The sequence below is a fragment of the Nonomuraea sp. SBT364 genome, from assembly GCF_001083785.1.
In the GTDB taxonomy this organism is placed as follows: domain Bacteria; phylum Actinomycetota; class Actinomycetes; order Streptosporangiales; family Streptosporangiaceae; genus Nonomuraea.
Window position 1 is genome coordinate 1 of sequence record NZ_LAVL01000013.1, and the last position, 111,127, is coordinate 111,127.

The following is a 111,127-nucleotide window of genomic DNA, read 5'->3' on the forward strand; positions in this document are numbered from 1 at the left end:
GCCCGCCCACCCCGACCAGCCCGGCCTGCCTGGCGCGATCAGCCCCGAGCGGCGGGTCGGTGGTCAGCTTCGTAGGTAGGCCAGCACGGCGAGCACCCGGCGATGGCCGTCGGCGGCGGGCGGCAGGTCGAGTTTGGCGAAGATGTTGGCGATGTGCTTGGCCACCGCCGCCTCGGTGACCACCAGCTCACGGGCGATCGAGGCGTTGGCCCGCCCTTCGGCGATCAGCGCCAGCACCTCCTGCTCCCTGGGCGTGAGCCGCTCCAGCGGGTCGCGCCGCCGCCGCAGCAACTGCCGCACCACCTCGGGGTCGACGACCGTGCCGCCCCCCGCCACCCTGACCAGGGCGTCGACGAACTCGCGCACATCACCGACGCGATCTTTCAGCAGATAGCCGATGCCCGCACCGCGCCCCGAGTCGAGCAGCTCCGCGGCATAGGTCTGCTCGACGTATTGGCTGAGCACGAGCACCGCCAGCTCGGGCCGCTCCGCCCGCAGCACCAGCGCCGCCCGCAGCCCCTCGTCGGTGAACCCGGGCGGCATCCGTACATCCGTCACCACCGCGTCGGGCCGCAGCTCGCGCGCGACCTCGACCAGCGCCTCGGCGTCGCCCACCGAGGCGACGACCTCGTGGCCGAACCGCTGGAGCAGCCCGGCCAGGCCCTCGCGCAGCAGGACGGCGTCTTCGGCGATCACCACGCGCACGGAATCTCCACTCTGAGCAGGGTCGGCCCGCCGGCCGGGCTTCGCACGGACAGTCTTCCGTCAACCACGGCCAGCCGGTCGGCCAGCCCGGTGAGCCCGGTCCCCCGGGCCGGATCGGCCCCGCCTCGGCCGTCGTCGCGCACCTCGATCACCAGGGTGCCGTCGCGGACGTGCCCGGTGACGCGGGCCCGGGACGCGCCGCTGTGCTTGGCGACGTTGGCCAGCGCCTCGCTCACCACGTAATAGGCCGTCACCTCGACGGCAGGGGACAGCCTGCGATCCAGGTCGATCACCACCTCGACCGGCACCGGCGACCTGCCGGCCACGTCGCGCACCGCCGCCGCCAGCCCGCGGCCGGTCAGCACCTCGGGATGCACGCCTCGGATCAGCTCCCGCAGCTCGGCCAGCGCCTGCTTGGCCTCGTGCTGCGCCTGCCCGACCAGCCGGCTCACCGAGGAGTCGTCGGGCAGGTCGAGCCGGGCCAGGCCCAGGCTCATGGACAGCGCCACCAGCCGCTGCTGCGCGCCGTCGTGCAGATCGCGCTCGATCCGGCGGCGCTCCAGCTCGAACGCGTCAACCAGCCGGGCGCGCGACCGCAGCACCTCGTCGAGCTCGCTGCCGAGCGGCGCCATGAGCGCCCGCGCCATCGCGCCCCGGCCACCGGCCCACGCGGTCATCGTGTAGGCCGCCACCGGCACCAGCACCACCCCGGCCACGCTCGCGATCGCACCGGCCGGCGGCGCCACCGACGGCTGCACCAGCGGCGTCAGGATCAGCAGCACCGGCCCGACGACGGTCAGGAGGATCATCAGCAGGTCGACCCACCACAGGGCCAGCACCGTGAGCACGGCCAGCCCCAGCTGACGGCCGCGTGCCACCTGCCCGAGCGGCTTCTCGTCCACCAGCCGCAGCCGTTCGCGCTCCAGCCACGCGACCAGCGGCAGCGCGGCCACCATGACCACCGCCCCGCCGACCAGGCGCGGCGTGGCCGGCAGCAGGTCGCCGGTGATCGCGGCGAACAGCACGATCACCCCCGGCAGCTGACCGGCCATCAGGTACGCCAGTGACCGCCACGGCCACGCCGACGTCAGGAAGGCGACCGGCCGCCTGGTGAGCGCCTCCAGCGCGGTCCTCGTCAACACATCTGCGACGTTATCGAGACGCCGCAGGTCAGGGCAGTAGTCCTAGGTCTACCGTTCGACCGCTTGAGGTCTACGCGCCTGGGTACTGCTCACTGATCGGCGACTCGATGGAGGTCACGGGTGGACGTGCCGTCCCTGGTGTGGTGGCTGACGGTCCTCGGGATCGTCGGCCTGCTGCTGTTCGACTTCTTCTTCCACGTACGCAAGGCGCACATCCCGTCGTTGCGCGAGGCCGCGGTGTGGTCGGCGGCCTACGTCGGCATCGCCATCCTGTTCGGCGTCGGCGTGTGGATGTTCGGCGGCGGCGACATGGGGACCGAGTATTTCGCCGGTTACGTGACGGAGAAGGCGCTCTCGGTCGACAACCTGTTCGTCTTCCTCGTGATCATGTCGGGCTTCCGCGTGCCGCGCGCCGACCAGCAGAAGGTGCTGCTGTTCGGCATCGTGTTCGCGCTGATCGCGCGCACCGGGTTCATCCTCGTGGGCGCGGCGCTGATCAACACGTTCGCCTGGGTGTTCTACCTGTTCGGGCTCATCCTGCTCATCACCGCGGGCAACCTGCTGAAGCCCGAGAGCCAGGAGAGCCACTCGCCGGACAACCTCATGAGCCGCCTGGCCCGCAGGCTGTTCCGCACCTCCGAGCACTACGACGGCGACAAGCTGACCACGGTCGTCGACGGCAAACGCGTGCTCACGCCGATGCTGCTCGTCATGGTCGCCATCGCCGGCACCGATCTGCTGTTCGCGCTGGACTCGATCCCGGCCATCTTCGGCCTCACCCAGAACGTCTACCTGGTCTTCACCGCCACCGCGTTCTCGCTGCTGGGACTGCGCCAGCTCTACTTCCTCATCGACGAGCTGCTGGACCGGCTCATCTACCTCTCCTTCGGGCTGGCCGCGGTGCTGGCGTTCATCGGCGTGAAGCTCGTCCTGCACGCCCTGCACGAGAACAACGTGCCGTTCATCAACGACGGCGAGCCCGTGCCCGTCACCGAGATCAGCACCGGCCTGTCGTTGTCGGTGATCATCGGCGTCCTCGTCGTCACGATCGCCGCCTCGCTCCTCAGCACCCGGGGGCGCGCCCAGAACGTCGCCTCCTGCGCCCGGCGCTGCGCCACCGCACTCCTGGAGGACGATCTCGAACCCGCCGAACGCGACGCCACCTACCGCAGGCTCGTCGCCGAGGAGGAGCGCCTGCGCGGGCTCCCGGAGAAGTTCCGCGCCAAGCTCCGGGAGGACGACAAGCTCATGTCCCTGATCCGCCGAGCGCACGACCAGCACGCCTCCCGTCCCTCTTGACCAGGCACGAGCAGGTCAAGAGGGACGAGTGTGCTCGGGTCAGCGGAGCGGTCGCAGGAGGGCCTGGCTCTTGGCGGCAGCGGGCTCGGTGAGGCGTTGCACCTGGTGGCCCTTGCGGTCCAGGACGACCAGCGTGTTGGCGCTGCGGCCCGCGACCCTCACCACCAGGCGCCCGTCAGGCAGGTGGAAGGCGCCGAGCTGGCGGCCCTTGACCTGGATCGGCACGCGGCGGCCGGTCACCGTGTCGACCAGCGACGGGGTGAACGCCGTCGGCCACACCCCGTCGCCGCCCGGATCGGTGGGACGAAGGGTATGGACGACCACGTACCGCCCGCCTGGTGACAGGCTCTGCACGTGGTTGGCGAGGGTGATGCCCTTGAGCTTGGCCGACTTGCCGGTCCTGGCGTCCAGCCGGTAGACGCCCTCGGTGGTCCCCGCATAGCCGGCGAGGTAGCGCCCGTCGGGCGACCAGGCCAGGTGGCAGACGCCGCGGGTCTTGCCGAGGACCCGCGCGCCGGTGCCGTCCGCGCCGACCACGCGCACCGGCAGCGCCTCGCTCTGACCTGCCCCGACGTACGCCACCCGCCGGGAGTCGGGCGACCAGACCGGCGACAGGCAGGGGGTGCTGCCCTGCAGGCCCCGGGCGACGGTGCGGGTCTTCCCGCCTTCGCGCACCTGAAGCCGCCCGCCGGACGTGATCCAGGCGACCTTCCGCCCGTCGGGCGAGGCCGCGAACTGCGAGCTCTCCCCCGGCTTCCCCAGCACCGCCGGCCGCCCGCCGTAACGGGTCACGGTGTAACCCCGGGCGTACGAGGCATAGACGGCAGCCCCGGACACCGGCGCCACGACTTGAGATCGGGTGGCCGCGTCAACCGAGGCCGCTGCAGCCGTGGCCGCCGGTCCAGAGGCCGCTGAGGCCGCTGAGGCCGGAGGGGTGGCGGCCGAGGCGGCCGGGACGGCGGTCAGCAGGGCGGCGGTGCCGAGGGTGGCACTGACCAGAGTTCGGTACATGCTCGAATTGTCCCAGCGGACCACCGCGCCACGCCCGGCTTTCAGTCGGGCAGTCCTGCGACAAACCTGGTCAGCAACCGGGCGAATTCCCCACGTTCCTCATCAGTCCAGGCGGTCATCGCGTCGGCGAACACCGCCCGGCGCGACCGGTGCGCCTGCTCGACGGCGTCGCGGCCCGCGTCGGTGAGCACGAGGACCGACCGGCGCCCGTCGGCCTGGTCGGCCCGGCGGCACACCCAGCCGGCGTCGACCGCGGCGGTCACGAGCTTGCTGGCCCTCGGCTGGTCCACCCCGAGCGCCAGCGCCACAGAACCAACCGTGGCCGAGCCCGCCACAGAACCCACCGTGGCCGAGCCCGCCACAGAACCGACCGTGGCCGGTCCGGCGCCGTCGATCACGTCGAGGACGTCGAACGCCTGGCCCGTCACCCCGCCGAGCCGGGCCACCGCCCGCCTGCTCTGCCTCCGGCGGATGGCCACCATGGCCTGCTCAACCTGCTCGACAGCGTCCATACCGCCATGATACATGTCATCGTACAAGTAGTTGTCCAAAGACAAGGAAGGCAATCGATGATGATCGGATCCCGCCTGAAGCGGCTGGACCACCTGATCGAAACCACCTTCGAGCGGGCTTTCACCGAGGCCGGCCTGAACCGCCGCCAATGGCAGGCGCTCAACGTGATCAGCCGCGCCCCCACCGGCGCCGAAGAGCTCCACCTGGCGCTCGAGCCGTTCTGGCGGCCGGGTGACACGGCTCCCGGCGTGCTCGCCGACCTGGCCGCACGCGGGTGGATCGCCGGCGACGCCACCGGCTCCCACACGCTGACCCCGGAGGGACGTACGGCACACGCCGCCATCAGCGACCGCGTCCAGGACATCCGCGCACAGATGACCCGCGACATCACCCAGGACGAGTACGAACAGCTCATGGACCTGCTCGAACGCATCACCCGGAACCTGGACGAGGCACGATAGGGCAATGCACTGGACCGCACCGCAGATCAGCCGCTCCGACACCCCGCCCACCGGCGGCGAACGCGTCCTCCTGGAGGCGTTCCTCGACCACCACCGGCAGACCCTGGCGCTCAAATGCGCCGGGCTGACCCCTGATCAGCTCGTCCTGCGCAGCGCCGAACCGTCGTCCATGTCGCTGCTCGGCCTGCTGCGGCACATGGCCGAGGTGGAACGCTCCTGGTTCAGGCGCAGGTTCGGCCGGGAGCGACTCGAATTCCTCTACTGCGACATGGAGAACAACCCGGACGGCGACTTCCAGGACGTCGACCCGGCCGACGCCGAGGCGGACTACGCCACGTACATGCGAGAGGTCGAGCTGGCCCGTCAGGCCGCCGCCGGTCACGACCTGGACGAGACGTTCCACCACGAGCACCGGCAGCAGGAGATGAGCCTGCGCTGGGTGTTCCTGCACCTGATCGAGGAGTACGCGCGGCACAACGGCCACGCGGACCTGCTGCGCGAGCGCATCGACGGGGCGACCGGCGAGTGACTACACGCTCTTGATCTGGGTGGTCGCGGTCGCCGTCGCCACCAGCTCGCCGTCGGGGCCGGCGAGCTCGCCGGCCAGGAACGCGATGTCCCTGCCGCGCTTGACGACCCGGCCACGCCCCACGAGCCGGCCGGGGTGCGCTGGGCGGAGGAACTGCACATGGAGCTCCAGCGTCGGCGCGAACTGCCCCTCCGGCAGCGTCGCGACCAGGGCAGGCCCCAGCGTGTCGTCGAGCATGGCCGCCAGGAAGCCGCCCTGGATCACCCCGACCGGGTTGGCGAACTGCTCGCGCGCCTGGAACGCCACCTCGATCGTGCCCGCCTCCGGGTCAACCTTGAGGAGCTCCCAGCCCAGGACCGCGGCGGCCGGCGGCGGCGGCGCCTTGCCCGCCATGACGTCCCAGAACATCCCTCGCCTGTCACCGTTGCCGTCCATGGCGCCCATTCAACAGGCCACCGCCGACATTCCCCGCCGGTGACAGGCATATAGTCAGTCAGGTGACTGACTTGAAGGGGGCCCGCGGGAGGGCCGCGTCCGCCAAGCGGCGACGACTGACGGCCGCCGCCGCCCGGGTCGTGCACCAGCAGGGGGCCGAGCGCACCACCATCGCGGACATCGCCCGTGCCGCCGACGTCCCGGTGGGCAACGTCTACTACTACTTCAAGACCAAGGACGAGCTGGTCGCGGCCGCCCTTTCCGAGCACGCCCACCAGCTGGAGCTGCTCACGGCCGAGCTGGACCAGCTTCCCGACCCGCGCGAACGGCTCACGCGGCTCGTCGAGGCGTGGGTGAGCCAGCGCGACGTCGCCGCCCGCTACGGCTGCCCGACCGGCACCCTGGCCGCCGAGCTGGACAAGCGCGACGACGGCGGCCTGGACGCCGAGGCGGGCAGGGTCATCCGGCTGCTGCTGAACTGGGTGGAACGCCAGTTCGGCGAACTCGGCCTGCCCGACCCTCCCGGGCTCGCCCTGACCCTGGTGGGCGCCTACCAGGGCATGTCCCTGCTGGCCAACGCCCTGCGCGACCCCGAGGTCATGACCAGCCAAGGCAGCCGCCTGATCGCCTGGCTGAACGCCCTGCGGGACGGCCCCGGCTAGCGACGCCCGGCTCGCGGCCGGGTCACAGGAGGCCGGCGTCGCGGACCTTCATGGCGACGAGGACGCGGTTGTCGGTGCCGAGCTTGGCGAAGATCCGCGTGACGTTGGCCTTGACGGTCGCGACGCTCATGTAGAGGCGTTCGCCGATCTCGGCGTTGGATGCGCCCCTGGCCACCTCGACGGCGACTTCGCGCTCGCGCTCGGTGAGCCGGGCCAGCTCCTCCAGAGCTTCGGCCCGCCGAGGCTCGTGCCGGGCCGTGGCGGCGGCGATGACCTGCTGGGCCACGCTCGGCGACAGCACCGGCTCCCCGCGCGCCACGGCCCGGACGGCCTCGATCATCTTCGGCGGCGGCGTGTCCTTGAGCAGGAAGCCGCGGGCGCCGAGCCGCAACGCCCGCAGCACCATGTCGTCGGCGTCGAACGTGGTCAGCACGAGGATCCGGGGCGGATCCGGCCGCCCCAGCAGCAGCTCGGTGGTGACCAGCCCGTCCTGAACGGGCATCCGGATGTCCATCAGCACCACGTCCGGCGTGAGCTCGCGGATCACGTCCATGGCCTGGCGGCCGTCCGCGGCCTCGCCGACGAGCTCGAAGTCGGGCTCGCCGCCCAGGATGAGGCGGAGCCCGGTGCGCACCATCGCGTCGTCGTCCACGATCACCAGCCGGGTCACGGTGCCGAACCTCCCGCCGCGGTCATGACGTCAAGCCTCCCAGGGCAGGTGGGCGTCGAGGATGAACCGTCCGTCGCGGACGGTGTGGGTGATTGTGCCGCCGGCCATCCGCGCCCGCTCGGCCAGCCCCACGAGCCCGAGCCGCTCCCGCTGCGGCTTCACCGGGTGGGGCGGCGCGTGCCCGGGAACGGCCGGATCATCCGGTGGCGGCGGGCCGGCCGTCGCGGGCGGCGCCGGGTTGCTCACCGTGATGCGGAGGCCGGCACCGGGGCGGCCGCTCAGCTCGGCGGTCACCCGGCCGGCCGGCGCGTGCTTGCGGGCGTTGGTGAGCGCCTCCTGCACGATGCGGTACGCGTGCCGCCCGGTCTGGGCGGGCAGCAGGTCACGCCGCTCGATGGTGTCGTCCACGTCGACCCGCTGGCCTGCCGAGCGCACCTCGGCGATCAGGGCCTCGACCTGGGCGAGCGTCGGCTGCGGAGCCTCCAGGGCGCCGTCGCGGCGCAGTGTGCCGAGGACGGCGCGCAGCTCGTTCATCGACTGGTGCGCGTTTTCCTGGATGGCCAGCGCGGTCCTGCGGGTCTCCTCGGGGGTGAGGTCGGTGCGGTAGGCCAGGCCGCCGGCGAGCATGGTCAGCAGGGAGATGCGGTGCGCCAGCACGTCGTGCATCTCCTGGGCGATCTTGACTCGTTCGGCCAGCTTGGCCTGCTCGATGCGGTGCGGCTGCTCCCGTTCGGCGCTCAGATCCGCCTCCCGCAGCGAGGCCTCCAGGTCGCGGCGGCTGCGCAGGTAGAGGCCGAACACGGTCAGGCCGCCGAGGATGAAGGTGCCGGTGACCAGCGTGACGGCGGTCGCCTGGTTGATGCCGCTCCAGGACGCCCCCACCGCCAGGCACAGCCAGGACACGCTCGCCACCGGGACGATCTCGCGCCATCGGCGATGCGTGCACAGGGACACGTACGCCACCTGGGCGGGGCCGGTCGCCACGGTGGAGAAGGCGGTCAGCAGCGCGGTGGCCAGCGCGATGGGCCACGGCCACCGGCGCCGCCACCGCATCAGCACCAGCCCGGCCACCCCCAGCCCGGCGTCGACGAGCACGGACGGCAGCCGACCGGGATGCTGGACGGTCACCCAGACCAGGGTGGCGCCGTAGAACAGCATCGGCAGGACGGCGCACAGATAACGCAGTGCGACGCCCTCGCGGGTCAGAGGCGGCTGGTGGTCCGCACGCTCGTGCACGGGCACAGCCTACGTATTGCCCGGGTCCACCTTTAGCGACCTGGGTCTATGCCGAGACCGCCCCAGGTCTACTCCCGCGAGGACGACCCCGCCGTCACCAGGTGAGGTGCAGCGCCTCGGGCGAGCGGTGGATGAGCGTGGGCGCCATGGAAACCTCCGCACGGGCCAGCCGCAGCCCGGGGAACTCACGCATCAGGATCTCCAGCGTGACCCGTACCTGCTCCTTGGCGAGCTGTGAGCCGGGACAGCCGTGCGGACCGTGGCCGAAGGACAGGCTGCGCAGCGGCGTCCGGCCGATGTCGAACACGTCCGGCCGCGCGCCGGGGTCCGCGTCACGCCCCGCCGAGGCGTACGAGACGAACACGACGTCGTCCTTGCGCAGCTCGGTGCCGCCCAGCGTCACCCCGGCGGTGACCGTACGGCGAAAGCCCTGCACGGGAGCCTCGAACCGGGCCGCCTCCTCGACGGCGACCGGCACCAGCTCGGGCCGCTCGCGGAGCAGCTCCCACTGGCGGCGGTCGCGCAGCAGGTGCAGCACCACAGTGCCGAGCAGCGCGGTCGTGGTGAGGTGGCCGGCGAGCAGCAGGTTCTGGATGTTGGAGACGATCTCCTTGCGCTGGTCGAGGGTCAGGTCGCCGGATCCCGGCGCCAGCTCCCTGACCATCTCGGTGAACACGTCGTCACGCGGTTCGCGCCGCCGGGCCCGCGCATAGCCGTCGAGCAGGTGCTGCAGCGCCACGATCTCCTTGGCGGCGGCGACCTGCCCCGCTTCGTCCAGCTCTGTGAACAGGAGCTCCTCCGCCCGCTGGGCGCCCCGGATCGCGCCGGGGGTGTCGGCCGGGTCGAGCCCGATCACGTGCCCGATCACGGCCGCGGGCAGCGGCCCGGCGTAGGCCGCCATCCACTCGACCTCGCCGTCCCCCGCGAAGGACGCGGCCAGCGCCTCGGCCCGCTCGGTCACGTACGGCAGCACGGCGGCTACCCGGGCCGGCGACAACCCCCTGGTGAGCGGCCGGCGCAGCCGCCGGTGCGCCTCCCCGTCGGCGCTCAGCACCGCCTGCACGCCGCCGACCCCCTTGACCAGCTCCGAGAGCGCGGCCTTCCCGGGAAGGCGGTCGGGACGCAGCGCGCCCGCCGACGAGAAGAGCTCCGGCTTGCCGAGCACCTCCCGGACGTCCTCCCGCCTGCTGACCAGCCAGGCGTCCAGCTCCGGCACGAACGTGAGCCCGCGGGTGCGCCGAGCCTCGGCATAGATCGGGTACGGGTCGCGGTACAGATCCACTTGCCCATGGTCGCGGGTGCCGATGGCACGGACAAGTGCCGGATTCACCCGGAGATGGTCAGATCCAGCACGCCGACCGTCTCGCCGTCGCTCTGCTCTCCCGTGAGCTCGAACCCGAGCTTCCGGTAGAAGTTCTCCGGCCCGTCCTCGGCCGGCTCCCAGGTGACGTACATCTTGGCGCCGCCGCGCCGCCTGATCTCGGCGGCCACCGAGGCGACGGCGAAGCTGCCGACGCCGCGTCCCTGCGCCTCCGGCGTGACGTTCAGGCGCCACAGGCCGGACCGGAAGTCGACGCCCTTGCCGTTCCAGTCGATGTCGAGGAAGGCCATGAGGAAGCCCACGGGCTGATCGCCGTCGAGGATGAGGCGCGGCCAGGCGACATCCGGGTAGACGTACGCCTCCGCCAGCGACTTGACCACGGCCGAGACGAAACGCTCCTGGTCGGGGCGGACTTTCACGGCTATGGCGGTGTCGATGTTGGCGGAGGTGATGCGCACGAGGCGGAAATCGTTGGTCATGTTTGCACGATAGGGCCACCATCGTTGTCGTCAGCGGCTTCACGATTGGACTGATTTCTCCATGCCATCGATTCCCACCTTCGTGCTGGTCCACGGCTCGGGGTCCAGCTCGTTCATGTGGACCTCCGTCCAGCGTGAGCTGGCGTTGCTGGGGCACCGCAGCCTCGCCGTCGATCTGCCCGGCCACGGCCTCGACGCGCAGTATCCGGTCGCCTACCAGGCCCCGCAGGACCTCGACGCATGGGCGGCCGAGCCGTCGACGCTGGCCGGCGTCACCCTCCAGGACAACGTCGACCAGGTCGTCGGCGTCGTCCGCCGGGTGGCCGGGCACGGTCCGGTGGTGCTGGTGGGCGCCAGCCTCGGCGGCACGACCATCACCGGGGTCGGCAACACGGTTCCGGACCTGGTCGATCGGCTCGTGTACATCTCCGCGTGGTCGTGCGTGGAGCGGTCGAGCCCGATCGAGTACATGGGGGAGCCCGAGTTCGCCGCCAACCTGACGGCGCCGCTGGCCGCGTTCAACGTCGGCGACCCGGCCCGGCTCGGCGTCGGGCGGGCCAACTACCGCACCGCCGACCCGGCTCTGCTGGCCGACCTCAAGGCGGCCACCATGGCCGACGTCACCGACGAGCAGTTCCGGGCCTTCCTCAACATCCTGCAGCCGGACGAGTCGATCGCGGTGATGACGGCCGACGCCCGCGCCGACGCCGGCACGTGGGGCACGATCGCCCGCTCCTACATCCGTCTCACCGGTGACCGGTCGCTCCCGGTGGCCATGCAGGACAGGCTGATCGCCGAGGCCGACGCGCTGACGCCCGGCAACCCGTACGACGTGCACACCCTGGACACCTCGCACGCGGGCTTCGTGTTCAGGGCCGCCGAGGTGGCCGCGATCCTCGACAAGGTGTCGCGCTGAATCCTGTCGGTGCCGGGTGCTTGGATGGGAAGCATGCGCTATGGCATCGACGTCGCGATTCTCGGTGACCTCGCGGAGCCGGCGCGTCTGGTGACCTTGGCCCGGGAGGCCGAGGCCGCCGGATGGGACGCCCTGCTCGTGTGGGACCACCTGGCCTTCGCCTGGGGCATGCCGTCGGCCGACCCGTGGGTGGTGCTGGCCGCAGCGGCCCGGGAGACCTCTCGCATCAGGCTGGGCACGGCGGTCACCGCCGTCGCGCGGCACCGCCCGGAGACGCTGGCCCACACCGTGGCCACGTTCGACCGCCTGAGCGGCGGCCGGGCGATCCTGGGCGCCGGGCTGGGCGGGGTGCCCGGCGAGTTCACCGCGTTCGGCTCGCCCCGGCCCGGCGGGGCCGTGCTCGACGAGGCGCTCGACGTGATCTCCTCGCTCTGGTCCGGCGACGAGGTGCGCCACCGGGGCGCCCACTACACGGTCGACGGCGTACGCCTGTCGCCCCTGCCCCTCCAGCGGCCCCGGGTCCCGGTGTGGGTCGGCGGCTCGGCCCCCGCCGCCCTGCGCCGGGCCGCCCGCTGGGACGGCTGGATCGTCGCGGGCGACGACCCGGACGGCCGCATGACGCTGTCCCCCGGCGGGCTGGCCGAGCAGGTCGCCGAGATCCGCCGCCACCGGCCGCCGGAGGCGGATCTCGACGTGGCGCTCATCGGGGTGAGCGAGCCCGGCTCCTCGGTGACGCCCTACGCCGACGCGGGCGCCACGTGGTGGCTGGAGCACCTGCACGGTCAGCGTGGCACCCTCGACCAGCTCGTGGAGCGCATCCGCTCAGGGCCGCCGCGGTGAAACGCCGGGTCGAGGCGGCGACGACGAGTCCGAGTGCGGCGTAGGCCGCGCCGAGCAGGCCGGCGGCCGGCCATCCCGAGGCGCTGTAGGCCCAGGTGGTGGTGATCGCGCCGAGCGCGGAGCCGAGGGAGTAGAAGGCCATGTAGCCGCCGATGACGCTGCTGCTCCGGTCGGGATGGGCGGTGGTGAGCAGGTGCTGGCTGCTGACGTGCACGGCCTGCACGGCGAAGTCCAGGACGATCACCCCGACGATCAACAGCCACAGCGACGACCCCGCCTGGCCGATCAGCAGCCACGACGCCGTGAGCAGGGCCAGCGACCAGCCGGTGACCGTGGACGCCCGGCCCCGGTCGGCCCAGCGGCCGGCGCGTGCCGCGCCCAGCGCCCCGGTGAGACCGGCGAGCCCGAACAGTCCGATCTCCGCGGTGCCGAAGTGCCACGGCGCGTCGCCGAGCGGGAGCGCCAGCCCGCTCCACAGCGTGCCGAAGGAGGCGAACAGGAAGAACGCGACCAGTCCGCGACTGAGGAAGAGCCGGTCGCCGACGACCAGCCGGCCCATCGACGACAGCAGTTCCCCGTACCGGGCTCGGGGGCGGCGGACGTCCGCCCCGAGGGTGAGGCGGGCGGCGAGCGCCAGCGTGGCGCAGAGCCCGGCGAGTACGAGGTAGACCACGCGCCAGCCGGTCAGCTCGCCCAAGGCGCCCGCGACCACCCGCACGCCGAGGATCCCGATGACCACGCCCGAGGTGACGGCGCCGATGTTGCGGCCGCGCTCCCCGGCCGGTGAGACGGCGGCGACGTAGGCCACCGTGACCTGGACGACGACGGCGAACAGCCCGGCCAGGGCCAGGCCCGCGATCGCGACGCCGCCGCCGGGCGCGGCGGCGGCCACCGCCGCGCCCGCTGCCGTGAGCAGCAGGTGCACCGTGATGAGCCTGCGGCGGTCGACCAGGTCACCGAGCGGGACCAGCAGCACCAGCCCCGCGAGATAGCCGATCTGACCGGCCGCGACCAGCCACCCCAGCGCTCCCTCGCCCAGCCCGAGGTCCTCGCCCGCGGCTTCGAGCACCGGCTGGATGCCGTAGATGGTCGACACCGCCACCGCGCACACCAGCGCGAGCACGACCCGCTGTCTCCCGGTCACCTGCCACCTCCAGATAGGTTGCAAAACGCAACTCATCTGACGCTAGGGCATACTGGTTTCAGATTGCAACTCATCGCGGAGGGAGACCGGTGGACGTGGCACTCGCTGCGGGAAGCGCCTGGACCGACCCCGCCTGCCCGGTCGCGCGGACCGTCGACCTGATAGGCGACCGGTGGAGCCTGCTGATCATCCGTGACGCGATGGACGGGGCGACGTCCTTCACCGAGTTCCACCGGCGGCTCGGGATCGCCCGCAACATCCTCACCGACCGGCTCCGCAGGCTCGTCGAGCACGGCATCCTCGACAAGAGCGCCGACACCGACGGCAGACGGCACACGTATCGGCTCACCGCAGCCGGTCAGGACCTGTTCACGACCGTCGTCGCCCTCCGCCAGTGGGGCGAGCGCCACGCCTTCGCCCCGGACGAGCCGCACTCCGTCCTCGTCGACGACCGGGGACGCGAGCTGCCCGAACTCCTCCCGCTCGGCCAGGACGGCGCGCCGCTCTCCGCCGCGGCGTCGCGCGTACGGAGATCCCGCCCCGGAGAATGACACCGGGGGGCGTTCAGTGCGAGCCGGGGCGAAGTCACGCCGGCCGGGCGGGTGCAGCTAGCGGTATGCCGCCGCCATGACGAGGGCGATCAGCCCGCCGCAGATCAGCACGGCGGAGACCGAGAAGGCGTCGACGACGCGTCCGCCCAGGAACGCGCCGAGGGCGAAGGTCGCCTGGAAGGAGGCGGTGAAGACGACCGTGGCGGCTTCGGGCGCGTGCGGCGCGGCGGCGATGAACGACGCCTGCGAGCAGACGGGCACGCCGCCGTAGGCCAGGCCCCAGACCACGAGCAGCACCACGGCGCCTACGGCGGCGCCACCGGCCCAGGGCAGCAGCAGGGTGGCGGCGGCGATCAGGCAGCCGCAGGTCACGAAGGCGGCGCGCGGACGGGTGGCGACGACCCGGCCCGCCAGGAAGTTCCCGGCGATCCCCGCGATGCCGTACGCCAGCAGAACGGCGCTGACGGCGGCGGGACGCAGGCCGGTGACGTCCTCGAGAAAGGGCGTGACATAGGTGTACGTGCCGAAATGGGCGAGGACGATGAGGAACGTGGCCAGCAGAGCCCTGCCCGTGCCCCGGGTGCGCAACAGGTCGAGCAGGGCACGCGGGCTGGTCACCTGGTGCGCGGGCAGCGGCGGCAGCAGCATCACCAGGGCGGCCAGCACGACGAGGGCCAGCGCGGCCAGCACCAGGAACGCGGTGCGCCAGCCGGCGAGATCGCCGATGAAGGTGCCGGCCGGGACGCCGAGCACCGACCCCAGCGGCACGGCCGAGAAGATCACGGCGGTGGCCGCGCCGACGGCGCGCGGCGCGACCAGGCGGCCCGCCAGCCCCGCCCCGATGGACCAGAAGCCGCCGATGGTGACGCCGACGAGCACCCGGGAGATCAGCATCACCCAGTAGGAGGTCGCCACCGCGGCCAGCACGTCGGCGACGAGAAGCACCGCCATGAGGGCGCACAGCATCAGGCGGCGGTCCAGGCGGGCGGTGGTCAGCGTGACGGTGGGCGCGGCGACCGCGGCCACGATGCCGGGCAGGGCCATGGTCAGCCCCGCGACGCCGTCGGAGACGCCGAAGTCGGCGCCGATGGCGCTCAGCAGGCCGATCGGCAGGATCTCGCTGGTGACGATGGCGAAGATGCCCAGCATGAGCGTCGTGACGCCGAGCCAGCTGACAAGGGGTGAGCGGGTGGTGGTGGTTGGCACGGCCTCACCCAACCAGTGACGAACCACCGGACACTGGCACCTTTCGGACGCGACCAGGCCGGGTGACGCCTGGGCGCCGAGCCGGGCCCGCTGACGTCAGACCGCCTCCACCCGGCCGGTGCCGAAGGGGTAGAGCTGCCGGATCACCGCGACGATGTCCGGCGCCGGACGTACGCCGAGCTCCCGCGACAGGATTCTGCTGAACTTCTCGTACTGGCGCAGCGCGCTGCTCGGGTCGCCGCGGCGGGCGTGGATCTCCAGGAGGATGCGGTTCGCGCTCTCCGACCACGGCTCGGTCTGCACCGCGGCGAGCCCGTACGGCAGCGCCTCGGCGGGCCGGCCGAGGCTGAGCAGCCGGGCGGCGGCGCTCTGCAACGCCTGGGCGGTGAGCGTGCGCAGCCGCTCACGGCGGTCGACGGCCCACTCGTCGGTCCAGTCGGCCAGCAGCGGCCGGTCGACGTCGGCGGGCGGGCCGGCCAGCTCCCCGGCGGAGGCGCCCCCGCCGTAGATGGTGTCGTTGATCCATCGGGTCAGCATCTCGACGTCCACCTTCGTGCCTTCGGACAGGCACAGGATGTCGCCGTCGCACTCGACGACGTCACGCGTCACCCTGGCCAGCCTGGACAGGGTGGTGCGGAGGTTGGCCAGCGCCTGCTGCTCGGTCCCGCCGGGCCAGAGCAGTCCGGCCGTCTGCGAACGGGACATCGGCCCGATGACCGCCAGTGCCGCGATCATCCTCGCCACCCCGTGGGGCAGGTGCAGCGTGGAGCCACCCCGCCGTAGCCGGAACGGCCCCAGGAGCCGTAGCTCTTGGTCTGATTTCGCCACCTGCATCCTCCCCCTGGCCCCACCCCGGATGAGCGTATCCAGGCATATGCGGAACAGCTGGCAGAAAGTCACGACCACGTTCACGCGCCGCGATCGCATCATCACACGGACACGGGCGTGTGGATCATGTACGGCGGCCTCCGTCACAGGTGTCGTGCGCGTGCCCGGCTGAGGCGATCCGGTCACGCCGACCGGGCGAAATGTCCAGATTCTCCAGGTCAAGCCGGTGTCCGCCCCGCTGGTGAACACGGCGGCGTTGCGTGAGTGTGCCACGCCGGTGTGCCGACGCCCGCGCGGCGGCAACGCGGCCGCCACGCCGGCACGCGGCCACGTCCCGCCGGCGCCCGGATCCGCCCCCGCCCCGGAAACGGCCTCCCGGCTTCACTGTTGGTCATCAGTCCGCTCCGATCCGTAGGAGGAACGATGAGCAACCAATCCGCGTTCGCCGCAGCCGTGAAGCTGCCGCCCCCGCCGCCCAGGCCGCAGGCCGCGATGGGGGCCGCCGAGGCGCCGACGCAGAGCACCGGCGAGAGCGCGTCCGTCGTCGGCAATTCGATGGTCGCGTTCACCGCCGACGTGTCATCCCAGCACAAGGACGACCTGCTGAACTCGTTCGGCCTGGCCCAGCTCGCCGTCACCGCCCAGGGAGCCAACGCGGAGGCCGACCCGCTCGGCTACTACCACGGCGTCATCAACGTGCTGACCAACATCGGTTACACCGGCCAGTCGGTCAACTTCGCCGACTACACCGCGCAGACCGCCACCGTCGAGATCGACAAGGTGGTGCTGGAGATCATGACCTCGCTGGTCACCGCGCCCGAGCTGGAGATCGTCAAGGCGGCCCTGGACGCGCTGAAGTCGTCGGCCAACGCCGACGCGGCGCCATGGCAGCTCTACCACAGCCAGTCCACCAGCGAGAACAACGGAAGCTTCTCGATCGGCCTGGCCACCGAGACCAACAACAACGTCGCCGTGAAGCTGTCCGCCTTCCACTTCGCCGGCAGCGAGACCGCGACCAAGTTCCTCTGGATGTCCTACTCGTCGTCGTCCGTGCACATCCAGCAGGGCCAGACCGCGCTGGTGCTCAACGACGCTCTCTACGGCACGGTCCGGGAGACCGTGACGCAGAAGATGAGCAGCCATGCGAGCAGCTACATCGCCAACCTCCCGTCGCTGTAGGCGGCCTCCGATGGACGCACTGCTCGTCGACGGCGCGTTCCTGCTGCTGGACAGCGGTCTCACGGCGCAGCAGGGCCAGGACGTCGTCAACTCGGTCCTGCTGGCCAGGCACGTCGCGGCGCAGACCGTGGCGGCCGACGCCGGCGGCTACGCCAACGCGCTGCGGCAGGCGCTCGGCAACATCGGCTGGACCAGCACGGACATCGCCACACACGACACACCGCTGACGACCGGCGGCACGCCGCTGACGTCCATCGCCGGGGAGATGGTCAAGATCGCGTCCGCCGATCTCGTCGACCGGCTGGTGGCCGAGGTATCGGCGCTGGAACGGGCCGGTCCGGCGATCCGCCGGGCCTGGGCGGCCCAGTCGAACCAGACGCCGGCCCGGAGCCTGCTGCTCATCGCCACGCTGAACAACGACGTGCCCGTGCTCGTGTACGACTACAACGAGCTCGCGCCGGCGGAGCACGCCACGGGATACCCGTGGTCCGCGCTGACGGACCCCGGCACGCTGTCCCAGTTCAGCGGCTCGGCCGTGATGAACCGGATGGTGTTCACCACCGCCTTCAGCTCCGCCCTGGCGACCAAGGTCGCGCCGATGCGCTCGACGGCCGTCGTCCCGCTGCCGGAAGCCGACGTGGAAAGGAAAAGCCGATGATTCTGCAACAGCGCAGCGACCCGCAACCCGCCCAGGACCTCGGTGCCGCGGATGACACCGTCATCACCGGCCCCATGGGCGACTGCGTCTCCGTGGTCGTGCTCTGGAACCAGGTCGGCGGCCGCTATCAGAACGTCCGCGGCTATCACGGGTCCGGCGGGTTCCAGGCCATCAATCTGCCGTCGTTGTTCCACCAGGTGCCGAACAACGCGGGCACCTCCGTCATCGGCTTCTTCACCACCCAATCGCTGTCGTCGAACGATCGTCAGCGGTTCGTGGACTACTGCACGCAGAATTTCCCGCTCGCCAGGTCGACCGTGGCTCAGGGAGGAGGCAACTACCGCGTCGACAGGACCGGCGAATGGGCCGTGCAGCAGTGAACGGAAAACACCAAGGAGAAATGTCATGGGAATCAAGGACTGGATCAAGAAGGCCGAGGAACTGGCCGAGGAGCACCCCGCCGAGACGGCGGAAATCCTCGACAAGGCCGAGGAGTTCGTCGAGAACGACACCGGCCACAAGTACGACAAGCAGATCCAGCAGGGCCTGGACGAGGTCAAGCGCACCATGAGCGACGACAGCGGCCAGGCATAACACCTGAGAACGTCGCGGCGCCCGGTGCCCGGCACCGGGCGCCGCCCCGCCTGGAAAGGACCGGGAGAATGACCACTCTGTACGGCGGCTCGGACAGCCTCATCAACCACGGCAGATGCGCGCGCTGCGAACAGCCGATCGACAGGCACAAAGTTCCGTACATACGCCCCGACGGCAGTGCGGCGCTGCTGGATTCGTTCAAGGACGCGGTTTACCGGCTCGCCCGATCCGTGCTGCAGAAATCCGGACCGGCGCTCCCGCCGGCCACCATGATGGGCGCGGCGGTGGCCTCGTTCAAAAGCCAGAAGATGCTGTACGTCACCATCTCCGGCGACAGCGCCGGCAAGATCCTGCCCAACATCGACAGGAAGGGACTGCCCAAGGAGACCATTTTCGTCCAGGACACGACGGTCCTCGTGAACGGCAAGCTGCTGGGCATCAAGGGGCAGCCGTTCACCCCGGCGGTGCTCTCCTGGCGCGACTCGGCGGACATCCGCCAGGAGCGTTACTTCACACCCGGCCAGTGCGCGGCGCAGAAGCTCCTCAGCCAGATCTTCACAACCACGAAACAACGTGGCGCGGCGCCGGAATGCATCTCCCTGGCGGAGACGTTCTTCCGCGACTACCCGTCGGACAGCGGCAAGCGGATCTGGGACACCGCGGACTTCGCGGAGTCGTGCGACACCTGCAAGCAGGTGCTTCCCCAGATGCTGTGCGACCTCGCCGACTGACGGACCGGCCCCGGAGGCGGCGCAACCGGTGAAACCGGATGAGGGTGTCGTGAAACCGGCGCCGCCGAGAGTGAAGCCATGAGCATCACAGAACTCGGGGCCGGCCATCCCCCCGACAGGACGATCGACCTCGCCGTACACGCGCGGGGGCTGGTGAAGACGTTCGGCGGGCACCGCGCCGTGGACGGGATCGACCTGGACGTGCGCCCTGGTGAGATCTTCGGCGTCCTCGGCCCGAACGGCGCCGGCAAGACCACCACGCTACGGATGCTGGCCACCCTGCTGGAGATCGACGCGGGCCGTGCCGAGATCTTCGGGGTGGACGTGGCCCGCGACCCGCACAGGATCCGCCAGTTGGTCGGGGTCACCGGGCAGTACGCGTCGGTCGACGAGAACCTGACCGCCCGCGAGAACCTCTGGCTCTTCGCCCGGCTGCAGGGCGTCGCCGCGCCGCGCGCCCGCAGCGTCGCCGCCGAGTTGCTGGGCCAGTTCGGCCTGGAGGACGCCGCCGACAGGCCCATCGCCCAGTACTCGGGTGGCATGCGGCGGCGCCTCGACCTGGCGGCCAGCCTCATCACCAGGCCGCCGCTGATCTTCCTGGACGAGCCGACCACCGGTCTCGACCCGCGCACCCGCGGCCAGATGTGGGACACCATCCGCGGCCTGGTGGCCGACGGCTGCACCGTGCTGCTGACCACGCAATATCTGGACGAGGCCGACCAGCTCGCCGATCGCGTCGCCGTCATCGACCACGGCCGCAAGGTCGCCGAGGGCACCCCCGACGAGCTGAAGTCCGCGGTCGGCGACTCTGCCCTGCAGTTGACGCTCGCCGAGCCGGACGAGGTGCCCGCCGCCGTGGAGGTCGTGCGGCGCGTCCTCGGCTCCGAGCCGGTGGTCAGCCCGGAGCGGGGCCGCCTCAACGTCGCCCTCGACCGGGCCGATCTGGCCTCGGACGTGCTGATCGCGCTGCGTGGCGCCGGGGTGTCGATCTCTTCGGTCAGCGTGGCCAAGCCCAGCCTGGACGAGGTGTTCCTGGCCCTCACCGGCCACGGGACGGACGGGGACGACGAGAAGGACACGGAGGAGAGCCGATGAGCACCATGATCGCACCCGCCCGCGAGACGGTACGGGCCGCCGATCGCGTGGCGGCCACCCGGCGGCGCGTCTCCATGGGGGAGACGCTCAGCCAGACCCTGACGATGGCGTGGCGGGCGGTCAAGAAGATGCGCCGCAACCCGGAGCAGTTCTCCGACGTGGCGCTGCAGCCCATCCTGTTCACCGCGATGTTCGCCTTCGTCTTCGGCGGCGCCATCGCGGGTGACGTACAGAGCTACCTACCTCTGATGATTCCCGGCATCCTCGCCCAGACCGTGCTGACGACCTGCATGGCGACGGGCACGCAACTGCGTGAGGACATGGAGAAGGGCGTCTTCGACCGGTTCAAGTCGCTGCCGATCGCCCGGATCGCGCCGCTCGCCGGCCCGATGGTGGCCGACCTGCTGCGCTACACGACCGCGGCGACGCTGACCTTCGCCATGGGCCTGGTGATGGGCTACCGCCCGGAGGGCGGGGTGGGCGGCGTGCTCGCCGCGATCCTGCTGGCGATCATCACGGGCTGGTCGCTGGCGTGGGTCTTCACCTGGATCGGCACGATCGCCAGGAGCGCCCAGGCCGTCCAGGGCATCTCCATGATGATCTTGTTCCCGCTGACGTTCCTGTCGAACGCGTTCGTCCCCGTCGAGACCCTGCCCGGCTGGCTGGCCGCGTTCGTCCGGATCAACCCGGTCTCGCACCTGGTCACGGCCGCCCGCGACCTCTCCAACAACGCCCTCGTCAGCGGCGAGGTCGCCTGGACGCTCCTGGCGTGCGCGATCGTCATCGCGATCTTCGCACCACTGTCGGTACGCAGTTACAAGCGGCACATGTGATCACGCGCCTCGTGGAGCAGCTCGGAGCCGCGCCGGTCGCCGTACTCGGCCCGCACGGCTGCGATCACCCCGGGCGCGGCCCGCTCGGCGTACGGCTCGATCCGCTCGAAGGCCATGCACGGCATGCTGTTGTTGTACGAGAACCGCTCGGCCAGCACCAGCAACCTGATCGCGTCGCAGGGGGCCAGGCCACCCCGCAGCAATCCCCAGGCGCCGAGCGCGAAGAGCACCGAACCGCACACCGGGTAGTCGAAAATGGGGTTCTCGGCGCCCAGCAGGTCGTGGCCCCGGACGGTCGCGAACAGCTCCTCGCCGTAGCGGACCTCCTCCGGCGGGGCATGGTACGCGTACGCCGTCAGGGTGACCGACTCCGCCATGATCGCCCACGGCGTGGCCTCGACGTACAGCACCCCGGGCAGGCGCAGGTCCCGCGCCCGCTGGACGGCCAGCCGGTACTCCGCGAGCGCGGCGGCCGTCTCGCCCCGGGCGAGCGCGAGCTCCGCCGCGCACAACGAGACCATCGCCACCCCGCCGAGCACCGCCTCGTTGTCGTGGATCCGGCCGAGCTCGGCGAGCTCGGCCTCGGCGGTGTCGAAGTCGCCGTCGGCGAGCGCGGAGACCAGCAGCAGGGCGCGCAGCTGGGTCTCGTCGTCCGTGGCGCCGAGGCGGCTCAGCACCGGGATGGCGGTCCGGGCGTGTGCGACGGCCCGCCGGCGATCGCCCAGGTGCATGACCAGGTGGGCCAGCTCGGCGTGCATGATCGTGACGAACCACGGCCCCTCGTCCTCGCGCATCAGGGTCAGGGCTCGCTCGGCGACCTCGACCGCCGCGCGTACGTCTCCCGCGTTCTCCAGGACGTGGACGTTCGCCTGCATCGCCGCCACGGCCACGTCACGGTCGTCGCTCCGGCACAGCTCGGCCAACCGGCGGCGTACGTCGGCGCCGTCGGGCACGTCGCACGCGATCAGCACCGTGCTCAGGGCCGCCAGGCGGGGGTCCGTCGTCTCACCCGCGGGCAGCGCACGCAGGAGGTCGCGCAGCGGGTCGTCGCGGCGGTCGGTGACGACCATGAGGTTCATCAGCATGATCAGCAGGGCGGACCTGGTCACCTCGACGAGGTGCGGCGGCGGCGCCCAGCCGGTGATCACCCGGGTGATCGCGTCCCGGTGCACGAACACCCGGGAGTGATCGCCGCGGATCGACCACAGCGTGCCGACGCCGGCCAGCAACTGGACGGTCGTCACGGGATCGGACTCGCCGAGCGCCTGCCGGAGCAGTTCGGCGAGGTTGCTCTCCTCGGCGCGCAACGCGTCGGCCGCCGCGAACTGCGCCGGGCTGAACAGCCGGGAGGCGTGTTCGAGGGCGTACGCCGTCGCCCAGTCCCGCTGCGCCGCCCGGGCGGGCGCCTCCTCACCGGCCTCCTTCAGCCGCATCCAGCCGAACTCCCTGACGGTCTCCAGCATCCGGTAGCGGAGGCCGTACCTCGTCTCACGGACGCCGATCATCGACTGCTCGGTCAGCGCGTCCACGACGTGAAGGGCGTCGCCACCGAGTACGTGCTCGGCCGAGGCCAGCGTGAAGCCGTCGCCGAACAGCGACATCCACCGCAGAGCCCGCCGTTCCGGCTCGGCCAGCAGATTCCACGACCAGTCGATGACCGCGAGCAGCGTGCGGTGCCGGTCGGGTGCCGTCCGGTTCCCGCCGCGCAGCAGGGCGAACCGGTCCGCCAGGCGCCGCGCGATCTCCTCGACCGACATCACCCGTACCTTGGCCGCGGCCAGCTCGATCGCGAGAGGCAGCCCGTCGAGGCGGGCGACGATCTCCCCGGCCGCTCCCTCGTCGATCCGCACCCCGGGGCGGGCGGCCGTGGCGCGCTGGCGGAACAGCTCCAGCGCGTCGCCCGTGGGCAGCTCGCCGAGCAGGTAGACGCGTTCGGCGGGGATCGACAAGGGGGCGCGCGAGGTGATGAGCACTCGCAGGTCGCGGGTCGTCACGGTGAGGAAGGCCACCAGGTCGGCGACGGCCGAGATCACGTGCTCGCAGTTGTCCAGGATCAGCAGCGCCGGCGCCTGGTCGAGATGCCGGGCGATCCGGGCGCGGACGTCGGAGCGCTGTTCGGGGGTCAGGACACGCCGCCCGCTGACCGAGTCGCGGACCCCGAGTGCGGCGCCCACCTCGCCCACCACGCCCTCCGGCGAGGAGACGCCGACGAGTTCGACGAAGTGCGCGATGGGCTGGGTGGCGTTCCTGCCGGCGACATGGGCCAGCCGCGTCTTGCCCAGCCCGCCGGGGCCGATGATGGAGACCACCCGGTTGGTCTGCAGCAGGGCGTGCACCGCGCGGATGTCGTCGTCGCGGCCGAGCAGCGAGGACCCGTCGAACAGGATGCCCTCGCGCACCGGCCGGTCGGCGACGAGGAGTTCGGTGTGGACGCGGGCGAGCTCGGGCCCCGGTTCGGTGCCGAGCCGCGCGACCAGGCCGGCGCGATACCGCTCGTAACGCTCCAGAGCGGCGGCGGCACCTCGTACGGCGGCCTCGCTGCGCAGCAGGCAGGCGAGCACTTCCTCGTCGTGCGGCCGATCGGCCGCGGCGTCCTCCAGCAGCGGCAGCGCGCTCTCGTGGGCGCCGCTGCGGCCCGCCGCGACCGCCGCCACCCGTCGCGCCTCGGCCGCCCACCCCGCGGCGACGTCCCTCAGCTCGGCGAGCGGGCCCGTGGCGCCGTCGGACCCGCCGGCCACGAGCGCCATCGCCTCCTCGGCGCGGCGGCGCGCGAGCACCATGTCGTCGTCACCCAGCGCGGCCCGCGCCTGCTCCACCAGCGTGCCGAGCAGCAGCGCGTCGACCTGACCGGCCGGCAGACCGAGCCGGTAACCACGCGGCATCCGCACCGCGACGTCGGCGCAGGTCGCGGCCCTGGTCCGCGAGATGACCACCTGCAGCGCCTTCGTCGGGTTGGCCGGCTCCGCGTCGGGCCACAGCGCCTCGACCAGCCGCTCGACGCTGACCCCCGCGCGTCCGTGCATGGCGAGTACGGCCAGCAGGCTGTGCGCGCGATCTCCGACCACACGCACACCCCGCCAGCGGACGTCGTCGAGCAGAACCAGCGCGGGAGGCACCTCTTCAGCTTACGAACGAACCCGTCCGAGCGAGTCCGGCGACGAGTTCGCCATCTGTTTGCCCGATGAGTTATCCGCTAGCGTCGCCGACATGCTCCTCGCCTCGATTCCCAGCCCTGCCCAGGGGGTCTGGCACCTCGGATTCATCCCGATCCGGGCGTACGCGTTGTGCTTCATCATCGGCATCGCCTTCGGCATCTGGCTGAGCGAGCGCCGCTGGCGCGCCCGGGGCGGCGAGAAGGGCGCGATCCACGACATCGCGGTCCCCGGGGTGGTCTTCGGCCTGATCGGCGCTCGGCTCTACCACCTCATCACCGACTGGCAGACCTACTTCGGGCCGCGCGCGATCAAGGAGCCCTACCAGGCGCTGTTCATCTGGGAGGGCGGGCTCAGCATCTGGGGCGCGGTGGCGCTGGGCGGCGTGGGCGTGTGGCTGAGCTGCCGCCGCCGCGGGCTGTCCCTCGCCGCCGTGGCCGACGCGGTCGCGCCCGGCATCGCGTTCGGGCAGGCGATCGCCCGCTGGGGCAACTGGTTCAACCAGGAGCTGTACGGCAGCCCGACCACGTTGCCCTGGGGCCTGGAGATCGACCAGGCCCACGGCGGCCAGCCCGGCGTGCTCTACCACCCGACGTTCCTGTACGAGTCGCTGTGGAACGTGGCGCTCGGCTTCGCGCTGATACTGGCCGGCAGGCGGTTCGCGTTCGGCACCGGCCGGCTGTTCGCCCTCTACGTCGCCGGCTACACGGCGGGACGGTTCTGGATCGAGGGGCTGCGCATCGACCCGGTCGGCGGGGTGGACCACGCGGTGACGCTCCTGGGGCTCCGGATCAACCAGTGGACCTCGATCGCGCTGTTCGCCGGCGCGCTGGTCCACCTGTGGACGACTCGCGCGAAGGAACCCGAAAAAATCATGACACCGGCCTCCCCGCCCGACGCGACCGAGGAAGCCCGCCGAGTGCCGAACGGTCCTTGACGACCCTGCCGGGTCTGGGAGCCCTTCCGCCGCCTGCGGACCGACCGGGTACGCTCCGATCGCGGCACCGGGCTGGGCCTGTCCATCGTGCGCGCCACGGCCCACGCCCACAAGGGCACGGTGGTGGCCGAACCACGCGAGGCCGGAGCTCGTCCCCATCGGGTGAACATTTCACCCGCCACTCCGGCATTACGGCTCCGCGGCACAAATTTCCGACCTGGTGGCACACCCGGCCTTCTCTCGCGAAAGCCGTCCGCGCAGAAAGTTAACGCCGGGCCGAATAAGCGGCTCTCCATCGCCTCTCTGGACGCCCGGAAGCCCCGACCGTAGTCTCCGTGCGCGCTCCACCGCCATCGCGAAAGAGATGAGGTTGGAATTGACCCGTTCCCAAGCACGGCGTGCGGCCAGATCCGTCGCCATCGCCATCGCCACGCTCGCGGCGATCCTGATGCCCGTCACTCCCGCGCACGCCGCCTACGGCCCGGACCGGACCGTGTCCATCACGGTGAACTCGAACGCCGGCCCGTCCATCATGCTCGCCCAGCTGACCGGCACGCTCGCCTTCGACGACGGGAACACGAAGTTCAGGTACGCGCTCCGGCTGTGCTGGGGGAGCGGGTCCTACCCCAAGCCGAATTTCTACGTCTCCGTCAACGGCAGCACCGTCTTCTATCCGGCCCAGACGGGCACGGCGCCCGCTCCCCCCGGATGCCAGTTGTCCCTGTATGCCTACGACGGTGAATACACCCACTCCGGCACTCTCACCAACGTCACTTTGTACGTGACGGGCGGCTGGTTCTATCCGGGTAACACGTACAACAGCCGCACCAAATCCGTGACCTACGACAACCCTTACAACTGAGCCGCCCCGATGAACACTTCTGGACGGTAGAACACGTACTCTCGCCGACGACGACCATCGGCGGGAGTACGTTACCGGTTGCGCCGCCTGGCGCTAATCGGATCGGGCGGGCAGCCATGATCGCGCCCCGCCCCGGATCGCTTCGCGCCGAACGTGGAGGTGCGAGCTCCAGGCCGACCCGGCAGCCACGAGGACGACGACGCTGATCACGGCCAGCGACGCGTTCGCGGCCTCTCGCCCGGAGAGATTCATCGCGTCGCGGAAGAACTCGCCGGCGCCATGGAGGGCGAAAGCCGTCGCGCCACAGCCGAAGACGAGCCCGGCGACACCGGCGACAGCGATGACGATCCTGCCGACCTTCTCCGGCAGGAACCACGCGAGACTGGCGCACACCAAGCCGGCGAGAACGACATCGGCAACGGCGACGCTGATCGAGAACCTGCCGTTGCTGACCTCGAACCGCTCCCACGTTCCGCCGGCATCGGGAAGCCCGGCGACTCCCAGCACCGTTAGGGCCGCCATCGCCGTGATGGCCACCAGCAGCGCGGCGACGCCGACAGGCGGCCAATTCTTCGGTCCAGCCGGGAGGATCTTGGTGTCGCGCCACCGGCGGACCTCGGTTGCGGGCTGCTCACCCGCGATGCCGACTGCCATGGCCAGCGCTTCGTCGACGGTCGGCCTGCGGTCCGGGTCCTTGTCCAGCAGCCGGGTGATGAGCTGCGTGAGCGGCCCGGATCGTTGCGGCGCCGGGGCCTGCTCCAGGAGTACGGCGGCGAGCGTCGCTTCCGGGGTGTCGCGGCGGAACGGTGAGCGGCCTTCGACCGCCTGGTAAAGCGTCACGCCGAGGGAGAACAGATCCCCCGCCGGAAGGCCGTCGCTGCCGCGCAACCGCTCGGGCGCCGTGTACTCGGCCGAGCCGATGACCATCCCCGTGGCGGTCAGCGCGGTGTCGGTGCGGTGGATCGCGGTCCCGAAGTCGGTGAGCAGGACCTTCCCGTCCTCGTCGAGCATGACGTTGGCGGGTTTGATGTCGCGGTGCACGACACCTTCCCGATGTGCTGCGCCGATCGCCGTCAGCAGTGCCGCGGCGACCTCGACGGCCCTGGCCGCCGGAAGAGGCCCGTGCTCCTTGACGTGCTCGCCCAGCGAACGGCCGTCGACCAGTTCCATGACGATCCAGGGGAGGCCGTCGTCGACGACGATGTCGTGGATCGCGACGATGCCGTCGTGCTTGCGCAACCGGGCGGCGTTGCGGGCCTCGCGCGTGGCACGCGCCAACCGCTCGGCTCGTTCGGCCTCCGGCATCCCCGCAGGCAGCCGCAATTCCTTGACCGCGACGTCCACGCCGAGGGTCTCGTCGCGAGCCCGCCAGACCCGCCCGAAACCACCGGACCCCAGTTCGGCGGCAAGCCGGTAGCGCCCGCCGACCATGTCACCGGCCAGCCTCGAAGTCATGCCCCGTCTCCTGCCATCGGCTCGGCACGAACAGTTGATCAGCGTTCATCAACGTCGATAATGGTACAAGTGGCTATTCACGCTTCTCCCTCTCCCGGATGACCTCCATCGGGTCGTCGAATTCAGGAAGCCCGCCTGCCGGGCCATCGACCTTGACGAAGTTCCGCGGCACCTTGACGGAGACGCCGGAACGCCAGGAGAGGAACTCGGTCGTCGCCGATCCCTCGACCCGCCTGGGCTGGACCGGCCGGCCGGTGATCCAGGTGTCCCAGATAGAGCTGATCTTCAGCGGCCTGCCGTCCATGCCGGTCGTCAGCCACCACGTCACCGTGGCCTTGGCGAGGACGGCATCGAGCTCCGGCCCGACGGTCGCCCGGAAGGTGGCCGACGCCGCGTAGAGATCGGCGAAACTGAGCTTCCCGCCGTAGACCATGACGTACTTGTGCCCGGGCGCACCGCCCATCCGGCCCGTCCACCGCTTCTTGCTGTCGGTATCGGACAGCAGCCGCTGCAGCGTCTTCGGTTCGAAGACGTTGATGATCTGGTCGCTGAAGGCTCCCCCGCTGTGCACCGGGCCGCGCAGGGCCCAGCCGTGCCCCTTCGTGTAGAGAGGTCCGGTGGTGTACAGCTTGCCGTTCGCCGCCACGGAACGGTGTGTCCGCCTCTGGACGTGGAGGCTCCGGCCAACGGGATCCCCCTTGCTGACCAGGTCTTTCAGGATGGCCTTGGAGTCGTCCCGCGTGAAGATCACGCGCCTGGTGAGGTCGGAGGCGACGACGCCCTTGCGACCGAGCTGGATCGAGCCGGCGCGCTTGACGTCGTACTGGAACCATTTGGCGGTGTTGTCGACCACCCGCGAGAGCGAACCGGGGCTGACGTTGCCCACCTCGGTCACCTTGGCGGTGAACCGGCCGGCCATCAGCCGCTTCACCGCCGCCACCGGATCGACGCTTTCCGCTTTTACGGCGGTGGGTGATAACAGGGCACACGCCGTTGCCGCACATACAAGTGAGCTCTTCATGCGCAAGATCTTGGCATTCGCCGGCGGCCGTCGTCGAAAAGGGGCCCTTCCCGATCGTGGAATATGGCGGCGTTGCTGCATCCGTGCTGTACACCACTAACCGGGCCCAACCGGTGAGAAAAGGGATCCCTGCCAGGTTAGGCGGTATCTGACGGCCGGGCTTCGCGGTGAGCTTCCGATCAATTCCACCGTACCTTCGTCACGCATAATCGAGAGCCAGCGCCGTACAGTCTGATCGGTCAGTCCGGTACGCCGGGCCAGCTCGGCTCGCGAGAGCGTCTCGGCACCGAACGCGTCCAGTAGTTGAGGGCGTCGATCGGCCCTTGTCGATGCGGGTACCTCCCCAGGGGGTCGGGCGGTGCCCCCGCCGGGACAACCCGTACTGCGCCCACGTGCGTGCCACCACATCCCCCAGTTCGGCCGTAGCCACGCGCGGATCCACACCGGTCGCGCTCCGGTAGGGACGGTTGTCCAGGACCTCTCCATTTCGGAGCATCGCCAGCACGATGCACTGGCTGTCAGAAAGGCCTCCTTCGCCCGAACTTTCGATCCACCTCACGACTTCCTCGTTCAGCAAAGCATCGTTGGGGATGGTGACAGTGAGCCGTTTTCATCCCCGTGCGGCGGGCTGCTGATCACAGCATGATCGCAAGGTCGACATTCGCCTGATGGCATGGCGAAACCCCTGGTAGACGGGTTGATCACCACAATCACGTCCGTCACNGAAGAGCTGGAAGATTCTTCGGAAGCTACGGTGCTGTCCTTCCAAGGCCGGGCACCTGTGCAAGGCCATCGCCGTCCTCCAGAACCACCGCGTTGCGCAGGCGGCATGAGGATGAAAAGCGTTCACTGGGAGGAAAGTCGGACCAACCTGGTTGGCGACCTCTTCGACAAGATCAGCCGACTCCTTGACGAAGTTCAGGCGCAAGACGCGGCATGGGGACTGCGCGATCGCTTCACCTTCGAGTTACGCACCGCCCACATCCCGCCCAACTGATTATCCCGTCTGCCGTCGACCCACCCGAAGGGGAAGCGCGCCAGGGCCACGGGTGCCATATGGAGCGCCCCGCGGAGGAACGATCTGGTACCCGTGGCCCTGGTCTGCTCGGCTTCTCCCGGATCGATGGCGGGCGGGATGATCGGGCTCACCTCAGCCATCTGCGGACATCGCCATCGAATGTTAGCCTTAGCGATCATCCTGGAGCCGGAGTACTCCCGCCGGAGGCTGCTTGTTCGAGAAGACACGGTGAGGAGCAGTGTGGGAGTCGATGCGGTCTTGATGAGGGTGGATCGCGCTGGAACAAGCCCTCGACGAAGAAGAGTCGTTCCGGCCGGCCCTGTCGTGGGTGACAGGGCCGACGTCTTTGTGCGCTTGGTGGAGCGGGCACGCGGGCGCAGCGGGGTGCCCATGCTGGAGCGCGTAGATCCATATGGCGATCTGATCCTGACCAGTGAGGAGATGCCGCAGTTTCTCGCAGGGCTGGACTACCTCGCTGGGCTCGCAGAGACCGCCGGCGAACGTGACATCCTGGAGAACGTGGCGCGCTTGGCCGCCGTCTGCAGGGAAGACGCCACACTCGAACTTCACCTCGTTGGCGATTGATGCCGCTGGGCTACGGCAAGGTGCGGCCCGTACGGCGGCAGGACGCCCCAGATCTGCCCAGGCGCAAGATGACCAACACGACCCTGGGCCGCACCTTCCAGGCTGCGGACGGCAAGACGTACCGGCCCTCCCTGTTCGTCACGCTCACCCTGCCCTCCAACGGCGAGATCTGCGACGGCGCACCGGTCGATCCGGACACCTACGACTGCGCACGGGCCTCCCGGGACGCGCTGCGCTTCTCCAAGCTCGTCGACCGGTTCGTGCAGAACCTTCGCCGCGTCGCCGGATATGACGTGCAGTACTTCGCCTCTGTGGAGCCCCAGACGAGGCTCGCGCCGCACCTGCACATGGCCATCCCGGGCACCCTGCCCCGCGCCGAGAACAAACAGATAGCCGCCGCGACCTACCACCAGGCCTGGTGGCCGTCCGTTGCCGCCGTGGTCTTCGACGGTGAGCACCTGCCGGTCTGGGGCGAAGAGGCCGGCTACCTCGCCCCAGCCACCGGGGAAGTCCTGCCCACCTGGGCCCAAGCCCTCGACCGGCTCGACGCCGACGAGGACGCCGAACCCTTGCACGTGATCCGGTGGACGTCGCAAGCGTGCTCTCCGGCACCTCCGACGCCGACCAGTGCATCCGCTACCTGACCAAGTACCTGACCAAGAGTCTCGGTCAAGCGCTCGACGGCCAAGCGCAACGCGAGCACGCGGCCCGCTTCGTCGACGCGCTGCGCTACGAGCCCTGCTCACCCACCTGCGCCAACTCGCTGTGGTGCGGCATACTGACGAAGATCGATTAGGCCATTCTTCTACTCACGGGGAATGGCCTTCAACGTGAGACAAGGGCTGACGACTTCTCCTGCCGCCGCCACGCGACGACGGTACCACTTGCGACTCATAGCCAGTCCATCGAAAGAGAAGGATGAGTGCGCCGACAAAGGTCGTGATCACGCCAGAGAACAGGGCAAGGAACGCCATGACGAACTCACCGTCTGGATCACCAACCCCGGAAGGTCGTCCTTCGACCCAGTTCATCGTGGCCCAAGCCTGCGTTGCGACGATCACGCCGAACAGAATCGTGATCGCACCCAGGGCGTAGCCAGGTGTACGCGTCCACGACCGCGTGGCGGCCAGCACGATGCCCACCAGCAATCCGAGTGGAACGGTTACGACCTGTCCAGCGTCCAGCGCCATCAAGGCTGCGAGTCGTGCGTGCTCGAAATTCTCGCCGCGCTGGATCCACAAGAACGGCAGCGCTACGACACCGCCGAGAAGGCCGGTCGCCAGCAACCTGAGCAATGCCACGCGCACCATGATCGCGGGCCTGCTTGCTCCTGTGCCAGCCCAACTGAGGGTGTAGCTGTATTTTGCAGCTGCACAAGATCAAAAAGGCCACCTCCCGATCATGGGATGTGGCCTTTGACGTGTGGTGGAGCCTAGGAGATTCGAACTCCTGACTTCCTGCTTGCAAAGCAGGCGCTCTGCCAGCTGAGCTAAGGCCCCCTACAACGAAGACATCTTACCGAACCTAGGCGGGTACCTGCGTCGTGCCGAGGTCGTCACTGAGGATGAGGTCGGGCAGGCCGGTGATCGACTCCAGCAGGTGCGTCGCGCCGCCCTTGACGAGCCGTTCGCGGCTGTGGACACCGGTCGTCACGCCGGCCACGATCGCGGCGCCGGCGCTGCGTCCGCATCGCATGTCGCTTTCCGAGTCGCCCGCCACCGCCACCTGGCGGACGTCGGGGATGCCGAGGCGGAGCACGGCGTGCAGGACCATGTCGGGCCAGGGCCGGCCGCGGCCGCCCGCGTCTTCGGGGCTGATGGCGAGGTCGACCTTGTCATGCCAGTTGAGCATGGCGAGGACCCGGCTCAGCGTGGTGCGGCTGAAGCCGGTGATGAGGGCGACGTGGACACCGGAGCCCCGCAGCTTGTCGAAGACCTCGATGACGCCGGGCGTCGGGGCGAGGCCGGCGCGTTCGAGGGCGCCCTCGTAGGAGCGTTCGAACGTGAGGTTGGCTGCCTGGGCCTGGGCTTCGTTGTCGGGGAAGAGGCCGCGGAAGACATCGATGGTCGGGCGGCCCCGGGACCGGTGCACGTGGACCATGGCACGTGCGTAGGCCCCGGTCCCGGGGACTATGCCCTGGGTGGCGATCGCCTCGGCGAACGCGCGCTCGACCATGGCGATGTCACCGACCGTGGTGCCTGAAAGATCCAGGCACGCCAGCTTGATGGGGATGACGTCACTCATCGCCTCGCCGGTCGGTTAGTTCTCGCTACCGGTCGCCTCGGTCCAGAGATCGAGCTCGGCGCGGTCGGCCTGCACCTTGCGCCAGATCAGCAACCCCCCAAGGGCGACCAGCGCCAGAACAAGCAGCTTCTTCACGGTGTGACCCCACTTCTTCGACGGTCTCACCTGCCGGGGTGAGACCCAACGGTTGACTTGCAGCCTAGCAAGTGATGGCAGCGGTCCTACGTACCCATCAGTCGGATCATGCCAAATGCGGCGGGCGAGTGCGCGGGGAAGAAAGTCCCGCCCCTGAGGCATACCCTGGGGGGGTAGGGTGTTAGAGTCGGCAGAGCAGACAGCACGACCTGACGAAGGAGCACGATATGAGCACCGCCACCTTCACCGTGAACGGCATGACCTGCGGCCACTGCGTGAGTTCGGTCAAGGAGGAGGTCGGGGAGGTCGCCGGGGTCACGTCCGTGGAGGTCGACCTGGCGAGCGGCCTGCTGACCGTGGTCAGCGACACTCCCGTCGACCGGGGCGACATCGGCAAGGCCGTCGAGGAGGCCGGCTACAAGCTGGTCGGATAGCGGCTCAGTGGCGGCGGCCGAAGAACCGCCGGGCGCGCTCGCCCGAGAGCGGCGCGTCGTCCGGCGGTGACGGCTGCCGTACGATCACGACGGTCGTACGGGCGTGCCGCGCGCAGTACATGCTGGTCGAGGGCAGGAACAGCCTGCTGATCAACCCACGCCGGCCACGGCCGAGCACCAGCAGGTCGCCCTCGCTCGCCAGATCGACGAGGTGATAGCCGGGATCGCCGACCCTGGCCACCATGGCGACGGTGAGGTCGTCGGGCACGCCGCCCGCCACGTCGTCGAACACGCCCGCCACCACCTCCGCGCAGCGGACCTCCTCCCCCTGCCTGACGGCGTGCTGCACGGGCAGCGCCTCGGGGAACGGATGCACGGGAGCCCGGCTGACGTGCACCGCGACCAGCGCCATGCGATGCAGCCTGGCCACCCCGATGGCCCAGGCCAGCGCCCAGCGCGAGGCCGGGGACTCGTCCACCCCCACGATCAGCCTCGGGCCGCCGGGCAGCTCCTGATCCACCACGGCCCCTCCCCTTTGGTTGAGGTACGCGACTGGTTGAGGTACCCGACCATAGTGCTCCCTCGCGCCTGTTACCGGGAGGTGGGAATTGCGAACCTCTCCATGCCTAGACCAGGTTGAGCAAGTCACCGTAAAGAGTGGCGCGTTCCTCGTCCGTGAGGAGGGCGTACGGGCGGGCGGCGCGGCGGTTGGTGGCGGCCTCGACGCGGTCGCGCAGCGGGCCCGGCCGGAGGGCGACGATCTCGGCGGCCGACAGCCCCTCGGCCTGCCACGCCGCCGCGTGGCAGTCGGCGCGGTGGTAGCGGAGCGCGGCCAGCCGGTTGAACAGCAGCACGCCGGGCGGCGTGCCCTCCGGTTCGTACGGCGGGGCCATGACGGCCAGAGCTCCGCCCGGGTCGCGTCTGGCCTCGTCGAGCACCCTGCCCACCAGGGCGGCGGGGGCCGACACGTCCGGCCAGACGCGGGCTACGGCGGCCGCGTGCGCCGCGTACAGCTCGTGGACGGCGGCCAGGCCCAGGTCCGTCAGGCGCAGCACGCCGTCCGTCTCGGCCAGGGTGCCTTCGCGTACGTGGGCCCGGATGGCCGGCTCCCGTTCGGCGGCGTCGCCGTACCGATAGACGGTGGCGAGGTCGTGCCGGGTGACGGAGCGGAGCGGGAGGGCGTAGCGCAGGTCGTTCAGGAGCCCGTCGGGGGGACGGCGGGCGGAGGCGTGCACGTTGACGTGGACCGCGTCGATGACGGGCGCGATGGCCGCAGCGAATGACGGCAGGTCAGGAAATTTCGGCATTGGGGGTCATTTAAGCAGCCCCAAGCTGGCGGACTACGCCGCGCGATCCTTCAGGGCGCCGTGCAGGAAGACCTCGACGAGCTGGGGGGTGGCCAGTTCCTCGGTGCGGGGGCGGGTGAACAGCAGGCCGAGGAAGACGTCGGCGACCTGGTCAGCGGGGAGCCGCAGGGCGTCGTCGTCGGGATCGATGAGGTCGGCGACGGCGTCGCGGATCAGGCGCATGGAGTGCCGCCGGCCGCTCCCGTCGGGGCGTTCCCGCTGCTCGCGCCGGCGGTGGCCGGTGCTGTGCAGGGCGCCGGTCATGGCGGCGATGCGCTCCAGGTGGGCGGCCAGCGCGTCGGCGGCCTCGGCCAGGCGGTCGGCCAGCGGCTGGTCGGCCGGGATGGAGGCGATCTCCTTGACGGCGTGGTCGGGGCGCATGGCCTCGGCCATGCAGGCGTCGATCAGCTCGTCCTTGTCGGTGAACACGCGGAAGACGGTGGCCTCCCCGATGCCGGCGGCGCGGGCGATCTGGCTGGTCGTCACGGCCGTGCCGTACTCGGCGACCAGGGGGAGGGCGGTTGCGATGATCATGGCACGGCGCTCGTCGGGGCTCATGCCGGGGGCTCTGCGTCTCTTCTCCGTCATGCGCCCACCGTACGGAGTGAGCACTCACTCCGTCAACGGGATTCCCTCGATCAACGGGCGGCGGGTCGGCGTGTCATGATTGCGGCATCGTGTCTTCGAGCCTGCCCTTCCGCCTGATCCGCACCGCGGCGTTCGCCGGGGTGTGCCTCGGGCTGGGCGTGGTGGCGCACGTGTTCGGCGGCGGCAGCGTGGCCGGGCCCGCCCTCGTGGCGGGGTTCGCGGCGGCGTTCTGCCTGGCGCTGCCCGTCGCGGGGCGCGAGCGGAGCGCGTACGTGATCCTTCCGCTGCTGGCCGCCGGGCAGCTCGTGCTGCACGTGCTGTTCTCGCTGGCGCACGCGGGATCGACTGCCGAGGCACTCGCGCATGTCGCGCACGCCTCCTCCTCCGGGCTGGTGCCCGGGCTCGGGATGCTGGTCGCGCACGCGTGGGCGAGCGCGCTGACCGCGCTCTGGCTGGCGCGCGGCGAGGCCGCCCTGTGGGGGCTGCTGCGCCGGCTGGCCGTGCGGCTCCTCACCGTGCTCCTGCCGGTGCTCGACATTCCTTTCTCCGCCCCCCGTACGGACGAGCCGCCGGTGCTGCGCTCGGCCGTGCTGCGGCACGTCGTCAGCCTGCGGGGGCCGCCCCGGGTCGTCGGGACCCACTGATTCTCCTTCCGACGATCCACACCCTGTGCGTACTCGCCATGGGTGAAGAAAGGCATGTCCCATGTACGTTCGTCCTGCGCTCCTGCTGGCTGCCGTCGTGGCGCTGAGCGGGTGCGGTTCCAGCCCCGAGACCACCGCCGCGACCGGCGCGAAGCCCACCGCCGAGGCGAGTGCCGCCGTCGTCCCCGCCGCTCAGGGGCTGACGATCAGCGACCCCTGGGTGAAGACGGTCAAGAAGGGGATGACCGCCGCCTTCGGGACCCTCGTCAACGACACCGGCGCCGACCTGACCGTCACGGCCGGGGCCTCGCCGCTGTCACCCGTGATCGAGCTCCACGAGGTGGTGGACTCGGGCGGGAAGATGGTGATGCGGCCGAAGGAGGGCGGCTTCGTCGTCCCGGCCGGGGGCAAGCACGAGCTGCGGCCCGGCGGCGACCACATCATGCTCATGGGAGTCTCCGAGGAGGTGAAGCCGGGGGCGCGGATCTCCTTCACCCTCACGGTGAAGGGCGGGGCGCCGCTGGAGTTCACCGCCATCGGCAAGGACTTCGCTGGAGGCGAGGAGGACTACCAGCCCGGCATGGAGCACTGATGCGCGGGATCAGCCGGCGTGGGCTGTTCGTGGCCGGAGCCGCGAGCGCCGCCGCGACCGCTGTGGGCGGAAGCGCCCAGGCGTCGGCGGGTTCCGGCGTGGAGGCGTTCCACGGGGCCCACCAGGCGGGAGTGGCGACCGTTCCGCAGGCGCACGCCGTGTTCGTGGCCTTCGACCTGCTGCCGGACACCGGCACGGAGGCGCTGACCCGGCTGCTGCCGCTGCTCACCGACGACGCGCGCCGCCTCACCCAGGGGCGGCCCGCGCTGGCCGACACCGAGCCCGAGCTCGCGGCCGGCCCGGCGCGGCTGACGGTGACGTTCGGGTTCGGGCCGGGGCTGTTCGCGGCGGCGAAGAAGGACTCGCCCGTGCGGCCGCTGCCGGCGTTCGAGACGGACAAGCTGGACAAGCGGTGGAGCGGCGGCGACCTGCTGGTGCAGATCTGCGCCGACGACAGCCTCACCGTCGCGCACGCCCTGCGGATGATCGTCAAGGACGCGCGGTCCTTCGCCGGGGTCCGGTGGACGCAGCGCGGCTTCCGCAGTGCCGCCGGAGCGCCGGGCGCCACGCAGCGCAACCTGATGGGCCAGCTCGACGGCACCGTGAACCCGACGGACCTGGACCGGGCCGTGTGGATCGACGACGGGCCCGCATGGCTGCGCGGCGGCACCACGCTGGTCCTCCGGCGCATCCGGATGAACCTGGAGACCTGGGACGCGGCCGACCGGGTGGCCAGGGAGTTCACGATCGGCCGCCGCCTGGACACCGGCGCGCCGCTGACCGGGCGGGCCGAGCGCGACGAGCCGGACTTCGACCGGCTCAACCGGCTCGGCTTCCCGGTGATCTCCGAGTACGCCCACATCAGGCGGGCTCGTACCGCCGATCCCGGCTCCCGCATCCTGCGCAGACCGTACAACTACGACGAAGGGGTCAGCGCGGACGGCAAGTCGGATTCCGGGCTGCTGTTCGCGTCGTACCAGGCGGACGTGGAGCGGCAGTTCGTCCCCGTCCAGCGACGGCTGGCGGAGGGGGACCTGCTCAACGAGTGGGTGACGACGATCGGCTCGGCCGTCTTCGCCATCCCGCCCGGCTGCACGGCCGAGGGCTGGATCGGGGACGGGTTACTGGCTTGACGTGGACGCGCCGCCGGGCGCGGTGAAACACGGTCCCGGAATGTGAGGCCGGCGCGCCACCTCACATTCCGGCGCCGTGCGTCGTCGTACCGCCGAACCTGAACGCACGGACTTCTTGAACGGAGGATGCGATGACTACGGATGAGTCCGAGGTCAGGGCGCTCCTGGCCAGCCGGGTCGACGCTTGCCGCGCGAAGGACATCGACCGGCTCATGGCGCATTACTCGCCCGACATCGTCTATTACGACGCCGTGCCCCCTCTCCAGTTCGCGGGATTCGGCGAGGTGCGCCGCAACTTCCTGCGATGGTTCGACGGGTACGAGGGGGCCATCGGCTTGGAAACGCACGGCCTGAACATCGCGGCGAACGACGGCCTCGCGTTCGCGCACATGCTTCACCTGGACTCCGGCAAGCGCAAGAACGGGCTCGACCTCGCGATGTGGGTACGGTCGACCGTGTGCTGCCGGCGATCGAACGGCATCTGGTCGATCACGCACGAGCATGTTTCCATGCCGATCGATCCGGAAAACCTGCGAGCCTGGTTCCCACCGGAGACCTGATCGCGCGGACACCGATCCGGTCGAGGGCGCCGTGGCCGGCTCGTACCTGTATCCCGGGTTCGACCAGGGCGCGGCGGTCAGGGATGACCCTGAACCGGCCCAGGAGTGGCTGCCCGGGAAGAGCGTCGCCGACTTCCGGCGGGCGATCCCCGGCTGGCCGAACTGGTCGAGCGGTTGAAACAGGCGGCCCGGGCGAAGCGATGACCGCCTGCCCGGGGCCGCCCTCGGACGGTCACGGCGTGGCCAGCGCCTCGGTGGGCGACAGCCGGGAGGCGCGGATCGCCGGGTAGAGCCCCGCCACCGCCCCGATCAGCAGCGTCGCGGCGAGCCCGCCCGCCGTCGCCTCCGCCGGGATGATCGTCGGCCATCCCTTGTAGACCGCGTAGCCCGTCGTGACGACCGCGCCGATGCACACGCCGCCCGCCCCGCCCATGGCCGACAGCAGCAGCGACTCCGCCAGGAACTGCGTACGGATCTGCCCCCGCGTGGCCCCCAGCGAGCGGCGCAGCCCGATCTCGGAGCGCCGCTCCAGCACCGAGATGACCATGGTGTTGGCCACCCCCACCCCGCCGACGATCAGCGCGACCGCGCCGACCCCCAGGAGCAGGCCGGTGAACGCCTGTTCGGTGGCCTGCTTGGCGGCCAGGGCGTCCGAGGGCCGGGAGATGTCGACCTCGTTGGACGCCTCCGGGTTCGCGGTGCCCGCCAGAACCGACCGTACGGCCTCCATCCGGGTCTCGTCGGCGCGCGTGTAGAGGGTGGTCGGGTGGCCGTCGTAGTCGAGCACGTCCTCGGCGATGGGCCAGCCGACCAGGGCGCCGGTGTCGAGGTCGGAGGCGAGCGCGACCGGTTCCAGGATGCCGACGACGGTGAAGCGCTCGCCGCCGATGACCACCTGGGCGTCGGGGCCGGCGGCGCTCACGCCGAGCCGCTCGGCCGTGGTGGCTCCGAGCACCACGGCCGGGTAGGTCTGCGTGGCGGCGTTGAGCCAGGTGCCGCTGCGCAGGGTGGCGCCGAGCACCTCGGGCAGGTCGAGGCGGACGGCGTAGGTGGTGAGGCCGCCGGTCTGGGCGGCGGCTATCTGCTCGGACCGGTAGACCTTGGCCTGGGGGATCTCGCCGATCGCGGAGACCGCCTGGACGGGGCCGATGCGTTCGATCATCGCCTCGGCGTCCACCGGCATCTTGGCCTCCTCCCCCAAGATCGTCTGCCCGGACGAAACGGTGAGCAGGTTGGTGCCGAGCGCCGAGAGCTGGCGGTCCAGTTCGGCGCCTGACGAGGAGGAGATGCCGACCACGCCGATCATCGCCGCGATGCCGATGGCGATGCCGAGCGCCGACAGGAAGGCCCGCATGGGGCGGGTGCGCAGGCCGACCGCGCCGACCCGCATCACGTCGCGGGGGCGCATCCTGGCCGCCGCCAGCGGAGCGGTCATCAGGCCACCCCTGTGAGGGCGGCGGAGTCGGCGACGATGCGGCCGTCGCGCATGCGTACCTGGCGGGGCAGGCTGCCGGCGATCTCCCTGTCATGGGTGATGATCACGATGGTGGTGCCGGAGCCGTGCAGGTCGTGCAGCAGCTCCATCACCCCGGCCCCGGAGACCGAGTCGAGCGCGCCGGTCGGCTCGTCGGCGAGCACCAGCGGGGGATCGCCGGCCACCGCACGGGCGATGGCGACGCGCTGCCGTTCGCCGCCGGACAGCTCGTGCGGCTCGTGGTCGATGCGGTGGCCGAGGCCCACCCGGTCCAGTGCGGCCCGGGCGCGGCGGCGGCGTTCGGACAGCGGCAGGCCGCTGTAGAGGAGGCCGTCGGCGACGTTGTCCAGCGCGGAGACCTTGGCGGCCAGGTGGAAGTGCTGGAAGACGAAGCCGATCCGGGTGCCCCGCAGCGCGGAGAGCTGGTTGTCCGACAGCTTGGACACGTCGTACCCGTCGATGCGCACGGTCCCGCCGGAAGGCCGGTCGAGCGTGCCGATGGTGTTGAGCATCGTGGACTTGCCGGAGCCGGACGGGCCGACGATGGCGACGAGTTCGCCGCGCCGGATCTCCAGCGAGACGGACGCCAGCGCGGTGACCCCGCCGGGGTAGGACTTGCTCACGTCGGTCAGGGAGATCATGAGGCCGCCGTCCCCACGGTCATGCCCTCGGCCAGGCCCTCGCCCTCGATCTCCACGCGGCCCCCGGAGAACAGCCCCGTCTTGACGGCGACGTACCGGGTGGTGGTGCCCTCGACGACCTCGACGCCGAAGCCGCCCTCGCGCAGGGCCACGAGTGAGGCGATCGGCACAGTGAGCACGTCCTCGCGCTTGTCGGCGGTGAAGGTGACGTCCACGGCGGCGTTGTCGAGGCCGTTGGCCTTCTTCCTGTCCTTGGCGTCGAGGGCGACGAGCGCTTCGATCTTGGTTTCCGGCTCCTCGTTGCCCTCCCCCGGCACGATGATGGTGGCGACCTCGGTGACCTTGCCGCGCGCGGTCCTGTCGTCGGGCAGCGTGACGGAGACCTTGCTCTTCTCCTTGGCCAGCCGCTGGTCCTCGGCGTCGAGCCGGACGGTGACGACCTTGGTGGTGCCGGTGTACGACAGCACCTTCTGGCCGGGCGAGGTGGGCTGGCCCACCTGGGCGTCCAGCGTGTCCACGCGCACCTTGCCGTCGGCGAACACGACCCGGCCGAGCTCGACCACGCCGGTCTCCTCCAGGCCGCGGTCCTCCTGCCATTCCATGACGGCCACGGCGGTGGCGTAGGTGTACTCGTCGTCGACGGTGAAGCCGTCGTAGCCGAGCTTGCTGAGGTTGCGTTCCAGGTTCTCCACGTCGCGGCCCTCGACGCCGTCCTTGAGGTCCCGGTACGCGGGGGTCGAGCCGTACATGAGCACCACCGGGTCGTTGTCGACCCGGTAGAGCGATCTGCCACGGGTGATCGTGTCACCGCTGTCCGGCAACCAGGTGATGGTGCCGGGCTTGCGGTTCACCGCGGTGGTCGCCGGGCCGTAGCCGAGCTCGCCGTCGGCCTCCAGCGTGTCCTCCAGCGTCTCCTTGGCGATCTGGACGGTGGCCGGCGGCAGCGCGGCGGCGCTCGCCGGCTCGCCGGTGCGGTCGAGCATGCGTACGGTCACCGCCGCCGCGCCGGCGAGGGCCACCGCGACGAGCAGCCCGGCGATCTTCCTGCCACGGCCACGGCGCCGGCGCGGGCGGTCGGACCCGAGGTCCTGGCCCGCCTTGTCGTCGAGGGTGGCCGAGCCCATCAAGAACCTCCCATGGTGCTGTCCATCTGGCAGGTCTTCTGCGCGGCCGCGAAGTCGGGGTCGTCGCCGACTTCCTTGGTCATCCGGAGCATGCCGCCGTCGGGGTCGGGGAACTGCTCGACGCCGTTCTCGCGCATGCACTGGGCGAGCTTGCGGAGCTTCTCGCCGTTCTGCGGGTTGCCGGGGCCGCCCATGCCGCCCTTCGGCCGGAGGGCGTCGCACGCCTTCTGGGCCTTGTCCATCGCGTCCTTGTTGCCCGGTCCCATCGTCATCTTGACGCCCTGGCCGGGCTTGGGGTCCTCGATGTCGACGCCGTTCTCGCGCATGCACTGCGCCCATTTCACGCCCTGCGCCTGCGGGTCGAGGCTGGGCTGGGCGCTGCTGGCGGACTGCCCGCCCGTGACGGAGGCGACGCCGGTGCCGGTCTCGGCTCCGGCGCCGCACGCTGCGAGGCTCAGTACCAGCACGGCTGTCACGCCTAGGATTCGCATCCGGGTTCTCCTCCTTCTGCGGCCGGTCCGATGCCGGCCGTCGAGAGGCAAGAGAACAGGCTGGGCTGTTTCTCCGCTGTTTCCATCGGCGCTAACAGGAAGTAAACAACCCATCCGTCACCATCGTCCCAGGTCAACTGAAGGGCATGAGCATGCGCGTGCTGGTGGTGGAGGACGAGCGGATGCTCGCCGACGCGATCGCCGAATGGCTGCGGGACGAGACGCACGCCGTCGACACCGCGCACGACGGCGAGGCGGCGCTGGAACGGATCGCGGTCAACGACTATGACGTGGTCATCCTGGACCGGGACCTGCCGATCGTGCACGGCGACGACGTGTGCCGGGAGCTGGTGGCCTCCGATTCGACGGCGCGGGTGCTGATGCTCACCGCGGCCGGGGAGATCGGCGACCGGGTGACGGGGCTGTCGCTGGGCGCCGACGACTACCTGGCCAAGCCGTTCGCGTTCGTGGAGCTGGCCGCTCGCGTGCACGCGCTGGGCCGCCGGGCGCGGCCGGCCGCGCCGCCGGTGCTGCGGCGGGCCGGGCTCACGCTCGACCCGGCCCGCCGGGAGGTCTACCGCAATGACCGGTACGTCCCGCTGTCGAACAAGGAGTTCGCGGTGCTGGCCGAGCTGCTGCGGGCCGACGGTGCGGTGGTCTCCACCGAGCAACTGCTGGAGAAGGCATGGGACGAGCACGCCGACCCGTTCACGGGCGTGGTGCGGCTGACGATTCTCAAGCTGCGCCGCAAGCTCGGCGACCCGCCGGTCGTGGAGACCGTGCAGGGCGCGGGGTATCGCATCTCATGAGGCCGATCTCGCTGCGGGTCCGGCTCACGGTCGTGTACGGCGCGCTCTTCCTGCTGGCCGGGCTGGTGCTGCTCGGCGTCACGTACCTGCTGTTCAACCAGGAGGTGACGCGGATCTTCGAGAACAAGTACGGCGATCCGGACGGCGGGGACGGGAGGAACCGGAGGTTCCTCAGCATCATGCTCGACGGGGTGCCGCTCAGCCCGGAGGCGTCGCTGGCGCTGATCCGGCAGCAGGAGGAGGAGCTGCGCAGCGCGGCGCTCACCTCGCTGATCGTGCAGGGTGTGATCGCGCTCGCCGTGGTGGGCGCCCTGGCGTTCGGGCTGGGCTGGCTGGTGGCCGGCCGGGTGCTGGCCCCGCTGCACCGGGTGACCGCGACCGCGCGGCGGATCGCCGCCGCGCCGATCGCCGACCGGGGCCTGGCCGCGCGGATCGCCCTGGAGGGCCCGCTGGACGAGGTCAAGGAGCTGGCCGACACGTTCGACACGATGGTGGAGCGGCTCGCCCACTCCTTCGACGGCCAGCGCAGGTTCGTCGCCAACGCCTCGCACGAGCTGCGCACCCCGCTCACGCTCAACCGGGCGCTGGTGGAGCTGGCCATGCATCGGCGTACGGCCTCCACGGACGTCAAGCAGCTGGGCGAGAGCCTGCTGGAGATCAACGCCAGGCACGAACGGCTCATCTCGGGGCTGCTGCTGCTGGCCCGCGCCGAGCACGAGATCGCCGACCGCTCCCAGGTGGACCTGGCCGACGTCGTCACGCACGTGGTCGGGCAGACGGCGCCGGAGGCCGAGCAGGAGAAGGTGACCGTGCACGAGGAGGCGTTCCCGGCGCCCACCAGCGGCGACGCGCTGCTTCTCGAACGCCTGGTGATGAACCTGGTGGAGAACGGCATCCGGCACAACACGCACGACGGCACCGGCTGGGTCCGGGTGTCGAGCCGGACCGCCGCGGGCGGACAGGTCACGGTGACCGTCACCAACACCGGGCCCGCCGTCCCGCCGTACGACATCCCGGAGCTGTTCAAGCCGTTCCGCAAGCTCGGCGGGGACCGGCTGGTCACCGGGAAGAGCGCCGGGCTGGGCCTGTCGATCGTCCGGTCGGTGGCGCGCGCGCACGGCGGCGACGTGGTGGCGCGCCCGCGCGAGGGCGGCGGGCTGATCGTGACGGCGATGCTGCCGAGGGCGACGACCTGGAACCCATGACAGGTGTCACGCGCAGGTCGTGACAGGTGAGCGAGGCGTCGCCGGGGATCCGCTCCCACAATGACGTCATGCTGACGGATGCGGACGCCGGCGCGGCGGTGAGCCTGCGCGGGCTGCACAAGACGTTCGGCCAGGTGCGCGCGGTGGACGGGGTGGACCTGCTCATCGCCCCGGGTGAGGTGGTGGCGCTGCTCGGCCCCAACGGCGCGGGCAAGACGACCTCGATGGAGATGCTCCTCGGGCTCACCACGCCCGACCGGGGCGAGGTGCGCCTGTTCGGCCGCACCTCGGCCAGGGCCACCGCCGAGGGCCTGGTGGGCGCGATGCTGCAGTCGGGCGGGTTCCTCAACGAGATGACCGGGCGGGAGATCGTCCAGGTCATGGCCGCGCAGTACCCCGAGCCGCTGCGTGTGCGGGACGCGCTGGAGCGGGCCGGGATCGCCGGGCACGCCGGACTCAGGTACGGCGGGATGTCGGGCGGGCAGAAGCAGCGCGTCCGGTTCGCCGCCGCGCTCGTGTGCGACCCGGACCTGCTGGTGCTGGACGAGCCGACCGTGGCCATGGACGTGCAGGGACGCCGCGACTTCTGGGACGCCATGCGCGCCTACACCGACGGCGGCAGGACCGTGCTGTTCGCCACCCACTATCTGGCCGAGGCGCAGGACTTCGCCGACCGGGTGGTGCTGATGCGGGCCGGCCGGGTGATCGCCGACGGCTCGGTGGCCGAGGTGACGTCGCGGGTCGACGGCCGGACGATCAGCGCGGCCGTCCCCGGCGCCGACGTGGCGAAGCTGCGCGAGCTGCCCGGCGTCGGCCTGGTGGAGCGGCGCGACGAGCTGGTGACGCTGCACTGCCTGGACTCCGACTCCGCGCTGCGTGCCCTGCTGTCCGCGTTCCCTCAGGCCAGGGACGTCTCGGTGACGGCCATGTCGCTGGAGGCCGCGTTCGTGGCCCTGACCAGTGGAAAGGTGTGAGTCATGGGTGCGCTCATCGTGACGGAGCTCAAGCTGCTCAGCCGGTCGATGGAGTTCCTGGCGATCGCGGTGCTGTTCCCCGCCGTGTTCTTCCTGATCATGTCGGAGGTGTTCGGCGGCCTGGACGCCGGGCGGCTGGACATGGTCACGTACATGATGATCAGCATGGTCGCGTTCGGCGCGATCTCCGGCGCGATCAGCGTCGGGCAGCGGGTCGCCCCCGAACGGCAGGCCGGCTGGAACCGGCAGCTCCGCCTCACGCCGCTGCCCGGCTGGTCGTACGTGGCGAGCAAGGTCGTGGTGTCGCTGGTCGTCGTGCTGCCCGCGGTGGTGCTGATCCTGGCCGCCGGGTTCCTGGTCAAGGGCGTGCGGCTGACGATCGCGCAGTGGGTGCTGGTGCTGGTCGCGGCCTGGCTCGGGTCGCTGCCGTTCGGCGTGCTGGGGCTGCTCATCGGGCTGGCCGTCAAGTCGGACGCGGTCGGCGCTGTGTACGTGGCGGCGTTCCTCATGCTGGCGCTGTTCGGCGGGCTGTGGGTGCCGGTGGAGGCGCTGCCGGACTTCATGGTGGCCTTCGCGCACGCGCTGCCCAGCTTCTGGCTGGCCGAACAGGCCAGGAACCTGGCCGTGGGCGGGGTGCCCGACCTGCTCGGCGTGCTCGTGTCGGCTGCCTGGTTCCTGGTGGCGGGGGCGCTGGTGGTCATGCTCTACAAGCGGGACACCGCCCGCGTCTAGCCACTTAACACAGGATTCCGCCCGGGTTATGTTGTGATCATCATGGTCGCGTCAGGCTGGATCAACCGGCTCTTCGCCATCCTTTTCACCGCGCCGCTCTGGTCCATCGCCGTCCGGGCACGGTCGGCGGGGGAGCTGGCGGCCATCGTGGCCTTCGGCGCCGCCTACGTGTTCACCTACGGATGGGTGTCCCATCGCGGGGTCGCGGCCCGGGCCTGGTGCTGCGTGGCGGTGACGGCGCTGGCCGGGGTCGTCGTCCTCGGCCACGGGCACCACGCGCTCTGCTTCAGCTTCCCGGTCGCGCTGTTCGCGATCATGATGCCGGGGCTGTGGGCGGTGGCCGCCGCCGGGTCGCTGGCGGCGGCCGTCGTGGTGGCCGACAGCCTGCTGCGGGGCTCGGTCGACGCGAAACTCATGATGATGCTCGTCGTGGTGCTGACCGCGCTGGCCATCCACGGCTTCCTCCGGCTGACCCACCAGTTGCGTACGGCCAACGCCACCATCGCCCGGCTGGCCGTGGACGAGGACCGCCGGAGGCTGGCCCGCGACCTGCACGACTCGGTGGGCTCCTCGCTGACCACGATCTCGGTGAAGGCCGGGCTGGTGCGCAGGCTGCTGGAGGAGGGGGCGCACGACAAGGCGCGGACCGAGGTCGCGGACGTGGAACGGCTGAGCCGGCAGGCCCTGCACGACGTGCGTTCCTCCGTCGCGGGCAACCACGCGCTGTCGCTGGCCGGGGCGCTGACGACGGCGCGGGACGCGCTGGTGGCCGCCGGGATCACGCCCGACCTGCCCCGGGAGGCCCCCGAGGTGCCGGTGACCTGCGAGCAGATCTTCGCCTACACGCTGCTGGAAGGCGTGACGAACGTGATCAGGCACAGCGGCGCGGGCCGGTGCCGGGTCAGGCTGGGGCCGACGTTCGTGGAGATCCGCGACGACGGCGTCGGCCACGCGGACGGCGCGCCGGGGACCGGGCAGAGCCTTGCCGGGCAGGGCCTGACCGGGCTGGCCGGCCGGCTGGCGGCCATCGGCGGCACGCTGGAGGCCGGTCCGGTCGCCCGCGGCTACCGGTTACGGGCGGAGTGCCCGCAATGATCAAAGTGCTGCTCGCCGACGACCAGACGCTGCTGCGCCGCGCGCTGGCCGCGCTGCTGCGGCTGGAGCGCGACCTGGAGGTCGTGGGCGAGGCCGGGGACGGCGACGAGGCGCTGGCCGGGGCCGCCCAGCTGCGCCCCGACGTGGTGCTGCTCGACATCCAGATGCCCGGCAGGGACGGCCTGACCACCATCGCCGGGCTGACCGCGCTCGGCTGCCGGGTGATCATGCTGACGACGTTCGGCAGGCCCGGCTACCTGAGCAGGGCGATGGAGTCGGGCGCTGCCGGGTTCGTGGTCAAGGACATCTCCCCCGAAGGGCTCGTCGAGACGATCAGGAAGGTGCACGCGGGGCTGCGCGTCGTGGATCCCGTGCTGGCCGCCGAGTCGCTGGCCGGCGGCGCCAGCCCGCTCACCTGCCGGGAGCGGGAGATCCTGCTGGCCGCCGCCGACGGCGGCACCGTCACCGATCTGGCCCGCCAGTTCTGCCTGACGGAGGGCACGGTGCGCAACCACCTGTCGGCGGCCATCGGCAAGACCGGTGCCCGCACCCGCGCCGAGGCCGTCCGCATCGCCGACCAGCGCGGCTGGCTGTAGCGTCAGGGCACCTGGCCGGCCTCGTCCACCAGCCCCGAGGCCAGCATCGGCAGGGCGAACACCTCACCGCCGCGCACGGTCTTCCAGCCCAGGTAGTCGTAGTCGACCGGGTCGAGGATCGTGTAGCCCCTGCCCGCCTCCCCCAGGTCGAGCACCACGCCGAGGCCCGTGCGCCCGCCGCCGGTGTCGACGTTCTCCTCGATCCGGACGTTCGGGATCTTCGCCATCGCCCGGAACATCGCCGCCGCCTTCTCCGGCGGGATGATCGGCCCGAACTTCAGGTACCACTGGATCGTGCCGAAGGCGTTCACGTCGGCCTCGGTGCCCGGCGGGCACTCCGGCTGGCAGATGGAGCCGGCCCTGGAGTCGATCGTCCGCATGTGCGCCAGCAGCTCGTCCGGGTCGTCGGGGAAGCTCTCCAGCTCGGCCTGCGTCTTGATGGGGTTCGTCGGCCCCTTCTCCCCCTTGCCGATCTTGAGTTCGCCCCCGGGTTCCCTGATGGCCGTCCGCTTGCCGTCCATCCGGTGCCACGACTCGTACACGGGCAGGGTGGGGACCGGCTGGCCCTCCTTCTTGTAGATCCACTGGTCAGGCCGGATGTCCGGCATCTCGGACTTCTCGGCCACGAGTGCTGCGTCCTCCAGTACGGTGGCCGCGCTGGGCCGCGCCGCTGAGGGCGGCACGGGCGGCTCGCCGGCCCGCAGGACGGTGACGGCGGCCGCCGCCAGCCCGAGCGCCCCCACCAGGGCCACCCCCAGCCGCCAGCGGGCGCGCCGCTTCCCGACCGGGACGGCCTGCGCCCGGACGACCGACAGCAGCCGGGCCTCCTCGGCGCGTACGTCCAGGTCGCGGGGCACTTCGTCGCGCAGCCCGGTGAGCAGATCCATCTCATCCATGTCCGTACTCCTCGCTCGTAGCGGTGGGATCGGCGTCGCCCAGTGCCCGGCGCAGTTTCTCCCGGGCCCGGAAGACCCGTGAGCGCACCGTCCCCACGGCCACCCCGAGCGACCTGGCCGCGTCCTCGTAGCTGAACTCGCCCCACGCCACCAGCAGCAGCGCGTCCCGGTGCCCGGCGGGCAGGGCGGCGAGCGCGGCGGCCAGCCGGCCGCGCACCTCGCCGGCCGCCACCCGGCCCTCGACCCGGTCGGTGAACGGTTCCACCACCGGGTCGGCCCCCGTACGGCTCAGCGCCCGGTAGAGGGTGATCTCGCTGCGGCGGTGCCTGCCGATGAGGTTGGTCGCGATCCCGTACAACCAGGGCCGCGCGTCGGCGCGGGTCAGGTCGTACGTGCCGCGCTGCCGGAAGGCCGCCGTGAACGTCTCCGCCACGATGTCCTCGGCCGCCTCCAGGCCCAGCCTGCGGACCACGTACCGCTTGAGCGCGGGCGCGTGACGGGTGAACAGGACGGCGAACGCCTCGGGATCGTGCCGGGAGCGCGCGATCACCTCGGCGTCACCGCCCGTCCCGGGCTCGGCGAGCGGCGAGCGCTGTTGTGGCATCTGGAGGACCTTTCGGGGTGGGCACTGACATCAGTGATTGCCACCCCGCGCGGTCACGGTTCCCGCTTTCTCACGAAAAAGTACGAACAGCCTCCAGGCAGCGCTCCACCACCGGGCGCGGGTCGAAGGCGTACGACCCGTCGCCGAACAGCTCGAACGTCATCGCTCCCCGGTAGCCACGGCGCTCCAGCGCCTCCAGGTAGTCGCCCAGCGGCAGCTCGCCGTCGCCCCAGGCCAGATGCCCGGCCGGGCTCCCGTCGATGAGGTGCACGTGGCGAACCCGGTCGCCGAGCGCGTCGAAGTAGTCGTCCACGCTGTCCCCCGCCGTCGCCATGCCGACGGTGTCGAGCACCGCGCCCAGGTTCGGCGCGCCGATCTCGTCCAGCATCCTGCCCAGCGTGCGGGCGTTGTTGACCAGGTTGGACTCCACCCGCTGGAGCGGTTCGAGCACGCAGGTGACGCCCAGCGTGCCCGCGTAGCCGGCGATGTCCCCGATGGCGTCCACCGAGCGCCGCCAGGCGGCCTCGACCGGCTCGTCCTCGAACCCGCGCCCCGGCGTGAGCAGCAGCAGCTCGGCCCCCAGCTCGACGCAGAGCTCGGCGGCCCGGCGGAACATGGCGACGCTGTCGGCCCGCATCCAGGTGACCGGCGAGGCCACGTTGACCGGATACATCACCTGCTCGGGCGTGAGGCAGCGCACCCGCAACCCGCGCGACTCGGCCTGCCGCCGGACGGCCCGCGCCTCGGCGTCGCTCACCCGGGGCACGTGCAGGTGCGGCGCGATCCCCCACAGCTCCAGCTCCGTACGGCCGAGGTCGGCCGCGTCGTCGAGGAACCGCTCGAACGGCAGGTGCTGGTAGGAGAAGTTCGATCCGGTGATGTTCACGCTATTTCCCAATCCCGTCCGCGAGGCCCTTGACGATGTAACGCTGACCGAAAAGGAACAGAAGCACCACCGGCACGGCAGCGATGACCATACCGGCGAACACGACGGGGAACTCGGTCCCGTGCTTGCTCATCAGGCTGGTCAGCCCGACGGGCAGCGTCTGCACGCCGCTGCCGCTGGTGAACACCATCGCGAACAGGTACTCGTTCCAGGTGAAGAGGATCTGCAGCAGCACCACCGAGGTGATGATCGGCTTGCACATCGGCAGGATGATCCGCCAGAACGCGGTCCACCGCCCCGCCCCGTCCATCTCCGCCGCCTCGTCCACCTCACGCGGCAGATCGATCATGTACGCGCGGATGAGGAACGTCGTGAACGGGATCCGGAACGCCGTGTAGAGGATCAGCAGCGCCCAGAAGCTGTTGTAGAGCCCCATCGACTGGAACATCTTGACCAGCGGCACCAGCGCCACGGTCGGCGCCAGCATCAGCCCGCCGAGGATCAGCCCGGTGAACACCTTGTTGAGCGGGATGGCCACCCGCGTCAGCCCGTAGGCGGCCCACGCGCTGACGAACACGGTGGCGACCGTCGAGGTCACCGTCACCAGCACGCTGGTGGTGAGATAGCCGCTCACCCCCCGGTTCCACGCCTTGGCGTAGTTGCCGAAGCTCCAGTCCACCGGCAGCGCGAACGGGTCGCCGAACAGCTCGGCGTTGGTCTTGAACCCGTTGAGCACCATCCACAGCAGGGGATAGACCACGACGACCACGAGCGCGAGCAGGAACGCCCACATGAACAGGCGCGCGATCACGCCCGCGAAGCTCAGCCGGCTCACCACTCCACCCTTCTCCTGCTGGTCACCCAGAGCTGCGCCAGCGCCACCGCGAGCGTGAGCACGAACAGCACCGTCGCGATGGCCGCCGCGTAGCCGAAGTCGTTGCGCACGAACCCGCTGCGGTACAGCCACGTGCCCAGCACCTGCGTCGAGTTGTCCGGCCCGCCGCCGGTCATCACCATGACCTCGTTGAACACCTGGAACGCGCCCGAGATCGTGACCATGGTCATCAGCCCGGTCATCTCCCGCACCAGCGGCAGCGTCACGCTGAAGAAGCGGCGCACCGGCCCGGTCCCGTCGATGGCGGCGGCCCCGTAGATCTCCGACGGGATGCGCTGGATCGCCACCGCGAACAGCAGCGTCGAGTAGCCGAACCCCTGCCACTGGCTCATCGCGATGACGGCGAGCATGGCGGTGCTCTCCTGGCCGAGCCAGGCCTGGGCCAGGTGGCCGAGCCCCGCCGCGTCGAGCGCGTGGTTCAGCACTCCGAGGTTGGGCTCGTACAGGAAGTAGAACAGCAGGCCCGCGACGGTCAGCGAGATCGCCGACGGGATGAAGTAGACCACCCGCAGGCCGCGCCGCCACCGCTCGGAGCGGACGCTCTCGATGAGCGCGGCCAGCACGAGCGCGCCGAACACCTGGACGGCGACGGAGATCGCCGCGTAGAGCAGGTTGTTGCCGAGGGAGGACCAGAAGACCGGGTCGTCGAGGAGCTTGCGATAGTTGTCCAGGCCGACGTACTGCCGGCTGCCGCTGTAGATGTCCCATTCCAGCGTGCTGAAGCCGAAGTTCTGCACCAGCGGCAGGTAGACGAACACGCCGACGAGGACGAGCGCGGGGACGACCCAGGCCAGGCGGATGATGGCGCGCACCGGCTCGTCCTACCTGGCTGACGCCGAGGCCTGGCGCACGCTGTCGAGCACCTGCTCGGGGGTCTTGCCGCCGCTGATGAGCGCCTCGCCGCCGGACAGCCACGCGTCGGCGACCTCGGGCACCGTGACGGTGTCGAGCCAGATGGCCAGCCCGGACGCCTTGTTGACCAGGTCGATGCCCTCGTGGACGGCCTTGCTGGAGGTCTCGGGAGTGACGGCGCCGACGACGGTGCTCGGCTGGCCGTACGGGGGCGCGGAGAGGGTCTTGGCGTTCTTCGCGTCGGTCACGAACTTCATGAAGTCGACGGCCAGCGCGGCTCGCGGGGACCGGGCGTTGATCAGGTAGCCCTCGGGCGCGCCCTCGATCACCTTCGGGTCGCCCGCCGCGCCCTGGGGGACCGGCAGCGGGAAGATGCCGAAGTCGGCGGGCTTGACGACCTTGCCGGCGGTGGCGTTGTCGAACTCCAGGATCTCCTGGTAGTACATGGCCGCCTTGCCGTTGGAGAACGCCTCCTGCGCCGAGCTGTAGAGCACGCCGTTGGTGCCCTCGCGGGTGTCGGTGCACTGGTCGACCAGCGTCTTGAACTGCTTGAGCGAGGCCACGTAGCCGGGATGGTCGAGCTTGGCCGTCGCCGGCGCGAAGTCGGCGCGCAGCGTCTCGGGCGGCACGTTGTAGGCGAAGAGCTGCTGCAGGTAGTGCAGCGCGGGCCAGCCGTCCTTGTTGCCGAACGTGATCGGCTCGTAGCCGGCCTTCCGCAGCGTGGCGCAGCTGCCGATCAGCTCCTCGAACGTCTTCGGCACCTCGATCCCGGCCTTGGCGAAGGCGCCCTTGTTGTAGCCCATGAACTTGCCGTTGTTGTAGAGCGGGATGCCGTAGTACTTGCCGTCGTAGGCGAAGGCCGACAGCGACGCCTGGCTGAACGTCTTGCCCCACGCGGTGCCGGGGCCGATCACCTTGGTGAGGTCGGCGGCCCGGCCGCCGCGCACGTAGTTCTCGGCCCAGTTGCCGGTCCAGGTGAAGAAGATGTCCGGCAGCGCGTTCGAGGCGGTCAGGGTCTTGATCTTGTCCTTGATGCTCTGGTCGGTCTCCTGGATGAGCTCGACCTTCACCTCGGGATGCGCGCGCCGGTACTCGGCGGCGAGTTCCTCGAAGTAGGGGCTCAGCGGTTCCCCGGCGAACTTGGTCAGGATGCTCAGGGTCCCGGAGAACTCGGGCGTGGCGGCGACGTCGGCTGCCGCGGGAGCCGGGGCCGACTCGCCTGCGCAGCCTGCGAGGGTGAGCACCGAGGTCCCGACGAGTGCCGCGAGCGTCGTCAGAGCGCGAGAGCGCATGGGCTTCCTTTCTCTCGGAGCTGGTGTCGAGCGACACTACAGCGATCCTGATACCGGTACCAGACCTGAATCCAAGATCTTCTGTTTGCCGACGTGTTGACGGCTTCGTATGGGATGTGCCAGCGTGACCTCCGCGTGATACCGGTATCAGGTTGAAAGGACGCGCAACATGCTCAAATTCGATGAGCCGGAGTTCATCAAGCAGGCCGCCAGCGCGGTGGCCCTGCGACCCAAGATCGAGGAGCTCGTCGATCGGCTGGTGGACGAGGGGTTCGACAACCTGCTGCTGGTCGGCGCCGGCGGCACCTACGCGCAGATGTGGCCCTACGAGCACCTGGCCCGGCGCACGTCGGCGCTGAACGTGCGCTCGGCGATCGCGGCCGAGCTCGTCGTGACCGGTGACGCCGCACTCGGCGAGCGCACGGTGGCCGTCTTCACCTCGGTCACCGGCACCACCGACGACGTCGTGCGGGCCGTCGAGTACTGCCGGTCCAAGGGCGCCCGCACCGTCGGCTTCACCGGCTACGCCGACTCCCCCGTCGCCCAGAACGTCGACGAGGTGCTGCTCAGCGAGCCCAAGACGTGGCCGTTCGACTACCAGATGCTGCTGTTCATGGGCCGCCTGCTGGACCGCCGGGGCGAGTTCGACGGCTACGGAAAGCTCGCCCGCGAGCTGGCCGACATCCCGCGCGTCCTCGTCGAGGTCGCCGAGCAGGCCGAACCGGTGGCCGCCGCCTTCGCCGAGGCGCACAAGGACAGCGACTACCACTTCCTCATCGGCGGCGGGAACCTGTGGGGGTTCACATACCTCTACTCGATGTGCATCCTGGAGGAGATGCAGTGGCTGCGCACCACCCGGGTGCACAGCGCCGAGTTCTTCCACGGCTCGCTGGAGCTGCTCGAAGCCGGCACGAGCGTGCTGATCTTCCAGGGCGAGGACGAGTCCCGCCCGCTCACCGACCGCGCCATCGCCTTCGCCCGCCGCGTGTCGCAGGACGTCACGGTCTTCGACACCCGCGACTACCCGCTGAACGGCATCAGCCCCGAGTTCCGCGGCCTGCTCGGCCCGCTCGTCCTCGACACCGTGCTGAGCCGCGTCAGCAAGCACCTGGAGCGGGTCCGTGACCATTCGCTCGACCTGCGCCGCTATTACCGGGTGATGGACTACTGATGAAGGTGCTCGGCTTCGGCGACAACATCGTCGACCGGTTCCTCGACCGCGGCATCGACTATCCGGGCGGCAACAGCGTGAACGTGGCCGTGTTCGCCCGCCGCCTCGGCGTCGAAGCCGCCTACCTGGGAGTGTTCGGCGACGACGAGCTCGGGCCGTTCCTGCGCGGGTCGATCGCCGCCCAGGGGGTCGCCGTCGACCGGTGCGTGGTGCGGCCCGGCGAGACCGGCGTGTCACACCTGCGGGTCGACGACGGCGACCGCGTCTTCCTCGGCTGGAACGGCGGGGGAGTCACGGTACGCGAACCGCTCGTCCTGGACGCCGGGCTGGCCGCGTACGCCTCCTCCTTCGACCTGGTGCACTCCAGCGTCTACTCGCGCAGCGAGAGCGAACTGCCCAAGCTGCGCACCCGGGTGAGCTACGACCTGTCCAGCGAGGACGAGTTCCGCACCCCCGCCTACCTGGACCGGATCTGCCCGCACGCGGACCTGGTCCTGCTGTCCTGCTCGCACCTGGACGTGGCCGCCACCGAGGCGCTGCTGGCGGAGGTGGTACGGCGCGGCGCGGGCATCGCGCTCGCCACCCGCGGGGTCGAGGGCGCGATCGCGCACGACGGCGAGGTCACCGTGTCGGCCGCCGCCCTGCCGGTGGACGAGCCGGTCGACACGATGGGCTGCGGGGACGCGTTCCTCGCCGGGTTCGCGGTCTCGCTGCTGCGCGCGGGCTGGGAACGGGCCGCGCTGGAGCCGGCGCTGCGTGACGGGGCGGCGGCCGCCTACGAGCAGTGCCTGGTCGAGGGCGCGTTCGGCGGCGGGCAGCCGATCTTGACTAGAATCGAGAAATGAGGGACGGCATCCATGCCTGCTGATCGGGGTCAGGCGGCGGGCCCGCCGACGATCTCCGAGGTGGCCGCCGAGGCCGGCGTGGGCCGGGCCACGGCGGCGCGCACGCTCGGCGGCTATGGATACGTCAGCCCCGAGTTGCGCGAGCGGGTGCTCGCCGCCGCCGAGAAGCTCGGCTACCGGGCCAACAAGCTCGCGCGCAGCATGTCGACCGGCGTCAGCCACACCCTCGGCGTGATCGTCGCCGACATCGGCAACCCGTTCTTCGCCGGCGTGGTGCGCGGCATCTGCGACACCTCGCGGGCCCGGGGCTTCGACACGATCGTGCTGAGCACGTACGAGAAGCTCGAAGAGGAGATCGCCGCCGTCAACGTGCTGCTCGACAAGCGGGTCGACGGCGTCATCCTGTCGTCGGCGGCGGTCGGCAAGAGCCAGGTCGCGCACATCAGGGCGGCGATGGAGCGGGTCCCGGTGGTGCTGGTCGACCGCGCGGTGGCGGCGCTCGACCTCGACACGGTCGTCATCGACAACCGCGACGCGGCCCGCGAGGCGGTCGAGACCATCATCGCGGCGGGGCACCGGCGCATCGGGTTCGTGTGGGGGCCGCCGATGACGCGGCCGCCCGCCACCCGGCGCGAACTGCTGGCCGAGGCGGCGCGCAACCTGTGGACGGACGGCGAGCGGCTGCGCGGCTACCTCGACGCGCTCGACGACGCCCGCATCCCGTTCGACCCCGAGCTGGTCATGGTCGGGCGCAAGACCGAGGAGCAGGCGACCGAGGAGGTCGGCCGGATGCTCGCCATGCCCGACCGGCCCACGGCACTGTTCTGCACCGAGACCGACGCGGTGACCGGCGCGTTGCGGGCGCTGCGCGCGGCCGGGCTGGCCTATCCGCGTGACGTGGCGCTGATCGGGTTCGACGACAGCGCGTGGGCGGCGGTGATGGAGCCGCCGCTGACGATGATCGAGCAGCCGGTGCACGACCTGGGCGCCAAGGCCGCCCAGGTGCTGCTCGACGCGCTGGAGGGGGCCGAACCGGCCCGCGAGACGCACACGTTGCGCTCCCGGCTGGTCGCGCGCGCGTCCGTGTAAGGGTTATAGTTTCGCCATACCGGTTACAAAGGAGGCGAGACTTGCTGATACCCATGGCCGACTACGCCTGGGGCGCCGCGGTGGCCAACGACCTGGTGTCGACGTCACCCACCGTGCGGGGCGCCGAGGGCCTGCCGACCGCCGAGGCGCTGGCGGAGTTCCTCACCCGCCACGACCTGCCGCCCGGCTCCGCCGACGACCTGTTCGCGGTCCAGCTCTTCCGCCGGGAGGCGCGCGGAGTCCTGGAGACCGAGACCGAGGAGCACGCGGTCATGGGCGCCACCGTGCTGGCCCGCCGCGCGGGGCTCAGCCCGGTGCTGGACCGCGACCCCTCGGCGCGCTGGCAGTGGTACGTCCCCACCGCCCCGGACGCCTCCCTCGCCGACGAGCTGGCCGCCCTGGTCGGCGTCGCGCTGCTCGGCGTCGTACGGACCCTCGGCCACGAGCGCTTCCGGGCCTGCCTGGCGCCGGGCTGCCGGGGCGTGTTCGCCGACATCAGCCGGGCCGGCCGGCGCCGCTACTGCATGCCCGACGTGTGCGGCAACCGCCTCAACGTCGCCAACCACCGTGACCGCCGCCGGGTCGTCTCATGACCCGCCTGGCAGGTTCCTTCCAGCTTCCCGACGGCTCCTGGGTCCGGGGCCGCGGCCTGCGCCATCCCCTGCCCTCGGGCCCCACCCCTGCCTACGGCCTCTACCTGGGGTCGCACCGGCTGCGCCGGGAGCACGACGCCGCCCTGGACTGGGCGCACGACTGGGTCGAATGGCCCGACTTCCTGCTGCCCCGCGACCGCGACGCGGCCGTCGGACACATCCGCGCCCTGCACGAGCGGGCCGTCGCAGGCGAGGCCGTCGAGGTGGCCTGCGGGGGCGGCGTCGGCCGCACCGGCACCGTCCTGGCCTGCCTCGCCGTGCTGTCCGGCCTCACCCCGCCGGAGGCCGTGGCCTGGACACGCGAGCACCACCACCGCAGGGCGGTCGAGACGCCGTGGCAACGCCGCTGGATAGCCCGCTTCCCACGCTGACCTCCGCCGGACGTCATGGACGCACTCCAAGATCGCCCTTTACCTCGGCCGACGGCGTCTCACCTTGCACAAGGGCAGGTCGCGGGGGTCTCCATGCCTCGACACCGCGTCGTAGGAAGGTGCACCGCAGGGCCGGCGACGTCTCCCCGCGATGACCCGCGAGCTGGACGCCGCCACCGGCACCCGCCTCGGCGGCGCCCGCCGCACCTTCGAAACCCGCACGACCGGCAAACCGCAGTAACGCCCGCGCGGTGGCTTTACGCTTGCGGGCATGAGGATCCGTCCCCGCACCCCGGCTGACCTGGACGCCTGCGTCGATGCGCTGGCCCAGGTCCAGGCCGCCGACCGCTACCCGGTCGACTGGCCGGACGACCCGCACGCCTGGCTGACCCCGGCCGGCCTGACGTCCGCCTGGATCGCGACGGACGCGGCGGGCGCGGTGCTCGGCCACGTCGGCCTGGGCGCGGACGCCGAGATCACCCGTCTGTTCGTCACCCCGGCGGCCCGCGGCCGCGGCCTCGCCGCCCAGCTCCTCGACGCCGTACGCGCCGCCGTACGGACACCGCTGAAGCTGGAAGTGTCGGCCGAGGGCGAGGCGGCCATCGCCTTCTACGAACGCACAGGCTGGCGCCGGGTCGCCACCACCCGCGCCGACTGGCTGGACACCACCGGCACCCCCGCCCTCCTCCACCACTACGTGACCCCGTAACCCCCTCGGCGCTCCCAAGGACGTCGCGCGGGCGCCTCTTCTCCGACGAGGGACGCCGCCGCCATGGGGGTGCCATCCGGCCCGCGAACTTCGCCTCGGCGGATCACCCCACCGTCCGTCATCCTTCAGGGTGCGCTCTGCCGGGGTTCGGCGGGTGTGGGACCGGCCTCGGCCGGCTTGCAAGTGGATGGGGCCGTGGCGAACGCCGATCCCGGCACCGGGACATCGAGAACCGCACCGTCACGTATGTGCCAGCATCGGGCCTGGCCCCACTCGTTGGTGACCATAAAGACCCCCCGAGGCCGATCGTCGTCCTCATCGACTGGAGACAGGGCCGCGAGTTGTTCGACCTGGGCTCGGATCTCTTGGAGTGCGCTCTCTCTGATGTCGCCGCCATAGAACAGGTAGAGCGTCCAGTTGAAGGGCTTTGTCGGCCAGGCCCAGCCGCCGGAGTAGAGGTCGTCCGTGTCCGCCTCGATGATGCGTTCGGCGTTCGGCCTATGGGCGAAGTCGAGCTCGAGCCACCCTCTCACCGAGACATACATTCCCATGTGGGCGATCCTACGGATGGCCATCGGTAGCGACGTTGGACCACAGCGCCTGCCTGACCTTCCCGGCAGAAAGACGCCGGAGCCCCCGAGTTGATGGAACTGGAGGGACTGCCCACACTCTGGAGCGGCAGGGCATCCCGCACTTCCGGTCGTTCGTCCGCTTCTACCGGGCGTGGCCCAACAGCCTCAAGGCCGGCGTGCCCATCACCCGCTGGAACGAGCGGCACTCACCCAAGATCCGCGAGGATGTCGCCGCCGTGCACACCGAGCTGCCGCTCAACATCGGCCGCGTCCACCGCAGCGGCCGCACCCGCCACGGGGCCCGCGCATGACGGCAGCCAGAGGCGAGGGCAAGCAGAGACGCCGCGGCTTCGACGACCTCATCGCCCGCCGCGACGAACTGACCGACGTGTCCCCGCCGTGGGCCCGACCCCCAGCCTGCGCAAGCCACCGACCCGCAGACGCTGGCGGGCGCTCTCCTGGCCCCGCCGGCCCCGGACGCGGTGCCGGCCCCGTACGTCCAGCCGCGAGCCGACGGCGAGCTCACCGAGCAGGAGCGGGCGGACCTGTTCACCTGCGAGGCTGCCTTGGACGGACTTCGGCTGGCCTGGTGGGCGGCGGGCAAAGCGCTGCAGACCATCCGTGACGCCCGGCTGTACCGGGCCGGCCACCTTTCCTTCGAGGCGTACTGCGCGAGCCGGTGGGACATGACCCGCCGCCAAGCCGACCGGCTCATCGCGGCCTGGCCACTCGCCGAACGACTGAGACCAATTGGTCTCAGCTCCCTCAACGAGGGACAAATCCGCGAGCTGCTGCCGCTGGCCGACCGGCACGGCCAGGACGCCGCCGCCGTGGTGTATCAGACGGTGGCCGAGGCCGACGGCGTGCGGGTCACCGCGGCGGTACTCAAGGGCGCCGCAGCCGTCGTCGCCGGCGACCGGTTCGATCCGGTCGCGGCCGCCGCGCAGATCCGCGCCTACCTGGCCGGCGACCTGAAGGCCGGGCCCGCTGCCGAACCCGCCGGCCCTGTCGAGGCGTTCACCGCGGAGGCTGAACGCCTGCGGGCGACGATCAGCCGGACGATCCAGCGACCGACGTTCCGAACGTACGCCCGAACCCACCCCGACCAGGCGCGGGCGGTGGTCGCCGGGCTCCGCGCGCTGTTGGACGACATCGAAACCGCGACAACCGAAGGATGACGGGAGCAGCATGGACCCGGACAACGCGAGCAGCCTGGCGTGGGCGCGACGAGAGATACCTGAGCAGGTGCGCATGACGTGGTCGTCTGTGGACAGCTGGTGCTGGCTGTCGCCTCGCGTCACTCTGGCCGCCGGCGACCAGCGGCGCGGAACGCTCGTCTTCGAGGTGCCCAAGAACGCCAAGATCGAGCGGTTCCAGTTCGCGCTTGAGTCCGGATTCGCCGAGCAGAAGGGCGAATGGCGGCTGGCGCGGTAGCCCAGACACGACGAAACGCCCCCGGCCCGCACCCGAAGGTGCGAGCCGGGGGCGTCGTCGTACGCCGGCGGGCGGCATGTTACGCCGCTCCGCATCCGAAAAGAGTGGGCTCATTCTGGGCATATCAGTGGGCATTTTGTGGGCATCCTTGCGATAGTGGAGGCATGACCACATCCGAGACGACCGCGCCTGGCGCGGTCGACGCGCTGCCGGACGAGCTCCGGGTGCTGCTGCGGTCCGGGATACCTGTCCGGGCCGGAGACTGCGGGCCCGGGCTCATGGCGCTGCGCGGAGTACGCGCCCGAGCGGTGCAGCCGGACGATCCGGCAAGCCGGGCCCGGGCGCTGGACGCGCTGCTGCGCGAGCAGCTCGACCGGCTGGAGAACGGCGAGCTGGCCGCACCGAGCCGTCTGCTGTTCGGCGCCGATCCCGCCACCTCTGGCGCCACCCTGACAGCCCGCCGGTCCGCCGCCGCGGCCGCCGCCGACTACGAGGTGCACCACTTCCGTAAGCGGATCGAGCCGAAGATCCTTGGTCTGCTGGCTTGGCAGCTGCGCCGAGACAGCGAGGCCTTCGCCAGCCGGCACGCGGTCGCCCCCGAGCTGCGCGCAGCACGGGGCCCGTTCGTACTGCCGGCGGACGTGTTCGCATGGGAGGCCGCCGAGCACCAGCACGCCCTGGCCGCGCTGTGGGGTGCGGTCTACCAGCTGCGCGCCGCGCTGCTGACCGTGGCCCGGCTGGCGAGCATGGAGGCCAGCGACGAGGACCTGGCCGCCACGGCCGCGACCGCCCTGTGGCGGCACGCCGCAATCCTGCATGCAGCCGCCAGGTACCGGGCCTCGTACGGGGCCGTGCTGCTGCACGCCGCAACGGAGCTCGGCCCCGACGATATCGGCGCGTCGGCCGGCTGGACCCCCGCCCTCACCCCCGGGCAAGAGCTGCTGCTCGCCGGCCTCTTCAACCCCGAGGGCTCCCTGCCCGACTTCACCGCCCGGCTGGAAGCGGCCGCCGGCGGTGCGGAGCTCGCCGCGACCTGGCGGCGGGCACTCACCGGCCGTCCCGGCCACGACCAGGAAGGACCAGCATGAGTCTCGATCAGCTTCTCAACCCCGCCACCCCGCCCCGCCGGTACGTGATCACTGGAGGGCCGTCCGCAGGCAAGGAGGCCGTCATCGCCAGCCTGCAGGACCTGGGAGTCCCGTGCACCGAGGGCGAGCCCGCGCGGGAAATCTACCGGCAGCACCGCGACCGGCTTGGCCGGCACCTGCAGGTCGCCGACCGGCGCGACTACTCTCGCGACGTCCTGGCCGCTTTCGTCGCCGAATACTGCGCGCACAAGCAGGGCCTGCGCTTCTACAACCGCGGCATCCCTGACGGGTACGGCTGGGATGCGTTCTTCGGCCTCGGCCCCTACCCGGAGCTGGAGGAGGCGGCTCGCATCTACCGCTACGACGCGGTCTTCATCCTGGACCCGCTGGACGACTTCGACTCCGAAGACGACCTCGTGTGGGCGAAGGAGCGAGAGATTCGCCGCGTACACGAGCTGATCATCCAGGGCTACTACGACGCCGGTTACAAGCCGATCTTCGTCCCGGCTGACGAGCCCGGCCAGCGCGTGAAGTTCATCCTGGCCCAGCTCCCCGTCCCGACCATCTGACCGAGAGGCCCGAATCCGATGAACGGCCGTACCAACCCCGTGGAGCTCATCAGTCCGAACAACGTGCTGGCCAACGCGATGCTGCGCAGCGTCGACATGGTCCGGCCGCGCCTGCAGGCACCAACCCGGACCGGGTCGCGTTCTGCGTCGGCACGCAGATCAACGGAGCCCCTCACCTCGGCACCTCTCTCGTCCAGACGGCCGCGTTCCTGCTCGCCAAGGCGACCAAGCGCGCGTTCGGCGTCGACACCGTGGTGCGGTTCGGCGCGCTGGACAACGCGCCCTACGACATCCGCCTCGACCCCGAGACCCACCACGCCTACCAGACCACCTACTTCCACGCGCTCGGCGCCGACGGCGTCGAGGACCTGATCGACAAGTACTACCGGGCGATGTTCGACTCCCTCGCGGACGCCACCGGCGTCGACTACGAGATGGAGACCTACGCGGCGCAGCAGGCCGACCCGGCCTTCCGGCACGAGTTTCTCGCCACCCTCGGCCGGCTGGATCAGATCCGCTGGCCGCTCGCGCCCTCGCACGGCCAGGTCCACATCCGACTGCCGTGCCCGCACTGCGGGTGGGCCGAGAAACGAGCCGAGCGGACCAGGCTGCTGCGCACCGGCTCCGGCGGCGCCGACTTCGCCGCGGTCTGCACCGACCACGGCGGCTATGAGGTGACCGTCACCGCCGACACCAGTGCCTTCCTGGACCTGGCCACCCTCTACCGGAACCTGGTCAAGGAGCGCCTGGCCGCCCGTGACCACGTCACCCTGTCGGTGATGGTCAAGGGCGGCGACTGGGCCTACGGCTGCCAACTGGTCGATGAGGCCTTCGCGCAGCTGCCCGGGCTGCCGCCGCCACCCCGGGTCTTCACGCCGATGGTCCTGACCGACACCGGCGCCAAGCTCTCCAAGTCGCTGATCCGGGACGGGAAGGTTCCGCCGCCGCCCGGGGCGCCCCCGTGGATGCTCGACGTCACCGAGTGGCCCGGTAACACCGACTCCTATGTCGACGCCCTGGTGTGGCTGGTCAGCCGCATGCTCGACGATCCGAAGCACTTCTACCGCTCGTACACCACCCAGGAACTGGACCGCCTCATGACCGCCCGTCCTCACACGACGTCGGCGCCGCGCGCCCGCGAGATGCACCTCTACCGCCGCTACTTCGACCTGGTGGCCGACGGCAGCAAGACGATCGAAGTTCGGGTGCAGTACCCCAACCTGCGCAACCTCTCGGCCGGTGACCACATCCGGTTCGTGTGCGGCCGCGACGACGTCCTCACCCGCGTGAAGCGCGTCGCCCGCTACAGCAGTTTCGAAGAGATGCTTGACACCGAGGGGCCCGCCAAGGTCAACCCGACCAGCCCGCGTGATCAGCAGCTCGCCAACATCCGCCGCATCTACGGCCCGGAGAAGGAGGCGCTCGGCGTGCTGGCCATCGAGATCGAGCTCCTGGACGAGCCTGCCACCTGATACGGAACGCGGAAAAGGGGCCGGTGTCTCCCTCCTGAATGGGGGAGCTACCGGCCCCTTTCGGCTCCTGCGCGCTGGGCCTACAGCAACGACGAGGTCAGGTCTACCGCTTCGAGGGGGGCGGGTCCGGACGCGGGGTGTGGTGGGCCTTCCATCCGGCCACCGCGGCGATCGCGGTGGGCAGCAGCGGGATGCTGACCGCCTCCAGCCAGTCGGGCCAGAACTCGATCAGGCTGTGGTCGGCATCGACGGCCTGCAGGATGGCCAGCAGGCCGACGGATTCGAGGAAGCCGTCCAGGGAGGCCCATTTGACCTTGGCTTCCATAGGGGGCTTGCTGTGCTGGATAGGGGGCATCGTGTTGCATGAACTCCTCCTCCGAGGACGGGAACAGGCAGCGCCGGCACCCGGATGAGCCCGGGGCGCCGGGGATCAGGGGTAGCGGTGCAGGATCGCTTTGAAGGCGCTGGCCGGCTCCAGGACCACCGGCCCGGGCGAGACGTGCCGGATGGTCACGCGGGCGCGCCGGTCGATCGGCCACGCCACGTCGGCGAGCGTGCCGTCGTCCAGGTGGCGGGTCAGGCCGATCTCCACCGGCGCGCCGGGGGTCAGGCCGCGCAGCGCGACGTGCGCGGCGACGTCGGCCCACACGTCGACGTTCGGGGCGATGGACTGGCCGCCAGCGGGATGTCAGTCGGCGGTGTCCTTCCATCCGACGTTCCACCACGGCATGTACGGGACGGCGATCTCGTCTTCCAGTCCCAGCGACACGATTTCTGGCATCTCTTCGTCCTTCGGTTCGGGGGCTGTCGGGGGCGCGGCCGCACCTGGTGACATGGCTGCCGCTGCTGCCGGGGCTGAGGCCGCAAGGGTTGCGGCACGGGCACCAGACGTGGATGAACGACGCCCGGATCGGCCGCGCCCTGAAGGTCGAGCGGATGGGGCACGAGGACCGGTCGATGTCCGGGGTGTACGGGCACCCGACCGAGGCCATGCGCGTCGAGCTCGTCGAGCTGATGCAGGCCTTGTGGGAGTCAGCGGTGGCCGAGCGCTTCAAGGTCTACCCGTACAGCGCGATACCGCTGCCCGATCGGGAGCTGGCGAAGTGGCGAGAGAGGGACCGCGACCAGGGTCATCTCCCAAATTTCTCCCAGACAACGAAAAAGAGCCGCTTCCTAGTTCGAAAGCGACTCTTATCTGCTGGTCAAATGGGTGGGGCTACCAGGACTTGAACCTGGGACCTCTTCCTTATCAGGGAAGCGCTCTAACCGTCTGAGCTATAGCCCCGCGCACACCGAACCGTATCGCATCCGCTGGATGGAGGCGAACCGGTTGTTCGGACGAGAAAAGCTTACCGCCTCCCGGAAGCTGCTCGCGCCGCACCCGCGGCGCGAGCGGCTTCGCAGGACTACTCGGCCTCGCTGAAGGTGACCTCCACGCCGCCCACGAGGTCGGAGGCGACGTTGTAGATCACCGCCCCCAACGTGGCCAGGGCGGTGATCAGGACGACGTTCACAGCCCCGATGAGAGCCGTGTAGCCGAGAATGCGCACCGGCTCGAACCAGGACGCGATGTCGATCGGGATCGCGCTCTGCCCCTGCTCGCCCTGCCCGAGCTGGTTGACCAGGTCGACCAGGGAGTCGAACACGCCCAGGGCCGACAGCACCCCGTACAGCACGGCCACCGCGACGAACAGCACCACGAAGCAGACCAGGGACACCACGAAGCTGAACTTCATGGCCGACCACGGCTCGATCCGGCGCAGCACCAGGTGGGCCTTGCGCGGCAGCCGGGCCGATGAGCCCGACGACTTCTTCTTCTTGCCGGGCAGCTCGATCTGCGGAGGCGCCTCGGTGGTCAGCGCGGACGGGCGCACCCGTACCGTGTCGTCGCCGCCCTGCGGAGGGCCGGTCGGCGGGCGTCCACCGGGGGGCGGGCCCTCCGGACGGCCCGGCGGGCCTCCGGGCGGACCTCCCGGCGGCCCGGACGGCTGCGGCTGGGGCGGCGGCCCCGGCTTCGGGGCCGGCTTGGGCGGGGGCTGGGTCGCGGGTCTGGTGGAGCCTTCCTCCTCGTCAACCTGCTGCTGGAAGATCTCGGTATCCGAGGACTTCTTGGGCTGTTGCCGGCCGTTCTCCCCGGACGCCTTCGTCCTGGCGGGGCCACCCTGGGCGCTCATGACTTACTCTCCTCCCCCGTCGGCCTCAGTTTCCGCCGAAGCGTCCATGGAAGTAACCACGGACTCGGCGTTACGGGCGAGGGCCACCACGCTGTCGCCTTCGGCGAGGTTCATCAATCGCACTCCCATGGTCTGGCGGCCGGACTGCTTGATCTCTCCGGCACTCGTCCGGATCACCCCGCCGGCGGATGTGATCGCGAAGACCTCATCCTCGGGGTTCACCATGACGGCTCCGACCAGCTTGCCACGGGCACTCACGATCTTCGCAGTCAGCACGCCCTTGCCGCCACGTCCTTGCACCGGATACTGCTCGATTGGTGTGCGCTTCGCGTACCCAGCCTTGGTGGCGATAAGCACATCTTGACCGTCGCCGATCCGATTCATGGCGAGAAGTTCGTCCCCTTCCAGGAACCGCATCCCGATGACGCCGCTGGTCGCGCGGCCCATGGGACGCAGCGCCTCGTCGGAGGCGGTGAAGCGGACGGACTGGGCGCCCTTGGAGACGAGCAGCAGGTCGTCCTCCTCCGAGACGAGCCGCGCGCCGATCACCTCGTCATCCTCGCGCAGGTTGATCGCGATGAGGCCGCCGGTCCTGGGGGAGTCGTACTCGGCCAGGCGGGTCTTCTTGACCAGACCGCTGCGGGTGGCGAGCACCAGGTAGGGCGCCACGTCGTAGTCACGCAGGTAGAGGACCTCCATGACCGTCTCGTCCGGCTGCATGGCCAGCAGGTTGGCCAGGTGCATGCCGCGCGCGTCACGCCCGGCGTCGGGCAGCTCGTACGCCTTGACCCGGTAGACGCGGCCCTTGTTGGTGAAGGCCAGCAGCCAGTGGTGGGTCGTGGTGACGAAGAAGTGGTCGACGATGTCGTCCTGGCGCAGTTGCGCGCCGCGCACGCCCTTGCCGCCGCGCTTCTGCGCCCGGTAGAGGTCGGTCTTGGTGCGCTTGGCGTAGCCGCCGCGCGTGATGGTGATGACGATCTCTTCCTCGGCGATGAGGTCCTCGATCGACATGTCACCGTCGTGCGCGATGATCTCGGTACGCCGCTCGTCGCCGTACTTGGCGGCGATCTCGCCCAGCTCCTCGTTGACGATCTCCCGCTGGCGGGCCTCGCTGGCCAGGATCGCGTTGTATTCGGCGATCTGCGTCATGAGGTGATCGAACTCGTCCTGGATCGCCTGGCGCTCCAGGGCGGCGAGCTTGCGCAGCTGCATGTCGAGGATGGCCTGCGCCTGGATCTCGTCGATCTCCAGCAGCGACATCAGGCCCTGCTGCGCGTGCGAGGCGGACTCCGAGGCCCGGATCAGCGCGATGACCTCGTCGAGCCGGTCGAGGGCCTTGAGCAGCGCGCGCAGGATGTGGGCGCGTTCCTCGGCCTTGCGCAGCAGATAGCGCGTCCGGCGGACGATGACCTCGATCTGGTGGGCCACGTAGTGCCGGATGAACTGGTCGAGCCGCAGCGTGCGAGGCACGCCGTCGACCAGCGCCAGCATGTTGGCCCCGAAGGTGTCCTGCAGCTGGGTGTGCTTGTAGAGGTTGTTGAGCACGACCTTGGCGACGGCGTCACGCTTGAGCACGATCACCAGGCGCTGGCCGACCCGGGAGGAGCTCTCGTCGCGCACGTCGGCGATGCCGGTGAGCTTGCCCTCACGGACCAGCTCGGCGATCTTGAGAGCCAGGTTGTCCGGGTTGACCTGGTAGGGGAGTTCGGTGACGACGAGCGCCTGGCGGCCCTTGCCGTCCTCCTCGACCTCGACCACGGCCCGCATGGTGATGGAGCCGCGGCCGGTGCGGTAGGCGTCCTCGATGCCCCGGCGGCCGACGATCAGCGCCCTGGTCGCGAAGTCGGGCCCCTTGACAAGCCGGATCGACGCCTCCAGCAGCTCCTCGTCACTCGCCTCGGGGTTCTCCAGGCACCACTTGACCGCGGCGGCGACCTCGCGCAGGTTGTGCGAGGGGATGTTGGTGGCCATGCCGACCGCGATGCCGCCGGACCCGTTGACGAGCAGCTGCGGGAAGCGGGCCGGCAGCACGTCCGGCTCCTGCGACTTGCCGTCGTAGTTGGGCCGGAAGTCGACGGTGTCCTTGTCGATGTCGCGCAGCATCTCCATGGCGATGGGCGCGAGCTTGCACTCGGTGTAGCGCATCGCCGCCGCCGGGTCGTTGCCCGGCGAGCCGAAGTTGCCCTGCCCGTCGACGAGCGGGTAGCGCAGCGACCAGCTCTGCGCCAGCCGGACCAGCGCGTCGTAGATCGAGGTGTCGCCGTGCGGGTGGTAGGTGCCCATCACGTCACCGACGACGCGGGCGCACTTGAAGTAGCCCCGGTCCGGCCGGTAGCCGCCGTCGTACATGGCGTAGAGCACGCGGCGGTGCACCGGTTTGAGCCCGTCGCGCACGTCCGGCAGCGCCCTGGACACGATGACGGACATCGCGTAGTCCATGTAGCTGCGCTGCATCTCGGACTGGATGTCCACAGGCTCGATGCGGTCAGCCGGGGGAGTGGTGTTCACTTCCGTCACAGGTGGTGGTCTTTCTCGTGATTACGGCCGGCCGTGTCAGACGTCGAGGAAGCGGACGTCGCGCGCGTTGCGGATGATGAAGTCGCGCCTGGCCTCCACGTCCTCGCCCATGAGCACGCTGAACAGGTCGTCGGCCTGCGCCGCGTCGTCGAGCGTGACCAGGCGGAGCAGCCGCGTCGCCGGGTTCATGGTGGTCTCCCAGAGCTGGCCGGCGTTCATCTCGCCGAGGCCCTTGAAGCGCTGGACGTTGTCGCGCGGCCGGGGGTCGGGCTTGCCCGCCGCGATGCCCGCCTGGATGACGGCGTCACGCTCGGCGTCGGAGTAGGCGTAGGACGCGTCCTCGCCCTTGCGGTCCCACTTGATCTTGTAGAGCGGCGGGCAGGACAGGTAGACGTGCCCGGCCTCGATCAGCGGCCGCATGAACCTGAACAGCAGCGTCAGCAGCAGCGTGTTGATGTGCTGGCCGTCGACGTCGGCGTCGGCCATCAGGATGACCTTGTGGTAGCGCAGCTTGGCGATGTCGAACTCGTCGTGCACGCCGGTGCCGAGCGCCGTGATCAGGGCCTGGACCTCGTTGTTCTTCAGGACCTTGTCGATCCGCGCCTTCTCGACGTTGAGGATCTTGCCGCGGATGGGCAGGATCGCCTGGAAACGCGAGTCGCGTCCGCCCTTGGCCGAGCCGCCCGCCGAGTCACCCTCGACGATGAACAGCTCGCACTTCTCCGGGTCGTTCCACTGGCAGTCGGCCAGCTTGCCGGGCAGGCCGCTGCCCGACTCCAGCAGCGACTTGCGCCGGGTCAGGTCGCGGGCCTGGCGGGCCGCCATGCGGGCGCGGGAGGCCTGCAGCGACTTGTTGATGATGTCCTTGGCCTCGCCGGGGTTGCGCTCGAACCAGTCGCGCAGGTGGTCGTTGCAGGCCTTCTGCACGAACGACTTGGCCTCGGTGTTGCCCAGCTTGGTCTTGGTCTGGCCCTCGAACTGCGGGTCGGACAGCTTGACCGAGATGATCGCGGTCAGGCCCTCGCGGACGTCCTCGCCGCTGAGGTTGTCGTCCTTGCCCTCCTTGAGGAACTTCTGCTCGCGCGCGTAGCGGTTGACGATGGACGTCAGCGCGGCGCGGAAGCCCTCCTCGTGGGTGCCGCCCTCGACCGTGTTGATGGTGTTGGCGAAGGTGTAGACGGACTCCGAGTAGGAGTTGTTCCACTGCATCGCGATCTCCACCGCGATGCCGTCGCCCTCCTCCTCGAAGGCCACGATCGACGCGTGCGCCGGCTCCTTCTTGTTGTTGAGGTGCTGGACGAAGTCGGCCAGACCGCCCTCGTAGTGGTATTCGTCGCGATGGACGTCGCCGTTGATGTGGTCGGGCCGCTCGTCCGTGATCGTGATCGTCAGGCCCTTGTTGAGGAAGGCCATCTCCTGGAAGCGGCGCGAGAGTGTCTCGTAGTTCCAGGTCGTCGTCTCGAAGACCTCGGGATCGGGCCAGAACGTGATGGTGGTGCCGGTCTCGTCGGTCTCCTCGCCCTTGGCGAGCGGGGCCCTCGGCTTGGCGTGGTCGAGGAACAGGCGCCAGTAGTGGCCGTTCTGCTTGACCTCGACCTCCATGGCCGTGGACAGCGCGTTGACGACGGCCGAGCCGACGCCGTGCAGACCGCCGGAGACGGCGTAGGCCTGGCTGTCGAACTTGCCGCCCGCGTGCAGCGTGGTGAGCACGACCTCGACGGCCGAGCGCTTCTCGACGGGGTGGATGCCGGTCGGGATGCCCCGGCCGTTGTCGACCACCCGGACGCCGTTGTCTGCCAGCAGCGTGACGTCGATGCGGTCGGCGTAGCCGGCGAGGGCCTCGTCCACCGCGTTGTCGACGATCTCCTGGACGAGGTGGTGCAGGCCGCGTTCACCGGTCGACCCGATATACATACCCGGGCGCTTGCGGACGGCCTCAAGCCCCTCGAGTACGGTGATTGAGCTAGCGTCGTAGGACAACTGCGAAATCCTCCTGCCGCGGACACGCGGCGGGGGAGGCGTTTGCTCGAAGCTGCCCCTGCCGTGCCCGTCACCGTCGTGAGTGCCCCGTGCGCGGTCACCCAGGGGAGTCGGCTTGCTGCCGGGGTGACACGCAACCGGACGTGTCCGGAATCCGCTTTCATTCTACCGGTTCCGAGGGGCGAAGGTGGCAACGAACGCGCCTGTGGTGCTCTCTAGCTCGTTTTGCCCCCGCTCAAGCATCCCCCCTCCGGGTTGGGGGGTCAACGTCTCTGCGGCTCTCTGATCGCCTGCCGCGCCTAACCGTAGGTGTCGCCGGGGCCCTTGCTTCCGGTCACCCGCAATCCCCCCGCCGGACGCGGCGCGTTCTGCGGGCCCCTGACCTTGACCTTCGTCACCGTGCCGTCGCCAAGCTCCTCGTTGAGCCTGCGTACGAGGGTGCGCGCGAGCAGCCTGACCTGCGTCGCCCATGCCGTCGAATCGGCCACCACCAGCACCTCGCCGTCGTCGAACGACTCGGGCTTGGTGTGTGCGGCCAGGTCGGGCCCGACGATGTCGATCCACCGGCCGAACACCGCGCCGACCGCCGCCGACCGCTCCCAGCCCCGGTCGGACAGCAGGTCGCGGATCGCCCTCCCGAACAGCTGGGGGTCACCGCCCTCGCGGCGCGGGCCGGCCGCCTTGCGCCTCGGCTCGCGCCGGGGGAGCTGCCCCCGCCTGGCGGCGTCGGCCTTGGCCTGGGCGAGCTTCTCCCGCGCCATCGCGGCGCCTCTGGCCGTCGGATTGTCGTCATCGGACACGTCGTACGCTCCCCTCGGCCACGTCGAATCGGGCACCGGCCAGCTCGGCCGGCACGTCGTCGTCCACAGCCGCGGTGATGAGCACCTGCTCGGCCGGGGCGACGATCTCGGCCAGGCGGCGCCGGCGCTGCGTGTCGAGCTCGGCGAAGACGTCGTCGAGGATCAGCACCGGATCGCCGCCGTCGGCGCGCAGCAGGTCGTAGGCGGCCAGCCGCAGCGCGAGCGCGAACGACCACGACTCGCCGTGACTGGCGTAGCCGCGGGCGGGCAGCTCGCCGAGGCCCAGGATCAGGTCGTCGCGGTGCGGCCCGATGAGCGTGACACCGCGTTCGATCTCCGTCTGGCGGACCTCCAGCAGCCGCTCGCGCAGCCGCTCTTCAAGGGTTTTCCCCAAGTCTGTGGATAACGTCTGCGCATCGGAAGATCCCCGCTCACCGGGGACTTCGTCCTCAGCTCCGTCCCCACCTGTGGACAACGTGCTGCGATAGGCGAGGGTCGCGGGGGCGCTCGTCGGGGCGAGCGCGGCGTAGGCGCCGGCGACCAGCGGGCGCAACGCGTCGATCAACTCCAGCCGGGCGCGCAACAGCTCGGCGCCGTGCCGGGCGAGGTGCGCGTCCCAGACCTCCAGGGTGCTCAGGACGTCGCCGGCGCCCGCCGCGGCGAACGCGGTGTCACTCTCGGCCCGCCGGCCGCTCCTGGCCCCTCTGCGGGCCTGTGAGGCCGTACGGAGCAACGCGCCGCGCTGCTTGAGCACGCGGTCGTAGTCGGCCCGCACGCCCGCGAACCGCGGCGTGCGGGACACCAGCAGGTCGTCGAGGAACCGGCGCCGCTCCGACGGGTCGCCCTTGACCAGCGCCAGGTCTTCAGGCGCGAACAGCACCGTGCGCAGCAGCCCGATGACGTCGCGCGGCCTGGACACGGGGGAGCGGTTGAGCCTGGCGCGGTTGGCCCGGCCGGGATTGATCTCCAGCTCGACCAGGGCGCGCCGGTCGTCCCTGTGGACGGCGCAGCGCACGATCGCCCGGCTCGCCCCCTGGCGCACCAGCGGGCCGTCGTTGGCGACCCGGTGGCTGGAGTGCGTCGCGACATAGCCGAGGGCCTCGACCAGGTTGGTCTTGCCCTGGCCGTTGGGCCCCACCAAGGCCGTGACGCCCGGCTCCAGGCCGAGCTCCACGGACGCGTAGGACCGGAAGTCGGTCAGCGAGAGATGGGCGACATGCACCCCATGAAGGTTAGTGCGCCCCGCACGTCACCGGGGTCACCGGCGCACAGCCTGTGGAAAACCTTCGGTGGGGTGCGTCACTCCGCTTCGCGCGGCGGCGTGACGTCGGCGCCGGGCGAGTCGGCGCCCTTGGCCACGGAGCCCTCGGCCGCCGTGGTCGCGTGGCCGCCGAACTGGTTGCGCAGCGCCGCCACGACCTTCATCGCCGGTGAGTCGTCCTGCCGGGAGGCGAACCTGGCGTAGAGGGCGGCGGTGATCACCGGCAGCGGGACCGCGTGGTCCACGGCTGCCTGGACGGTCCACCGGCCCTCGCCGGAGTCCTGGGCGTAACCGCGCAGCTGCTCCAGCTTCTCGTCGTCGTCCAGGGCGCGCACCAGCAGGTCGAGCAGCCAGGAGCGGATCACGGTGCCGGTGCGCCAGCTGCTGAAGGAGCCCCGGACGTCCTTGACGACGTCGGAGGCCTCCAGAAGCTCCCAGCCCTCGGCGAACGCCTGCATCATGCCGTACTCGATGCCGTTGTGGACCATCTTCGCGAAGTGCCCGGCACCGACGTCGCCGGCGTGCACGAAGCCGTCCTCGCCCTCGGGCTTGAGCGTCTCGAAGATCGGCATCAGCTTGTCGACGTCACGCCGCTCGCCGCCGCACATGAGGGCGTAGCCGTTCTGCAGGCCCCAGACGCCGCCGCTCACGCCGCAGTCGATGAAGCCGATGCCCTTGGCGGCCAGCTCGGCGGCGTGCTTCTGGTCGTCCACATAGTGGGAGTTGCCGCCGTCGATCACGATGTCGCCTTCGGACAGCATGTCGCCGAGGTCGTCGACCGTCTGCTGGGTGGCCTTGCCCGCGGGCACCATGACCCAGACCGCGCGCGGCGCCTGGAGCCGTTCGACCAGCTCCTTCAGGCTGCTCACGTCGCTGATCGCGGGATCGCGGTCGTAGCCGACGACCTCGTGGCCGCCGCGGCGGAGCCGCTCGGCCATGTTGCCGCCCATCTTGCCCAGTCCAACCAAGCCGATCTGCATGGTGCCCTACTACCCCCTTGTGAGGCTTCCATCATCCCCGACGTGGATTTCAGCCTGACAGGCGGATGGGCATGATCAGGTAACGGTAGTCGGGGGCTCCGTCACCATCCACAGGCTTGCCCCCGGTGAGGATAGCGGGCTTGGTGGACGTGGTCATCTGCAGCCTCGCCACGTCGGAGTCGATCGCGCCGAGCCCCTCCAGCAGGAACTGGTGGTTGAAGGCGATGTTCATCTCGTCGCCGTCGTAGTCGACGGGCAGCGCCTCGACGGCCTGGGCCTCGTCGCCGCTGCCGGCTTCGAGCACGACCTCGCCGCTCCTGAACGCCAGCCGCACCGGGGTGTTGCGCTCGGCGACCAGGGCCACGCGCTTGACCGCCTCGACGAACGGCCCTGTGGACAGGTCGGCGCGCGCGGAGAACTCGGTGGGCAGCAGCGAGCGGTACTTGGGGAACTCGGGGTCGAGCAGGCGCGTGGTGGTGCGGCGGCCTGCGCTGGAGAAGCCGATCATGCCTTCGCCGGTGCCTCCGGCGGAGCTGAGCGCGACCTCCACCTCGGCCCCGGTGCCGCCGAGCGCCTTGGCGGTGTCGGCGAGCGTCTTGCCGGGGATCATCGCGATGGCCGAGAAGTCGGGCTGGCCCGGCTGCCACTTCAGCTCGCGCACGGCCAGGCGGTAGCGGTCGGTGGCGGCCAGGGTGACCGTGTCGCCCTCGATCTCCATCCGTACGCCGGTGAGCATGGGCAGCGTGTCGTCGCGGCCGGCGGCGACGGCGACCTGGCCGACGGCGGAGGCGAAGACGTCGCTGCCGACGCGGCCGGCGGCGGGCGGCATGGCCGGGAGCGACGGGTAGTCCTCCACAGGCATGGTGAGCAGGGTGAAGCGGGCGCTGCCGCACGTGACGACCGCCTTGGCGCCGTCGACGACGAAGTCCACAGGCTGTGCGGGAAGCGCGCGGGTGATCTCGGCGAGCAGCTTGCCGGAGACCAGGACCACGCCGGGCTCACCGGTGTGCAGCTCCAGCGTGACCTCGGCGGAGACCTCGTAGTCGAAGCCGGACAGCTTGAGCCGCTGCTCCTCGGTGACCTCCAGGCGCATGCCGGCGAGGACGGGGACCGACGGCCGTGCGGGAAGACTGCGTGCCGTCCATGCCACCGCCTCAGCGAGGACGTCTCGCTCGATTCGGAACATCACGGTGATCAGCCTCCTGGCTCGTCGATGAATCTTGAGTGTCTCGTCTCCCGCACCTGAGATCCGGGAGAACCCCTCTATGGGTCTTGAGTTTCTTCTTAAGAGATAAGTGAAGTCATCACACTAGGGGCGGTGGATAGTGTGGATAACCCGCGTCTTCCCTGGTCAGCCCCTGTGTTTTCATCCACTGGGGCTGTGGGTTACGCCTGGGGGTAACTCGCGCGGCTGGGGATGAAGTCTCGTCACCCACAGGCCGTCCCCAGATCTTGGTGCCTTCGTCCACCGGTTATCCACGAGGTTTCCACCGGTTATCCACGGGGTAGAGGACCCACTTCGGGAGCTCCAGATCGACTGTGCACAGGGCGTCCACAAGTCATCCACCGGTTGTCCCCAAGTTCTCCTCAGGATGTCCCCAGTGTTATCCCCAGGGGCTGTGCGGAATTTTTCCGGGCATTGTGGGGCGTACGAACGGCCTCTTCGCGCGTTTCCGCAGATCCACAGTGTTATCCACAGGGTGTGCATGACGGTTAGGCCCCGCGCGATGTCTGCTTGATACGCATTGTCAGCTCGTTGACCTGGTTGTACATCGACCTGCGCTCCGCGATGAGCGAGCGGATCTTGCGTTCGGCGTGCATCACGGTGGTGTGGTCGCGGCCGCCGAACTGCTGGCCGATCTTGGGCAGCGACAGCTCCGTCAGCTCCCGGATCAGGTACATGGCGATCTGCCGGGCGTTCACCAGCGCCCTGCTGCGCGAGCTGCCGCACAGGTCGTCGATGCTGATGCCGAAGTACTCGGCGGTCTTCGCCATGATCGTGGCGACCGTGATCTCCGGCCCGGAGTCGGAGGTGATCAGGTCCTTCAGCACGACCTCGGCGAGCTGCAGGTCGACGCCCTGCCTGTTGAGGCTGGCGAACGCGGTGACCCTGATCAGCGCCCCCTCCAGCTCACGGATGTTGGTGGAGATGCGGCTGGCGATGTACTCCAGCACCTCGGGCGGCGCGGCCAGGCCCTCCTGTATGGCCTTCTTCCGCAGGATGGCGATCCGGGTCTCCAGCTCGGGCGGCTGGACGTCGGTGATCAGGCCCCACTCGAACCGGTTGCGCAGCCGGTCCTCCAGCGTGATGAGCTGCTTGGGCGCCCGGTCGCTGGAGATGACGATCTGCTTGTTGGCGTTGTGCAGCGTGTTGAAGGTGTGGAAGAACTCCTCCTGCGTCTGCTCCTTGCCCTCCAGGAACTGGATGTCGTCCACGAGCAGGATGTCGATCGCGCGGTAGCGGCCCCGGAAACCGTCGGCCTTGTGGTCGCGGATGCTGTTGATGAAGTCGTTCGTGAACTCCTCGGAGCTCACGTATCTCACCCGGGCGCCGTCGTACAGGCTCTGCGCGTAATGCCCGATCGCGTGCAGCAGGTGGGTTTTCCCCAGCCCCGAGTCTCCGTAAATGAAGAGCGGGTTGTACGCCTTCGCCGGCGATTCGGCGACGGCCACGGCCGCGGCGTGGGCGAAACGGTTGCTGGCTCCGATGACGAATGTCTCGAATGTGTACTTTTGGTTAAGTCTGGCCGGTTCGCTGGGCTTGTTGCTCTTGGCTTCCCACCTGTTCTGGGTGGGCTCCGGGGCCTTTTCCACAGGGGCCTGTGCCTGTTCAAAACTGAAGGCAGGCTGTGGATATTCGGTGGACGAAGGCGCCGGCTCGGGCTGTGGAGAATAGAACTGCGGAGGCTCGGAAGCCTGGTAGTGCTGGGGCGATGGGCCCTGTGGATAGCGCGGCTGGGGGTCCGGGCTCTGGGGATAGTTCTGAACCACAGGCTGTGGATGAAGCTCCTGCATCGGCTGCTCGGGAGCCGTCGTGTCGATCATCACGGCCAGTCGCATGGCCCGGCCGAGCTCCTGGGAGAGCGCGTGCGCGACGAGCGGGCGCAGCTTGCCCTCGATGAGGTCCTTGAGGAAGTCGTTGGGGACGCCCAGCACGATCGTGTCGTCGGCCAGGGCGATCGGCCGGACCATGGAGAGCCAGGTGCGCTGCTGGACCGGCACGTTCTCGTTGAGGAAGTTGCCCAGCGCCCTCTTCCATACCGTGTCGAGGTCGACACCGTTCATGGTGCGGCTCCCCTCCTCCCTGTCGCGGCCCCCCGCGATCGTTTATCCACACGCGCGTTTATCCACATCGGGGGGTCGCCGCGGCGGCGGCCGCCCCCTGTCGTCCACAGCGCCGCGCCCAGGCTGGATGCCCAGGATCTCCACAGGTGATCCACAGGCTGTGCACAGCCCTGGATCGGCCCCGGAAGGGCCGACAGTATCTTTGTGCACAGCTGTGTTCAAGACGTTGTCCACAGCCTAGCGGTGCCTGGGTGCACATACTGTGGACGTTCAGGGGGCCGTGGAAAAGTCGCCTGTGGATACGTGGATAACCGGTTCCGGTTTGACCTGGACCGCTTCGCCCCGTACCGTACGGAGGTCGGTCTGTCGTGCGACGGCTATTTCGCGTGCCTCGCTATCTAGACAGGCCAGCCATGTGTGTTAAGCGCCTCGTGCGCACCTTCAAGCCTGGAGCCCACTCGTGAGCAAGCGTACTTTCCAGCCGAACAACCGTCGCCGCGCGAAGACCCACGGCTTCCGGCTGCGGATGCGCACCCGGGCCGGTCGCGCCATCCTCGCCGCTCGCCGCCGCAAGGGTCGCGAGAAGCTGTCGGCCTGACCGTCCTGCGCGTGATCGTCCGCCCGCCGGTGCACCCCGCCGGCGGGCGATAGGCGTATACGGTGCTTTCCCGACAGTCCCGCATGCGGCGCGGGGAGGAGTTCAAGGCGGCCATCAAGCGCGGTAAGCGCGCCGGTCGCCCCACCCTGGTGGTGCATCTCACCATTTCCGGGGAAGGGACACCTCTGGTGGGTTTTGTAGTGAGCCGGGCCGTCGGAGGCGCGGTCGTCCGCAACAAGGTCAAGCGTCGGCTTCGACACCTGATGCGAGACCGTCTTGACCGGCTCCCGAGAGGTAGCCTGCTTGTGGTACGCGCCAACCCCCCGGCCGCGTCAGCGCGATCCGAGCATCTTGCCGCCGAGCTCGACCTCGCGCTCGACCGTTTGCTCAGGCGGCGCGAGTCCTCGACGGATGGACGGAGATGACGGAGCAACCGCTAGGGACAGCGAGCCTCCCCGCTCGGGTGCTGCTCGCGCCCATCCGGTTCTACCGGGCCTTCATCAGCCCGATGCTCGGTCCGCGCTGCCGTTTCTATCCGTCCTGCAGCGCGTACGGGCTCGAGGCGATAGCCGTACACGGAGCATTGCGCGGCACATGGTTGACTGTCCGGCGCATCGGGCGGTGCCACCCATTCCATCCCGGAGGTATAGACCCGGTGCCCCCACGCCCGGTTCGGTCCCACGAAACGCAAGGGAGATAGCTCGGTGGAGCTGTCCTGGCTGAGCTGGCTCTATGAAGCCGTAGCCTTCGTCATCACCTGGATTCATGCGGGTTACAGCACCTTCCTGAACCCGGATAGCGGCCTGACGTGGTTGCTGACCATCGTCACGCTCACCGTGCTCATGCGGATCCTCATCTTCCCGCTCTTCCTCAAGCAGATGCGGTCCTCGAAGAAGATGCAGGAGCTCGCCCCCAAGGTGGCGGAGCTGCGCAAGCGCTACAAGAACGACAAGCAGCGCATGAACCAGGAGGTCATGGCGGTCTATCAGGGCGCCGGGGCCAATCCGCTCGGCGGCTGCCTGCCGATCCTGGCGCAGTTCCCCATCTTCATCTCGATGTTCACCGTGCTGCAGGCCATGGCCAACGGCCGCGCGGTGTACGGGATGACGCAGGAGCTCGTCGACAGCGCCCGGGCGGCGCACATCTTCGGCGCGCCGGTGCCCGCGACCTTCTTCATGTCCGAGCAGGACATCATCGCGCTCGACGCCGTCCCCCTGCAGACGAAGATCGTCCTGGGTGTGTTCGTGGCGATCAGCTCGCTGACCACGTTCCTCACCGTGCGGCAGAGCGTCACCCGGTCGATGGCGCAGATGCCCGACAACCCCATGGCGCAGCAGCAGAAGCTGCTCATGTACATCTCGCCGCTGTTCGCCTTCTTCAGCCTGAACTTCCCGCTCGGCCTGATCCTGTACTGGGTGACCACCAACGTGTGGACGCTCGGCCAGCAGCACTGGTTCTACACGCGCAACCCGATGCCCGAGTTCGACGCCAAGGGCAACGTGGTCCCGGTCCAGCCGAAGCCCGGTCTGATGGCCAAGCTTCGCAAGACGACTCCCGAAGAGGAGCCCCCTCCTCCGCCTCCTGCGCCTAAGATCGTCAGGAACCAGCCCAGCCGTCAGTCCCGCAGCAAGCGCACCGGCAGCAAGAAGTCGTGATTACGAAGGAGAGGCCGGCCATGACCGAGGCCGAGCAGGAGAAGGCTCCTGACATCAGCGCGCTCGAACAGGAGGGCGAGATCGCGGCTGACTACGTCGAAGGCCTCCTCGACATCGCCGACATCGACGGTGACATCGACATGGACGTCGAGGGCGACCGCGCGATGGTCTCCGTCGTCGGACTCAAGGGCAACGAGTTGGTCGGCCCCGCGGGCGAGGTGCTGGAGGCTCTCCAGGAGCTGACCCGGCTGGCCGTCCACCGCCAGACGGGGGAGCGGTCCCGCCTGATGCTCGACGTCGGCGGCTATCGCGAGCGCCGCCGCGCCGAGCTCACCAAGCTCGGCACCGAGATGGCCAACCAGGTCAAGGACCGGGGCGAGCCCAAGCCGCTGCAGCCGATGACGCCCTTCGAACGCAAGATCGTCCACGACGCGGTGGCCGCTGCCGGGCTCCGCAGCGAGTCCGAGGGCGAGGAGCCCAACCGTTACGTGGTGGTCCTGCCCGCCTGACCGGCCCCCATGACCCAGCCCGGCCGCCAGCCGCCCCGTGCGCCTGGCGGCCGTTCGCATGTCGAACACCTTTTCGATGCTCTCCGGGCGGCGCGCTCCAAGGCTCCGTTCAGGGCATCCCGCTAGTCTTCGACAGTGATCTCCCACCTAGCCTGGGGTAGACACCATCCCGAACTCATACGAAAGGGCCACCACAGCAGTGAGCGACGAGCTGCCGCCCCCGCCGGACATCGCGCGGGACGTCTTCACCGGCGAAGCCTGGGACCGGGCGGAGGCGTTCGCGGAGCTGCTGGCCGGCCCCGGAGTGGTGCGCGGACTGCTCGGCCCCCGGGAGATCCCCCGCATCTGGGATCGCCATCTGCTCAACTGCGCCGTCGTCGCCGAAGCCATCCCGCCGGACGTGCGCCTGGTGGACATCGGCTCGGGCGCCGGACTGCCCGGTCTCGTGCTCGCGATCGTCCGGCAGGACGTCACGGTCACACTGCTTGAGCCGCTGCTGCGCCGTACCGTCTTCTTGCAGGAGTGCGTCGAGACCCTCAAGCTGGAGAACGTCGAGGTGCTGCGCGGCCGGGCCGAGGAACTGGCCGGCAAGCGTGTCTTCGACGTGGCCAGCGCCCGCGCCGTGGCGCCCCTCGACCGGCTCCTGAAGTGGGCCATGCCGCTGCTGAACGAAGGCGGCGAGCTCATCGCCATGAAGGGGGAGCGCGCCGCCGAGGAACTCGCCGAGGCGGAGCCCCAATTGCGCGCCAGCGGCGCCAGAACGGCCGAGCTTGTGACCGTCGGGCACGGTAAGGTCGAGCCGCCTGCAACATTGGTTCGGGTGATAGCGGGTCGCGCGCCAGAGCACGGCAGGCGGCGACGAAGGAGGTGACGGTCGTGCCGGTCGCTCAGAGCGGTCTTGGCTGGCCGGACAGCCGTCTGTCCGAGAGCCCCAGAGGGGTCGGCTGGCCCGGATCGGGCGTTTCGCGACAGCAGATTCCCGGCTCCGACATGCCACGGGTTGAAAGGATGGCCATCGTGACCCAGACCCCCCTGAACCCAGGTGATTCTCCGTTGGTACGAGAGGCGCTCAACTCAGTGGTTTCACGTGAAACACCTACCGCTCAGCTGCCCACCCAGACGGACACCGGCCAGGGGGCGTGGCCCAGGCCGTCCAAGTGCCGGGTGATCGCCGTTGCCAACCAGAAGGGCGGCGTCGGCAAGACCACGACGTCCGTCAACATTGCCGCCGCCCTGTCGATGAACGGCGAGCGCGTCCTCGTCGTCGACCTCGACCCGCAGGGCAACGCCTCCACCGCCCTGGCCACCGAACACCGAGGCGACATCCCGGACGTCTACCAGGTGCTCGTCGACGACCTGCCCATGGCGGACATCGTCAAGCAGGTGCCCGACATGCCCAACCTCTACTGCGCCCCGGCGACCATCGACCTGGCCGGCGCCGAGATCGAGCTCGTCTCCCTGGTCGCCCGCGAGGCCCGCCTGCGCCGCGCCCTCACCGCCTACGACGCGCTCGACCTCGACTACATCATCATCGACTGCCCGCCGTCGCTCGGCCTGCTCACGGTCAACGCCCTGGTGGCCGCCGACGAGGTCATGATCCCCATCCAGTGCGAGTACTACGCCCTGGAGGGGCTCGGGCAGCTCCTGCGCAACGTCGACCTCATCAAGGCGCACCTCAACCCCACCCTGCGGCTTTCCACGATCGTCCTCACCATGTACGACGGCCGCACGCGGCTCGCTTCCCAGGTGGCGGACGAGGTTCGGGCGCACTTCGGCGACACGGTGCTCAACACGGTCATCCCGCGCAGTGTTCGCCTCTCGGAGGCGCCCAGCTACGGCCAGTCGGTCATGACCTACGACCCGGGCTCCAGCGGGGCGATGGCCTACATGGACGCCGCCCGCGAGATCGCCCACCGCGCCCTGGTCTGACCGTCGGCGGCGGTCCCTCGCCCGGGCCCTGCCGGCACCCATGCCCGGGGACGTGCTCCCGTTGCGTACTCGCCGCCTTCGAAGCGGAAGCGGGGCCGGCATGGGGCGCATTGGCGGGCCCTTACACCTTGGCGTCCCGCCCTCGGCCGCGCTGGGCGTTGCCGGGTTACGCACCTGAACGTCGCTCGCCACACGCAACCGCCGCACGAGGCTGTCGCGGCGGCACGGCTGCCAGGGAATGGCTTCCCTGCCACCACGAGGCCCCCGCCGACAGAACCGACAAACCACCCGAGCTGGGCGTCCCGAGGCGTCGCGCCGTTGCCCGGGGCGTCACATCACGGGCCGGGGCGTCCCGCCATTGGAGGGGGCGGCGCGTCACTGCCCGGAGCGGCCATTGCCCGGGGCGGCGTGCCATTGGCTGGGGCGGCGCGTCATTGCCTGGGGCGTCACATCACGGGCCGGGGCGCCCCGCCGTTGCCCGGGGCGGCGTGTCATTGCCTGGGGCGGCGTGTCATTGGCTGGGGCGCCGGGCCGATGCCTGGGGTGGCGTGCCCTTGCCCGGGGAGTAACGCCATAGGCGGGGCGCTGGGCCCTCGCCAGGGGGGCGCGAGATTGCCGATCGCGGCGACGCCGAGTCCGAGCGGCACGGGCGTCGAGTCGCAGGCCGGGCGTCGCGCATGGGCCGAGCCGAGTCGAGCCGTACGTCAGGGTTCAGCACGGTGGCTGGTGAGGCGCAGGCCATCCAGCCGAACGCCCCCAGCCATCGTCAGCATCCGGCACCGCCATCGCCAGCGAAGAGCCGGGCGCCAGCCGTACGCCAGCCGCACGCCAGCCGCACGCCAGCCGTGCGGAGCGTCGCCGGCGTTCGAAGCAATCCCGTCGGTTCCCACACCCCCCGGGCGAGGCACCAGGCAGCGGCCGGAGCGCGGGTCGGCAGGTGCGGCCCGGCACCGGTGTCGCTCCGGGGAACGTCCGAGAGCGTTCACCATGGGCGAGGTCCGGAGGTGTGGCTGCGATGGTTTGCCGTCATTGATGGCATGACGGTGCAAATCCGGTGGGACTGCGTGTGGCGAGGAGACACCCGGTTGGGTGGTCAACGGTAACCTCTCCTGGAGTGACGGGTTCGGCCGGGTGAATGAGGAGACGCAGTGAGCCAGCAGCGGCGGGGATTGGGCAAGGGGCTCGGGGCGCTCATTCCGACCGGTCCCATTGTTGACGGCACGGGAACGGTGCCCTCCGCCAACGGTGCAGCGACGGACGCGGGGCCCAGGCCGGTGGCGGGCGCGTACTTCCATGAGGTGCCGCTGGACGCCATCGTCCCCAACCCGCGCCAGCCACGTGAGATCTTCGACGAGGAGAAGCTGAAGGAGCTGAAGGCGTCCATCAGCGAGGTCGGCCTGCTCCAGCCGATCGTCGTGCGCCCGGTGGGAGGCGGGAAGTATGAGCTGATCATGGGGGAGCGGCGACTGCGGGCGTGCAAGCTGGCCGGTCTGGAGCAGATTCCCGCGATCGTCCGCAATACGCAGGACGACGACCTCTTGCGTGACGCCCTCATCGAGAACCTTCAGCGCGAGCAGCTCAACGCCCTGGAAGAGGCCGCCGCCTACCAGCAGCTGCTGGACGACTTCCAGGCCACTCACGATCAGCTCGCCAAGAAGGTCGGTCGGTCCCGCTCACACATCACGAACACGCTGCGTCTGCTCAAGCTGCCGCCGGAGGTTCAGGTGAGGGTGGCCGCCGGCACGATCACCGCCGGCCATGCCCGGGCGCTCCTTACACTCGAGAACCCGGAAGATCAGATCCGGCTCGCCGCCCGCATCGTTGCCGAGCTTCTGCCCGTGCGGGCGGTCGAAGAGATCGTCGCCCTCGGCAGCGCACAGGCCGCCGCTGAGAAGCCGACTCGTACGCGCAAGCCCGCCAAGCCCACCGCCCCCGGTCTCGCCCACCTCGCCGACCGTCTCTCGGACCACTTCGAGACCAAGGTCAAAGTGGACCTGGGCCACCGCAAGGGCCGTATCGTCGTGGAGTTCGCCACCATCGACGATCTTGAGCGCATCATCGGCACCATGGCTCCCGAAGCCGCCCGTACCATGCGGGAATCCGAAAGCTGATTCCGGCTTTCCTTGAAAGCGGGGCTTCACTCGCCTCCCTCAAGGAAGCCGCTCCTGGATGTACGTCGGTCCCATGTTTCACGTGAAACCAGCGCCGAGCCCCTTGTGCACGGATGCGTGGTTCCACGTGAAACATCGCCTCCCGACGCCACGCCTTCCGCTGCTACCCATCTCAATCACCCTCCGCTGCACGCGCCGCTGCTCGCTCGGCTGAGAACGTCGCCCGGCCCGGCGCCTCTACAGAGAACGGCTGGACGGGAGAAGCGGGACCCGATGGGCGGCTACGTGATCCGAGCCGAGGACGTGTGGAGGCTGCCTCCAGCGGACGGGCGGAGACGCTTGCCTGGGAAGCGGGCGGTGATAGGCAGCGACGCGCGCCTGAGGGAAGTGGCTATCCACGGAAGCAGGCCGGCGGCCCTCCACGATGGTGGTTGTAGAGCGGCCCAAGCACACGCGGACGGAGACGCCTCTGCTGACACGAGTGGCGCCGTCCTTCCGCCGGGCCGAGGGAAGGCGGGGAGCCGCCCCTTCTGCAGAGGACGAGCGGGGTCGCCTTCCGTCGAAGCGACGGGATGCCTCCCGTAGAGCCGGGCGGAGGCAGGATGCGTCCTCCGGTATGTCACCTGGACACCGTCAGCGGACGGAGGGGCCGCTCGCCTGAAGGAGATGGGCACTGCCAGGGTTGGTGGTTGTGGACGGCCTATGCGGGACGCGGGCAAACACCTTCGCCACGGAAGCGGCGGGAACGCCTCTCGCAGAGCCGGGCGGAGAGTGGGGTGCCGCCTTCTGGGAGGCCACTCGGACAGCCCTGTGGAAGTAGCCGGGGCCCCTGCAAGAGAGAGCTGGGCACCCCAACGGCGAAAGCTGGAGCTGCTTGCTACGGACGCGGCGCTCTCCGCAGAGGTGGGCGAAGACGTCATTCCGCAGAGTCGAGCGGCGCCGCAGAGCCGAGCGGCGCCGCAGAGTCGAGGGCAACCGGGGTGGAGGCTCGGGACAACCCGACGGAGGCGGGGGGATGCGGGCAGAACAGTTTTGCGGTGGCACGAAGCCCTCAGCGAAGCGGTGCGGTCGCCTCGGGAGAGCAGCGGAAAGATGCCTATGCACGCACGACCCCGCACGCCGCACGCCGTCACGCCCCACCTCCGCCATGCCGCACGCCCGTCGCGCCGCCGCCCGCCGCGCCGCACCTCCGCCACGCCGTCATGCCGCACGCCGTCATGCCGCACGCCGTCATGCCGCACGCCGTCATGCCGCACGCCGTCATGCCGCACGCCCGTCACGCCGCACGCCCGTCACGCCGCACGCCCGCCATGCCGCACGCCCGTCACGCCGCACGCCCGCCATGCCGCACGCCCGTCGCGCCGCACGCCCGTCGCGCCGCACGCCCGTCGCGCCGCACGCCCGTCGCGCCGCACGCCCGCCATGCCGCAAGCCCGTCGCGCCGCGCCACACGCCCCATCCCCGCAAGCCCGTCGCGCCCCCGAGCGCCCGCGCGTCCGCGACGCCACGCCCCCTGATCCCGTGGCCCCACGACGTGGGGAAGCGACTCCTGCGGGACGGACGCCTTGGTTTCACGTGAAACACCGCTGCGCTGTTTCACGTGAAACCAAAGGCGCGACGGTCAGGAGACGGCCTTGCGGATGGCATCCAGGAAGTCGTCCACGTGCGCCGGGGTGGTGTCAAAGGCGGTCATCCAGCGGACGATGCCGGCGGCCTCGTCCGTGTGGTGGAAGAGGAATCGCTCCAGCAGCGCGGTGGCGACGGCAGGCGGGACGACGGCGAAGACGGCGTTGGACTCGACCGGATACGCCAGAGCGATCTGCGGGATCGAGGCGAGCCCGTCGGCGAGGCGCATAGCCATGGCGTTGGCGTGCGAGGCGTTCCGGTGCCAGAGGTCGTCCGTGAGGAGAGCGGAGAGCTGGGCGGAGATGAAGCGCATCTTCGACGCGAGCTGAAGGGATTGGCGGCGCAGATAGGGCACGGCGTCGGCGAGCGTGGGGTCCAGGACGACGACGGCTTCCGCGGCCAGGGCGCCGTTCTTGGTGCCGCCGAAGCTGAACACGTCCACCCCCACCTCCGTGGTGATGGCGGCCAGCGAGCAGCCGAGGTGGGCGGCCGCGTTGGCGAGCCGGGCGCCGTCGACGTGGAGGCGCATGCCCGAAGCGTGCGCGGCGTCGGCCAGGGCGGCGATCTCGTCGGGGGAGTAGCAGGTGCCGAGTTCGGTCACTTGGGAGATGGAGACGGCCCGCGGCTGAGGATCGTGGTGGTTGCCGATGGTGGACCTGGGGCCGGCGAGGTCGTCGGGCCGGAGCTTGCCGTCGGGGGTGGGGATGGTGATGAGCTTCGTGCCGAGGAGGCGCTCGGCGGCGCCGGTTTCGTGGCCGGCGATGTGGGCGGTGTCCGGGCAGATGACCGCGTCGTACCGGCCGAGCATGAGCGCGAGGCCGACCATGTTGGCGCCGGCTCCGTTGAGCACGGGGAAGCCTTCCGCCCGGGGGCCGAACACGTCCTTGACGTGGCGGCCGAAGTCGGCGGTCCAGGTGTCGTCGCCGTAGGCGCGGGCGTCACCGGGGTTGGCGGCGGTCATGGCGTCGAGGATGGCGGGGTGCACGCCGGCGTGGTTGTCGCTGGCGAAGCTCTTGGGGTACGTGGGCTCGATCATCACGACGCCAGGTTACGCATCCGGGTCAGGTGGGTCCCGGGAGGCCCGCCACGTCGTCGCCGCGGACCAGGGGATCAGGAGGTGGCGCGGCCGGCGGCGTTCTGGAGGAGGATGCGGCAGAGCTCGCCGAGGTCCTGGCCCGCTGCTTCGGCCGCCATCGGGAGGAGGGACGTCTCGGTCATGCCGGGTGCGACGTTGACCTCCAGGAAGTGCGGCCGGCCGGCGGCGTCGACGATGAGGTCGGTGCGGGAGATGTCCCGCAGGCCGAGCGCGGTGTGCGCGGTGACCGCGGTCTCGGCGCAGGCCGACGCCGCTTCGGAGGACAGCCGGGCGGGAGCGAAGAACTCGGTGTGCCCGGCCGTGTAGCGGGCGGCGTAGTCGTACACGCCCTCGTCGGGCACGATCTCCACGGCCGGGAGCGCGACGGGACCGTCGCCGAAGTCGACGACCGAGACCGCCACCTCGACGCCCTCGATGTAGCACTCGATGAGCGCCGTGTCGCCGTAGGCGAAGCAGCCGACCATGGCGGCCGGCAGCTCCTCCGCGGTGCGGACGATGGAGGCGCCGAGGGCGGAGCCGCCACGGGCGGGCTTGACGAACAGGGGCAGGCCGAGGTGTTCGACGATGCGGCCCAGGACGGCCGTGGCGCCGAGGTCGTGGAAGGTCTCCTTGGGCAGCGTGACCGATTCGGGGGTGCGCAGGCCGACGGAGCGTACGACGGCCTTGGCGGTGGGCTTGTCGAAGGCCACGCGGCAGGCGTCGGGGTCGGCGCCGACGTACGGCACGTTGAGGAGCTCCAGGACGGAGCGGATGGCGCCGTCCTCGCCCGCGCCGCCGTGGAGGGTGACGAAGACGGCCTCCGGTGGGTCGGCGAGGATGGACGGGACGAGCGACGCGTCGGTGTCGCGGGCCTCGACGTCGATGCCGGCCGCCCGGAGCACCTCGCTCACGCGGCGGCCCGAGCGCAGGGAGACCTCTCGCTCGTAGGAGAGGCCTCCTGCCAGCACGAGCACGTGGCCCAGATCGCTCATCACATCTCCTCCGCTGACGGCACGCTGTCCAACCGTACCGGCGCGGGAGGGTGGGAGGGACGGCAGGTGGGAGCGGGAGCCGACCGGCGCGCCGGGGCCGGCTCCCGTCGGAGCCCGGTCAGGCGAGATCGGGGCCCGGGGTGTCGACGCCGGCGTGGCCGCGGGTGGAGCCGGTGCCGAAGGTGTCGCGGAGCTGCATCTCCTGCTCGATCACCCCGGCGAGGCGGCGTACGCCCTCGCGGATGCGGTCGGGCTCCGGGTAGCAGAACGACAGGCGCATGTGGCGCGCCCCGCTCCCGTCGGAGAAGAACCCGGTGCCGGGCACGAACGCGACCCGCTCCGCGACCGCGCGGGGCAGGATGGCCTTGGAGTCGAGGCCCTCCGGCAGCGTCGCCCAGACGAAGAAGCCACCGGCCGGTCGCGTCCAGGTGACCTCGGGAGGCATCAGTGATTCGAGCGCCCCGAGCATGGCGTCGCGGCGCTCGCGGTAGAGCTCCTTGAACGTCTTGATCTGCTCCCGCCACGGCTGCGTGGCCAGATACTGGCCGACGGCGAGCTGGGTGAACGAGGAGTGCGACAACACCGCCGACTCCATCGCCAGCACGAGCTTGTCGCGGATGGCGTGCGGTGCCAGCGCCCAGCCGACCCGGAAGCCGGGGGCGAGGGTCTTGGAGAACGAGCCGAGGTAGATGACCCCGTCGGCGTTGTCGGCGCGCAGCGCGCGCATGGGCTCGCCGTCGAAGCCGAGCAGGCCGTAGGGGTTGTCCTCGACTATGAGCACGCCGGCCCGCTGGCAGATGTCGAGCACCTGCTGCCGTCTGGCCATGTTGAGCGTGACGCCGCCGGGGTTGTGGAAGGTCGGGATCGTGTAGAGGAACTTGATCGGCGCCCCGGCCGTCTCCAGCGCGTAAATCGTCTGCGCCAGCGATTCGGGCACGATGCCCTGATCGTCCATAGCGATATGTACGACCTTGGCCTGATAAGCGGCGAATGTCCCCAAGGCGCCCACGTACGAGGGGCCCTCCGCCAGCACCACGTCACCCGGGTCGATGAAGATGCGGGTGATCAGGTCGAGCGCCTGCTGGGAGCCCACGGTGACGACCACGTCGTTCGCCCCGGCATGGATCCCCTCAAGCCGCATGACGTCGCAGATCTGCTCACGCAGGTGCGGATCGCCCTGGCCGGAGCCGTACTGCAGCGCGACCGGGCCGCGCCGCGTCACCAGCTCGGAGACCAGCTCGCCGACCATGTCGAGGGGAAGGGCCGTGACGTACGGCATGCCGCCGGCGAGCGAGACCACCTCGGGCCTCGACGCGACGGCGAAAAGAGCTCGGATCTCGGATGCGACCATCCCGGTAGCTCGCGCGGCGTACCGATCGACGTAGGCGTCGATGCGCGACCCTTGGGTCGCGGGCGTCTGACCGTGATCCTGCTCTGCTGTCACGGCCCACCTCCTAGGTGTGTGTCGATCCGAGATACCAGATTACGCCAGCCGGACATGTCGCCCGTGACCGGGCTGACCGTCGTGGTACCCGCTGGCGGGACTGTCACTGGGCTACGATGCCAGCTGGGGACGCGGTTTTCGCGCGCTTTTCCGGGTCAACGATTGGGGCCGTAGTTGTCGCGTCGGCTGGTCAACATCACCCTGGACAATGTGGAAGATCTTCCTCGCCGCTGCCGGCAGTGCGTTTTCTGGGAGCTCGATCCCATGAGCGGCGAGCGGGCGGTGGAGTCGGGGGACCCGGGCCTGGAGAAGGAGGCCTGGATCTCCGGCACGCTGCTGGAGTGGGGGAGCTGCGGCAAGATCGTCTACGTCGACGGTGTGCCCGCCGGGTTCGTGCTCTACAGCCCGCCTCTTTACACGCCGCGCTCGGTCGCCTTTCCCACCTCACCGGTCAGCGCCGACGCGGTCCTGCTGATGACCGCGCACATCATCCCGGAGTTCTCCGGCGGCGGGCTGGGCCGGATGCTCATCCAGGGGGTGGCCAAGGACCTGACCAGACGCGGGGTGAAGGCCATCGAGGCGTTCGGCGATCTGAAGTGGGAAGAGCCTAGTTGCGTGGTTCCGGCGGAATACTTGCTTTCTGTGGGCTTCAAGACCGTGCGTCCGCATTTGCGCTTTCCGCGGCTGCGGCTGGAGCTGAAGTCCGCCGTCTCGTGGCGGGAGGACGTCGAGGTGGCCCTGGAACGCCTCCTGGGGTCCATGAGCCCGGAGCGGGCCCTGCGACCCGTCTGACCGCTCACGAGCGCCGCAGCAGACCGTACAAAGGCATGCGAAAGCCCCCTGCGCCCAGCAGGGGGCTTTCGGGTCGAACAGGCGGGACCTAGATGATGCCCTCAAGCTCGCGCAGCAGCATGGCCTTCGGCTTGGCGCCGATGATCTGCTTGACGAGCTCGCCTCCCTTGTAGACGTTCATCGTCGGGATCTGGAGTACACCTGCCTCGCGCGGCACGTTCGGGTTCTCGTCGATGTTGAGCTTGACGATCTCCAGCTTGTCGCCGTGCTCGTTGGCGATCTCCTGAAGGATGGGCGCGACCTGACGGCACGGGCCGCACCACTCCGCCCAGAAGTCCACCAGCACGGGCTTGTCGTTCTTGAGGACGTCGGCCTCGAACGTGGCGTCGGTTACTGCCTTCACGGATGGGCTCCCTTACTTCTCGTTGTTGGCCAGCCAGCGCTCGGAGTCGAGTGACGCCGCGCAACCGGTGCCGGCCGCGGTGATCGCCTGGCGGTAGATGTGGTCGACGACGTCGCCCGCGGCGAACACGCCGTCGATGTTGGTGGCGGTGGTGGGGGAGGCCACCTTCACGTAGCCGTCGTCGTCGAGGTCGATCTGGCCCTTGACCAGCTCGGTGCGCGGGTCGTGGCCGATGGCCAGGAACAGCGCGTCGGTGGCCAGCTCGCACTCCTCGCCGGACTTGACGTTGCGCAGCTTGACCGCCTCCACCTTGGTGTCGCCCAGGACGTCGACCACCTCGGTGTCCCACATGAAGCGGATCTTGTCGTTGGACATCGCCCGGTCCTGCATGATCTTGCTGGCGCGCAGCTCGTCGCGGCGGTGCACGACGGTCACCATGCGGCCGAACCGGGTCAGGAACGTGGCTTCCTCCATGGCCGTGTCGCCGCCGCCCACGACCACGATGTCCTTGTTGCGGAAGAAGAAGCCGTCGCAGGTGGCACACCAGGAGACGCCCCGGCCGGACAGGCGCTTCTCGTTCTCCAGGCCGAGCTCGCGGTAGCCGGAGCCCATCGCCAGGATGACCGACTTGGCGTAGTAGGTCTTGTCGTAGGTCTTGATGACCTTGGGGTTGGCCTCCAGGTCGACCTCGACCACGTCGTCGGCCACGAGCTCGGCGCCGAACCGCTCGGCCTGCTTGCGCAGGCTGTCCATCAGATCGGGACCCATGATGCCGTCGGGGAACCCGGGGAAGTTCTCCACGTCGGTGGTGTTCATGAGGGCGCCGCCCGCGGTGACCGAGCCCTCGAAGACCAGCGGGTTCAGCTCGGCGCGCGCGGAGTAGACGGCCGCGGTGTAGCCCGCCGGGCCCGATCCAATGATGATCACGTTACGAACGTCGCTCAACGCTCCCACGCCTTCCTCGTCTGCTGTTGCCAGTCGCGTCAACAGATCCTAGGCCGCAGTGATTCCCACCCCCTACCCGCAACGCGAAAGAGCCCGCCGAAGCGGGCTCTGACGTGGGATGGAAGCTTCTACCAGCGGCCCATGGCGGGCTTGCGCAGGTTCTTGCAACTGAAGGGGTCGACGACGTCGATGCGGATCCGCTTGGCGGCCTTCGTCTTCCTGGACGCCATGACGATGGCCTCCTGGCCGTTGTACTGGCCCTGGTCGACGGCGAAGACGTCAAGCTTGGTGCGCCCGGCCAGCTTGCTGACGCACTTGTCAGCATGCTCGCCGTCGGACGGCCCCTGGAGTATCGGAGCCGGCCCGAGGAATTCACCCAGTGGCTGCTCCAGGTTCTCGTCGCTGTAGTTGTGCTGGCTGTCGGTCAGCGCGTATGCCCTGGCCCTCGTCCGGTTCTGTGTCGGCGGCACGGCCGGGGCCGTGCTGGCCGCCACCACCGGTGGGCTGACCGTGCCCGCGCCGCCGCCTCCGCCGGAGGCGAGCAGTCCGGTCGAGACGACCGCCGTGCCCACCACGGCCGCCGCGGCAGCGGCCGCCACGGCGGGCATCGCCCACCGCGAACGCCGTGCCCTGCGCTGCCGGGCCGGGACGATCGTGCCGTCGTCGGCGACCACCCCGAGCCGCACGGGCTCGGGCGACGGCTGCTCGGCCGAGGAGGCCGAAACCGAGGTTGGGGCCGAGATCGAGGCTGAAACCGTGGCCGCGGTCTTCTCCCAGGGGGAGTCGCGCATGAGCTCGTCCCAGTCGGGTGCCGGCGCGAGGCCGACCCCTCCACGAGACGACCCGGCCTCGACGGCCAGCGCCTTGTCGATGCGCAGTGCGACACCCATCGGCATGGCCGGTGTAGGAGTCGCCGCGAGCACCTCTCGAACCGCCGCGAGGTCTGCCAGTAGCTCCCCACAGGGGTCGCAGACCGCGAGATGCTCGCGGACCTGGCGGGCCTGGCCGGCGTCTAGGAGACCCTCGGCCAAATCGGCCAGAGTATCCAGATCGTAGTGCGTATCACCCGTCACGAAGTTCTGCTCCCTTCGCGGATGAGACGCGACTGAGGTCCGATCGGTTCCGCAGATGCGAAAGAATTGGGGCAAGTTTCGCGCGTCCCCGCGCACACCTGCTTTTCACCGTACCGCTGGGCACTTCGAGCACCTGAGCTGCATCTTCGACGGAATAGCCCATCATGTCCACCAGGACGAGGGCGGCTCGCTGGTCGGCCGGCAGCAGCTTGAGCGCCGCCGAGACCTCCATGGAGACCTCGCGCTCAAGGGTCTGGTCGGGCCCCGGCGTCTCGCGTTCGGCGGCCTCGATGAGCTCGTCGTCGGCCACCGGGCGCACGGACTTGCGGCGCATCCGGTCGAGGCAGGCGTTGACGACGATGCGGTGCAGCCAGGTGGTGACGGCGGCCTCGCCCCGGAACGTGCCGGCCTTGCGGTAGGCGGAGACGAAGGCGTCCTGGACGGCGTCGGCGGCCTCGTCGGGGTCGCCCAGCGTGCGCAGGGCGACCGCCCACATGCGGTCGCGGTGCCTCTTGACGATTTCGCTGAAGGCGTGTGGATCCCCGTTGATGTGCGCGGTCAGCAGCTCGGCGTCGCTGACCGCGGGCCGATCCGCTGCTGGAGGTGTCTCGGGTGGGGAGTTCACAAGAGGGATTCCTGGTTATGCCGATCCTGGAGAATGCACCACTACTTCATAGATGGTGCCATGAAACTTGCCCGCATCTGCCGGAAGACGCGTAAACCAGATCAAAACGTACTGACCGCTTGCGGCTTGATCAGGTTTGAACGTCACCTTCCCCGACGCGCCCTCCTCGCGGGCGACGGTCTTGAGCGACGACAGGTCCGGGCTGTCGCCGACCTTGAGCTCGACCTCGGCTCCCGAGGCGTCGGCCAGCGTAGCCACCACGTCGCTGATCTGCCGGGACTTGCCCAGGTCGAGGAGAAGCCCGACACCGTCCTTGAGGTTTCCCAGCTCGGCGCTGTTGTAGTTGTCGGTCTTCCAGAACGTGCTCGGCTTGCCGTCGATGGTCAGCGCCGCCAGCTCCGGCTTCTCCTCCTTGTCGGAGCCGAGCGGGTCGAACCCGGTCGCCTTCTCCGGCTTGACCGCCTGGACCTGCGTCGGCTCCGACGAACGGGAGGTGGGCGTGGGATCCGCCTCGCGGGAGCCGGGGCTGCCCAGGCTGCGGCCGATCGTCCAGGCGCCGACGCCGACGGCCACGATCACCAGCAGCACCACGACCGTCATGAGCACCCGGCCGAGCACGCCGCTGCCTCCGCGGGAGGGCATCGTCCGGTGCACGACCTGCGGCCGCTGCATCGTGGCTGGCCCGTGCTGCCCGGTGTCGGGCCCCTCCGAGCGCGAGGCCGTCGTCACCGAGGGCGGCGACGAGGCGTACGGCATCGGGATCGGCATGGGCCTGGCCACGCCGGACAGCGACTCGGCGATCTCGGCCGGGCTGGCGAGCGCGCCCTGCCCGCGGCGCGACTCGGGCAGGCAGGCCCGGACCGTCACGGTGTCGAGGTAGCTGGGCACCCCGGCGGTGACCTGACGCGGTGTGCAGAAGTGCCCGTCGTTCATCGGGGCGGCGGGCAGCCCGCCCTCTTCCTCGTCGCCGGGCCAGTGGCCGGTCAGACCCGCGTAGAGCAGCCGGCCCAGCCCTTCGGCGTCGTCGAGCGCCGGCTGGTCGGTGGTCAGGCCGGACAGCGCTGCGTCGACCGCCACGCCCAGCACCTTGACCGTGTTGCCGGTGGTCCACACCAGGTGCTCGGGCCGCAGGCACAGGTGGTAGAGGCCCGCCTCGTGGGCGTGCGTCAGGGCCTCGGCCGCCTCGGCGACCAGCCCGGCCGCCCGCTCGGGCTCCAGCGGCCCGCCGGACAGCAGGTCGGCCAGGGTGTCACCGGTGACCCACTCGCTGACCACATAGGAGCGGCCGTCGTCCTCGGCGGCGTCGAACACCTGGGTGAGCCGAGGGTCGGTGAGCCTGCTGGCCGCGCGGGCGGCGGTGACCACCTCGTACACGCGCGGGAACTCGGGGGAGAAGGTGAGAACGCCGACAGGGCGGGCAAGGATCTCGTCGATGGCTTTCCAATAGGTGGCGCCCTCTGACTCGCTGACCCGGTCTTCCAGCCGGAAGCGCGAGGCGAGACGGGTGCCCGGCTCTACGGCCGATGTGCTCACTGGCTCTCTCCGCTCGGCCGATCAGGCGTGCGCATGACTCGGCTCGCCTGCGTGCTGTCCCACGTAGGCACGCTTTGCCGGGTGGATCCGCCCACGCCCCTCCTGCTTCCATTCGCGCGTGTCGGTCACCATGCTAGTGCCAGCGCCTGTTCCGCCCGCGTCCTTTACCGGCGTACCCTCCCCGCGACCATCCCAACGATGGAGCTGACCTCCTGGATGCGCATCCGGTGAGCCACGGCCAGATAGAGCACCATGCCCAGGCCGCCGCCCACGGCCAAGGTGATCACCGAGTTGAGGAAGTCGGGCTTGCCGAAGATCTCCTGGACACTCCAGACGGCGGCCAGCGCCAGCACGGCGGTGGGCAGCGCGGCCAGATACATCCTGGTCATGGCCATGCCGACCTGCCAGCCGCCCAGCCCTCTGACCCGGCGGCTGGCCAGGGTCCAGGCCACGACGGCGCCCAGCGCGTAGGCGACGGCGTAGGCGAAGGCGAGCCCCATGACCGAGTAGGCCGGCGGCAGCAGCGCGTGGAAGAGCACCATCAGCCCCGCGTTGACGGCCGTGGTGCCGGCCCCGACGAAAACCGGCGTACGGGTGTCGCCGAAGCTGTAGAAGACCCGCAGCAGCAACTGGAAGAGGGCGAACGGCACCAGTGCCAGCCCGTAGACCTGGAGCACGTTGCCGATGTAGACGGCGTTGGACACCGTGTTGCTGCCGTGGCCGTACAGCGGCACCGCGATGGCCGGTCCGAGCACCATGAGCAGCAGCGACACCGGCACCATGATCGAGCAGACCAGCCGCACGCTGGACCCGAACTCCGTCCGGACCTCCCCGAACCGCCCCTCGGCGACGGCCCGGCTCATCCTGGGCAGCATCGCGGTGATCACCGAGACGCCGATGATCCCGTACGGGAGCTGGAAAAGCTGGAACGCCAGCGTGTACGGCGAGATGCCGTGGCTGGGGACCGCCTCGCCGGCGGCGCTGGCGAGGTTGGTGGTGAGCACGAAGCCGAGCTGCGTGACGATCACGTAGCCGATGGTCCAGACGCCCGCCCTGGCCATCTCGCCGAGCCTGGCGTTGCGCAGGTCGAAGCGGGCCACGAAGCGGAAGCCGGCCCGCTTGAGCGCCAGGACCAGCACGGTCGCCTGGGCCACGATGCCGGCGGTGGTGCCGAGGCCGAGCAGGGCGAGCTCGCCGTTGGTGATGTTGCCGACGCCCTTCTCGCCCACGATCACCCAGTAGGCGACCAGCACGCCGATGACCACCAGGTTGTTGACCACCGGCGCCCACATCGGCGCCCCGAACCGGTCACGGGTGTTGAGGATGGCCCCGGCCACCGCGCCCACGCCGAAGAAGGCGAGCTGCGGCAGGATGAACTGGGCCAGCCGGACCGCCACCTTGAACTCGTCCGAGCGGCGGTCCCAGACCGTGTAGAGGTCGATGAGCAGCGGCGCGGCGAGCACGGCCGCCGCCGCGACGACGATGAGCGCGAGCGTGGCCAGCGTCAGCAGCCGCTGCTCGTAGGCCCGCCCGCCGTCGGGGTCCTGCTGCTGGGCGCGGACGATCATCGGCACCACGACGCTGCTCAGCACACCGAGCAGCAGCAGGTCGAGAATGCTGTAGGGGATCGCGTAGGCCGCGTTGTAGGCGTCGCCCAGGAGCGCGGTGCCGACCGCGCTGGCCAGCACGACCGTCCGGATGAACCCGGTGACCCTGGACACCATCGTGCCCGCGGCCATGACGGCGCTGGCGCGGAGCATGCGGCTCATACGCTCTCACTTTCGCGTGACTTGGCGGCCCGCGCCATGCGCCGCTCGGATCGGCGCCTGAGCACCCGGGTCACCACCGCGGCCAGCATGACCGTCAGCGCCGCTCCCACGATGACCAGCGCGATCCCGGTGTAGCCGGTGGTGCGCACGATCAGCTTGACCGGCTCGCCGTAGGGGGTGCCGTCGGCGGTCAGCAGCCGTACGGTCACCGTGGCGTCACCGCCGCCACCGGACGTGTTGACGGTCATCGGCACCTGCACCGTGCCGCTCTGGTCGGGGTTGATCGTCAACGGCTGCTGGTAGGCGACCTGCAGCAGCTCACGGTTGTTGCTGGTGACGTCGACGACCAGGGAGATCGGGGCGGTCAGCGAGTTCTTCACGCTGATGGGCACCACGCCGTCGCGCCCCGCCAGCGTGCGCGGCCGGTCGGGGCCCACGCCGGTGATCTCGACCTTGCCGATGCGCTCCTGGACGTCGCCGCTCACGGTCTTGATGACGGCGCGGCCGGCCTTCTGGCGGCCGCGCCAGGCTGAGGAGGTGAGCCGGAGCACGGCGGCGTCGAAGTCGGAGTCGGCGCTGGAGGTGATGAGCCCGGTGACCTTCGCCCGGGCGGCGATCTCCTTGACGGAGGCCAGGTATTTGGCGCCGAGCTCCTGCTTGCGGTCCTGGTCGGTGTAGGTCAGGCCGGCCCTGGGCACCTGGGTGCGGCTCGCCTTGATCGAGTCGAGCGGGGTCAGCGACAGCCACGGGAGCCTGCCTGCCGTCTTGAGCAGCGTCGTGACGAGTGTGGGGCTGGGGTTCCAGCGCCGGGACGGGGCCACGACCAGCGACCTCGGCCGCGTCTGGCCGGGTTCGGCGGAGATCGTCGCGGTCTCGGCGACGAAGCGCTGCTTGCTGAGCAGCGTCGAGCCGCCGGCCCCCGGTTCGAAGACGCGGCTCAGCTCGGTGTCGGCGGTCAGCGCGGTGACGGGCCCCATGACGCTGTAGAGGGTCGCGGCGGCGTCGGGCGTGATCGTGACGGGCGGCTGCGGCGGCACGTTGGCGCTGTCGAGCAGGACCCGGTCGATGCGGGCGATGTTGGGCTCGCCGACGGCGAGCAGGTCGAGCGCGTCGGCGTCGAGCCGGCCGTTGGCCGGCCAGTAGGTGGACGACAGCACGTCGCGCTTGACGAGCCGCGCGGCCTCCTTGCCGCCGAGCTCCAGCGCCCGTCCGGTGAGGTCGTCGAGGCCCTGGTGGGCGAGCGCCGTCACGTCCGGGTCGGCGTACGGGGTGGCGATGACGGGGTTGTCGGCCAGCGCGGCGCGCATCGAGGTGAGCCACGCGGAGGCGGCCGGGTCGGCGGCGCGGTCCTGGGCCTCACCCTTGACCTGGAACTTCCTGGTCATCGCGTCGGCGTCGGAGAACAGCGCGGGGTCGACGATCCAGGTGACGGACGTCGGCGCGGCCTCGGCGATGCGCGCGAGGTCGGCCAGCCGGCCCTTGTCGGTCATCGCGGTGCCGAGCTTGTCGTCGATGAACAGGCCGTCGTCGGCCCGGTGCGGCTGGTCGATGACGGGCAGGACGACGGCCAGCCGGTTGCGTACGGGCTTGACCGGCGTGGTGGGCGCGTAGGTGAGGAACGTGCGCTGGGCCGCGAGCTGCACGGTGTCCCACTGCACGACCTCGACGGCCAGCGGGTAGGCGCCGAACTGCGTGAGCTGGAACTGCGCGGGCGTCATCGTCAGCTCGAACGGCACGGACGCGTTGGCGCCCAGCTCCGGGATGGCCATGCTGGACTGCGACGAGACGTTGGGCGGCTGCGTCGCGGTGGTCTGGTCGGCCTGGTAGGCGCTCATGCTCGCGCGGTCGGTGAAGCGCTGGCCGGAGTAGCGGACGCGGACCCGCAGACCGGGCAGCGCGGTGCCGCCGGCGTTGTGCACCCTGCCGGTGACCTTGATCTCGGTCGCCCGCTCGGTGGCGTAGTCGGGCGTGATGGAGGTCAGGGTCAGCTCGACGCCCTGCCTGCTCGTGATCGCGGCAGCCGCGCCCGGCGCCGCCGCCACCGATGGGGCGAGCAGCGCGGCGGAGAGCACGGCGAGCAGCGTGGCCTTACGGATCACGCGTCTGCCCGGGCTGGATTACGACGCACGCCCGCAATGGTACGGGCTCAGTGCCGCGGCGCGACCGCCTCCAGGGCTCCGTGGGCCCGCAGATCCACGGTCTTGCCCGACAGGAGCGCCAGCAGGTCCAGCGCGCGCAGGGTGAGCGCTGTGTGGCGATCGCCGGTGGCGGTGTGGATCAGCTCGGTGTCGGCGTGCAGCCGGTCGTCGACGAGCACCGGCAGGTCCTCGGGCAGCAGCAGCGGGCCTACCAGCCCGGCCGCGTAGTCGGTGGCCGCGTTGACCACGTGTGCCGGGGCGTGGCGCACGTTGCGGACGCCGAGCAGGCCCCCCACCGCGCCGGACCACGGCGGCGTGGCGATCGTGGAGACGACCGCCACGACGAACTCGCGCCCAATCCTCGGGGCGACCTCGAACACCGTGACCGTCACGCACCGCTCGGGCGCGGCCTGGATCGTCTCGGGTAGCTCGTCCGCGCGAGTCATGGGGCGCGGAAGGCGTACGATCTCATGGTGGACCTGGTGTGCGAGGAGCCAGCGGTGGATCGCGAGGGCGTCCTTCATTAGACCTCCTTGCCTCGTTCCATGGCGCCGTCGGTCCCCTGACCGAAGGTAACCCGGACCCGATGTGGCTCGGGGGATATGTTCCGGAATCCGAAGGACCTACTGAGTTTGTCCGAGTCAACTCTGACCGAAAGCCAGCAGCGGGCCATGAGCGACCTGTTCCGCAAGATCGCGCCGGTGGCCGACGAGCTCGGCCGCCTGTTCGCGGGCAAGGGCCACGAGCTCGCCCTCGTCGGCGGTCCGGTGCGTGACCTGCTGCTGGGCCGCATCGGCAACGACCTCGACCTGACCACCGACGCGCACCCCGAGCGGGTGCTGGAGATCGTGCGCGACTGGGCCGACTCGGTGTGGACGATCGGCATCGACTTCGGCACGGTCGGGGTACGCAAGGGCGACAAGCTCCTCGAAATCACTACATACCGGAGCGAGTCGTACGACCCCAAGTCCCGCAAGCCGGAGGTCATGTACGGCGAGACGCTGGAGGCCGACCTGGAGCGCCGCGACTTCGCGGTCAACGCGATGGCGGTGCGGCTGCCGGGGCACGAGTTCGCCGATCCGTACGGCGGGCTGGACGACCTGCGCGCCAAGGTGCTGCGCACACCGGGCACGCCGGAGCAGTCGTTCGGCGACGACCCGCTGCGCATGCTGCGGGCCGCCAGGTTCGCCTCGCAGCTCGGGTTCCGGGTGGACGAGGCCGCAGTGGCGGCGATGACCGCGATGGCCGAGCGGATCGAGATCGTCTCGTCCGAGCGCATCCGCGACGAGCTCGACAAGCTGATCTGCGGCACCTACCCGCGCGAGGGCCTGCGGCTGCTCGTCGAGACCGGCCTGGCCACGCACGTGCTGCCCGAGCTGCCCAAGCTGCGCCTGGAGATCGACGAGCACCACCGGCACAAGGACGTCTACGAGCACACGCTGACCGTGCTCGACCAGGCCATCGCGCAGGAGGAGGACGGCAAGCCCGACCGGATCCTGCGCTGGGCCGCGCTCATGCACGACATCGGCAAGCCCAAGACCCGGCGGCACGAGCCCGGCGGGCGCGTCTCCTTCCACCACCACGAGGTGGTGGGCGCGCAGATGACCAAGAAGCGGATGTCGGAGCTGCGCTTCCCCAAGGACGTGGTGTCCGACGTGTCCCGGCTGGTGGAGCTGCACCTGCGCTTCCACGGCTACGGCACCGGCGAGTGGACCGACAGCGCGGTGCGCCGCTACGTGCGCGACGGCGGTCACCTGCTGAGCCGGCTGCACAAGCTGACCAGGGCCGACTGCACCACGCGCAACAAGCGCAAGGCGGCGGCCCTGTCGCGCACGTACGACCAGCTCGAGGAGCGCATCGAGCGGCTCGCCGAGGAGGAGGAGCTGGCCAAGATCCGCCCGGAGCTCGACGGCAACGAGATCCAGCGGGTGCTGGGCGTCGGGCCGGGCCCGGTGGTGGGGCAGGCCTACAAGTTCCTGCTGGAGCTGCGCCTGGACAAGGGCGTGATCGGCAAGGAGGCGGCCACCGAGGCGCTGCTGGAGTGGGCGCGCGACGTCAGCGGCTGACCGGCTGGCGCGGCTGGGTGATCGCCCGGTAGGCCAGCGCGCTGGCCAGGTAGCCGGCCACGATGATCGCCACGGCGGGATACGACTTGCCGTTCGCCGGCAGGATGGCCGCCGACAGCGCCGCCGCCAGCACGTACATGCCGTTGAACAGCATGTCGTAGACGGAGAACGCGCGGCCGAGGTAGGCGTCCGCGATGTCGCGCTGCACGGTGGTGTCGGCGCAGATCTTGACGCTCTGCCCGGCGACGCCGAGCACGAACCCGGCCACCGGCAGCCCCCACTCCTGGAACGGCATCACCAGCACCCCGGCCAGCACCCCGGCCGCGACCAGCGCGATCGGCACCCACCGGGTGATCGTGAACCGCTCGGTGGCGTACGGGGTGATGATCACGGCGAGGAAGTAGCCGACGCCGGAGGCGGCCACCACCAGGCTGACGCCGCTCAGCGCCGCGTCGGGGTCGCCGTCGGTGAAGTAGTAGCGGTAGAGGATGATGCCCAGCGCGGTCGCCATGCCGTAGAAGAACCGGTGCGCGGCCATCGCGCCCATCGTGGCGGCGGCCGTGCGGTGCCTGAGCAGGTGCCTGGCCCCGTCGGCCAGGCCGGCCAGCACGTTGCGCAGCGCCTCGCGGGTCTGCGGCCGGTCCGGGTCGTGGGCGGGGCCGAGCAGCGAGCGCTCCATCGTGCGCGCGACCAGCGAGCTGAGCCCGGACACCACGCCGGAGGTCACCAGCAGCAGCGCCACCCCGGCGTCACCGCCGCCGAACAACTCGCGCAGCAGGAACCCGGCGCCCACGCCGACGAACGTCAGGACGGTGCCGGAGGTCGGGGTGACCGCGTTGGCCGCCATCAGCCGGTCCTGGGGCACCACGTGCGGCAGCGAGGCGCCCAGCGCCGCCAGGAAGAACCGGTTGACGCCGAGCACGGCGAGCGCCGCCCCGTAGAACACCGGGTCGGGCACGTCGGCCGCCACCAGCGCGGCGGCGCCGGCCAGCAGCACCCCGCGCACGATCGGCGCGATCATCAGGATCTGCCGCCGCGACCAGCGGTCGATGAACACCCCGACGAACGGCCCCAGGATGCTGTAGGGCAACAGCAGCACGGCCAGGCCCGCCGCGACTCCCAGGGCGGTGGTCTGGTTCTCGGGGCTGAAGAAGGCGAATCCGAGGACGCCGAACTGGAAGATCCCGTCGGAGAACTGGGAGACCAGCCGCGTGCCGAACAGCCGTCTGTAATCCCGCCCCTGGAGAACCACGCGGAGATCGGCGACGAAAGACACGGCCTCAGCCTAGCCCTCGAAGAGGTTGGCACAGCAGGTCCGCATTCCGGTCCTGCGCCTACTCATGATCACGTACGCTTCATAGCGTGACGACTGTGGAACACGTGGTACTCGTTGACGGCTCCGGCCACGCGCTCGGCACCGCCCCCAAGCTGTCGGTGCACTCCGAGCACACTCCGCTTCACCTGGCCTTCTCCAGCTACGTCTTCGACCGGTCGGGCAGGGTGATGCTCACCCGGCGGGCCTCGCACAAGCTCACCTGGCCCGGCGTGTGGACCAACAGCTGCTGCGGTCACCCGATGCCCGGCGAGCCCCTCGACCACGCGGTCATCCGCAGGCTCTCCTACGAGCTCGGCCTCAAGGTCGAGCGCGCCGACCTGGTGCTGCCCCGCTTCTCCTACCGGGCGGTCATGGACAACGGGGTCGTCGAGCACGAGCTGTGCCCGGTCTACCGGGTCATGGCCGACAACGCCGAGTCACCCAATCCGGACGAGGTGGACGAGACCCGCTGGATGCCGTGGCAGGTGTTCGCCGACGGCGTCCTCAACGGCCTGCTGGCGATCTCGCCGTGGTGCCGCGAGCAGGTGCCCCTGCTGGCCGCGCTCGGCCCCGACCCGCTGGCGTGGCCGGCGGCGCCGGACGCCGAGCTGCCTCCGGCAGCCCGCGTCCGGCTCGACTGAGACGACTCAGCGCTCGACCTCGCCGCGGATGAACTTCTCCACGTAGTCGCGGGCCACGTCGTCGGAGTACTGCTCCGGCGGCGACTTCATGAAGTACGAGGACGCGCTGAGGATCGGGCCGCCGATGCCGCGGTCGAGAGCGATCTTGGCGGCGCGGACGGCGTCGATGATGATGCCGGCCGAGTTGGGGGAGTCCCAGACCTCCAGCTTGTACTCAAGGCTGAGCGGGGTGTCGCCGAACGAGCGACCCTCCAGGCGCACGTAGGCGAACTTGCGGTCGTCCAGCCACGGCACGTGGTCCGACGGGCCGATGTGCACGTCGGCCTTGGCCATCTCGTGGGGGATCTGCGAGGTGACCGACTGCGTCTTGGAGATCTTCTTCGACTGGAGGCGCTTGCGCTCCAGCATGTTCATGAAGTCCATGTTGCCGCCGAAGTTGAGCTGGTAGGTGCGCAGCAGCTCGACCCCGCGGTCCTCGAACAGCTTGGCCATCACCCGGTGCGTGATGGTGGCGCCGACCTGCGACTTGATGTCGTCGCCGACGATCGGCAGGCCCGCCTCGGTGAACTTCTCCGCCCACTCGGGGTCGGAGGCGATGAAGACCGGCAGGGCGTTGACGAAGGCGACCTTGGCGTCGATCGCGCACTGCGCGTAGAAGCGGTCGGCCTCCTCCGAGCCCACCGGCAGGTAGGACACCAGCACGTCGACCCGGGCCTCGCGCAGCACCTGGACGACGTCCACCGGGGCCTCGTCGGACTCCTCGATGATCTCGCGGTAGTAGTCGCCCAGACCGTCGAAGGTGTGGCCGCGCTGGACGGTCACCCCGGTCGGCGGCACATCGGTGATCTTGATGGTGTTGTTCTCGCTGGCGACGATCGCCTCGGACAGGTCGCGGCCCACCTTCTTGGCGTCGACGTCGAACGCGGCGACGAACTCGACGTCGCCCACGTGGTAGTCGCCGAACTTCACATGCATCAGGCCCGGCACCCGTGTGGCCGGGTCCGCGTCCTTGTAATAGTGAACGCCCTGGACCAGCGACGCCGCGCAGTTGCCGACACCGACAATGGCCACGCGAACCGAACCCATCGCACTCGCTCCCTTACTCATCACTTGACGTGGTATCTCTTTCGGGCCTCTCCGAGGCCCGTCTCTCCGTTGCGATCAGCTCGTTGAGCCAGCGCACCTCCCGCTCGACCGACTCCAGGCCGTGCCGCTGCAGCTCGAGGGTGTAGCTGTCGAGCCGCTCGCGGGTGCGCGCCAGAGCGGTGCGGACGCTGTCGAGCCGCTCTTCGAGACGGCTACGACGGCCTTCGAGTATGCGCAGGCGGACCTCGGCCTCGGTGTGCCGGAAGAACGCGAAATGGACGCCGAAGCTCTCGTCCTCCCAGGCCGAGGGGCCGGCCTGGGTGAGCATGTCCTGCAGGCGTTCCTTGCCCTCCGCGGTCAGCTTGTAGACGATCTTCGATCGGCCGCCCACGATCGTCGAGGGAGCGGGCTGCTCCTCGGCGATGAGTCCTTGCGCCAGCAGGGAACGCAGGCAGGGGTAGAGCGAACCGTAGGAGAACGCGCGGAACATCCCGAGCAGAGCGTTGAGCCGTTTGCGCAGCTCATAGCCGTGTAGCGGCGTCTCGTGCAGCGACCCGAGCACGGCGAGTTCCAGCACCCTGCCTTGTCCGCCGGCCACGGGAATCGCCTCCTCTCGCGTCGATGTATCGAGCCGATACATCCTGAGGATACGTCGAGTCGCTATATGCCCGCAATCAATGACTTCACCAAGACGTTGGGATGAATCGGTAAAAAGCCGTAGTCTGGCGCTCATGTGGTCACAGAGGAGGGTGGTGGATTACGGCCTTGCCAAGCGGGCCGTCGTCCACTCCCTGCGATCCGGGCGCGCCGCGCCCGGCGACGTCTGTGACGCACAGCCCTACCTCCTCCGGGCAGCTCGCCACCTCGGCGAGCCAACCGAACGCCTCTGCCCGGTATGTGAGAGGGAGAACGTCACCAACGTGACCTATGTCTACGGGGACTCCCTGGGCCGCCATGCCGGTCGGGCAAAGGTCGCGTCAGAGCTCGCCGAGATGGCCCATGATTACGACGAGTTCCGGGTGTACGTGGTCGAGGTCTGCCAAGGTTGTTCCTGGAATCACCTGACGGTCTCGTTCGTCCTCGGGAACGGGCCGCCGGACGTGGCAGCGCGACAGTAGAAGATCTATACCGAGGACGGCGAGGAGCCACGCCCTGAAACGCCGTGCTATCCGACGACGATGCGAGGACGTGTGAGTTACAGCAGCAACGAGGGGACGGCCCGCCCCGGGAGGCGCCGTCGTTCCGGCTCGTCCCGTTCAGTGCCCCAGGATCCGTCGCCGCAAACCGGCGACTCCGGTTGGGGTGCCACGCCGCCCGCACGTCGTCCCGAGGCCGCCTACGAGCAGACCGGGGCGATGGCGGCGCAGCCGTACAACGAGCCCCCGGGCCGCGGCGACCCGCGCCCCCAGCAGCCCGGCCCGCCCATGCGGCCGCCCTCGCAGCCTGGGACCCCCTCGCCCGCCGAGACGCCGGAGCCGCGCCGTCGCGCGGCCGGCTCCCGCCGGCGCTCCGAGCCCGACGCGAGCCGCTCGCGCGGCGACCAGGAGACCGTGATCAGCGAGACGCCCCCCAGGCGCTCGCGCAGGAGCGGCGGCGGCCCCGGCGGCCCCGGTGGCCCCGGTGGCCCTGGTGGTCCGCCCGAGCCGCCCGGTCCGGCCGGTCCGCCCAAGGGCGGCGACAGGCCCGGCTGGCGGCGCTTCGTCCCGAGCTGGAAACTGGTCGTGGCCAGCTTCGTGGTGCTCGCCGCCGGCGTCTTCGGCATGATCGCGGTCGCGTACGCCAACACCCCGGTGCCGACGGCGGACCAGGTGCAGGACGGCGTCTTCGACCAGGAAAGCATCATCTACGACATCCACAAGAAAGAACTGGCCAGGATCGGCACCAAGCGCATCCCGGTCAAGTACGAGCAGATCCCGCGGCACGTACAGGACGCGGTGATCGCCGCCGAGAACAGCTCCTTCCGCGAGGACGCCGGCATCTCCTTCTCCGGCATGGTCCGCTCCCTGTGGAGCACCGTCTCCGGCCAGCAGGTGCAGGGCGCCTCCACCATCACCCAGCAGATGGCGCGCGGCTACTACGACGGCCTCTCCAAGGAAGTCACGATCCAGCGCAAGGTCAAGGAGATCTTCGTCGCGGTCAAGCTGAACAAGGTGCTGCCCAAGGAGCAGATCCTGGAGCAGTACCTCAACACCATCTACTTCGGCCGTGGCGCCAACGGCATCGGCGCGGCGGCTGACGCGTTCTTCGGCAAGAAGGTCAGCCAGCTCACCCCCGAGGAGGGCGCCTACCTCGCGGGCCGCATCCAGAACCCGAGCGCCTTCGACAGCGCCGAGAAGTCCGGCAACCCCGGCCCCACCGAGTTCCGCTACAAGTACGCGATCGGCGAGATGGCCAAGCTCGACCCCAAGGCGTACGGCCACCTGCCCGCGAAGTCGCCCACCTCGCCCAAGCGCATCAAGGACAAGCCCAAGCAGATCTTCACCGGTCTCAGGGGCTACATGATGGAGGCGGTGCTCAACGAGCTGAGGGTCAACCTCAAGATCGATCGCGAGGAGGTGGAGGAGGGCGGCTACCGCATCTACACCTCGCTCGATCCCAAGCTCATGCGGGCCGCCCGTGACGCCGTCAGGCAGCACACCAAGGGACTGTCCGACGAGATCGGCGCCACGATGGCGGCCGTCGACCCGCGCAACGGCCGGATCATCGCCTTCTACGGCGGCGACGACTACATCAAGGACTCCTGGAACGACGCCTTCCTCTCGGAGAAGCAGGCGGCCTCGGCGTTCAAGCCTTACGTGCTCGCGGCCTGGCTCGACGCCGGCTACAACCTGCGCAGCCTCGTGCCCACCAAGGGCCCGGTCAAGCTGCCGGGCACCACGCCCATCGACAACGACCACGGCTTCAAGGCCTCGGCCGTCGACGTCGTCACCGCCACGGCCAGCTCCATCAACACCGCCTACGCGAAGATGGGGGAGAAGGTCGGGCTCGACAAGATCATCGACATCGCCGCGAAGGCCGGGCACGACCGGGCACGGCTGGAGGACGCCGAGTCCCGTCACCACTACCTGCTCACGATCGGCAGTAACCAGGTCACCGCCGTCGAGCAGGCCGGCGGCTACTCGATCTTCGCCAACGCCGGCAAGCACTACGACAACCACGTGATCATCCAGGTCAAGGACCGCGAGAAGCAGACGATCTGGAACGAGAAGAAGAGCTTCGCCCAGGTCATCACGCCGGAGGCGGCCGCCGACGCCACCGTCGCGCTGCAGGCCGTCGTCAAGTCCGGCACCGGCACCAGCGCCGCGCTCTACGACCGGCCGGTGGCCGGCAAGACCGGCACCAACAACCAGAACAAGGACGTCTGGTTCGTCGGTTTCACCCCGCAGGTGTCCACCGCGGTCGGGCTGTTCCGCCAGGAGTGCCGGGCCAACAACAGCGGCAAGGTCGTGCGGCCGGTGAACGACAACTGCCCGTGGTACCGGGGCAAGGACCCGGACCGGGAGAAGAAGTACACCCCGGAGAAGCCGTACAGCAGCCCGCACGAGGTGCCGCTGCCGGGGAACTTCCAGGGAGCCACCTACCCGGCGGCGATCTGGAAGGCCTTCATGGTCGAGGCCATGAAGGGCAAGGAGGTCGTGCAGTTCCCGGAGCGGGTCGACGCCGGCATCGCCGAGGACCTCGCGCCCAAGCCGACCCCCACCCCGACGCCGACCGACGAGCTCGATCCCGACTCCGAGTTCCCGGGCGAGGACTGCGGCTTCACCGGCCCGTGCGACGAAGACTCCAACGTCTCGGTCGACCCGAACGAGAACCCCTTCCCCGATGAGGAAGACGACGGCTTCATCGGCGAGAACGGCGGTGAAGGCGGCGGCGGCGCCGGGACCACGCCCAAGTCGCCGCCCGGCAACCGCGAACAGTTCCCGTGGTGACGTCCGACACGCTGGTGCGCCGCCCGTTCATGGCACGCGCCGTCCCGTACCTGCCTCTGGGGCTGTTCGCGGCCCTGGGGGCGACGCTGGCCTATCTGGTGCGGCTGCCCTGCCGCACCGGCGGCTGGAACGACCAGGTCTCGACCTACACCAACTTCTGCTACACCGACATCTACCCGCTCTACTTCGACCGCCAGCTCGCCACCCAGAACCCGTACTTCGCCGACGTCATCGCCGAGAAGCACGTCGAGTACCCGGTGGTGCTCGGCGAGGTGATGCAGGTCATCGCCTGGCTGGTGCGCCGCTTCGAGCAGGACGTGGTCGGCCAGGCGGTCCTGTTCTACGACCTCACCGTCATCCTCATGGGGATCTCGCTGGTGGTCGGGGTCCTGCTGATGGCCGCGCTCGGCGGCCCCACCCGCCGCTGGGACGCCCTCTGGTACGCGCTCGCGCCGGCCGTGGTGCTGGCCGCCTACATCAACTGGGACCTGGTCGCCGGCGCGCTGTCAATGGGCGTGCTGCTGGCCTGGGCGCGGCAGCGGCAGGTGCTGGCCGGGGTGCTGCTCGGGCTGGCGATCGCCACCAAGTTCTACCCGCTGATGTTCGTCGGCGCGCTGTTCCTGCTCACGCTGCGCACCTTCCGCTGGCGGCCGTTCCTGGTCACCATGGCCTCGGCCGTGACGGCCTGGCTGGTGGTCAACCTGCCGTTCATGCTGCTCGCCTGGGACGGATGGCGGCGCTTCTACGCCTTCTCGCAGGAACGCGGCGTCGACTGGGGATCGCCGTGGCTGTTCTTCCAGCGCAAGGGCTGGCCGGTGCTCGGCACCGTGGACGTGAGCGTGCTGGGCATGGCCTCACTGGCCCTGTGCTGCCTGGCCATCGCGGTGCTGACGCTGACGGCGCCGCAGCGGCCGAGGCTGGCGCAGATCTGCTTCCTGGCGCTGGCCGCGTTCATGATGACGAACAAGGTGTGGTCGCCGCAGTTCGTGCTCTGGCTGGTGCCGCTGGCCGTGCTCGCCAGACCCAACTACAAGCCGCTGGTGCTGTGGCAGCTGGCCGAGGTCTGGTACTTCTTCGCCATCTGGCTCTACCTGCTCAACCAGGCGCCGCTCAGCCGGACCGACCTCGGCATCGGGGACGACACGTACTTCACCGCCGTGTGGGGACGGATCATCACGATCGGGATCATGATGGCGTTCGTGGTGCGTGACATCCTGCGGCCGGCGAAGGACGTGGTCCGCCAGGCGGGGGTGGACGACCAGGTGGGCGGGGTGTTCGACGGGGCTCCCGACCGGTTCACGTTGCGTGGCGCCGTCTAGTTCATGATCACCCGCTCAACCGGCAGGGACGCGCTGCTGATCTGGTTCGCCACGCGTGCCGGGCTGCTCGTGACGACGCTGCTCGGCGTGGCGCTGCACGAATACGCCGACCGGTGGCGGCAGTGGGACGCCGGGCTGTTCGTCACCATCGCCGAGCACGGCTACGACGGCGATCCCGGGCGGCCGCCCGACGCGGGGCTGCCCGCCTTCTTCCCCGGCCTGCCGCTGGCGCTGCGCGCGGTCCACCTCGTGGTGCCCGACTGGTCGGTCAGCGGACTGATCGTGTCGCTGGCGGCCGGGGCGGTGGCCATGGTGGCGCTGGCCCGGCTGGCCGAGTTCGAGGGCGCGGGCGGCTGGGTGGCGGTGCTGGCGCTGGTGCTGTTCCCGCCGGCGGTGTTCCTGGCCGCCGGTTACAGCGAGTCGCTGTTCCTGGCCTTCGCGATCCCCGCCTGGCTGGCCGCGCGCCAGGGGCGCTGGCCGGCCGCCGCCGCGCTGGCCGCGGGCGCCTCGTGCGTCCGCATCACCGGGCTGTTCCTGGCCGTCGCGCTCGTCGTGGAGTTCGCGGCGGGCCGGCAGCCGGTGCGCCGGGCGGGCTGGCTGGTGGTGCCGTTCCTGCCGCTGGCCGCGTACTCCGCCTTTCACTACGCCCGCTCGGGCGACTGGCTGGCGTGGAAGCACGCGCAGGAGGCCGGCTGGGGGCGCGAGCTGGTGTGGCCGTGGGAGTCATGGGCGGTGACCTGGGACTCGGCGATGGGCGGCGGTGACATGGCGCCGGCCTTCCGGATGGAGATCGCCGGCGCGGTCGTGGCCGTGGCCGCGCTCGTGTGGCTGCTGGCGCTGCGCCGCTGGAGCGAGGCGGTCTACGTGGGGCTGCAGGCCGGGGCGCTCATGACGTCGGCCTACTACCTGTCGCTGCCGCGCTCGCTGCTGCTGTGGTTTCCGCTCTGGGTGGCCGTCGCCCAGGTCGCCACCAGAAGGCAGTGGGTGATCGTGGCCTACGCGCTGGTGTCGGGGCCGCTCATGGTGCTCAACACCGCGCGCTTCCTCTCGGGGGCCTGGGCCGGCTGACCTCTATACCCACTTCGGCGCGTCGGTAATCCAGGGAAGTTATCCACAGGCTGTGTATTTCCTCTACAGATTCTTCCTCAGGAACGCGATGTCCTCGGCTTGACCCTCGGCTGGGGTCTCCACCACGATCGGCGCCCCGGCGGCCCGGCACACCTCCAGGATCAGCTCCGGGTCGATCTTGCCCTTGCCGATGTTCGTGTGGCGGTCGGCGCCGGAACCGAAGTCGTCACGCGAGTCGTTGCAGTGCACCAGGTCGATCCGGCCGGTGATCGCCTTGACCCGGTCGACCAGCCCGGACAGCTCCTCGCCGCCCGCGTGCGCATGACAGGTGTCGAGGCAGAAGCCCACGTCGAAACCGTCGAGCGCGTCCCACAGCCGGGCCAGCCGGTCCAGGGTGCGGGCCATCGCGTTGTCGCCGCCCGCGGTGTTCTCGATCAGGACCGGGATCGGGCACTCCAGGCGCTCGAACACCTTGCGCCAGTTGTCGAAGCCGGCCTGCGGGTCGTCGTCCTTGTTGAGGTGGCCGCCGTGCACGATCAGGCCCTTGGCGCCGATGCTCGCGGCCGCCTCCAGGTGCTGCGACAGCAGCTTGCGGCTGGGGATCCTGATGCGGTTGTTGGTCGAGGCCACGTTCACCAGGTAGGGGGCGTGGATGAAGATGTCCACGCCCTCGACCGGCTCGGCCGGCAACTCCGGCTTCTTGTAGCCCTGCGGGTTGCCGAGGAAGAACTGCACCACCTCGGCGCCGATGGCCGCGGCGTGGGCGGCTGGGTCGTCCTGGCCGACGTGAGCTCCGATGCGCACCATGTCAGCGAGCCTATCCGTTTGGGGGACGTGCCCAGGGGAAGTCGCCTTGCACCCCCTACCTCCCGAGGAGAACGGCATGAGCCGCTGGCGCGTGCGATCCCTGATCTTCCTGGTCTACGTGGTGATCGGCATCTATGTGGCCTGGGTCTACGACTACATCACGCCGGCCGTACTCAGGGACATCGCGGAGGCGTTGCTCGCGATCTTCCTGTGGTTCCTGATCCTGCTCGGCGTCGACCTGCACATCGGCGGCTGACTACGGCAGGAAACCGCCTCTGGCGATGCCCAGCGCGACGCCCACGAACGCGGCCACCAGGCCGATGATGTTGAGCGAGCGCTGCGGCGTGGTCGCCGAGACGTACTGCGAATAGAGGCCGACACCGAAGCCGAGGGCGCCGAACCACGACGAGATGACATGGCCGCCGGGGAAGAAGGTGGCGGCGAAGGACACCAGGCCGCACACCAGCGTGGCGACCGCGAGGCCGTTCTCGACCGGGTGAGAGCGGCCGTCGGTGTTGAGCGTGAGCCGGATACGTTCGCTCCGCGTGGGCTGGAGGATGTGTGGCATCGCGAACCACCCCCTTGTTCCTCTTTGCCTTCCCACCTGCGCGCTGCTGGTAACCTGGACGACGCTGCGTTGTGATGGGTGACCCGTCACCCCGGGGCGCCGAAAGGGGCGGCCAGGGCCCGCGCAGCGTCCTCCTGTCACGGCAGAGTGTCGTGACCGCAGAGTCCAGAGGAGGTTGGAGTCCCGCATGCGTCGTTACGAAGTAATGGTCATTCTGGACCCTTCGCTCGATGAGCGCACCGTGGCGCCGTCCCTCGACCAGTTCCTCACCGTGGTCCGCAACGACGGCGGCACCGTGGAGAAGGTCGACGTCTGGGGCCGTCGCCGTCTCGCCTACGACATCGACAAGAAGTCGGAAGGCATCTACGCCGTCATCGACCTGTCCGCGGAGCCCGCGACGGTCAAGGAGCTCGACCGGCAGATGAACCTCAACGAGGGCATCCTGCGTACCAAGGTCCTGCGTCCCGACGTGCACTAAGCCCCGGCTTTTGTCGGAGCAGCCCCGTACTCTGGGCCGTAACCAAAGCGAAGGCGTGCAGGAAGGCGAGCGCTGGCCATGGCAGCAGGCGACACCGTAATCACCATCGTCGGCAATCTTGTCGACGACCCGGAGCTGCGCTTCACCCCGACGGGGCAAGCGGTGGCTCGATTCCGCATCGCGTCCACTCCGCGGTTCATGGATCGTCAGACCAACGAGTGGAAAGATGGCGAAAGCCTCTTCCTGACCTGCAACGTGTGGCGGCAGGCGGCGGAAAACGCCGCCGAGAGCCTCCAGCGCGGCATGCGGGTCATCGTTCAGGGGCGGCTCAAGCAGCGGTCTTACGAGACCAAGGAAGGCGAGAAGCGCACCGTCTACGAGGTCGAGGTCGACGAGGTCGGCCCGTCCCTGCGCAACGCCACCGCCAAGGTCAACCGCACCACCCGTCAGGGTGGTGGCGGCGGCGGTGGCTTCGGCGGCGGCCCGGCCGATGACCCCTGGGCTTCCGCGTCGCCCGCTCCGCCTCAGGGCGGCGGCGGTTTCGGCGGCGGCGGAGGCGGTTTCCAGGGCGGCGGCCAGCAGCAGCAGGGCGGCTCGAACTCCGGCGGCTTCGGCGGCGGAGGCGACTTCAGCGACGAACCGCCTTTCTAGATCCAGTCCACCAGCCCGAGTCCATTCCCGCCTGACGGCGGGGCTCTGAAAGGAGCACCACGATGGCAAAGCCGGCACTGCGCAAGCCCAAGAAGAAGGTTTGCCTGTTCTGCCACGACAAGATCTCCTACGTCGACTACAAGGACACGGCCCTGCTGCGGAAGTTCATCTCCGACCGTGGCAAGATCCGTGCGCGCCGGGTGACGGGTAACTGCACCCAGCACCAGCGCGACGTGGCGACGGCGATCAAGAACGCCCGTGAGGTGGCTCTGCTGCCTTACACGAGCACCGCGCGCTAAGGAGGCCTGTCGATATGAAGCTCATCCTCACGAACGAGGTCTCCGGCCTCGGCGCCCCCGGCGACGTTGTCGAGGTCAAGGACGGCTACGGCCGTAACTACCTCATCCCCCGCGGCTACGCCATGCGCTGGACGCGTGGCGCCGAGCGGCAGATCGAGTCCATCAAGAAGGCTCGTGACGCCCGCGAGATCCGCGACCTGGGCACGGCCAAGGAGGTCGCCGGTCAGATCGGCGCCCTGCGTGTCCGGCTCACCACCCGCGCCGGCGACTCCGGTCGCCTGTTCGGCTCGATCACCACGGGCGACATCGCCGAGGCCGTCAAGGCCGCCGGCGGCCCGGTGCTCGACCGCCGTCGCATCGAGATCATCAACCCGATCAAGAGCGTCGGCTCCCACAAGGTGAG

The 111,127-nt window shown here is 70.2% G+C and carries 119 protein-coding genes, 2 tRNA genes and 3 pseudogenes (1 of these 124 cut by a window edge); 63 read left to right on the forward strand and 61 right to left on the reverse strand.

From position 1 onward, the window contains the following. Positions 1-63: 63 nt before the first annotated feature. Together ADY59_RS08875 and ADY59_RS08880 are read right to left on the reverse strand one after the other, a co-directional pair. Positions 64-705, reverse strand: a complete 642-nt coding sequence (locus tag ADY59_RS08875) for a response regulator (RefSeq protein ID WP_049560054.1) — start codon at positions 703-705, stop codon at positions 64-66. Continuing rightward, the gene (locus tag ADY59_RS08880; protein WP_049560056.1) at positions 693-1,847 is read right to left on the reverse strand and encodes a sensor histidine kinase; all 1,155 of its coding nucleotides are present in this window, start codon (positions 1,845-1,847) and stop codon (positions 693-695) included. Before ADY59_RS08880 ends, ADY59_RS08875 begins: the two co-directional genes overlap by 13 nt. 120 nt (positions 1,848-1,967) lie before the next feature. On the opposite strand from ADY59_RS08880, the gene ADY59_RS08885 reads away from it, so the two are divergent. Then, entirely contained in the window at positions 1,968-3,146 is a 1,179-nt protein-coding gene (locus ADY59_RS08885; protein ID WP_049560059.1) for a TerC family protein, read from the forward strand. A gap of 39 nt (positions 3,147-3,185) precedes the next feature. On the opposite strand, the gene ADY59_RS08890 is transcribed toward ADY59_RS08885, so the two are convergent. Continuing rightward, a complete protein-coding gene (locus ADY59_RS08890; RefSeq protein ID WP_156325383.1) occupies positions 3,186-4,157 on the reverse strand; it encodes a hypothetical protein in 972 nt (323 codons plus the stop codon). Positions 4,158-4,198: 41 nt separating this feature from the next. Next, positions 4,199-4,669: a MarR family winged helix-turn-helix transcriptional regulator gene (locus ADY59_RS08895; RefSeq protein ID WP_049560346.1), complete on the reverse strand. Its 471-nt coding sequence runs from the start codon at positions 4,667-4,669 to the stop codon at positions 4,199-4,201. 57 nt (positions 4,670-4,726) lie between these two features. Here ADY59_RS08895 and ADY59_RS08900 point away from each other — a divergent pair, with 57 nt between their 5' ends. Then, positions 4,727-5,131: a MarR family winged helix-turn-helix transcriptional regulator gene (locus tag ADY59_RS08900; protein ID WP_049560064.1), complete on the forward strand. Its 405-nt coding sequence runs from the start codon at positions 4,727-4,729 to the stop codon at positions 5,129-5,131. A 4-nt stretch (positions 5,132-5,135) separates the two neighbouring features. Then, positions 5,136-5,660 (forward strand): DinB family protein, encoded by a 525-nt coding sequence (locus ADY59_RS08905; protein WP_049560066.1) that lies wholly within the window; start codon positions 5,136-5,138, stop codon positions 5,658-5,660. Here ADY59_RS08905 and ADY59_RS08910 read toward each other — a convergent pair whose 3' ends face one another. Continuing rightward, complete coding sequence (locus tag ADY59_RS08910; RefSeq protein WP_049560349.1) at positions 5,661-6,095, reverse strand: PaaI family thioesterase; 435 nt, start codon at positions 6,093-6,095, stop codon at positions 5,661-5,663. Positions 6,096-6,157: 62 nt separating this feature from the next. On the opposite strand from ADY59_RS08910, the gene ADY59_RS08915 reads away from it, so the two are divergent. Next, positions 6,158-6,757 (forward strand): TetR/AcrR family transcriptional regulator, encoded by a 600-nt coding sequence (locus tag ADY59_RS08915; RefSeq protein ID WP_049560069.1) that lies wholly within the window; start codon positions 6,158-6,160, stop codon positions 6,755-6,757. Positions 6,758-6,779: 22 nt separating this feature from the next. On the opposite strand, the gene ADY59_RS08920 is transcribed toward ADY59_RS08915, so the two are convergent. From ADY59_RS08920 to ADY59_RS08935, 4 genes are all read right to left on the reverse strand, one after another. Continuing rightward, the gene (locus ADY59_RS08920; protein WP_082309962.1) at positions 6,780-7,427 is read right to left on the reverse strand and encodes a response regulator transcription factor; all 648 of its coding nucleotides are present in this window, start codon (positions 7,425-7,427) and stop codon (positions 6,780-6,782) included. A 30-nt stretch (positions 7,428-7,457) separates the two neighbouring features. Then, the gene (locus ADY59_RS08925; RefSeq protein ID WP_156325384.1) at positions 7,458-8,663 is read right to left on the reverse strand and encodes a sensor histidine kinase; all 1,206 of its coding nucleotides are present in this window, start codon (positions 8,661-8,663) and stop codon (positions 7,458-7,460) included. 94 nt (positions 8,664-8,757) lie between these two features. After that, positions 8,758-9,945, reverse strand: coding sequence for a cytochrome P450 (locus ADY59_RS08930; protein WP_231618613.1), 1,188 nt, complete (start codon positions 9,943-9,945; stop codon positions 8,758-8,760). A gap of 44 nt (positions 9,946-9,989) precedes the next feature. Next, on the reverse strand, positions 9,990-10,463 hold the full coding sequence (locus tag ADY59_RS08935) for a GNAT family N-acetyltransferase (protein ID WP_049560074.1): 474 nt from the start codon (positions 10,461-10,463) through the stop codon (positions 9,990-9,992). 61 nt (positions 10,464-10,524) lie between these two features. Here ADY59_RS08935 and ADY59_RS08940 point away from each other — a divergent pair, with 61 nt between their 5' ends. Both ADY59_RS08940 and ADY59_RS52385 read left to right on the forward strand, forming a co-directional pair. Continuing rightward, complete coding sequence (locus ADY59_RS08940) at positions 10,525-11,379, forward strand: alpha/beta fold hydrolase (protein ID WP_049560076.1); 855 nt, start codon at positions 10,525-10,527, stop codon at positions 11,377-11,379. Between the two features lie 33 nt (positions 11,380-11,412). Then, positions 11,413-12,033: pseudogene (locus tag ADY59_RS52385) on the forward strand (LLM class flavin-dependent oxidoreductase); the annotation flags it as partial. 46 nt (positions 12,034-12,079) lie between these two features. Here ADY59_RS52385 and ADY59_RS08950 read toward each other — a convergent pair. Next, positions 12,080-13,363, reverse strand: a complete 1,284-nt coding sequence (locus ADY59_RS08950) for an MFS transporter (protein WP_231618614.1) — start codon at positions 13,361-13,363, stop codon at positions 12,080-12,082. Between the two features lie 89 nt (positions 13,364-13,452). Between ADY59_RS08950 and ADY59_RS08955 the strand changes: the two genes are divergently transcribed. Continuing rightward, entirely contained in the window at positions 13,453-13,914 is a 462-nt protein-coding gene (locus tag ADY59_RS08955; protein ID WP_049560082.1) for a winged helix-turn-helix transcriptional regulator, read from the forward strand. A 57-nt stretch (positions 13,915-13,971) separates the two neighbouring features. Here the strand turns inward: ADY59_RS08955 and ADY59_RS08960 are convergent, their stop codons facing one another. Then, positions 13,972-15,120, reverse strand: a complete 1,149-nt coding sequence (locus ADY59_RS08960; RefSeq protein WP_231618615.1) for an MFS transporter — start codon at positions 15,118-15,120, stop codon at positions 13,972-13,974. Between the two features lie 96 nt (positions 15,121-15,216). Next, positions 15,217-15,855, reverse strand: coding sequence for an AfsR/SARP family transcriptional regulator (locus ADY59_RS08965; protein ID WP_049560087.1), 639 nt, complete (start codon positions 15,853-15,855; stop codon positions 15,217-15,219). 516 nt (positions 15,856-16,371) lie between these two features. Here ADY59_RS08965 and ADY59_RS08970 point away from each other — a divergent pair. The 7 genes from ADY59_RS08970 (at position 16,372) to ADY59_RS09000 (ending at position 21,038) form a co-directional block, all read left to right on the forward strand. Continuing rightward, positions 16,372-17,127 carry a hypothetical protein gene (locus ADY59_RS08970; RefSeq protein WP_049560089.1) on the forward strand — a complete coding sequence of 252 codons (756 nt, stop codon included), beginning with the start codon at positions 16,372-16,374 and terminating at the stop codon, positions 17,125-17,127. Positions 17,128-17,137: 10 nt separating this feature from the next. Then, entirely contained in the window at positions 17,138-17,785 is a 648-nt protein-coding gene (locus ADY59_RS08975) for a hypothetical protein (protein ID WP_049560091.1), read from the forward strand. Next, on the forward strand, positions 17,782-18,165 hold the full coding sequence (locus ADY59_RS51185; protein WP_049560093.1) for a hypothetical protein: 384 nt from the start codon (positions 17,782-17,784) through the stop codon (positions 18,163-18,165). Before ADY59_RS08975 ends, ADY59_RS51185 begins: the two co-directional genes overlap by 4 nt. A 25-nt stretch (positions 18,166-18,190) precedes the next feature. Then, entirely contained in the window at positions 18,191-18,379 is a 189-nt protein-coding gene (locus ADY59_RS51190; protein WP_049560095.1) for an antitoxin, read from the forward strand. Between the two features lie 68 nt (positions 18,380-18,447). After that, a complete protein-coding gene (locus tag ADY59_RS08990) occupies positions 18,448-19,110 on the forward strand; it encodes a hypothetical protein (protein ID WP_049560097.1) in 663 nt (220 codons plus the stop codon). A gap of 78 nt (positions 19,111-19,188) precedes the next feature. Next, positions 19,189-20,205, forward strand: coding sequence for an ATP-binding cassette domain-containing protein (locus ADY59_RS08995; protein ID WP_049560099.1), 1,017 nt, complete (start codon positions 19,189-19,191; stop codon positions 20,203-20,205). After that, positions 20,202-21,038 carry an ABC transporter permease gene (locus ADY59_RS09000; RefSeq protein WP_049560101.1) on the forward strand — a complete coding sequence of 279 codons (837 nt, stop codon included), beginning with the start codon at positions 20,202-20,204 and terminating at the stop codon, positions 21,036-21,038. Before ADY59_RS08995 ends, ADY59_RS09000 begins: the two co-directional genes overlap by 4 nt. Here the strand turns inward: ADY59_RS09000 and ADY59_RS09005 are convergent. Beyond that, positions 21,020-24,154 (reverse strand): BTAD domain-containing putative transcriptional regulator, encoded by a 3,135-nt coding sequence (locus ADY59_RS09005; RefSeq protein ID WP_049560103.1) that lies wholly within the window; start codon positions 24,152-24,154, stop codon positions 21,020-21,022. The two genes, ADY59_RS09000 and ADY59_RS09005, sit on opposite strands and share 19 nt — an antisense overlap. A gap of 91 nt (positions 24,155-24,245) precedes the next feature. On the opposite strand from ADY59_RS09005, the gene lgt reads away from it, so the two are divergent. Continuing rightward, positions 24,246-25,127 (forward strand): prolipoprotein diacylglyceryl transferase, encoded by an 882-nt coding sequence (lgt, locus tag ADY59_RS09010; RefSeq protein WP_049560106.1) that lies wholly within the window; start codon positions 24,246-24,248, stop codon positions 25,125-25,127. 370 nt (positions 25,128-25,497) lie between these two features. Then, complete coding sequence (locus ADY59_RS09015) at positions 25,498-25,989, forward strand: hypothetical protein (RefSeq protein ID WP_156325385.1); 492 nt, start codon at positions 25,498-25,500, stop codon at positions 25,987-25,989. 93 nt (positions 25,990-26,082) lie between these two features. On the opposite strand, the gene ADY59_RS47440 is transcribed toward ADY59_RS09015, so the two are convergent. Both ADY59_RS47440 and ADY59_RS09025 read right to left on the reverse strand, forming a co-directional pair. Further along, complete coding sequence (locus tag ADY59_RS47440) at positions 26,083-27,420, reverse strand: serine/threonine-protein kinase (RefSeq protein WP_197093508.1); 1,338 nt, start codon at positions 27,418-27,420, stop codon at positions 26,083-26,085. A gap of 97 nt (positions 27,421-27,517) precedes the next feature. Continuing rightward, positions 27,518-28,546, reverse strand: coding sequence for a hypothetical protein (locus ADY59_RS09025; RefSeq protein WP_197093509.1), 1,029 nt, complete (start codon positions 28,544-28,546; stop codon positions 27,518-27,520). Positions 28,547-29,600: 1,054 nt separating this feature from the next. Here ADY59_RS09025 and ADY59_RS49765 point away from each other — a divergent pair. Both ADY59_RS49765 and ADY59_RS09035 read left to right on the forward strand, forming a co-directional pair. Beyond that, entirely contained in the window at positions 29,601-30,068 is a 468-nt protein-coding gene (locus ADY59_RS49765; RefSeq protein WP_156325388.1) for a hypothetical protein, read from the forward strand. Between the two features lie 32 nt (positions 30,069-30,100). Next, positions 30,101-30,855: pseudogene (locus ADY59_RS09035) on the forward strand (replication initiator); the annotation flags it as partial. A gap of 22 nt (positions 30,856-30,877) precedes the next feature. Here ADY59_RS09035 and ADY59_RS09045 read toward each other — a convergent pair. The 4 genes from ADY59_RS09045 to ADY59_RS52395 all read right to left on the reverse strand — a co-directional run bounded on the left by ADY59_RS09045 (position 30,878) and on the right by ADY59_RS52395 (position 32,447). Further along, the gene (locus ADY59_RS09045; protein WP_156325389.1) at positions 30,878-31,369 is read right to left on the reverse strand and encodes a hypothetical protein; all 492 of its coding nucleotides are present in this window, start codon (positions 31,367-31,369) and stop codon (positions 30,878-30,880) included. A 122-nt stretch (positions 31,370-31,491) separates the two neighbouring features. Next, a tRNA-Ala gene (locus tag ADY59_RS09050) sits at positions 31,492-31,567 on the reverse strand. Positions 31,568-31,592: 25 nt separating this feature from the next. Next, positions 31,593-32,312, reverse strand: a complete 720-nt coding sequence (locus tag ADY59_RS09055) for an HAD family hydrolase (protein WP_049560123.1) — start codon at positions 32,310-32,312, stop codon at positions 31,593-31,595. 15 nt (positions 32,313-32,327) lie between these two features. Further along, positions 32,328-32,447 (reverse strand): DLW-39 family protein, encoded by a 120-nt coding sequence (locus tag ADY59_RS52395; protein ID WP_013130296.1) that lies wholly within the window; start codon positions 32,445-32,447, stop codon positions 32,328-32,330. A gap of 227 nt (positions 32,448-32,674) precedes the next feature. Here ADY59_RS52395 and ADY59_RS09060 point away from each other — a divergent pair, with 227 nt between their 5' ends. Continuing rightward, positions 32,675-32,881, forward strand: coding sequence for a heavy-metal-associated domain-containing protein (locus tag ADY59_RS09060; RefSeq protein WP_049560126.1), 207 nt, complete (start codon positions 32,675-32,677; stop codon positions 32,879-32,881). 4 nt (positions 32,882-32,885) lie between these two features. On the opposite strand, the gene ADY59_RS09065 is transcribed toward ADY59_RS09060, so the two are convergent. The 3 genes from ADY59_RS09065 to ADY59_RS09075 form a co-directional block, all read right to left on the reverse strand. Then, on the reverse strand, positions 32,886-33,404 hold the full coding sequence (locus ADY59_RS09065; protein ID WP_049560129.1) for a universal stress protein: 519 nt from the start codon (positions 33,402-33,404) through the stop codon (positions 32,886-32,888). Between the two features lie 103 nt (positions 33,405-33,507). Then, the gene (locus tag ADY59_RS47445; RefSeq protein WP_053174563.1) at positions 33,508-34,188 is read right to left on the reverse strand and encodes a hypothetical protein; all 681 of its coding nucleotides are present in this window, start codon (positions 34,186-34,188) and stop codon (positions 33,508-33,510) included. A 33-nt stretch (positions 34,189-34,221) separates the two neighbouring features. Further along, positions 34,222-34,815, reverse strand: a complete 594-nt coding sequence (locus ADY59_RS09075) for a TetR/AcrR family transcriptional regulator (RefSeq protein WP_231618616.1) — start codon at positions 34,813-34,815, stop codon at positions 34,222-34,224. An 89-nt stretch (positions 34,816-34,904) separates the two neighbouring features. Here ADY59_RS09075 and ADY59_RS09080 point away from each other — a divergent pair, with 89 nt between their 5' ends. From ADY59_RS09080 to ADY59_RS49770, 5 genes are all read left to right on the forward strand, one after another. Further along, positions 34,905-35,459: a hypothetical protein gene (locus ADY59_RS09080; protein ID WP_049560134.1), complete on the forward strand. Its 555-nt coding sequence runs from the start codon at positions 34,905-34,907 to the stop codon at positions 35,457-35,459. Between the two features lie 61 nt (positions 35,460-35,520). Beyond that, positions 35,521-36,051, forward strand: a complete 531-nt coding sequence (locus ADY59_RS09085) for a copper chaperone PCu(A)C (RefSeq protein ID WP_049560137.1) — start codon at positions 35,521-35,523, stop codon at positions 36,049-36,051. Then, positions 36,051-37,184 (forward strand): Dyp-type peroxidase, encoded by a 1,134-nt coding sequence (locus ADY59_RS09090; RefSeq protein ID WP_053174566.1) that lies wholly within the window; start codon positions 36,051-36,053, stop codon positions 37,182-37,184. Before ADY59_RS09085 ends, ADY59_RS09090 begins: the two co-directional genes overlap by 1 nt. 131 nt (positions 37,185-37,315) lie before the next feature. Beyond that, complete coding sequence (locus ADY59_RS09095; RefSeq protein ID WP_049560140.1) at positions 37,316-37,744, forward strand: YybH family protein; 429 nt, start codon at positions 37,316-37,318, stop codon at positions 37,742-37,744. A gap of 31 nt (positions 37,745-37,775) precedes the next feature. Then, positions 37,776-37,922: a hypothetical protein gene (locus ADY59_RS49770; RefSeq protein WP_156325390.1), complete on the forward strand. Its 147-nt coding sequence runs from the start codon at positions 37,776-37,778 to the stop codon at positions 37,920-37,922. Positions 37,923-37,976: 54 nt separating this feature from the next. Here the strand turns inward: ADY59_RS49770 and ADY59_RS09100 are convergent, their stop codons facing one another. The 4 genes from ADY59_RS09100 to ADY59_RS09115 are packed head-to-tail and all read right to left on the reverse strand — an operon-like array spanning position 37,977 to position 41,474. Next, entirely contained in the window at positions 37,977-39,179 is a 1,203-nt protein-coding gene (locus tag ADY59_RS09100) for an ABC transporter permease (protein ID WP_049560148.1), read from the reverse strand. Then, on the reverse strand, positions 39,179-39,859 hold the full coding sequence (locus ADY59_RS09105) for an ABC transporter ATP-binding protein (protein WP_049560150.1): 681 nt from the start codon (positions 39,857-39,859) through the stop codon (positions 39,179-39,181). Before ADY59_RS09105 ends, ADY59_RS09100 begins: the two co-directional genes overlap by 1 nt. After that, entirely contained in the window at positions 39,856-40,983 is a 1,128-nt protein-coding gene (locus tag ADY59_RS09110) for a peptidoglycan-binding protein (RefSeq protein WP_049560153.1), read from the reverse strand. Before ADY59_RS09110 ends, ADY59_RS09105 begins: the two co-directional genes overlap by 4 nt. Beyond that, positions 40,983-41,474 (reverse strand): hypothetical protein, encoded by a 492-nt coding sequence (locus ADY59_RS09115; protein ID WP_063780606.1) that lies wholly within the window; start codon positions 41,472-41,474, stop codon positions 40,983-40,985. The genes ADY59_RS09110 and ADY59_RS09115 overlap by 1 nt, the downstream gene beginning before the upstream one ends. 152 nt (positions 41,475-41,626) lie before the next feature. Between ADY59_RS09115 and ADY59_RS09120 the strand changes: the two genes are divergently transcribed. From ADY59_RS09120 to ADY59_RS09145, 6 genes are all read left to right on the forward strand, one after another. Beyond that, positions 41,627-42,283, forward strand: a complete 657-nt coding sequence (locus ADY59_RS09120; protein WP_049560362.1) for a response regulator transcription factor — start codon at positions 41,627-41,629, stop codon at positions 42,281-42,283. Beyond that, positions 42,280-43,488: a sensor histidine kinase gene (locus tag ADY59_RS09125; protein WP_049560158.1), complete on the forward strand. Its 1,209-nt coding sequence runs from the start codon at positions 42,280-42,282 to the stop codon at positions 43,486-43,488. The genes ADY59_RS09120 and ADY59_RS09125 overlap by 4 nt, the downstream gene beginning before the upstream one ends. A gap of 68 nt (positions 43,489-43,556) precedes the next feature. Then, the gene (locus ADY59_RS09130; RefSeq protein WP_049560364.1) at positions 43,557-44,462 is read left to right on the forward strand and encodes an ABC transporter ATP-binding protein; all 906 of its coding nucleotides are present in this window, start codon (positions 43,557-43,559) and stop codon (positions 44,460-44,462) included. A gap of 3 nt (positions 44,463-44,465) precedes the next feature. Continuing rightward, positions 44,466-45,194, forward strand: a complete 729-nt coding sequence (locus tag ADY59_RS09135) for an ABC transporter permease (RefSeq protein ID WP_049560161.1) — start codon at positions 44,466-44,468, stop codon at positions 45,192-45,194. A 42-nt stretch (positions 45,195-45,236) separates the two neighbouring features. Then, positions 45,237-46,289 (forward strand): sensor histidine kinase, encoded by a 1,053-nt coding sequence (locus tag ADY59_RS47450; protein ID WP_231618626.1) that lies wholly within the window; start codon positions 45,237-45,239, stop codon positions 46,287-46,289. Then, positions 46,286-46,885 (forward strand): response regulator transcription factor, encoded by a 600-nt coding sequence (locus tag ADY59_RS09145; protein WP_049560164.1) that lies wholly within the window; start codon positions 46,286-46,288, stop codon positions 46,883-46,885. The genes ADY59_RS47450 and ADY59_RS09145 overlap by 4 nt, the downstream gene beginning before the upstream one ends. Before the next feature lie 2 nt (positions 46,886-46,887). Here ADY59_RS09145 and ADY59_RS09150 read toward each other — a convergent pair whose 3' ends face one another. The 6 genes from ADY59_RS09150 to ADY59_RS09175 form a co-directional block, all read right to left on the reverse strand. Next, the gene (locus ADY59_RS09150; protein WP_156325391.1) at positions 46,888-47,781 is read right to left on the reverse strand and encodes a CU044_5270 family protein; all 894 of its coding nucleotides are present in this window, start codon (positions 47,779-47,781) and stop codon (positions 46,888-46,890) included. Beyond that, positions 47,774-48,385: an RNA polymerase sigma factor gene (locus ADY59_RS09155; protein ID WP_049560170.1), complete on the reverse strand. Its 612-nt coding sequence runs from the start codon at positions 48,383-48,385 to the stop codon at positions 47,774-47,776. The genes ADY59_RS09150 and ADY59_RS09155 overlap by 8 nt, the downstream gene beginning before the upstream one ends. 70 nt (positions 48,386-48,455) lie before the next feature. Beyond that, on the reverse strand, positions 48,456-49,271 hold the full coding sequence (locus tag ADY59_RS09160) for a sugar phosphate isomerase/epimerase family protein (protein WP_197093510.1): 816 nt from the start codon (positions 49,269-49,271) through the stop codon (positions 48,456-48,458). Between the two features lies 1 nt (position 49,272). Continuing rightward, positions 49,273-50,106 carry a carbohydrate ABC transporter permease gene (locus tag ADY59_RS09165; RefSeq protein ID WP_231618617.1) on the reverse strand — a complete coding sequence of 278 codons (834 nt, stop codon included), beginning with the start codon at positions 50,104-50,106 and terminating at the stop codon, positions 49,273-49,275. Next, on the reverse strand, positions 50,103-50,978 hold the full coding sequence (locus ADY59_RS09170) for a carbohydrate ABC transporter permease (RefSeq protein ID WP_049560178.1): 876 nt from the start codon (positions 50,976-50,978) through the stop codon (positions 50,103-50,105). Before ADY59_RS09170 ends, ADY59_RS09165 begins: the two co-directional genes overlap by 4 nt. Before the next feature lie 9 nt (positions 50,979-50,987). Further along, on the reverse strand, positions 50,988-52,310 hold the full coding sequence (locus ADY59_RS09175; protein ID WP_049560179.1) for an ABC transporter substrate-binding protein: 1,323 nt from the start codon (positions 52,308-52,310) through the stop codon (positions 50,988-50,990). A gap of 169 nt (positions 52,311-52,479) precedes the next feature. Here ADY59_RS09175 and ADY59_RS09180 point away from each other — a divergent pair, with 169 nt between their 5' ends. The 6 genes from ADY59_RS09180 to ADY59_RS09205 all read left to right on the forward strand — a co-directional run bounded on the left by ADY59_RS09180 (position 52,480) and on the right by ADY59_RS09205 (position 57,148). Then, positions 52,480-53,481, forward strand: a complete 1,002-nt coding sequence (locus ADY59_RS09180; RefSeq protein WP_049560181.1) for an SIS domain-containing protein — start codon at positions 52,480-52,482, stop codon at positions 53,479-53,481. Next, positions 53,481-54,326 carry a PfkB family carbohydrate kinase gene (locus tag ADY59_RS09185; protein WP_049560182.1) on the forward strand — a complete coding sequence of 282 codons (846 nt, stop codon included), beginning with the start codon at positions 53,481-53,483 and terminating at the stop codon, positions 54,324-54,326. The genes ADY59_RS09180 and ADY59_RS09185 overlap by 1 nt, the downstream gene beginning before the upstream one ends. Positions 54,327-54,338: 12 nt before the next feature. Continuing rightward, positions 54,339-55,415: a LacI family DNA-binding transcriptional regulator gene (locus ADY59_RS09190; RefSeq protein WP_049560184.1), complete on the forward strand. Its 1,077-nt coding sequence runs from the start codon at positions 54,339-54,341 to the stop codon at positions 55,413-55,415. A 41-nt stretch (positions 55,416-55,456) separates the two neighbouring features. After that, entirely contained in the window at positions 55,457-56,008 is a 552-nt protein-coding gene (locus ADY59_RS09195) for a CGNR zinc finger domain-containing protein (RefSeq protein WP_049560185.1), read from the forward strand. After that, complete coding sequence (locus tag ADY59_RS09200) at positions 56,005-56,439, forward strand: phosphatase domain-containing protein (protein ID WP_049560186.1); 435 nt, start codon at positions 56,005-56,007, stop codon at positions 56,437-56,439. The genes ADY59_RS09195 and ADY59_RS09200 overlap by 4 nt, the downstream gene beginning before the upstream one ends. A gap of 271 nt (positions 56,440-56,710) precedes the next feature. Continuing rightward, complete coding sequence (locus ADY59_RS09205) at positions 56,711-57,148, forward strand: GNAT family N-acetyltransferase (protein ID WP_049560187.1); 438 nt, start codon at positions 56,711-56,713, stop codon at positions 57,146-57,148. A 125-nt stretch (positions 57,149-57,273) separates the two neighbouring features. On the opposite strand, the gene ADY59_RS09210 is transcribed toward ADY59_RS09205, so the two are convergent. Next, on the reverse strand, positions 57,274-57,699 hold the full coding sequence (locus ADY59_RS09210; protein WP_049560189.1) for a hypothetical protein: 426 nt from the start codon (positions 57,697-57,699) through the stop codon (positions 57,274-57,276). 197 nt (positions 57,700-57,896) lie between these two features. On the opposite strand from ADY59_RS09210, the gene ADY59_RS53270 reads away from it, so the two are divergent. The 6 genes from ADY59_RS53270 to ADY59_RS52400 all read left to right on the forward strand — a co-directional run bounded on the left by ADY59_RS53270 (position 57,897) and on the right by ADY59_RS52400 (position 62,283). Further along, positions 57,897-58,031 (forward strand): hypothetical protein, encoded by a 135-nt coding sequence (locus ADY59_RS53270; protein ID WP_269433568.1) that lies wholly within the window; start codon positions 57,897-57,899, stop codon positions 58,029-58,031. A 171-nt stretch (positions 58,032-58,202) separates the two neighbouring features. Continuing rightward, complete coding sequence (locus tag ADY59_RS09215) at positions 58,203-58,898, forward strand: hypothetical protein (RefSeq protein ID WP_049560192.1); 696 nt, start codon at positions 58,203-58,205, stop codon at positions 58,896-58,898. 73 nt (positions 58,899-58,971) lie between these two features. Next, on the forward strand, positions 58,972-59,154 hold the full coding sequence (locus ADY59_RS49775; protein ID WP_156325392.1) for a hypothetical protein: 183 nt from the start codon (positions 58,972-58,974) through the stop codon (positions 59,152-59,154). A gap of 164 nt (positions 59,155-59,318) precedes the next feature. Then, positions 59,319-60,242 carry a hypothetical protein gene (locus ADY59_RS51195; RefSeq protein ID WP_049560193.1) on the forward strand — a complete coding sequence of 308 codons (924 nt, stop codon included), beginning with the start codon at positions 59,319-59,321 and terminating at the stop codon, positions 60,240-60,242. Beyond that, complete coding sequence (locus ADY59_RS51200; protein ID WP_049560196.1) at positions 60,239-60,811, forward strand: AAA family ATPase; 573 nt, start codon at positions 60,239-60,241, stop codon at positions 60,809-60,811. Before ADY59_RS51195 ends, ADY59_RS51200 begins: the two co-directional genes overlap by 4 nt. 251 nt (positions 60,812-61,062) lie before the next feature. Then, a complete protein-coding gene (locus ADY59_RS52400) occupies positions 61,063-62,283 on the forward strand; it encodes an ASCH domain-containing protein (protein ID WP_231618618.1) in 1,221 nt (406 codons plus the stop codon). A 103-nt stretch (positions 62,284-62,386) separates the two neighbouring features. Here the strand turns inward: ADY59_RS52400 and ADY59_RS09240 are convergent, their stop codons facing one another. Together ADY59_RS09240 and ADY59_RS09245 are read right to left on the reverse strand one after the other, a co-directional pair. Beyond that, positions 62,387-62,608 (reverse strand): hypothetical protein, encoded by a 222-nt coding sequence (locus ADY59_RS09240; RefSeq protein ID WP_197093511.1) that lies wholly within the window; start codon positions 62,606-62,608, stop codon positions 62,387-62,389. A gap of 105 nt (positions 62,609-62,713) precedes the next feature. After that, a complete protein-coding gene (locus ADY59_RS09245; RefSeq protein WP_049560200.1) occupies positions 62,714-62,932 on the reverse strand; it encodes a hypothetical protein in 219 nt (72 codons plus the stop codon). Positions 62,933-63,177: 245 nt separating this feature from the next. Between ADY59_RS09245 and ADY59_RS48545 the strand changes: the two genes are divergently transcribed. Next, the gene (locus tag ADY59_RS48545; RefSeq protein ID WP_156325394.1) at positions 63,178-63,513 is read left to right on the forward strand and encodes a hypothetical protein; all 336 of its coding nucleotides are present in this window, start codon (positions 63,178-63,180) and stop codon (positions 63,511-63,513) included. Here the strand turns inward: ADY59_RS48545 and ADY59_RS09250 are convergent. The 9 genes from ADY59_RS09250 to dnaA all read right to left on the reverse strand — a co-directional run bounded on the left by ADY59_RS09250 (position 63,495) and on the right by dnaA (position 75,280). Further along, positions 63,495-63,568 (reverse strand) — tRNA-Ile (locus ADY59_RS09250). The two genes, ADY59_RS48545 and ADY59_RS09250, sit on opposite strands and share 19 nt — an antisense overlap. 121 nt (positions 63,569-63,689) lie before the next feature. After that, positions 63,690-64,457 carry a DUF3566 domain-containing protein gene (locus ADY59_RS48550; protein WP_082309969.1) on the reverse strand — a complete coding sequence of 256 codons (768 nt, stop codon included), beginning with the start codon at positions 64,455-64,457 and terminating at the stop codon, positions 63,690-63,692. A gap of 3 nt (positions 64,458-64,460) precedes the next feature. After that, positions 64,461-66,974, reverse strand: a complete 2,514-nt coding sequence (gene gyrA, locus ADY59_RS09260) for a DNA gyrase subunit A (RefSeq protein ID WP_049560202.1) — start codon at positions 66,972-66,974, stop codon at positions 64,461-64,463. Positions 66,975-67,010: 36 nt separating this feature from the next. Further along, positions 67,011-68,933: a DNA topoisomerase (ATP-hydrolyzing) subunit B gene (gyrB, locus tag ADY59_RS09265; protein ID WP_442937694.1), complete on the reverse strand. Its 1,923-nt coding sequence runs from the start codon at positions 68,931-68,933 to the stop codon at positions 67,011-67,013. Positions 68,934-69,253: 320 nt separating this feature from the next. Beyond that, the gene (locus ADY59_RS09270; RefSeq protein WP_231618619.1) at positions 69,254-69,754 is read right to left on the reverse strand and encodes a DUF721 domain-containing protein; all 501 of its coding nucleotides are present in this window, start codon (positions 69,752-69,754) and stop codon (positions 69,254-69,256) included. Beyond that, positions 69,744-70,976 (reverse strand): DNA replication/repair protein RecF, encoded by a 1,233-nt coding sequence (gene recF, locus ADY59_RS09275; protein WP_049560208.1) that lies wholly within the window; start codon positions 70,974-70,976, stop codon positions 69,744-69,746. The genes ADY59_RS09270 and recF overlap by 11 nt, the downstream gene beginning before the upstream one ends. Before the next feature lie 77 nt (positions 70,977-71,053). Continuing rightward, positions 71,054-71,995: a phosphogluconate dehydrogenase (NAD(+)-dependent, decarboxylating) gene (gene gnd / locus ADY59_RS09280; protein WP_049560209.1), complete on the reverse strand. Its 942-nt coding sequence runs from the start codon at positions 71,993-71,995 to the stop codon at positions 71,054-71,056. A gap of 49 nt (positions 71,996-72,044) precedes the next feature. Then, positions 72,045-73,184 (reverse strand): DNA polymerase III subunit beta, encoded by a 1,140-nt coding sequence (gene dnaN, locus ADY59_RS09285; protein WP_049560212.1) that lies wholly within the window; start codon positions 73,182-73,184, stop codon positions 72,045-72,047. A gap of 524 nt (positions 73,185-73,708) precedes the next feature. Next, a complete protein-coding gene (gene dnaA, locus ADY59_RS09290) occupies positions 73,709-75,280 on the reverse strand; it encodes a chromosomal replication initiator protein DnaA (RefSeq protein ID WP_049560213.1) in 1,572 nt (523 codons plus the stop codon). Between the two features lie 460 nt (positions 75,281-75,740). Between dnaA and rpmH the strand changes: the two genes are divergently transcribed. The 8 genes from rpmH (at position 75,741) to ADY59_RS09315 (ending at position 82,082) form a co-directional block, all read left to right on the forward strand. Further along, positions 75,741-75,878, forward strand: a complete 138-nt coding sequence (gene rpmH, locus ADY59_RS48555; protein ID WP_043614899.1) for a 50S ribosomal protein L34 — start codon at positions 75,741-75,743, stop codon at positions 75,876-75,878. A gap of 62 nt (positions 75,879-75,940) precedes the next feature. Then, positions 75,941-76,303 carry a ribonuclease P protein component gene (gene rnpA / locus ADY59_RS48560; protein ID WP_082309971.1) on the forward strand — a complete coding sequence of 121 codons (363 nt, stop codon included), beginning with the start codon at positions 75,941-75,943 and terminating at the stop codon, positions 76,301-76,303. Next, entirely contained in the window at positions 76,300-76,578 is a 279-nt protein-coding gene (gene yidD, locus ADY59_RS48565; protein WP_082309972.1) for a membrane protein insertion efficiency factor YidD, read from the forward strand. The genes rnpA and yidD overlap by 4 nt, the downstream gene beginning before the upstream one ends. Before the next feature lie 4 nt (positions 76,579-76,582). Then, positions 76,583-77,533: a membrane protein insertase YidC gene (yidC, locus tag ADY59_RS09295; protein ID WP_049560216.1), complete on the forward strand. Its 951-nt coding sequence runs from the start codon at positions 76,583-76,585 to the stop codon at positions 77,531-77,533. Positions 77,534-77,553: 20 nt separating this feature from the next. Next, complete coding sequence (locus tag ADY59_RS09300) at positions 77,554-78,042, forward strand: Jag family protein (protein WP_049560218.1); 489 nt, start codon at positions 77,554-77,556, stop codon at positions 78,040-78,042. 199 nt (positions 78,043-78,241) lie between these two features. Beyond that, positions 78,242-78,913: a 16S rRNA (guanine(527)-N(7))-methyltransferase RsmG gene (gene rsmG, locus ADY59_RS09305; protein ID WP_049560221.1), complete on the forward strand. Its 672-nt coding sequence runs from the start codon at positions 78,242-78,244 to the stop codon at positions 78,911-78,913. Positions 78,914-79,050: 137 nt separating this feature from the next. Continuing rightward, a complete protein-coding gene (locus ADY59_RS09310) occupies positions 79,051-79,971 on the forward strand; it encodes a ParA family protein (protein ID WP_082309973.1) in 921 nt (306 codons plus the stop codon). Between the two features lie 1,148 nt (positions 79,972-81,119). Further along, positions 81,120-82,082: a ParB/RepB/Spo0J family partition protein gene (locus ADY59_RS09315; RefSeq protein ID WP_053174572.1), complete on the forward strand. Its 963-nt coding sequence runs from the start codon at positions 81,120-81,122 to the stop codon at positions 82,080-82,082. 1,621 nt (positions 82,083-83,703) lie between these two features. Here the strand turns inward: ADY59_RS09315 and ADY59_RS09320 are convergent. The 3 genes from ADY59_RS09320 to ADY59_RS09330 all read right to left on the reverse strand — a co-directional run bounded on the left by ADY59_RS09320 (position 83,704) and on the right by ADY59_RS09330 (position 87,126). Next, positions 83,704-84,744, reverse strand: a complete 1,041-nt coding sequence (locus ADY59_RS09320; protein ID WP_049560227.1) for a threonine aldolase family protein — start codon at positions 84,742-84,744, stop codon at positions 83,704-83,706. Positions 84,745-84,818: 74 nt separating this feature from the next. Then, positions 84,819-85,775 carry a D-alanine--D-alanine ligase family protein gene (locus ADY59_RS09325; RefSeq protein WP_049560229.1) on the reverse strand — a complete coding sequence of 319 codons (957 nt, stop codon included), beginning with the start codon at positions 85,773-85,775 and terminating at the stop codon, positions 84,819-84,821. A 118-nt stretch (positions 85,776-85,893) separates the two neighbouring features. Beyond that, complete coding sequence (locus ADY59_RS09330; protein WP_231618628.1) at positions 85,894-87,126, reverse strand: aminotransferase-like domain-containing protein; 1,233 nt, start codon at positions 87,124-87,126, stop codon at positions 85,894-85,896. A gap of 303 nt (positions 87,127-87,429) precedes the next feature. Between ADY59_RS09330 and ADY59_RS09335 the strand changes: the two genes are divergently transcribed. Next, a complete protein-coding gene (locus ADY59_RS09335; protein WP_231618621.1) occupies positions 87,430-88,011 on the forward strand; it encodes a GNAT family N-acetyltransferase in 582 nt (193 codons plus the stop codon). A gap of 88 nt (positions 88,012-88,099) precedes the next feature. Here ADY59_RS09335 and trxA read toward each other — a convergent pair whose 3' ends face one another. The 9 genes and pseudogenes from trxA to ADY59_RS09375 all read right to left on the reverse strand — a co-directional run bounded on the left by trxA (position 88,100) and on the right by ADY59_RS09375 (position 97,021). Continuing rightward, the gene (trxA, locus tag ADY59_RS09340; protein ID WP_049560237.1) at positions 88,100-88,414 is read right to left on the reverse strand and encodes a thioredoxin; all 315 of its coding nucleotides are present in this window, start codon (positions 88,412-88,414) and stop codon (positions 88,100-88,102) included. A gap of 12 nt (positions 88,415-88,426) precedes the next feature. Continuing rightward, on the reverse strand, positions 88,427-89,359 hold the full coding sequence (gene trxB / locus ADY59_RS09345) for a thioredoxin-disulfide reductase (RefSeq protein WP_049560240.1): 933 nt from the start codon (positions 89,357-89,359) through the stop codon (positions 88,427-88,429). A gap of 128 nt (positions 89,360-89,487) precedes the next feature. Continuing rightward, complete coding sequence (locus ADY59_RS09350; protein WP_231618622.1) at positions 89,488-90,249, reverse strand: hypothetical protein; 762 nt, start codon at positions 90,247-90,249, stop codon at positions 89,488-89,490. Positions 90,250-90,330: 81 nt separating this feature from the next. Then, a pseudogene (locus ADY59_RS53935) lies at positions 90,331-90,432 on the reverse strand (hypothetical protein); the annotation flags it as partial. Next, a complete protein-coding gene (gene sigM / locus ADY59_RS09355; protein WP_049560248.1) occupies positions 90,422-91,057 on the reverse strand; it encodes an RNA polymerase sigma factor SigM in 636 nt (211 codons plus the stop codon). The gene sigM and the pseudogene ADY59_RS53935, both read right to left, overlap by 11 nt. A 15-nt stretch (positions 91,058-91,072) precedes the next feature. After that, positions 91,073-92,590: a protein kinase family protein gene (locus ADY59_RS09360; protein WP_049560251.1), complete on the reverse strand. Its 1,518-nt coding sequence runs from the start codon at positions 92,588-92,590 to the stop codon at positions 91,073-91,075. 164 nt (positions 92,591-92,754) lie between these two features. Further along, entirely contained in the window at positions 92,755-94,359 is a 1,605-nt protein-coding gene (murJ, locus tag ADY59_RS09365) for a murein biosynthesis integral membrane protein MurJ (protein WP_049560253.1), read from the reverse strand. Next, positions 94,356-96,458, reverse strand: coding sequence for a DUF6049 family protein (locus ADY59_RS09370; RefSeq protein ID WP_049560256.1), 2,103 nt, complete (start codon positions 96,456-96,458; stop codon positions 94,356-94,358). The genes murJ and ADY59_RS09370 overlap by 4 nt, the downstream gene beginning before the upstream one ends. A gap of 47 nt (positions 96,459-96,505) precedes the next feature. Next, entirely contained in the window at positions 96,506-97,021 is a 516-nt protein-coding gene (locus tag ADY59_RS09375) for an aminoacyl-tRNA deacylase (RefSeq protein ID WP_049560257.1), read from the reverse strand. Positions 97,022-97,168: 147 nt separating this feature from the next. Between ADY59_RS09375 and ADY59_RS09380 the strand changes: the two genes are divergently transcribed. Beyond that, a complete protein-coding gene (locus tag ADY59_RS09380; protein ID WP_231618623.1) occupies positions 97,169-98,563 on the forward strand; it encodes a CCA tRNA nucleotidyltransferase in 1,395 nt (464 codons plus the stop codon). On the opposite strand, the gene ADY59_RS09385 is transcribed toward ADY59_RS09380, so the two are convergent. Next, the gene (locus ADY59_RS09385) at positions 98,553-99,839 is read right to left on the reverse strand and encodes an MFS transporter (protein ID WP_049560262.1); all 1,287 of its coding nucleotides are present in this window, start codon (positions 99,837-99,839) and stop codon (positions 98,553-98,555) included. The two genes, ADY59_RS09380 and ADY59_RS09385, sit on opposite strands and share 11 nt — an antisense overlap. A gap of 86 nt (positions 99,840-99,925) precedes the next feature. Between ADY59_RS09385 and idi the strand changes: the two genes are divergently transcribed. After that, entirely contained in the window at positions 99,926-100,519 is a 594-nt protein-coding gene (gene idi, locus ADY59_RS09390) for an isopentenyl-diphosphate Delta-isomerase (RefSeq protein WP_197093513.1), read from the forward strand. Between the two features lie 6 nt (positions 100,520-100,525). On the opposite strand, the gene ADY59_RS09395 is transcribed toward idi, so the two are convergent. Beyond that, positions 100,526-101,605 carry an inositol-3-phosphate synthase gene (locus tag ADY59_RS09395; protein ID WP_049560266.1) on the reverse strand — a complete coding sequence of 360 codons (1,080 nt, stop codon included), beginning with the start codon at positions 101,603-101,605 and terminating at the stop codon, positions 100,526-100,528. Between the two features lie 13 nt (positions 101,606-101,618). Next, positions 101,619-102,203, reverse strand: a complete 585-nt coding sequence (locus tag ADY59_RS09400) for a PadR family transcriptional regulator (RefSeq protein ID WP_049560269.1) — start codon at positions 102,201-102,203, stop codon at positions 101,619-101,621. A gap of 133 nt (positions 102,204-102,336) precedes the next feature. On the opposite strand from ADY59_RS09400, the gene ADY59_RS09405 reads away from it, so the two are divergent. From ADY59_RS09405 to ADY59_RS09420, 4 genes are all read left to right on the forward strand, one after another. Continuing rightward, on the forward strand, positions 102,337-102,723 hold the full coding sequence (locus ADY59_RS09405; protein ID WP_049560271.1) for a DUF5318 family protein: 387 nt from the start codon (positions 102,337-102,339) through the stop codon (positions 102,721-102,723). A 237-nt stretch (positions 102,724-102,960) separates the two neighbouring features. Next, positions 102,961-105,534, forward strand: coding sequence for a transglycosylase domain-containing protein (locus ADY59_RS09410; RefSeq protein ID WP_049560274.1), 2,574 nt, complete (start codon positions 102,961-102,963; stop codon positions 105,532-105,534). Next, positions 105,531-106,853, forward strand: coding sequence for a glycosyltransferase family 87 protein (locus ADY59_RS09415; protein ID WP_231618624.1), 1,323 nt, complete (start codon positions 105,531-105,533; stop codon positions 106,851-106,853). The genes ADY59_RS09410 and ADY59_RS09415 overlap by 4 nt, the downstream gene beginning before the upstream one ends. Positions 106,854-106,856: 3 nt before the next feature. Next, entirely contained in the window at positions 106,857-107,921 is a 1,065-nt protein-coding gene (locus ADY59_RS09420) for a mannosyltransferase family protein (RefSeq protein WP_049560276.1), read from the forward strand. 63 nt (positions 107,922-107,984) lie between these two features. Here the strand turns inward: ADY59_RS09420 and ADY59_RS09425 are convergent, their stop codons facing one another. Beyond that, positions 107,985-108,728 carry a deoxyribonuclease IV gene (locus ADY59_RS09425; protein ID WP_197093514.1) on the reverse strand — a complete coding sequence of 248 codons (744 nt, stop codon included), beginning with the start codon at positions 108,726-108,728 and terminating at the stop codon, positions 107,985-107,987. Positions 108,729-108,804: 76 nt separating this feature from the next. On the opposite strand from ADY59_RS09425, the gene ADY59_RS09430 reads away from it, so the two are divergent. After that, on the forward strand, positions 108,805-108,984 hold the full coding sequence (locus ADY59_RS09430) for a hypothetical protein (RefSeq protein ID WP_049560278.1): 180 nt from the start codon (positions 108,805-108,807) through the stop codon (positions 108,982-108,984). Here ADY59_RS09430 and ADY59_RS09435 read toward each other — a convergent pair whose 3' ends face one another. Continuing rightward, positions 108,985-109,296, reverse strand: coding sequence for a hypothetical protein (locus tag ADY59_RS09435; RefSeq protein WP_049560280.1), 312 nt, complete (start codon positions 109,294-109,296; stop codon positions 108,985-108,987). It lies immediately after the preceding gene. A gap of 187 nt (positions 109,297-109,483) precedes the next feature. Here ADY59_RS09435 and rpsF point away from each other — a divergent pair, with 187 nt between their 5' ends. From rpsF to rplI, 4 genes are all read left to right on the forward strand, one after another. Beyond that, on the forward strand, positions 109,484-109,774 hold the full coding sequence (rpsF, locus tag ADY59_RS09440) for a 30S ribosomal protein S6 (protein ID WP_026214314.1): 291 nt from the start codon (positions 109,484-109,486) through the stop codon (positions 109,772-109,774). Positions 109,775-109,852: 78 nt separating this feature from the next. After that, positions 109,853-110,425, forward strand: a complete 573-nt coding sequence (locus ADY59_RS09445) for a single-stranded DNA-binding protein (RefSeq protein WP_049560286.1) — start codon at positions 109,853-109,855, stop codon at positions 110,423-110,425. Between the two features lie 62 nt (positions 110,426-110,487). Then, positions 110,488-110,724, forward strand: coding sequence for a 30S ribosomal protein S18 (gene rpsR, locus ADY59_RS09450; RefSeq protein WP_020543048.1), 237 nt, complete (start codon positions 110,488-110,490; stop codon positions 110,722-110,724). Positions 110,725-110,738: 14 nt separating this feature from the next. After that, positions 110,739-111,127 carry the 5' portion of a 50S ribosomal protein L9 gene (rplI, locus tag ADY59_RS09455; RefSeq protein ID WP_049560292.1) on the forward strand. 58 nt of this gene lie beyond the right edge of the window, so the window shows 389 of its 447 coding nt (coding positions 1-389); its start codon is at positions 110,739-110,741; its stop codon lies off the right edge, out of view.

Bases quoted from the DNA above. Each gene is read 5' to 3' on its own strand.
- ADY59_RS08910 (WP_049560349.1), bottom strand. From the start codon at position 6,095: ATGGACGGCAACGGTGACAGGCGAGGGATGTTCTGGGACGTCATGGCG.
- ADY59_RS08900 (WP_049560064.1), top strand. From the start codon at position 4,727: ATGATGATCGGATCCCGCCTGAAGCGGCTGGACCACCTGATCGAAACC.
- ADY59_RS08890 (WP_156325383.1), bottom strand. From the start codon at position 4,157: ATGTACCGAACTCTGGTCAGTGCCACCCTCGGCACCGCCGCCCTGCTG.
- ADY59_RS09155 (WP_049560170.1), bottom strand. From the start codon at position 48,385: ATGCCACAACAGCGCTCGCCGCTCGCCGAGCCCGGGACGGGCGGTGAC.
- ADY59_RS09105 (WP_049560150.1), bottom strand. From the start codon at position 39,859: ATGATCTCCCTGACCGACGTGAGCAAGTCCTACCCCGGCGGGGTCACC.
- gnd (WP_049560209.1), bottom strand. From the start codon at position 71,995: ATGCAGATCGGCTTGGTTGGACTGGGCAAGATGGGCGGCAACATGGCC.
- ADY59_RS09150 (WP_156325391.1), bottom strand. From the start codon at position 47,781: ATGGATGAGATGGATCTGCTCACCGGGCTGCGCGACGAAGTGCCCCGC.
- ADY59_RS09125 (WP_049560158.1), top strand. From the start codon at position 42,280: ATGAGGCCGATCTCGCTGCGGGTCCGGCTCACGGTCGTGTACGGCGCG.
- ADY59_RS08970 (WP_049560089.1), top strand. From the start codon at position 16,372: ATGAGCAACCAATCCGCGTTCGCCGCAGCCGTGAAGCTGCCGCCCCCG.
- ADY59_RS08940 (WP_049560076.1), top strand. From the start codon at position 10,525: ATGCCATCGATTCCCACCTTCGTGCTGGTCCACGGCTCGGGGTCCAGC.
- ADY59_RS51195 (WP_049560193.1), top strand. From the start codon at position 59,319: ATGACCACATCCGAGACGACCGCGCCTGGCGCGGTCGACGCGCTGCCG.
- ADY59_RS47450 (WP_231618626.1), top strand. From the start codon at position 45,237: ATGGTCGCGTCAGGCTGGATCAACCGGCTCTTCGCCATCCTTTTCACC.
- ADY59_RS09060 (WP_049560126.1), top strand. From the start codon at position 32,675: ATGAGCACCGCCACCTTCACCGTGAACGGCATGACCTGCGGCCACTGC.
- ADY59_RS09445 (WP_049560286.1), top strand. From the start codon at position 109,853: ATGGCAGCAGGCGACACCGTAATCACCATCGTCGGCAATCTTGTCGAC.
- ADY59_RS09405 (WP_049560271.1), top strand. From the start codon at position 102,337: ATGTGGTCACAGAGGAGGGTGGTGGATTACGGCCTTGCCAAGCGGGCC.
- yidD (WP_082309972.1), top strand. From the start codon at position 76,300: ATGACGGAGCAACCGCTAGGGACAGCGAGCCTCCCCGCTCGGGTGCTG.
- ADY59_RS09425 (WP_197093514.1), bottom strand. From the start codon at position 108,728: ATGGTGCGCATCGGAGCTCACGTCGGCCAGGACGACCCAGCCGCCCAC.
- ADY59_RS09115 (WP_063780606.1), bottom strand. From the start codon at position 41,474: ATGCGAATCCTAGGCGTGACAGCCGTGCTGGTACTGAGCCTCGCAGCG.
- ADY59_RS08975 (WP_049560091.1), top strand. From the start codon at position 17,138: ATGGACGCACTGCTCGTCGACGGCGCGTTCCTGCTGCTGGACAGCGGT.
- ADY59_RS09185 (WP_049560182.1), top strand. From the start codon at position 53,481: ATGAAGGTGCTCGGCTTCGGCGACAACATCGTCGACCGGTTCCTCGAC.
- ADY59_RS09190 (WP_049560184.1), top strand. From the start codon at position 54,339: ATGCCTGCTGATCGGGGTCAGGCGGCGGGCCCGCCGACGATCTCCGAG.
- ADY59_RS09135 (WP_049560161.1), top strand. From the start codon at position 44,466: ATGGGTGCGCTCATCGTGACGGAGCTCAAGCTGCTCAGCCGGTCGATG.
- ADY59_RS09055 (WP_049560123.1), bottom strand. From the start codon at position 32,312: ATGAGTGACGTCATCCCCATCAAGCTGGCGTGCCTGGATCTTTCAGGC.
- ADY59_RS48545 (WP_156325394.1), top strand. From the start codon at position 63,178: ATGAACGACGCCCGGATCGGCCGCGCCCTGAAGGTCGAGCGGATGGGG.
- ADY59_RS09325 (WP_049560229.1), bottom strand. From the start codon at position 85,775: ATGAGCGATCTGGGCCACGTGCTCGTGCTGGCAGGAGGCCTCTCCTAC.
- ADY59_RS09210 (WP_049560189.1), bottom strand. From the start codon at position 57,699: ATGGGAATGTATGTCTCGGTGAGAGGGTGGCTCGAGCTCGACTTCGCC.
- ADY59_RS09100 (WP_049560148.1), bottom strand. From the start codon at position 39,179: ATGACCGCTCCGCTGGCGGCGGCCAGGATGCGCCCCCGCGACGTGATG.
- ADY59_RS08905 (WP_049560066.1), top strand. From the start codon at position 5,136: ATGCACTGGACCGCACCGCAGATCAGCCGCTCCGACACCCCGCCCACC.
- ADY59_RS09380 (WP_231618623.1), top strand. From the start codon at position 97,169: ATGAGCGACCTGTTCCGCAAGATCGCGCCGGTGGCCGACGAGCTCGGC.
- ADY59_RS09395 (WP_049560266.1), bottom strand. From the start codon at position 101,605: ATGGGTTCGGTTCGCGTGGCCATTGTCGGTGTCGGCAACTGCGCGGCG.
- ADY59_RS09205 (WP_049560187.1), top strand. From the start codon at position 56,711: ATGAGGATCCGTCCCCGCACCCCGGCTGACCTGGACGCCTGCGTCGAT.
- ADY59_RS09095 (WP_049560140.1), top strand. From the start codon at position 37,316: ATGACTACGGATGAGTCCGAGGTCAGGGCGCTCCTGGCCAGCCGGGTC.
- ADY59_RS09240 (WP_197093511.1), bottom strand. From the start codon at position 62,608: ATGGAAGCCAAGGTCAAATGGGCCTCCCTGGACGGCTTCCTCGAATCC.
- ADY59_RS47445 (WP_053174563.1), bottom strand. From the start codon at position 34,188: ATGCCGAAATTTCCTGACCTGCCGTCATTCGCTGCGGCCATCGCGCCC.
- ADY59_RS09430 (WP_049560278.1), top strand. From the start codon at position 108,805: ATGAGCCGCTGGCGCGTGCGATCCCTGATCTTCCTGGTCTACGTGGTG.
- ADY59_RS09180 (WP_049560181.1), top strand. From the start codon at position 52,480: ATGCTCAAATTCGATGAGCCGGAGTTCATCAAGCAGGCCGCCAGCGCG.
- ADY59_RS08895 (WP_049560346.1), bottom strand. From the start codon at position 4,669: ATGGACGCTGTCGAGCAGGTTGAGCAGGCCATGGTGGCCATCCGCCGG.
- ADY59_RS09025 (WP_197093509.1), bottom strand. From the start codon at position 28,546: ATGCAGCAACGCCGCCATATTCCACGATCGGGAAGGGCCCCTTTTCGA.
- ADY59_RS09330 (WP_231618628.1), bottom strand. From the start codon at position 87,126: ATGGTCGCATCCGAGATCCGAGCTCTTTTCGCCGTCGCGTCGAGGCCC.
- ADY59_RS51185 (WP_049560093.1), top strand. From the start codon at position 17,782: ATGATTCTGCAACAGCGCAGCGACCCGCAACCCGCCCAGGACCTCGGT.
- rpsR (WP_020543048.1), top strand. From the start codon at position 110,488: ATGGCAAAGCCGGCACTGCGCAAGCCCAAGAAGAAGGTTTGCCTGTTC.
- ADY59_RS09075 (WP_231618616.1), bottom strand. From the start codon at position 34,815: ATGACGGAGAAGAGACGCAGAGCCCCCGGCATGAGCCCCGACGAGCGC.
- ADY59_RS48550 (WP_082309969.1), bottom strand. From the start codon at position 64,457: ATGAGCGCCCAGGGTGGCCCCGCCAGGACGAAGGCGTCCGGGGAGAAC.
- ADY59_RS09120 (WP_049560362.1), top strand. From the start codon at position 41,627: ATGCGCGTGCTGGTGGTGGAGGACGAGCGGATGCTCGCCGACGCGATC.
- ADY59_RS09320 (WP_049560227.1), bottom strand. From the start codon at position 84,744: ATGATCGAGCCCACGTACCCCAAGAGCTTCGCCAGCGACAACCACGCC.
- ADY59_RS09145 (WP_049560164.1), top strand. From the start codon at position 46,286: ATGATCAAAGTGCTGCTCGCCGACGACCAGACGCTGCTGCGCCGCGCG.
- ADY59_RS09085 (WP_049560137.1), top strand. From the start codon at position 35,521: ATGTACGTTCGTCCTGCGCTCCTGCTGGCTGCCGTCGTGGCGCTGAGC.
- ADY59_RS09300 (WP_049560218.1), top strand. From the start codon at position 77,554: ATGACCGAGGCCGAGCAGGAGAAGGCTCCTGACATCAGCGCGCTCGAA.
- ADY59_RS49765 (WP_156325388.1), top strand. From the start codon at position 29,601: ATGATCGGGCTCACCTCAGCCATCTGCGGACATCGCCATCGAATGTTA.
- ADY59_RS08990 (WP_049560097.1), top strand. From the start codon at position 18,448: ATGACCACTCTGTACGGCGGCTCGGACAGCCTCATCAACCACGGCAGA.
- rpsF (WP_026214314.1), top strand. From the start codon at position 109,484: ATGCGTCGTTACGAAGTAATGGTCATTCTGGACCCTTCGCTCGATGAG.
- ADY59_RS49775 (WP_156325392.1), top strand. From the start codon at position 58,972: ATGACGTGGTCGTCTGTGGACAGCTGGTGCTGGCTGTCGCCTCGCGTC.
- ADY59_RS09130 (WP_049560364.1), top strand. From the start codon at position 43,557: ATGCTGACGGATGCGGACGCCGGCGCGGCGGTGAGCCTGCGCGGGCTG.
- ADY59_RS51200 (WP_049560196.1), top strand. From the start codon at position 60,239: ATGAGTCTCGATCAGCTTCTCAACCCCGCCACCCCGCCCCGCCGGTAC.
- murJ (WP_049560253.1), bottom strand. From the start codon at position 94,359: ATGAGCCGCATGCTCCGCGCCAGCGCCGTCATGGCCGCGGGCACGATG.
- ADY59_RS08965 (WP_049560087.1), bottom strand. From the start codon at position 15,855: ATGATCGCGGCACTGGCGGTCATCGGGCCGATGTCCCGTTCGCAGACG.
- ADY59_RS51190 (WP_049560095.1), top strand. From the start codon at position 18,191: ATGGGAATCAAGGACTGGATCAAGAAGGCCGAGGAACTGGCCGAGGAG.
- ADY59_RS09420 (WP_049560276.1), top strand. From the start codon at position 106,857: ATGATCACCCGCTCAACCGGCAGGGACGCGCTGCTGATCTGGTTCGCC.
- ADY59_RS09110 (WP_049560153.1), bottom strand. From the start codon at position 40,983: ATGGGCTCGGCCACCCTCGACGACAAGGCGGGCCAGGACCTCGGGTCC.
- ADY59_RS09200 (WP_049560186.1), top strand. From the start codon at position 56,005: ATGACCCGCCTGGCAGGTTCCTTCCAGCTTCCCGACGGCTCCTGGGTC.
- ADY59_RS09410 (WP_049560274.1), top strand. From the start codon at position 102,961: ATGGCGGCGCAGCCGTACAACGAGCCCCCGGGCCGCGGCGACCCGCGC.
- ADY59_RS08995 (WP_049560099.1), top strand. From the start codon at position 19,189: ATGAGCATCACAGAACTCGGGGCCGGCCATCCCCCCGACAGGACGATC.
- lgt (WP_049560106.1), top strand. From the start codon at position 24,246: ATGCTCCTCGCCTCGATTCCCAGCCCTGCCCAGGGGGTCTGGCACCTC.
- ADY59_RS47440 (WP_197093508.1), bottom strand. From the start codon at position 27,420: ATGGTCGGCGGGCGCTACCGGCTTGCCGCCGAACTGGGGTCCGGTGGT.
- ADY59_RS09175 (WP_049560179.1), bottom strand. From the start codon at position 52,310: ATGCGCTCTCGCGCTCTGACGACGCTCGCGGCACTCGTCGGGACCTCG.
- ADY59_RS09350 (WP_231618622.1), bottom strand. From the start codon at position 90,249: ATGGGTGTCGCACTGCGCATCGACAAGGCGCTGGCCGTCGAGGCCGGG.
- ADY59_RS09090 (WP_053174566.1), top strand. From the start codon at position 36,051: ATGCGCGGGATCAGCCGGCGTGGGCTGTTCGTGGCCGGAGCCGCGAGC.
- ADY59_RS09000 (WP_049560101.1), top strand. From the start codon at position 20,202: ATGAGCACCATGATCGCACCCGCCCGCGAGACGGTACGGGCCGCCGAT.
- dnaA (WP_049560213.1), bottom strand. From the start codon at position 75,280: ATGAACGGTGTCGACCTCGACACGGTATGGAAGAGGGCGCTGGGCAAC.
- ADY59_RS09435 (WP_049560280.1), bottom strand. From the start codon at position 109,296: ATGCCACACATCCTCCAGCCCACGCGGAGCGAACGTATCCGGCTCACG.
- ADY59_RS09310 (WP_082309973.1), top strand. From the start codon at position 79,051: ATGGCCATCGTGACCCAGACCCCCCTGAACCCAGGTGATTCTCCGTTG.
- ADY59_RS08935 (WP_049560074.1), bottom strand. From the start codon at position 10,463: ATGACCAACGATTTCCGCCTCGTGCGCATCACCTCCGCCAACATCGAC.
- ADY59_RS09375 (WP_049560257.1), bottom strand. From the start codon at position 97,021: ATGAAGGACGCCCTCGCGATCCACCGCTGGCTCCTCGCACACCAGGTC.